Source organism: Limnohabitans sp. T6-5 (genome assembly GCF_003063315.1).
In the GTDB taxonomy this organism is placed as follows: Bacteria; Pseudomonadota; Gammaproteobacteria; order Burkholderiales; family Burkholderiaceae_C; genus Limnohabitans_A.
In genome coordinates this window covers 224,388-339,730 of record NZ_NERV01000004.1, presented here as the reverse complement: position 1 = coordinate 339,730, position 115,343 = coordinate 224,388, and the positions used below count along the sequence as shown (strand labels likewise).

General features: G+C 59.5%; 84 protein-coding genes, 6 tRNA genes and 2 pseudogenes (2 of these 92 cut by a window edge). 73 read left to right on the top strand and 19 right to left on the bottom strand.

Annotated features, from left to right (window positions below):
- Both recG and B9Z51_RS16860 read left to right on the top strand, forming a co-directional pair.
- Window positions 1–989, top strand: partial view of an ATP-dependent DNA helicase RecG gene (gene recG, locus B9Z51_RS16865; protein WP_233255014.1) — the 3' portion only. It extends 1,087 nt beyond the left edge of the window; the window shows 989 of its 2,076 coding nt (coding positions 1,088–2,076); its start codon lies off the left edge, out of view; its stop codon occupies window positions 987–989.
- Window positions 990–1,268: 279 nt separating this feature from the next.
- Complete coding sequence (locus B9Z51_RS16860) at window positions 1,269–2,234, top strand: LysR substrate-binding domain-containing protein (RefSeq protein WP_108376366.1); 966 nt, start codon at window positions 1,269–1,271, stop codon at window positions 2,232–2,234.
- Between the two features lie 1,201 nt (window positions 2,235–3,435).
- Here B9Z51_RS16860 and B9Z51_RS16855 read toward each other — a convergent pair.
- On the bottom strand, window positions 3,436–35,772 hold the full coding sequence (locus tag B9Z51_RS16855; RefSeq protein WP_146187795.1) for an Ig-like domain-containing protein: 32,337 nt from the start codon (window positions 35,770–35,772) through the stop codon (window positions 3,436–3,438).
- A gap of 437 nt (window positions 35,773–36,209) precedes the next feature.
- Between B9Z51_RS16855 and ubiA the strand changes: the two genes are divergently transcribed.
- Window positions 36,210–37,061, top strand: a complete 852-nt coding sequence (ubiA, locus tag B9Z51_RS16840; protein ID WP_108376310.1) for a 4-hydroxybenzoate octaprenyltransferase — start codon at window positions 36,210–36,212, stop codon at window positions 37,059–37,061.
- Between the two features lie 52 nt (window positions 37,062–37,113).
- Here the strand turns inward: ubiA and proC are convergent, their stop codons facing one another.
- The 3 genes from proC to B9Z51_RS16825 form a co-directional block, all read right to left on the bottom strand.
- Window positions 37,114–37,938 (bottom strand): pyrroline-5-carboxylate reductase, encoded by an 825-nt coding sequence (proC, locus tag B9Z51_RS16835; protein WP_108376309.1) that lies wholly within the window; start codon window positions 37,936–37,938, stop codon window positions 37,114–37,116.
- 124 nt (window positions 37,939–38,062) lie between these two features.
- Window positions 38,063–39,556, bottom strand: a complete 1,494-nt coding sequence (glpK, locus tag B9Z51_RS16830; RefSeq protein ID WP_108376308.1) for a glycerol kinase GlpK — start codon at window positions 39,554–39,556, stop codon at window positions 38,063–38,065.
- Window positions 39,557–39,573: 17 nt separating this feature from the next.
- Window positions 39,574–40,344, bottom strand: a complete 771-nt coding sequence (locus B9Z51_RS16825) for a DeoR/GlpR family DNA-binding transcription regulator (protein ID WP_199227571.1) — start codon at window positions 40,342–40,344, stop codon at window positions 39,574–39,576.
- 162 nt (window positions 40,345–40,506) lie between these two features.
- Between B9Z51_RS16825 and B9Z51_RS16820 the strand changes: the two genes are divergently transcribed.
- From B9Z51_RS16820 to B9Z51_RS16700, 25 genes are all read left to right on the top strand, one after another.
- Entirely contained in the window at window positions 40,507–41,589 is a 1,083-nt protein-coding gene (locus B9Z51_RS16820; protein ID WP_108376307.1) for an ABC transporter ATP-binding protein, read from the top strand.
- A complete protein-coding gene (locus tag B9Z51_RS16815) occupies window positions 41,589–42,665 on the top strand; it encodes an ABC transporter ATP-binding protein (RefSeq protein WP_108376306.1) in 1,077 nt (358 codons plus the stop codon). The genes B9Z51_RS16820 and B9Z51_RS16815 overlap by 1 nt, the downstream gene beginning before the upstream one ends.
- Window positions 42,662–43,555 carry a carbohydrate ABC transporter permease gene (locus tag B9Z51_RS16810; RefSeq protein ID WP_108376305.1) on the top strand — a complete coding sequence of 298 codons (894 nt, stop codon included), beginning with the start codon at window positions 42,662–42,664 and terminating at the stop codon, window positions 43,553–43,555. Before B9Z51_RS16815 ends, B9Z51_RS16810 begins: the two co-directional genes overlap by 4 nt.
- Window positions 43,548–44,360, top strand: coding sequence for a carbohydrate ABC transporter permease (locus tag B9Z51_RS16805; protein WP_108376304.1), 813 nt, complete (start codon window positions 43,548–43,550; stop codon window positions 44,358–44,360). Before B9Z51_RS16810 ends, B9Z51_RS16805 begins: the two co-directional genes overlap by 8 nt.
- Window position 44,361: 1 nt before the next feature.
- Window positions 44,362–44,670, top strand: a complete 309-nt coding sequence (locus B9Z51_RS16800; protein ID WP_108376303.1) for a DUF2160 domain-containing protein — start codon at window positions 44,362–44,364, stop codon at window positions 44,668–44,670.
- Between the two features lie 91 nt (window positions 44,671–44,761).
- Window positions 44,762–46,495, top strand: a complete 1,734-nt coding sequence (locus B9Z51_RS16795) for an ABC transporter substrate-binding protein (protein ID WP_108376302.1) — start codon at window positions 44,762–44,764, stop codon at window positions 46,493–46,495.
- A gap of 72 nt (window positions 46,496–46,567) precedes the next feature.
- Window positions 46,568–48,136, top strand: a complete 1,569-nt coding sequence (locus tag B9Z51_RS16790; protein WP_108376301.1) for a glycerol-3-phosphate dehydrogenase/oxidase — start codon at window positions 46,568–46,570, stop codon at window positions 48,134–48,136.
- Between the two features lie 429 nt (window positions 48,137–48,565).
- On the top strand, window positions 48,566–48,934 hold the full coding sequence (gene rplN, locus B9Z51_RS16785) for a 50S ribosomal protein L14 (RefSeq protein WP_053172537.1): 369 nt from the start codon (window positions 48,566–48,568) through the stop codon (window positions 48,932–48,934).
- Between the two features lie 9 nt (window positions 48,935–48,943).
- Complete coding sequence (gene rplX / locus B9Z51_RS16780) at window positions 48,944–49,264, top strand: 50S ribosomal protein L24 (RefSeq protein ID WP_108376300.1); 321 nt, start codon at window positions 48,944–48,946, stop codon at window positions 49,262–49,264.
- Window positions 49,265–49,266: 2 nt separating this feature from the next.
- Entirely contained in the window at window positions 49,267–49,806 is a 540-nt protein-coding gene (gene rplE, locus B9Z51_RS16775) for a 50S ribosomal protein L5 (protein WP_108376364.1), read from the top strand.
- An 8-nt stretch (window positions 49,807–49,814) separates the two neighbouring features.
- On the top strand, window positions 49,815–50,120 hold the full coding sequence (rpsN, locus tag B9Z51_RS16770; protein ID WP_108376299.1) for a 30S ribosomal protein S14: 306 nt from the start codon (window positions 49,815–49,817) through the stop codon (window positions 50,118–50,120).
- Window positions 50,121–50,138: 18 nt separating this feature from the next.
- Window positions 50,139–50,534, top strand: coding sequence for a 30S ribosomal protein S8 (rpsH, locus tag B9Z51_RS16765; protein ID WP_019429271.1), 396 nt, complete (start codon window positions 50,139–50,141; stop codon window positions 50,532–50,534).
- A 13-nt stretch (window positions 50,535–50,547) separates the two neighbouring features.
- Window positions 50,548–51,081, top strand: coding sequence for a 50S ribosomal protein L6 (rplF, locus tag B9Z51_RS16760; RefSeq protein ID WP_108285858.1), 534 nt, complete (start codon window positions 50,548–50,550; stop codon window positions 51,079–51,081).
- Between the two features lie 11 nt (window positions 51,082–51,092).
- Entirely contained in the window at window positions 51,093–51,458 is a 366-nt protein-coding gene (gene rplR, locus B9Z51_RS16755; RefSeq protein WP_019429273.1) for a 50S ribosomal protein L18, read from the top strand.
- Window positions 51,459–51,475: 17 nt separating this feature from the next.
- Window positions 51,476–51,994: a 30S ribosomal protein S5 gene (gene rpsE / locus B9Z51_RS16750; RefSeq protein WP_108376298.1), complete on the top strand. Its 519-nt coding sequence runs from the start codon at window positions 51,476–51,478 to the stop codon at window positions 51,992–51,994.
- 14 nt (window positions 51,995–52,008) lie between these two features.
- Window positions 52,009–52,191 (top strand): 50S ribosomal protein L30, encoded by a 183-nt coding sequence (gene rpmD / locus B9Z51_RS16745; RefSeq protein WP_108376297.1) that lies wholly within the window; start codon window positions 52,009–52,011, stop codon window positions 52,189–52,191.
- 10 nt (window positions 52,192–52,201) lie between these two features.
- A complete protein-coding gene (gene rplO / locus B9Z51_RS16740; protein WP_108376296.1) occupies window positions 52,202–52,633 on the top strand; it encodes a 50S ribosomal protein L15 in 432 nt (143 codons plus the stop codon).
- A gap of 22 nt (window positions 52,634–52,655) precedes the next feature.
- Window positions 52,656–53,975 (top strand): preprotein translocase subunit SecY, encoded by a 1,320-nt coding sequence (secY, locus tag B9Z51_RS16735; RefSeq protein ID WP_108376295.1) that lies wholly within the window; start codon window positions 52,656–52,658, stop codon window positions 53,973–53,975.
- A 92-nt stretch (window positions 53,976–54,067) separates the two neighbouring features.
- Window positions 54,068–54,181 carry a 50S ribosomal protein L36 gene (gene rpmJ, locus B9Z51_RS16730; RefSeq protein ID WP_011481465.1) on the top strand — a complete coding sequence of 38 codons (114 nt, stop codon included), beginning with the start codon at window positions 54,068–54,070 and terminating at the stop codon, window positions 54,179–54,181.
- Window positions 54,182–54,205: 24 nt separating this feature from the next.
- Window positions 54,206–54,571, top strand: coding sequence for a 30S ribosomal protein S13 (gene rpsM, locus B9Z51_RS16725; protein ID WP_108376294.1), 366 nt, complete (start codon window positions 54,206–54,208; stop codon window positions 54,569–54,571).
- A gap of 19 nt (window positions 54,572–54,590) precedes the next feature.
- Window positions 54,591–54,995, top strand: a complete 405-nt coding sequence (gene rpsK / locus B9Z51_RS16720) for a 30S ribosomal protein S11 (RefSeq protein WP_108324097.1) — start codon at window positions 54,591–54,593, stop codon at window positions 54,993–54,995.
- A 90-nt stretch (window positions 54,996–55,085) separates the two neighbouring features.
- Window positions 55,086–55,709: a 30S ribosomal protein S4 gene (gene rpsD / locus B9Z51_RS16715; RefSeq protein WP_108376293.1), complete on the top strand. Its 624-nt coding sequence runs from the start codon at window positions 55,086–55,088 to the stop codon at window positions 55,707–55,709.
- 100 nt (window positions 55,710–55,809) lie between these two features.
- Window positions 55,810–56,802, top strand: a complete 993-nt coding sequence (gene rpoA, locus B9Z51_RS16710) for a DNA-directed RNA polymerase subunit alpha (RefSeq protein WP_108376292.1) — start codon at window positions 55,810–55,812, stop codon at window positions 56,800–56,802.
- Window positions 56,803–56,884: 82 nt separating this feature from the next.
- Window positions 56,885–57,271, top strand: a complete 387-nt coding sequence (gene rplQ / locus B9Z51_RS16705) for a 50S ribosomal protein L17 (protein WP_108376291.1) — start codon at window positions 56,885–56,887, stop codon at window positions 57,269–57,271.
- Between the two features lie 19 nt (window positions 57,272–57,290).
- A tRNA-Met gene (locus B9Z51_RS16700) sits at window positions 57,291–57,367 on the top strand.
- 58 nt (window positions 57,368–57,425) lie between these two features.
- Here B9Z51_RS16700 and B9Z51_RS16695 read toward each other — a convergent pair.
- Genes B9Z51_RS16695 through apaG form a run of 4 tightly spaced genes read right to left on the bottom strand, consistent with a single transcriptional unit; the run spans window position 57,426 to window position 59,829 of the window.
- Window positions 57,426–57,920 (bottom strand): CinA family protein, encoded by a 495-nt coding sequence (locus tag B9Z51_RS16695; protein WP_108376290.1) that lies wholly within the window; start codon window positions 57,918–57,920, stop codon window positions 57,426–57,428.
- The gene (locus tag B9Z51_RS16690; protein WP_108376289.1) at window positions 57,908–58,435 is read right to left on the bottom strand and encodes a phosphatidylglycerophosphatase A; all 528 of its coding nucleotides are present in this window, start codon (window positions 58,433–58,435) and stop codon (window positions 57,908–57,910) included. The genes B9Z51_RS16695 and B9Z51_RS16690 overlap by 13 nt, the downstream gene beginning before the upstream one ends.
- Window positions 58,436–58,437: 2 nt before the next feature.
- Window positions 58,438–59,397 carry a thiamine-phosphate kinase gene (gene thiL / locus B9Z51_RS16685; RefSeq protein ID WP_108376288.1) on the bottom strand — a complete coding sequence of 320 codons (960 nt, stop codon included), beginning with the start codon at window positions 59,395–59,397 and terminating at the stop codon, window positions 58,438–58,440.
- Between the two features lie 39 nt (window positions 59,398–59,436).
- Window positions 59,437–59,829, bottom strand: coding sequence for a Co2+/Mg2+ efflux protein ApaG (apaG, locus tag B9Z51_RS16680; RefSeq protein WP_108376287.1), 393 nt, complete (start codon window positions 59,827–59,829; stop codon window positions 59,437–59,439).
- A gap of 29 nt (window positions 59,830–59,858) precedes the next feature.
- On the opposite strand from apaG, the gene rpe reads away from it, so the two are divergent.
- The 29 genes from rpe to B9Z51_RS16540 all read left to right on the top strand — a co-directional run bounded on the left by rpe (window position 59,859) and on the right by B9Z51_RS16540 (window position 87,962).
- Window positions 59,859–60,539, top strand: a complete 681-nt coding sequence (gene rpe / locus B9Z51_RS16675) for a ribulose-phosphate 3-epimerase (protein WP_108376286.1) — start codon at window positions 59,859–59,861, stop codon at window positions 60,537–60,539.
- Entirely contained in the window at window positions 60,539–61,243 is a 705-nt protein-coding gene (gph, locus tag B9Z51_RS16670) for a phosphoglycolate phosphatase (protein WP_108376285.1), read from the top strand. The genes rpe and gph overlap by 1 nt, the downstream gene beginning before the upstream one ends.
- Before the next feature lie 258 nt (window positions 61,244–61,501).
- Complete coding sequence (trpE, locus tag B9Z51_RS16665; protein ID WP_108376284.1) at window positions 61,502–63,001, top strand: anthranilate synthase component I; 1,500 nt, start codon at window positions 61,502–61,504, stop codon at window positions 62,999–63,001.
- Window positions 63,002–63,006: 5 nt separating this feature from the next.
- On the top strand, window positions 63,007–63,588 hold the full coding sequence (locus tag B9Z51_RS16660) for an aminodeoxychorismate/anthranilate synthase component II (protein WP_108376363.1): 582 nt from the start codon (window positions 63,007–63,009) through the stop codon (window positions 63,586–63,588).
- Window positions 63,585–64,238, top strand: a complete 654-nt coding sequence (locus tag B9Z51_RS16655; protein WP_108376283.1) for a LysE family translocator — start codon at window positions 63,585–63,587, stop codon at window positions 64,236–64,238. Before B9Z51_RS16660 ends, B9Z51_RS16655 begins: the two co-directional genes overlap by 4 nt.
- 51 nt (window positions 64,239–64,289) lie before the next feature.
- Window positions 64,290–65,318 (top strand): anthranilate phosphoribosyltransferase, encoded by a 1,029-nt coding sequence (gene trpD, locus B9Z51_RS16650; protein ID WP_108376282.1) that lies wholly within the window; start codon window positions 64,290–64,292, stop codon window positions 65,316–65,318.
- Window positions 65,315–65,461, top strand: a complete 147-nt coding sequence (locus tag B9Z51_RS18485; RefSeq protein ID WP_158272917.1) for a hypothetical protein — start codon at window positions 65,315–65,317, stop codon at window positions 65,459–65,461. The genes trpD and B9Z51_RS18485 overlap by 4 nt, the downstream gene beginning before the upstream one ends.
- Window positions 65,454–66,242, top strand: coding sequence for an indole-3-glycerol phosphate synthase TrpC (trpC, locus tag B9Z51_RS16645; RefSeq protein WP_108376281.1), 789 nt, complete (start codon window positions 65,454–65,456; stop codon window positions 66,240–66,242). Before B9Z51_RS18485 ends, trpC begins: the two co-directional genes overlap by 8 nt.
- Window positions 66,242–67,003, top strand: coding sequence for a uracil-DNA glycosylase (locus B9Z51_RS16640; RefSeq protein WP_108376280.1), 762 nt, complete (start codon window positions 66,242–66,244; stop codon window positions 67,001–67,003). Before trpC ends, B9Z51_RS16640 begins: the two co-directional genes overlap by 1 nt.
- 61 nt (window positions 67,004–67,064) lie before the next feature.
- Window positions 67,065–67,150: transfer RNA gene (locus B9Z51_RS16635), tRNA-Tyr, on the top strand.
- An 87-nt stretch (window positions 67,151–67,237) separates the two neighbouring features.
- Window positions 67,238–67,311, top strand: a tRNA-Gly gene (locus B9Z51_RS16630).
- A gap of 31 nt (window positions 67,312–67,342) precedes the next feature.
- A tRNA-Thr gene (locus B9Z51_RS16625) sits at window positions 67,343–67,417 on the top strand.
- Window positions 67,418–67,489: 72 nt separating this feature from the next.
- Window positions 67,490–68,680, top strand: coding sequence for an elongation factor Tu (gene tuf, locus B9Z51_RS16620; protein ID WP_108376279.1), 1,191 nt, complete (start codon window positions 67,490–67,492; stop codon window positions 68,678–68,680).
- A gap of 12 nt (window positions 68,681–68,692) precedes the next feature.
- Window positions 68,693–68,768 (top strand) — tRNA-Trp (locus tag B9Z51_RS16615).
- 99 nt (window positions 68,769–68,867) lie between these two features.
- Window positions 68,868–69,251, top strand: a complete 384-nt coding sequence (gene secE, locus B9Z51_RS16610; RefSeq protein ID WP_108376278.1) for a preprotein translocase subunit SecE — start codon at window positions 68,868–68,870, stop codon at window positions 69,249–69,251.
- Window positions 69,251–69,832, top strand: a complete 582-nt coding sequence (gene nusG / locus B9Z51_RS16605; protein WP_108376277.1) for a transcription termination/antitermination protein NusG — start codon at window positions 69,251–69,253, stop codon at window positions 69,830–69,832. Before secE ends, nusG begins: the two co-directional genes overlap by 1 nt.
- Before the next feature lie 124 nt (window positions 69,833–69,956).
- A complete protein-coding gene (gene rplK, locus B9Z51_RS16600) occupies window positions 69,957–70,388 on the top strand; it encodes a 50S ribosomal protein L11 (RefSeq protein ID WP_062407242.1) in 432 nt (143 codons plus the stop codon).
- The gene (rplA, locus tag B9Z51_RS16595) at window positions 70,389–71,084 is read left to right on the top strand and encodes a 50S ribosomal protein L1 (RefSeq protein WP_108376276.1); all 696 of its coding nucleotides are present in this window, start codon (window positions 70,389–70,391) and stop codon (window positions 71,082–71,084) included.
- 257 nt (window positions 71,085–71,341) lie between these two features.
- Entirely contained in the window at window positions 71,342–71,848 is a 507-nt protein-coding gene (gene rplJ, locus B9Z51_RS16590) for a 50S ribosomal protein L10 (RefSeq protein WP_108376275.1), read from the top strand.
- Between the two features lie 40 nt (window positions 71,849–71,888).
- A complete protein-coding gene (gene rplL, locus B9Z51_RS16585) occupies window positions 71,889–72,263 on the top strand; it encodes a 50S ribosomal protein L7/L12 (RefSeq protein WP_090140537.1) in 375 nt (124 codons plus the stop codon).
- A gap of 250 nt (window positions 72,264–72,513) precedes the next feature.
- The gene (rpoB, locus tag B9Z51_RS16580) at window positions 72,514–76,638 is read left to right on the top strand and encodes a DNA-directed RNA polymerase subunit beta (RefSeq protein ID WP_108376274.1); all 4,125 of its coding nucleotides are present in this window, start codon (window positions 72,514–72,516) and stop codon (window positions 76,636–76,638) included.
- 23 nt (window positions 76,639–76,661) lie between these two features.
- Window positions 76,662–80,879 carry a DNA-directed RNA polymerase subunit beta' gene (rpoC, locus tag B9Z51_RS16575; protein WP_108376273.1) on the top strand — a complete coding sequence of 1,406 codons (4,218 nt, stop codon included), beginning with the start codon at window positions 76,662–76,664 and terminating at the stop codon, window positions 80,877–80,879.
- A gap of 97 nt (window positions 80,880–80,976) precedes the next feature.
- A complete protein-coding gene (locus tag B9Z51_RS16570) occupies window positions 80,977–81,519 on the top strand; it encodes a hypothetical protein (protein ID WP_108376272.1) in 543 nt (180 codons plus the stop codon).
- Window positions 81,520–81,529: 10 nt separating this feature from the next.
- On the top strand, window positions 81,530–82,894 hold the full coding sequence (gene rsmB / locus B9Z51_RS16565) for a 16S rRNA (cytosine(967)-C(5))-methyltransferase RsmB (protein ID WP_108376271.1): 1,365 nt from the start codon (window positions 81,530–81,532) through the stop codon (window positions 82,892–82,894).
- Complete coding sequence (locus B9Z51_RS16560) at window positions 82,845–83,492, top strand: DUF4390 domain-containing protein (RefSeq protein ID WP_233255013.1); 648 nt, start codon at window positions 82,845–82,847, stop codon at window positions 83,490–83,492. The genes rsmB and B9Z51_RS16560 overlap by 50 nt, the downstream gene beginning before the upstream one ends.
- A 1-nt stretch (window position 83,493) precedes the next feature.
- Window positions 83,494–85,791: an ATP-binding protein gene (locus B9Z51_RS16555; RefSeq protein ID WP_108376269.1), complete on the top strand. Its 2,298-nt coding sequence runs from the start codon at window positions 83,494–83,496 to the stop codon at window positions 85,789–85,791.
- Between the two features lie 20 nt (window positions 85,792–85,811).
- Window positions 85,812–86,468 carry a response regulator gene (locus B9Z51_RS16550; protein ID WP_108376268.1) on the top strand — a complete coding sequence of 219 codons (657 nt, stop codon included), beginning with the start codon at window positions 85,812–85,814 and terminating at the stop codon, window positions 86,466–86,468.
- A gap of 55 nt (window positions 86,469–86,523) precedes the next feature.
- Window positions 86,524–86,599, top strand: a tRNA-Phe gene (locus B9Z51_RS16545).
- A 277-nt stretch (window positions 86,600–86,876) separates the two neighbouring features.
- Entirely contained in the window at window positions 86,877–87,962 is a 1,086-nt protein-coding gene (locus B9Z51_RS16540) for a FimV/HubP family polar landmark protein (RefSeq protein ID WP_158272916.1), read from the top strand.
- Window positions 87,963–88,000: 38 nt separating this feature from the next.
- Here B9Z51_RS16540 and B9Z51_RS16535 read toward each other — a convergent pair whose 3' ends face one another.
- Window positions 88,001–89,266, bottom strand: coding sequence for a sigma 54-interacting transcriptional regulator (locus B9Z51_RS16535; protein ID WP_146187794.1), 1,266 nt, complete (start codon window positions 89,264–89,266; stop codon window positions 88,001–88,003).
- Between the two features lie 449 nt (window positions 89,267–89,715).
- On the opposite strand from B9Z51_RS16535, the gene B9Z51_RS16530 reads away from it, so the two are divergent.
- From B9Z51_RS16530 to B9Z51_RS16495, 8 genes and pseudogenes are all read left to right on the top strand, one after another.
- Entirely contained in the window at window positions 89,716–92,049 is a 2,334-nt protein-coding gene (locus B9Z51_RS16530; RefSeq protein WP_108376362.1) for a bifunctional salicylyl-CoA 5-hydroxylase/oxidoreductase, read from the top strand.
- A gap of 153 nt (window positions 92,050–92,202) precedes the next feature.
- A complete protein-coding gene (locus B9Z51_RS16525; protein ID WP_108376265.1) occupies window positions 92,203–92,994 on the top strand; it encodes an SDR family NAD(P)-dependent oxidoreductase in 792 nt (263 codons plus the stop codon).
- Window positions 92,991–93,455, top strand: a pseudogene (locus B9Z51_RS16520) (MarR family winged helix-turn-helix transcriptional regulator); the annotation flags it as partial. The gene B9Z51_RS16525 and the pseudogene B9Z51_RS16520, both read left to right, overlap by 4 nt.
- A 155-nt stretch (window positions 93,456–93,610) precedes the next feature.
- A complete protein-coding gene (locus B9Z51_RS16515) occupies window positions 93,611–94,471 on the top strand; it encodes an enoyl-CoA hydratase family protein (RefSeq protein WP_108376263.1) in 861 nt (286 codons plus the stop codon).
- Between the two features lie 3 nt (window positions 94,472–94,474).
- Window positions 94,475–95,659: an acyl-CoA dehydrogenase family protein gene (locus tag B9Z51_RS16510; RefSeq protein ID WP_108376262.1), complete on the top strand. Its 1,185-nt coding sequence runs from the start codon at window positions 94,475–94,477 to the stop codon at window positions 95,657–95,659.
- Between the two features lies 1 nt (window position 95,660).
- The gene (locus tag B9Z51_RS16505) at window positions 95,661–97,331 is read left to right on the top strand and encodes an AMP-binding protein (protein WP_108376261.1); all 1,671 of its coding nucleotides are present in this window, start codon (window positions 95,661–95,663) and stop codon (window positions 97,329–97,331) included.
- 10 nt (window positions 97,332–97,341) lie between these two features.
- Window positions 97,342–97,737 carry a RidA family protein gene (locus B9Z51_RS16500; protein WP_108376260.1) on the top strand — a complete coding sequence of 132 codons (396 nt, stop codon included), beginning with the start codon at window positions 97,342–97,344 and terminating at the stop codon, window positions 97,735–97,737.
- Between the two features lie 272 nt (window positions 97,738–98,009).
- A complete protein-coding gene (locus B9Z51_RS16495) occupies window positions 98,010–99,350 on the top strand; it encodes a 3'-5' exonuclease (RefSeq protein ID WP_199227570.1) in 1,341 nt (446 codons plus the stop codon).
- A gap of 85 nt (window positions 99,351–99,435) precedes the next feature.
- On the opposite strand, the gene B9Z51_RS16490 is transcribed toward B9Z51_RS16495, so the two are convergent.
- The 4 genes from B9Z51_RS16490 to B9Z51_RS16475 form a co-directional block, all read right to left on the bottom strand.
- Window positions 99,436–99,696 (bottom strand): MarR family winged helix-turn-helix transcriptional regulator, encoded by a 261-nt coding sequence (locus B9Z51_RS16490; RefSeq protein WP_233255012.1) that lies wholly within the window; start codon window positions 99,694–99,696, stop codon window positions 99,436–99,438.
- Window positions 99,693–100,865 carry a Fic family protein gene (locus B9Z51_RS16485; protein ID WP_233255011.1) on the bottom strand — a complete coding sequence of 391 codons (1,173 nt, stop codon included), beginning with the start codon at window positions 100,863–100,865 and terminating at the stop codon, window positions 99,693–99,695. Before B9Z51_RS16485 ends, B9Z51_RS16490 begins: the two co-directional genes overlap by 4 nt.
- Before the next feature lie 197 nt (window positions 100,866–101,062).
- The gene (locus B9Z51_RS16480; RefSeq protein WP_108376257.1) at window positions 101,063–101,497 is read right to left on the bottom strand and encodes a MarR family winged helix-turn-helix transcriptional regulator; all 435 of its coding nucleotides are present in this window, start codon (window positions 101,495–101,497) and stop codon (window positions 101,063–101,065) included.
- Window positions 101,494–102,042: a flavin reductase family protein gene (locus B9Z51_RS16475; RefSeq protein WP_108376256.1), complete on the bottom strand. Its 549-nt coding sequence runs from the start codon at window positions 102,040–102,042 to the stop codon at window positions 101,494–101,496. Before B9Z51_RS16475 ends, B9Z51_RS16480 begins: the two co-directional genes overlap by 4 nt.
- A 98-nt stretch (window positions 102,043–102,140) precedes the next feature.
- On the opposite strand from B9Z51_RS16475, the gene B9Z51_RS16470 reads away from it, so the two are divergent.
- The 4 genes from B9Z51_RS16470 to B9Z51_RS16455 all read left to right on the top strand — a co-directional run bounded on the left by B9Z51_RS16470 (window position 102,141) and on the right by B9Z51_RS16455 (window position 106,940).
- Window positions 102,141–103,226 carry a peptidase M29 gene (locus B9Z51_RS16470; RefSeq protein WP_108376361.1) on the top strand — a complete coding sequence of 362 codons (1,086 nt, stop codon included), beginning with the start codon at window positions 102,141–102,143 and terminating at the stop codon, window positions 103,224–103,226.
- A 143-nt stretch (window positions 103,227–103,369) separates the two neighbouring features.
- Window positions 103,370–104,143: an alpha/beta fold hydrolase gene (locus B9Z51_RS16465; RefSeq protein WP_108376255.1), complete on the top strand. Its 774-nt coding sequence runs from the start codon at window positions 103,370–103,372 to the stop codon at window positions 104,141–104,143.
- Window positions 104,143–105,411, top strand: a complete 1,269-nt coding sequence (locus B9Z51_RS16460) for an acyl-CoA dehydrogenase family protein (protein ID WP_369959451.1) — start codon at window positions 104,143–104,145, stop codon at window positions 105,409–105,411. The genes B9Z51_RS16465 and B9Z51_RS16460 overlap by 1 nt, the downstream gene beginning before the upstream one ends.
- A complete protein-coding gene (locus B9Z51_RS16455) occupies window positions 105,411–106,940 on the top strand; it encodes a class I adenylate-forming enzyme family protein (RefSeq protein WP_108376254.1) in 1,530 nt (509 codons plus the stop codon). The genes B9Z51_RS16460 and B9Z51_RS16455 overlap by 1 nt, the downstream gene beginning before the upstream one ends.
- 1 nt (window position 106,941) lies before the next feature.
- Here the strand turns inward: B9Z51_RS16455 and B9Z51_RS18480 are convergent, their stop codons facing one another.
- Both B9Z51_RS18480 and B9Z51_RS16450 read right to left on the bottom strand, forming a co-directional pair.
- The gene (locus B9Z51_RS18480) at window positions 106,942–107,100 is read right to left on the bottom strand and encodes a hypothetical protein (protein WP_158272914.1); all 159 of its coding nucleotides are present in this window, start codon (window positions 107,098–107,100) and stop codon (window positions 106,942–106,944) included.
- Window positions 107,097–108,665, bottom strand: a complete 1,569-nt coding sequence (locus tag B9Z51_RS16450; RefSeq protein WP_233255010.1) for an alkaline phosphatase — start codon at window positions 108,663–108,665, stop codon at window positions 107,097–107,099. Before B9Z51_RS16450 ends, B9Z51_RS18480 begins: the two co-directional genes overlap by 4 nt.
- Before the next feature lie 175 nt (window positions 108,666–108,840).
- Between B9Z51_RS16450 and B9Z51_RS16445 the strand changes: the two genes are divergently transcribed.
- Together B9Z51_RS16445 and B9Z51_RS16440 are read left to right on the top strand one after the other, a co-directional pair.
- On the top strand, window positions 108,841–109,845 hold the full coding sequence (locus tag B9Z51_RS16445) for a tripartite tricarboxylate transporter substrate binding protein (RefSeq protein ID WP_108376252.1): 1,005 nt from the start codon (window positions 108,841–108,843) through the stop codon (window positions 109,843–109,845).
- Window positions 109,846–109,848: 3 nt separating this feature from the next.
- A pseudogene (locus tag B9Z51_RS16440) lies at window positions 109,849–110,826 on the top strand (alpha/beta fold hydrolase).
- A gap of 115 nt (window positions 110,827–110,941) precedes the next feature.
- On the opposite strand, the gene B9Z51_RS16435 reads toward B9Z51_RS16440, so the two are convergent.
- The 3 genes from B9Z51_RS16435 to B9Z51_RS16425 all read right to left on the bottom strand — a co-directional run bounded on the left by B9Z51_RS16435 (window position 110,942) and on the right by B9Z51_RS16425 (window position 113,545).
- The gene (locus tag B9Z51_RS16435) at window positions 110,942–111,718 is read right to left on the bottom strand and encodes a YecA family protein (RefSeq protein WP_108376251.1); all 777 of its coding nucleotides are present in this window, start codon (window positions 111,716–111,718) and stop codon (window positions 110,942–110,944) included.
- 115 nt (window positions 111,719–111,833) lie between these two features.
- Window positions 111,834–112,253, bottom strand: coding sequence for a putative toxin-antitoxin system toxin component, PIN family (locus tag B9Z51_RS16430; RefSeq protein WP_108376250.1), 420 nt, complete (start codon window positions 112,251–112,253; stop codon window positions 111,834–111,836).
- Window positions 112,250–113,545 (bottom strand): class I SAM-dependent RNA methyltransferase, encoded by a 1,296-nt coding sequence (locus tag B9Z51_RS16425; protein ID WP_108376249.1) that lies wholly within the window; start codon window positions 113,543–113,545, stop codon window positions 112,250–112,252. The genes B9Z51_RS16430 and B9Z51_RS16425 overlap by 4 nt, the downstream gene beginning before the upstream one ends.
- A gap of 162 nt (window positions 113,546–113,707) precedes the next feature.
- Between B9Z51_RS16425 and B9Z51_RS16420 the strand changes: the two genes are divergently transcribed.
- Both B9Z51_RS16420 and B9Z51_RS16415 read left to right on the top strand, forming a co-directional pair.
- A complete protein-coding gene (locus B9Z51_RS16420) occupies window positions 113,708–114,067 on the top strand; it encodes a hypothetical protein (protein WP_108376248.1) in 360 nt (119 codons plus the stop codon).
- Complete coding sequence (locus B9Z51_RS16415; protein WP_146187793.1) at window positions 114,060–114,374, top strand: hypothetical protein; 315 nt, start codon at window positions 114,060–114,062, stop codon at window positions 114,372–114,374. The genes B9Z51_RS16420 and B9Z51_RS16415 overlap by 8 nt, the downstream gene beginning before the upstream one ends.
- A gap of 36 nt (window positions 114,375–114,410) precedes the next feature.
- Here the strand turns inward: B9Z51_RS16415 and B9Z51_RS16410 are convergent, their stop codons facing one another.
- On the bottom strand, window positions 114,411–115,343 hold the 3' portion of the coding sequence (locus B9Z51_RS16410) for an RNA polymerase factor sigma-54 (RefSeq protein ID WP_108376246.1). 615 nt of this gene lie beyond the right edge of the window; only the last 933 of its 1,548 coding nucleotides appear in the window; its start codon lies off the right edge, out of view — the gene reads right to left on this strand; it ends in the stop codon at window positions 114,411–114,413.

The following is a 115,343-nucleotide window of genomic DNA, read 5'->3' as shown; positions in this document are numbered from 1 at the left end:
AGTCGGGCGAGGCCGCTTTGGTGGTCGGCACGCACGCGGTCATTCAGGAGCATGTGAAGTTCAAAAACCTGGCGCTGGCGGTGATTGATGAACAACACCGTTTCGGCGTGGCACAGCGCCTGGCCCTGCGCGGCAAGATGCAGGCCGAGGGCATGGAGCCGCACATGCTGATGATGACGGCCACGCCGATTCCGCGCACGTTGGCCATGAGCTATTACGCTGATTTGGATGTGTCGGTGATCGACGAATTGCCCCCGGGCCGCACACCCATCGTGACCCGGGTGGTGTCAGACCACCGCCGCCATGAGGTGGTGGAGCGCATAGGCGCCCAGTTGCAGCAGGGGCGACAGGTGTATTGGGTGTGCCCACTGATCGAAGAAAGTGAAGCCCTGGACCTGACCAACGCCACCCAGACCCATGCCGACCTGAGCGAGGCCTTGCCAGGCGTGATGGTGGGCTTGTTGCATTCGCGCATGCCGGTGGCCGAAAAGAAAGCCGTGATGGACTTGTTCACCAGCGGCCAGATGGGTGTGCTGGTCAGCACCACGGTGATCGAAGTGGGGGTGGATGTGCCCAATGCGTCCTTGATGGTGATTGAACATGCCGAGCGCTTTGGTTTGAGCCAACTGCACCAGTTGCGCGGTCGGGTGGGGCGGGGCGCTGCGGCGTCGGCTTGCGTGTTGCTTTATGGCACGCCAGAGGGTGGGCGTTTGAGTGAGACGGCCCGTGAACGCCTGCGGGCCATGGTGGAGACGAATGACGGTTTCGAGATCGCCCGGCGAGACTTGGAGATTCGTGGGCCTGGCGAGTTCTTGGGCGCTCGCCAGTCCGGCGCACCCTTGCTGCGCTTTGCCGATCTGGAAACCGACACCCCCCTGCTGGAGTGGGCCAGAGCACTGGCCCCACAAATGTTGGACCAACACCGGCAACTGGCCGAGCGCCACATTCACCGTTGGCTGGGCGGCAAATCGGAATACCTCAAGGCGTGAGGCAGCTTTGCTGCTGCCAGCGGCATCAACTTCGATTTGGGACCGGCCTGGAGCTTGCAATGTCAGATCTGGGGGTGTTGGCCTGCGGGGGGGTAACTGTAAGTCGGTGGCTTCATTGCCGACGTTGTTGTCTTTGGCGCAGGCCTCATGTCGGGGCTGAAGGCACCACTTTGCAAATGCCGAATGGCCATTTTTGACGGGCTGTTCTACGGCTTATCTTCGCTTGGCCATCACGGCCATACCCCACAATCGCACCCTTCACTGCTGAAAACCTGCCCCATGACCCTGACTGAACTCAAATACATTGTTGCCGTGGCCCGGGAAAAGCATTTCGGCAAGGCGGCGGAGGCTTGTCATGTGTCACAGCCCACCCTGTCTTTGGCCATCAAAAAGCTCGAGGAAGAGCTGGATATGAAGATATTTGAGCGCAGCGCCAGTGAGGTGTCGGTCACTGCGCTGGGGGATGAGGTGGTGCGCCAGGCCCAAAGTGTGCTGGAGCAGGCGGCAGAGATCAAGGAAATCGCCAAGCGTGGCAAAGATCCGCTGTCCGGACCGCTGCGTTTGGGGGTGATCTACACCATCGGGCCTTATCTGTTGCCCAGTCTCGTGCGGCAGGTCATTGATCGGACACCTCAGATGCCTTTGATGTTGCAAGAAAACTTCACGGTGCGCTTGCTGGAGATGCTGCGCACAGGCGAGATTGACTGCGCAATCTTGGCCGAGCCGTTTCCGGACACGGGCTTGGCCGTGGCACCGCTGTATGACGAGCCCTTCATGGCCGCATTGCCGCGCAATCACGCCCTGGCAGGGGAGGCCTCTTTAACCACCGACCAGCTCAAGGACGAAACCATGCTCTTGCTGGGCACGGGGCATTGCTTTCGCGACCATGTGTTGGAGGTGTGTCCGGAGTTCGCCCGGTTTTCAAGTCGAACCGAAGGCATTCGTAAAAGCTTTGAAGGCTCGTCGCTGGAGACCATCAAGCACATGGTGGCCGCAGGCATGGGCGTGACATTGGTGCCTCGCCTGTCGGTGCCGCCAGAGGCCATCACGGCGCCAGATCAAAAGTCGGTCAATGGCGATGCCCATGTGCGCTATTTGCCGATAGTTGACCCGCAAGGCGGCGTACCGCCGACACGCCGCGTGGTGCTGGCTTGGCGACGCAGTTTCACGCGCTATGAAGCAATCGCCGCCTTGCGCAACGCGGTGTATGCCTGTGAATTGCCGGGCGTGACGCGCTTGTCGTGAGCCCTGTTTGCAGGTCGGTGGTCGAAGACCCCCGACAGGGCATGTTCACCAGTCATGCCCGCATCAAACGGCAGTGTTGAACGGGCAAGCGTCGGACTCTGCGAGTGCCGACCTACGAGGCACTGCGAGTTTGTAGGTCGGTGGTCGAAGACCCCGACAAGGGCATGTTCACCGGTCATGCCCGCATCAAACGGCAGTGTTGAACGGGCAAGCGCCGGACTCTGCAAGTACCGACCTGCGAGGGCACAGCCAGTTATTGATCCGGCCCTGTGAAGTTTGAAGTCAACGGCTTTTCTTTGGCACAGCGATCAGAGTGGGAGCCCCGCCCTCGGGGCGATGTGTGGTGGTCTGCGAGGCTCAATCGCGGCGAGGGCGCTGCTCCCACAAAAAAGCGTTCATGCAAACTTCATCGGGCCGGATCAATAGTAGGTCGGTGGTCGAAGACCCCGACAAGGGCATGTTCACCGGTCATGCCCGCATCAAACGGCAGTGTTGAACGGGCAAGCGTCGGACTCTGCGAGTGCCGACCTACGAGGCACTGCGAGTTTGTAGGTCGGTGGTCGAAGACCCCGACAAGGGCATGTTCACGAGTCATGCCTGCATCAAACGGCAGCGTTGAACGGGCAAATGTCGGACTCTGCGAGTGCCGACCTACGAGGCACTGCGAGTTTGTAGGTCGGTGGTCGAAGACCCCGACAAGGGCATGTTCACCGGACATGTTTGCATCAAGCGGCGTTGTTGAACGGGCAAATGTCGGACTCTGCGAGTGCCGACCTACGAGGCACTGCGAGTTTGTAGGTCGGTGGTCGAAGACCCCGACAAGGGCATGTTCACCGGACATGTTTGCATCAAGCGGCGTTGTTGAACGGGCAAAAGTCGGACTCTGCGAGTGCCGACCTACGAGGCACTGCGAGTTTGTAGGTCGGTGGTCGAAGACCCCGACAAGGGCATGTTCACCGGACATGTTTACATCAAGCGGCGTTGTTGAACGGGCAAAAGTCGGACTCTGCGAGTGCCGACCTACGAGGCACTGCGAGTTTGTAGGTCGGTGGTCGAAGACCCCGACAAGGGCATGTTCACCAGTCGTGCCTGCATCAAGCGGCAGTGTTGAACGGGCAAGCGCCGGACTCTGCGAGTGACGACCTGCGAGGGCAGTTTCGCAGGTCGGTGGTCGAAGAACCCGATACCTGTGCAGGGGCGGCTATATCCCTGTCAACAAAATGTCGGTGTCGATGAGCAGCAGACCATAGTTGGTCGTGGTGCTGGCCACCGTGTTCGAGACGTTGTAGACGGCATAGGTTTGCTGCCCGTTGAGCAACGAGTCCATGGTGATCAATCCGTTGGCATTGACGGTGGTGGTTTCATTGGCATCGAGAACGCCGTTGCCGTTGAAGTCAAAGCTCATGGAGCCGCTGGTCAGCTTGGTGGTTGTGGCATTGAGCACGCTCATGTCCAGCGCATCCCCGGCGTTACCGTCAATCACCAACCGCGCCCGTGAATTCAGGTTGGCATTGGTGACGTCGGTGACATCGCTGAGCTCCACAATGTCTTCACGAGCCAGCCGCAAGGTGTTGTTGCCGCTGCCTGTCAGGTCAATGCGCTCGATGCTGACCCAGTTGTTGGTGCCGGTCAGGGTCAAATCCAAGGCGAGCCCAGAACCATCAAACTTGATGATGTCTACCCCTGCGCCGCCGTCAATGGTGTCTGCACTGGTGTCATTCATCCAGTTGTTGTCGTAAACGAATACATCGCTGCCCAATTCACCGCGTGCAATATTGGCGCCTGCGCCGATGATGATGGTGTCATTGCCGACCACCGATCCGACTGTGCCTTCGCCGCCGATGAGGGTGTCGTCGCCTGCGCCACCGTCCATCCAGTCGCCGCCAGCCCCGCCACTGATGTAGTCGTTGCCTGCACCGCCGTACAGGGTGTCCAGGCCATCATCGGTGCTGCCGCCTTGCATGGAGTCGTTGCCGCTTCCGCCATCCATCCAGTCAGCGCCTGTACCGCCGTCCATGGTGTCGTTGCCACCCGCGCCATAGGCCGTGTCGTTGCCTGTTCCAAGCAGCATAGAGTCGCTGCCTGCTCCATCCAGCACCCAGTCGCTGCCTGCGCCTGCAGACACCGTGCTGGCCGCATCCGACATGTAAATGGTGTCGTTGCCCGGGATGGTGTCGTTGATGGTGTCATCACCCCAGACTTTGTCGCCATTGGTCGTGCCGCCATTGCGCAGGTCAATGAAGTCATCGCCATAACCACCCCAGACCGTTTCTACCCCCGTTGAGCCGGTGCTGACGATGATGTCGTTGCCTGCCCCGCCGTGGATGGAGCCTGCGTACAGGCCAATTTGCGTGATGCGGTCGTCCCCATCGCCGCCCACCATGGAGTTGTTGCTGCCCGATGAGCTGATGGTGTCATTGCCCAAACCACCCCACAAGGTGCTGTTGGTGCTGGCACTGTTGACCAATATGTAGTCGTTGCCGTCATTTCCGGTCACGCTGTTGGTGCCACCGCCTGCATTGATCCAGTCGTTGTCGGTGCCCGCATCGATGTAGTCGTTGCCGACGCCTGTGATGATGGTGTCATTGCCCGTACCGCCCACCACGGTGTTGGCGCCGTCGCCCACGCTCACCCAGTCGTTGTCGGCGCCTGCATCGACCTTGTCTGCACCAGTGCCCGCGCTGATCGAGTCATTGCCTGCGCCACCCGAAATGGTGTTGGCGCCATTGCCCGCATCGACCGTGTCGTTGCCCGCACCGGCCACCAGAGAGTCCGCACCAGCCAAGGCATACACGATGTCGTTGCCGTCGCCCAAATCGGCTTGCTGTGTCGCGTTATAAGAGCCGCCCAGATAGACGGTGTCATTGCCCGCACCTGACGTCACGGTGTCGTCTGCCGAATCGCTCTTGCCCGCATCAATGTAGTCGTTGCCCGCGCCAGTGATCACTTTGTCGGCGCTGTAGATATTCAGCTGTCCGGTGACCACCACGTTGTTGCCATCACCGGCATTGACATAGCCACTTCGATAAGAAGGCGTCGTGTCGTTGTTGTAGCTGCCGCTGACACCGTAGCTGCCGTAAATGGTGTCATCGCCTGCGCCGGTCACCACCGTGTCGCCAAAGCCCGCACTGGTCAGGCTGACCCAGTTGTTGCCGCCCGTGATGCTGACCAGGTCTGTGCCCTGTCCCGCGTAAATCGTGTCGTTGCCAAGACCTGCAAAAATCTTGTCACTGCCCGTGTCTGCACCTGAATCAATCCAGTTGTCGCCATTGCCTGCGTAGACATAGTCAGCGCCCGCACCCGTCATGAACCGTTCGTTGGCCAGCGTGCCCCACACGGTGTCCGCGCCAGAGCCGCTCAGGATGTTCTCAAACCCCCGGATGTAGTCGGTGTTGTAGTTGGTTTGTGCGCCCACAGTCACCGCCTGGAAGGTGGCCGATGCGCCATTGAGGCTGACCGCCACCGATTCGGTCGATCCGAAGTAAGAAATCCAGTCGTTCCCCTCGCCGCCATCGATGGTGTCGCGGTCCTGGTTGTTGCTGTTGTTGCCCAGGCCACCCGGGTTCACGGTGTCGTTGCCGGCCCCTGCAAAGACAGAGTCAGACCCCAAACCTGTCCAGATGCTGTCGTTGCCATTGCCCGTGATCACGGTTTCGGCCCAGTTCAAGCTGTTGCCCACGCTGGTGGTCGGGTAGTTGGAGAACGGGTTGTAGACCACGTTGCCATTGCCGAACTTGAGCACATCCATCTGGGTCACGAAGTCCGTGCCATTGAAGGCATCGGTGACCAAAGTGAAGTCCACCGTGGTGGTGCCCGAACGGCCAATGGCGTTGACCTGTCCGTTGTAGGCACTCATGTCCAGCGTGTCGTTGGTGGCGGCGACAGTGTCACCACCGTTGTAGGTGTCATTGCCGCTTTCCAGATAGAAGAGCACTGCGCCCGCCCCCCCGTTCATGGCGTCGTTGCCCGACCCGCCGATCAAGGTGTCGTTGCCGTTGACGGCATTCAAAATATCGTTGCCAGCATTGCCCCACAAGATGTTGCTGACCGAGTCACCAAAAATGGTGTCTGAGCCCGAACCGCCTGCAATGTTCTCAATGCCGTTGAGCGTGTCCGGACCATTGATGCCCGCGTTCACGGTGGTATTGGCGCCGATGGTGGTGCTCAGGGTCACGTTGATCCCCGCCGAACTGCTGCTGTAGTCTGCCCAATCGTTGCCTGCACCGCCCGAGATCGAATCGGCACCACTGCCACCTGTCAGGGTGTCATCGCCCGCATCGCCAAACAAGGTGTCGTTGCCCGCAGCGCCCATGAGCCAGTTGGCCGTGGCGTTGCCCGCCAGACTGTCTGCGCCCGCACTGCCCAGCACGTTTTCAATGTTCACAAGCGTGTCACTGCCTGCCGCGCCGCTGGTGGTGCCCACCAGCAGGTTCACTGTCACGCCTGTGGTGGGGTCGCCCGCATTGGCGGTGTATTCGGCCCAGTCGATGCCGGCGCCACCGTTCAACGAGTCGTTGCCCGAGCCACCGATCAAGGTGTCATCGCCTTTGGCGCTGTTCAGCGTTTCATTGCCAGCGCGGCCATTGACACGGTCCGCTTCGTCGGTGCCGGTCCACAAAGGGTCGGTCGCTTCGGTGAGCACGGTGGTGTAGATGACGCTGATGCCTTGCTGCATGGCCAGTGTGTCGTTGCCGCCCACCACGCTGTTGCTGTAGAGGCGATAGGTGTTGCCGCCAATGACCGTGGTGTCGGCCAGGCCGTCTTTGTTTTCGTCAATGCCACCAAAGCCGTCAGGCAAATAAGCCTTGCCATTGGTGCCGTCCACGCGCAGGAAGGACGCTTGTCCGACCATGCCGGTGATGGCGTCAATGTTCAGCGAGTCACTGCCCATGATCAGCTGGTTCAGGCCGCTGCCCATGTCAATGACTTCAATGCTGCTGATGGCGCCCAACTCGCGTGCCGCCCCGGCCACCGTACTGGCCTGAGACAGGTCAAACAGCGTGCCGTAAGCCGACGACAGACTCAGTGTGTCCGTGCCACCGCCGCCTTGAATCGTGGTGCCCGAGAAATCGGTGCCAATATCGAGCAAGGTGATCAGATCATTGCCATCGCCTGCCAGCAAAATGCCTTGGCCGCTGACCGAGAGCACGTCGTCACCCGTGCCCGCATCCACCAAGGCCGTGCTGTCTTGACCAATCATGAAAATCGTGTCGTTGCCGCCACCGGCCAGCAAGGTGTCGTTGCCGCCACCGCCAATGATGTTGTTGGCATTGGCGTCACCGCCCAAACGGTCACTGAATGTGGAGCCGTACAGGTTTTCGATGGCGCTGAGGGTATCGACCCCGTTGGCCAAGGTGGCTCGTCCCAAACTCAAATCAATCTGTACGCCGCTGGCGACGGTGATGTGGCCATAACTGGCCCAGTCCAGACCCTCCCCGCCTTGCATGTTGGCGCCACCAAAACCGAGCAAGGTGTCATCACCCAGACCCGCGATCAAGGTGTCGTTGCCGCCAAAGCCATACAAGGAGTCCGCGCCATCGCCGGCCGACAAAATGTTGGCGCCTGCATCGCCCTGCATCACGTCGTTGTAGCTGGTGCCCAGCACGTTGGGGATGTTGGTGATCGTGTCTGTGCCGCCGCTGAAGTCTGTCGCGACTGTGGCCGACAAGTTGATCTGCACCGCACCTGCATCGCGACTGTAATCGACCCAATCCTGTCCGCCTGCCGTGCCGTCCATGCGGTCACTGCCCGCCCCTCCGTAGAGAGTGTCATCGCCCACGCCACCCGTGAGGGTGTCGTCGCCGTCGTCGCCTTGCAAGTTGTCATTGCCAGCCCCGCCATTGAAGCTGTCGTTGCCATCGCCACCGATCAAGATGTTGGCATTGAGGTCACCCGTCAGGGTGTCAGCAAATGATGTGCCGACGACGTTTTCCATGTTACTGATCACATCGGTGGCGCCTGTGCCATCGGTGATGTTGGCTGCCGTGGCGCCGTTCAAGGTGCCTGACACGCCCACTGTGGTGTTGCCCTGGCTGAAGTCGATCCAATCCACGCCATCGCCGCCGTCAATCGTGTCGGCGCCTGCACCGTTGATGACCGTGTCACTGCCGTCTCCCAAAATCATCGAGTCCGCGCCAGCGCCGCCGTCAAACACGTTGGCCCCTGCGGTGCCCACCAGTGTGTCTGCACCTGAGCCTGTGATGATGTTTTCAAAGCCATCGACCTTGTCGCTCACCACGGCGGCATCCGCGCCCGTGGCCAGACCGGTGTTCAGATTCACGTTGACGGCAGTGGTGACGCCGTCATAGCTGATGGTGTCGTTGCCCAGTTTTCCGAAAATGTCGTCGTCGATGCCTACCCCTCGGCTGATGCCGCTGATCAGGTCATCGCCATCGGTGCCGTTCAAGGCCCAACGAATGGTGATGGCGTTGTTGTCCCCCAGATTGCTGCCGATGGGCACCTGTGCATCGCTGGTGCTGTTGCCTGCCAGATCGGTCAAGTTCACGTTTAGGAAGGTGTCTACCGTCAAGTCGGTGGTCGATTCACCGGCGCCCACCACGTAGCTGCCGCTCAATTGCGTGCCACTGGCTTGGGCGGTCAGGGTGACCTGTGCGCCCGTGTTGAGGTTGACCACCACATAGGAGCCCGCTTGCACGGGCTCATTCAAATCCATCAGGATGTCGATGGTGTTGCCCAGGGTGGCGCCCGAGGTGTACTGAATGGAGGTGCTGTAGATGTTGGATACCGTGGGTGCAGTGGTGTCCAGCGTGAAGGTGCGCGAGGCCACCGAACTGATGTTGCCAAAGCTGTCGCGTGCCCTGATCTTGAGGTTGTACACCCCATCCACAGTGGGGGCGGTGTAGCTGCTGACCCAGCCGGCGTTGTCCAGGTTGTATTCGACCGTTCCCCCGGTTTCGAGGTTGTCCACAAACACACGCACATCGTTGGTCAAACTGTCGCTGGCGCTGCTGCCCGAGTCGCAAAAGAGGTTCAGCGTGGGCAGCACACACGAGGTGTCGAGTGTGAAACTCAATGCGCTGACGGCACTGCTGTTGCCGGTGAAGTCCATCTGACGAACCCACACGTCGTTGGTACCATCGCGGGCCGCAAAGGTGGAGGTCCAGGTGTTGCCCGAATCGGTGCTGTACTGCACCAGGGCCAGGTTTTCTGTGCCTGTCACCGCAATGCGGCCATCGTTGGTCAAGTAGTCGCCCGATGTGCCTGCATCGCAGACCAGCGCAACACTTGGCGCAGCCGGGGCGGTGGTGTCCAGCGTGAAGACCAGCGGCGCTGTGGTAGCGGTGTTGCCCAATGCGTCGGAGACGACCTGGCGCACTTGGTAATTGCCGTCCATCACGGGCGAGAAGGTGGGCTTCAAAACGCTCCACGTATTTCCTGCGTCGGTGCTGTACTGGTAGAGCACCGTGTAACCCATGCCGTACGTAACGCTGGAGCGCACTTGGCCCACATTGGAAATGCGGTCGGCGGTGTAGCTGGCGCTGCGCCCACTGTCGGTCACCAGGCTGAGGGTGCCCACTGCGGGTGGCGTGTTGATGAGGGTGAAATCCAGCTCGCTCACGCTGACATTGCCCGCCTTGTCGGTGGTGCGCACTTCCACCGCATAGTCGCCATTGCTGCTGGGTGGCAAATACGAACTGGCCCAATCGCGCACCAGTGTTTTGTCGGCCAGGCTCACGCGGTAACTGAGGGTGGCGCCACTTTCTGCACTGCCGACAATGATGTCCGCCAGGCTGGTGATGTGGTCGGTGCTGGAGCTGCCGCTGTCGCAGGTCAAGCTGACGGGTGTTTCCAGCAGCTGCGTGTCCAGCGTGAACTGCAAGGTGTTGCTGGTCCCCACATTGCCTGCGCCATCGACCACGCGGATGGTGACCTTGTTGAGGCCATCCACCGCAAAAAAGGTGTTGCTCCAGGTGCTGCCGCCGTCGTTGGAATAGCTGACCACGTCGGTCGTCAAGACGCCGGTGGTTGTGATGCTCTTGTCGCGGGTATAAAAGTCGCTGGCACTGGCGCCCGAATCACAGCTCAAGGCAATGCTGGGGGACGGGGCCACGGTGTCAAAGATGAAGGCCAAGGGTTCGGATACGCTGACATTGCCTGCTGTGTCGGTCACGCGGGCCATCACCGTGTTGGCACCCTGGATGGCTGCAAACGTGGCATTCCACAACGTGCCATTGGTGCTGTATTCAATGCGGGCATCCGCATCCACGTTGAAGGCCTGGATGGTGGCTTGCGAGCTGATGTTGTCGCCCTGACTGCCCGTGTCACACGACAAGGCCAGACTGGGTTTGTTCAGTTGGGTGTCCAGTGTGAACGTCAGGCTGCTGGGTGTTCCCGCATTGCCTGCGGCATCCACTGCGCGCGTGTACACCGTGTTGCTGCCTTCACCGGCCGCAAAGGTGGTGCCCCATTGCGTACCATTGGTGCTGTATTGCAAGACCAAACCGGTTTCGATGGTGCTGATGCTCAGTGCCGCATTGCTGGTGATCTTGTCCGTGCCATTGCTGCCGGTGTCACACACCAGGGCCAGCGCCGATGTGTCGGGCCCGGTGCTGTCGAGGGTGAAGCTGAAATCGGTCGCCGCACCAATGTTGCCCGCCGTGTCGGTGACACGCACCTTGATGCTGTTGCTGCCTTCGGTGGCGGTGAAGCTGGTGCTCCAGCTGCTGCCGTTGGTGCTGTACTCAACCACGCCGCTGATTTCGGCGCTGCTGACCATGAAGCCCGGGTTGGCCGTCAAGCGGTCGGTGCCACTGGTGCCGCTGTCGCACACCAGGCTGACCGTGGGGGCCACGGGGGCAATGGTGTCGAGGGTGAAGGTCAGGCTGCCCGCCGGGCTGACGTTACCCGCCTTGTCGGTCACGCGCGCAAACACGCTGTTGACGCCTTCAGTCGACGCAAACGTGGTGCCCCACACGTTGCCGTTGGTGCTGTATTCCAGCAAGCCACCCGCCTCGGCACTGACGTTGATCACGCTTTCGTGCGTGGTCCGGTCGTTGCTGCTGGCGCCCGTGTCATTGGCCAGGGCCACTGCGGGCGCTGTCGGGTTGGTGCTGTCAAAAGTGAAGCCGTAATCCTGCAGGCGCTGATTGCCCGCAGCATCGGTCACGCGGATCTTGATGCTGTTGTTGCCCTCGACCGCGCTGAAGGTGTTGCTCCAGCTGGCACCCGCAGTGCCATAGTTGGTGCTGAACTCCACGGTGGCACCGCTTTCAATGCCACTGAGGCTCAAGCGCCCATCCCGGCTTATTTGGTCTGCAGTGCTGGCGCCGCTGTCACACACCAGTGCCACGCTGAAGGCTGACATTTGGGTGTCGAGCGTGAAATTCAAGGTGTTCGATGTGGCCACATTGCCCGCCCCATCGGTGGCTCGTACCGTGACGGTGTTGGCCCCCTCGCCCGCAGTGAAAGTGGTGAACCAGGTTTGCCCGCTGTCGGTGCTGTATTCCAGCAAGGTGCCGCTTTCGGCGCTGACACTGAGTGTGCCGATGCTGCTGACCTTGTCGCTGCCGCTGCTGCCCGTGTCGCAACTCATGGCGATGGTCGGGGCGGTGATGCTTTTGTCGATGACCAGTGTCAGCGTTGTTGCGGGGCTGGTGTTGCCTGCGCTGTCGATGGCCACCACGGTGACGTTGCCGCTGGCAATGCTTTGCGTGGGCGTGACCGACCAGGTGCCGTTGGCACCCACGGTGGTGGACATGAACTCGCCCGTGCCGGGGAAGCTGACCTGGATGGTGTCGCCCGCTGTGCCGTTGCCGCTCACGGTGGGCGTGTCGTCGTTGGTCAGGTTGTCGCTCAGGTTGCCGGTGTTGCTGCTGTCATCCAGGCGCACGGTGAACACGGGTGCTTGGGTGTCGATGGCATAGCTGGTCGAAGCGCCCGTGCCGCTGTTGCCCGACTCGTCGGTGTAGCTGCCAGCCAGGCTGATCAGGTTGCTGGCTGCCGTGGTGTTGGCCTGCGGCGTGAAGGTGGCGGTCCAGGTCAGGCCGTCGGCGCTGGCCACGAACTCGGTCAGGCTGCCATTGGGTGCAGTGACATCGGTTTTGCTGAAGTCCAGCACCTTTTCACTGAAGGTGATGCTCACGGTGGCCGTTTCACCGGCCTTCAAGGCGCTGTCGCTCAGGGCGATGCTGGCCGTGGGCGCTTTCAGGTCGATCTGGTAATTGCCACTTTGCGCACCGGTACCCTGGTTGCCCAGTTGGTCGGCGTAGCTGTTGGACAGGCTGATCACGTTGCTCGCATCGGCTGTGCCGGGCGTGGGGGTGAACGTGGCCACCCAGGTCTTGCCGCCGTCGGTACTGGACAGTGGGCCCAGCGTGCCGTTTTCCACGGTGACATCGCTGTTGTCAAAGCCCGTGACCTTTTCGCTGAAGCTGATGGTCACTTGCGCTGTGTCGCCCGCCAGCAAGCGGGTTTTGTTCATCACGATGGTGGCTGTCGGGCCTTGCGTGTCCACCGCGTAATTGGCGCTGGCGGCCACGCCGCCCGCATTGCCGGCCATGTCGGTGTAGGCGCCCCCATTGACGCTCAGGGTGTTGGTGGCGCGTTCGATGCCGCTGGTGGCCGTGAACATGCCCACCCAGGTCTTGCCTCCGTCGCTGCTGGACAAGGGGCTCAAGTCACCGCCTGGCGCGGTGACATCGGCGTTGCTGAAGTCCTTGACCGCTTCGCTGAAGCTGATGGTGACCGTCGCGTTTTGTCCCGCCGTGAAACTGCTGACGGCGGCGCCCATGCTGTCTTTGAGGGTGATGGTGGCGTTGGCGGCCTGCGTGTCGATCTGGTAGTTGCCACTGGCCCCGGCTGTGCCGGTATTGCCCGATGCATCGTTGTAGCTGCTGGCCAGAGTGATGACATTGGTGGTGGATTCGACATGGATGTCGGGCGTGTAGGTCGCCGTCCAGGTCTTGCCGCCATCGGCGCTGGTCAAGGTGCCCAGGCTGCCATGGGCCACTTGCACATCGTCGTTGCCAAAGCTTTGCACCGCCTCATTGAAGGTGATGGTCACCAGTGTGCTGTCACCGGCCTTGAGGTTTTCATTGGCCAGCTGAATGGTCGTTGTCGGGGCCAGTGTGTCGAGCTGGTAGTTGCCGGTTTGCGCGGCGGTGCCCGTGTTGCCCGCCACATCGGTGTAGGTGGCCAACAGGCGCACCACATTGCTCGTGTCTTCGATGCGGGCGGTCGGGGTGAGGGTGGCGGTCCAGGTCTTTCCGCCATCGCTGGTGCTCAGGCCGCTGAGGACGGCGTTGTCGGCGCTCAGGTCGCTCAGGTCGAAGCTCGTGACTTTTTCGCTGAAGCTGATGGACAGGCTGGCCGTCTCGCCCACCTTGAGGCTGCTCTTGTCCAGCACGATGCTTTGCACGGTGGGCACTGCCGTGTCCACGCTGTAGCTGCGGCTGGCTTGCACGGTGGCGGTGTTGCCCGCCAAATCCGAGGCCACCAGCTTCAAGGCCACGGTGGCATCCGGGTCTGCCGTCAGGTCGGTGGTGACCACATCCAGACTGTATTGGCCCACGGTGTCTACCGTGGTGCTGTAGTTCACACCATTGAGCACCACCTGGATCAAGTCACCCTGACGAGCGTTGGTCGTGGCGCCGCTGATCTTGCTGGTGGCATTGGCTGCATCGGCCGGGCCGACCGCATCGTCGCCGGTGATCGGGTTGACGCTCAGCGTGGGCGCGGGCGCCGTGGTGTCCAGTGTGAAATTGAGTGTGCTCATGGCGCTCACGTTGCCTGCGCCATCGGTCTGACGCACGCGCACGCTGTTGAGGCCCTCGGTGGCCACAAAGGTGGTGCCCCAAGTGTTGCCATCGGTGCTGTATTGCACGCTGGCGTCAGCGTCCACGCCGCTGACCACCAGTGTGCCCTGGCTGGACACCTTGTCACTGCCGCTGGCGCCGCTGTCACACGTCAGGCTGGGGGTGAGAGTGCTGACGTTCTTGTCGATGAACAGGTTGAAGGTCGCCGAGCTGTTGGCGCCGCTGTTGGGGCGCGTGTAAAACACGCTGACTTCGCCCGAGGTCACCGCTTTGGCCGCAGTCACTGACCACATACCGTTGATGTCCACCGTCGCTTGCAGCACTTCGGGGGCGCCGCCATCCACGGGTGCTGGCAAGGTCACCTGCACCGTGGCGCCAATTTCCCCGGAGCCGCTGATGGTGGGGGTGTCGTCGTTGGTGAGCGTGTCTTTCAAGCTGCCGCTGTTGCTGGCATTGTCCAGGCGCGCCGTGAAAGTGCCTGCCTGTGTGTTCAGCGTGAAGACCAATTCATCGGAGGTGGCCACGTTACCGGCCGCATCTCTGACCTGCACAAACACGCCGTTGCTGCCTTCCACCGCCGCAAACGTGGTGCCCCAGGTGATCGCATCACGGCTGTAGAGCACGCTGGCGTCCGCGTCCACACCGTTCAAGGTGAGGGCGCCATTGGTGGTGATCAGATCAATTGGCGTGCCGGTGTCACACACCAAGGCCACCAAGGGCTTGGAGAGGGTTTTGTCCAAGGTGAATGTCAGCGAGCTGGCGGTGCTGACGTTGCCCGCCGCATCCACCACCCGTGCCTGCACGGTTTGACTGCCTTCGATGGCTGCCCAGGTATTGGCCCACAAGGTGCCATTGGTGCTGTACTGAAAACTGGCCCCCGACTCCAGCGTGGACAGACTCAAGCTGCCATCGCGGGTGATGAGGTCGCCCGAGCTGGTGCCGCTGTCGCACACCAAGACCATGCCAGGCGCCATTGGGGCGCTGGTGTCGAGCGTGAAACTGGTCTCGGTCGCTGCACTCACATTGCCTGCGGCGTCGCTCACGCGCACCTTGACCAGGTTCAAACCTTCGGCCGCTGTGAAGCTCGTCATCCAGGTGCTGCCATTGCTGCTGTATTCAACGACCCCACCTGCCTCGGCAGTGTTGACACTCAATGTGCCGGTGTGGCTGACTTTGTCGGTGGCGCTGCTGCCGCTGTCGCACAGCAAAGCCACCCCTGGCGCCGTGGGGGCGGTGTTGTCCAGGGTAAAGCTCAAGCTGCCCGTGCTGCTGACATTTCCGGCCTTGTCGGTCACCCGCGCAAAGACGTTGTTGGCGCCTTCGGTCGCATTGAAGGTGGTGGCCCAGGTGCTGCCGTTGGTGCTGTATTGCAAGGTGGCACCCGCTTCAGCCGTGGTGTTGATCACCCCGATCTGGGTTTTGCCATCGGTGCTGCTGGTGCCCGTGTCCTGCACCAGGCTGATGAGGGGCGTGGTGGGCGCGGTGTTGTCGAAGGTGAAGTTGAAACTTTGTGCGCGCTGATTGCCTGCGGCATCCGTGACGCGCACCTGCACACTGTTGAGCCCTTCGGTGGCCGCATACGTGCTGCGCCAAACGCTGCCATCGGTGCTGTAGTCGACCACGGCACCAGCCTCGGCCCCCGAGAGTGTCAAGCTGGCATCCAGGCTGACTTGGTCGCTGCTGCTGGTGCCGCTGTCGCATTGCAAGGCCACCTGGAATGACGCCGTCTGGCTGTCCAGGGTGAAGCTCAGCGGCGTGGACACGGCCACATTGCCTGCGGCGTCGGTGGCGCGCAAGGTGACCGTGTTGGCGCCTTCTGCGGCCACAAAGGTCGTGGCCCAGGTGCTGCCGTTGGTGCTGTATTCGAGCGTGCTGCCCGCATCGGCGCTCACGCTGAGCGTGCCGTTGTTCGTGATCTTGTCAGCGGCACTGATGCCGCTGTCGCAGACCAGGGCCACACTGGCCTGGCCCATGCTCGTGTCGATCACCAGGCCCAGCGTTTTGGCCGGGCTGCTGTTGCCAGACACATCGGTCGCCATGACACTCACGCTGCCACTGCTGATGGCCAGCGTGGGGGTGATGCTCCAGCTGCCGTTGGCGGCCACGGTGGTGCTCAGCACCTCGCCTGTGCCGGGCAGGGTCACGCGAATTGTGTGACCGGCTGTGCCCGTGCCGCTGATCGTGGGTGTCGCGTCGTTGGTGATCAGGTCTGCCGTGCTGCCACTGTTGCTGGCCGCATCCAGTTGCAGTGTGAAACTCGGTCCCTTGGTGCTGACCGCATACGCGGCGGTGGCCACTTGACCGGCATTGCCAGCCTCATCGGTGTAGGTGTTGGCCAGCGCGAGCGTGTTGCTGGCTGCATCGGTGTCGCTGGCCGGTGTGAAGGTCGCCGTCCAAGTCAAACCGTCCGTGCTGGGGGTGAACTCGCCCAGGCTGCCGTTGGGCGCCGTCACATCGGCCAGGCTGAAGCCCTGCACTTTTTCGCTGAAGGTGATCGTGACGGTGGCCGTCTCGCCCGCTTTCAGCGAGCTGTCGCTGAGCGCGATGCTGGCCGTGGGGGCCTTTTGGTCGATGACGTAGTTGGCGCTCTGCGCGCTGGCGCCCTGGTTGCCCGCCACATCGGTGTAGCTGTTGGTCAGGGCCACGGTGTTGGTGGCATCGGCCACGCCGGGTGTGGGCGTGAAGGTGCCCACCCAGGTCTTGCCGCCGTCGGTGCTGCTCAGGGTGCTCAGCGTGCCGTTGTCCACCGTGACATCGCTGTTGTCAAAGCCGGTGACTTTCTCGCTGAAGGTGATGGTGACTTGCGCTGTGTCGGTCGCCAGGAAGTTGCTCTTGCTCAGGGCCACCGTGGCCGTCGGTCCTTGCGTGTCCACGGCGTAGTTGCTGCTGGCGACCACGCCCCCGGCGTTGCCTGCCAGGTCGCTGTAGCCTGCGGCGTTCACGCTCAGGGTGTTGGTGGCGTCTTCCACATTGGCAGCGGCCGTGAAGGTGCCCACCCAGGTCTTGCCACCATCGCTGCTGGACAAGGGGCTGAGGCTGCCGCTGTCCACCGTCACATCGGCGTTGCTGAAGTCCTTGACGGCTTCGCTGAAGCTGAGGGTGACCGTGGCGCTTTGGCCTGCGGTGAAGCTGCTGACGGCAGCGCCGCTGGCGTCTTTGAGGGTCAGCGTGGCGCTGGGCAGTTGGGTGTCGATCTGGTAATTGCCGCTGGTGCCCGCCTCGCCTGCGTTGCCCAGCACATCGGTGTAGCTGGCCGCCAGGGTGATGACGTTGGTCACCGAGGTGATGTTGGCCGTGGGGGTGTACGTGGCCGTCCAGGTCTTGCCACCATCGGCACTCGTCAGGGTGCCCAAGCTGCCGTTGGCCACGGTGACGTCGCTGTTGCCAAAGCCTTGCACCGGCTCGTTGAAGCTGATGGTGAGCGTGGTGCTGTCCCCGGCTTTGAGGTTTTCATTGGCCAGCTTGATGATGGCCGCTGGCGCCAAGGTGTCCAGCACGTAGTTGGCGCTTTGCGCAGCGGAGCCGGTGTTGCCCGCCAGGTCGGTGTAGGTGGCCAGCACCTTGACCACATTGGACGTGTCTTCGATGGAAGCCGTGGGCGTGAGCTTGGCGCTCCAGGTGAGGCCCCCATCGGTGGTGGCCAGGTTGCTCAGCACGCCGTTGTCGGCGCTCAGATCGCTCAGGTCAAAGGCGCTGACTTTCTCGGAGAAGGTCAGGGTCACGTTGGCGGTCTCGCCCAGTTTGAGGGTGCTCTTGTCCAGCACGATGCTTTGCACCGTGGGGGCTGTGGCGTCCACGCTGTAGCTGCGCGCGGCAGAGGCGCTGGCGCTGTTGCCAGCGGCATCGGTGGCCAGCACCTGGGCGCTGAGCTTGAAGTCCGAGTCGGCGCTCAGGTCGGCCGTGGCCACGTTGATGCTGTACTCGCCGACCACGTCCACGGTGCCGGTGTAGCTCACACCGTTGAGCACCAGGGTGATGACATCGCCTGGGCGTGCGCCGGTGCTGGTGCCACTGATTTTGGTGGTGGTGCTGGCTGCATCCACCGGCCCCACGGCATCGTCGCCCGTGATCGGGTTGATGCTGAGTGTGGGCGCGGGTGCCGTGGTGTCCAGGGTGAAGCCCAAAGAGCTGGTGGCGCTGACGTTGCCTGCCGCGTCCATCTGGCGCACTTGCAGGGTGTTGAGGCCTTCGGTGGCGGCAAAGGTGCTGGCCCAGGTGCTGCCATCGGTGCTGTACTGCACGGTGGTGTCGGCGTCCTGGCCGGTGACCGTCACATCGCCTGTGCGGGTGATCTTGTCGCTGCTGCTGGTGCCGCTGTCGCAGACCAGGGCCAGGCTGAGGTTGCCGGGCAAGCTGGTGTCGATTTGCAGGCTCAGGGTTTGGGCGGCGCTGGTGTTGCCCACGGCGTCGGTGGCGATCACGCTGACGGTGCCCGAGGTGATGGCTTGGGTGGCCGTGGCGCGCCAGGTGCCGTCTGCGGCGACGGTGGCAGACACCACTTCACCGGCAACGGGCGGGGTGGCAGAAGGGTTGCCGGGGAAAGTCACGCTGAGGGTGTCGCCGGGGTTGCCGGTGCCGCTCAGGGTAGGGGTCGCGTCGTTGGTGAGGGTGTCGTCCAGACTGCCGCTGTTGCTGGCGTTGTCCAGTTGCACGGTGAAGCTGGGGGCCAGGGTGTCCAGGCTGTAGTTGGCGCTTTGCGCGGCCACGCCGGTGTTGCCTGCCAGGTCGGTGTAGGTGGCCAGCACCTTGACCACATTGGTGGTGTCTTCGATGGCTGCAGTCGGCGTGAGGGTGGCGGTCCAGGTGAGGCCGCCGTCGGCGGTGGCCAGGCTGCTGAGCACGGCGTTGTCGGCGCTCAGGTCGGCCAGGTCAAAAGTGCTGACTTTTTCGGAGAAGGTGAGGGTGACTTTTGCGGTCTCGCCTTGCTTGAGGGCGGATTTGTCCAGCACGATGCTTTGCACCGTGGGGGCGGTCGTGTCCACGCTGTAGGCGTGGCCCACTGTGGTCATGCCGCTGTTGCCTGCGGCATCCATGCCGCTCACGCGCACATCCACGCTGTGGTCGGCATCGCTGATCAAATCGGCGGTGAGCACTTCGATGCTGTAGTTGCCAAAAGCATCGACGGTGCCGCTGTAGGTTTGGCCGTTCAGCCCCAGCGTGACGATGTCGCCTGCCTGGGTCAGCGTGCTTTGGCCCGACAGCGTGGTGTGGGTGCTGGCTGCATCCATTGGGCCCAGGGCCTCGTCACCCGTGATGGGGCTCATGCTCACCGTGGGGGTGGCTGCTGTGGTGTCGAGCGTGAAACTCATCGCGCTGGAGGTGGCCACATTGCCTGCGGCGTCGGTGGCGCGCACTTGCACGGTGTTGGCGCCTTCGGTGGCGGCAAACGTGGTGGTCCAAGTTGTGCCGTTGCTGCTGTATTCGAGCACGCTGCCCGCTTCGGCGCTCACGCTGAGCGTGCCGTCGCGGCTGATCTTGTCGGTGGCATTGCTGCCGCTGTCGCACACCAGGCTGAGTGTGGGCGTGGCGATGCTGCCGTCCACCACCAGTGCCAGGGTTTGGGCGCTGCTCACATTGCCTGCGGCGTCGCTGGCGGTGATGGACACGTTGCCACTGCTGAGGGCCAGGGTGGGCGTGACGCTCCAGCTGCCGTTGGCTGCCACGGTGGCGCTGAGCACTTCCCCGGTGCCGGGCATCGTGACCTGAATTGTGTTGCCTGCGGTGCCGGTGCCACTGATCGTGGGCGTGCTGTCGTTGGTGATCAAGTCGGCGGTGCTGCCGCTGTTGCTGGCGTCGTCGAGTTTGGCGCTGAACGCGGCCACTTGCGTGTTCAAGCTGAAGCTCAAGGGCGCAGAGCTGGCCACATTGCCCGCCGCGTCGGTGGCGCGCACGGTGACGGTGTTGGCGCCTTCGACGGCGGCGAAGGTCGTGGCCCAAGACGTGTCGTTGGTGCTGTATTCGAGGGTGGTACCGGCTTCGGCGTTCACGCTGATGGCGCCATTGCGGGTGATGGCGTCGGTGGCGCTGGCGCCGCTGTCGCACACCAGGCTGAGCGTGGGCGCGGCGATGGTTTTGTCGAGCGTGAAGCCCAGGCTGCTCGCGGCGCCTGCATTGCCTGCGGCATCGATGGCCCGTACTTTGATGGTGTTGTTGCCCTCGGCCGCTGCAAAGGTGCTGGCCCAGCTGCTGCCGTCGGTGCTGTATTGCAAGGTGGCGCCCGCCTCGGCCGTGACGCTGAGGGCGCCATTGCTGCTGATGAGGTCGGTGGCGTTGGCGCCGCTGTCGCAGGTCAGGGTGACGACCGGTGCGCCAGGCGCGGTGGTGTCCAGGGTAAAGCTGTAGTCGGCTGTGGCGCCCACATTGCCAGCGGCGTCGGTGATGCGGATCTTGACGGCGTTGTTGCCTTCAGCCGCCACAAAGGTGGTCGCCCAGAGGACGCCGTTGGTGCTGTATTCGATGAGGCCCCCAGCTTCAGGGCTGGTCAGGCTCAGGGTGCCGTTGTTGCTGACTTTGTCGGTGGCTGCGCCTGTGGCTGTGCCGCTGTCGCAGAACAGGCCCACCGTGGGTGCAACTGGGGCGCTGCTGTCGAGCGTGAAGCTCAGGCTGCTGCTGCTGCTGGTGCTGACGTTGCCCGCCGCGTCGGTGACGCGCGCCATGACGGTGTTGGCGCCTTCAGCCGCTGCAAAGGTGCTGGCCCAGGTGGTTCCGTTGGTGCTGAATTCGAGCGTGGCACCGGCTTCAGCGACCACGTTGATGGTGCCCTTGCCGCTGAGTTTGTCGGTGGCGTTGCTGCCGCTGTCGCAGACCAGGGTAAGCACAGGCGCTGTGGGAGCCGTGCTGTCGAGCGTGAAGCTGAAGTCTTGCGTGCGCTGGTTGCCAGCGGCATCGCTCACGCGGACCTTGACGCTGTTGACGCCTTCGCTGGCGGCATAGGTGCTGGCCCAGACGGTGCCGTTGCTGCTGTATTCAACCGCAGCGCCAGCTTCGGCGCCAGTGACCACCAGCGCCGGGGCTTTGCTGATGCTGTCAGCGCCAGAAGCGCCGCTGTCCGACACCAAGGCCACAGTGAAGGCGGGCGTTTGGGTGTCGAGGGTGAAGCTCAAAGGCGCGGAGGCGGCCACATTGCCCGCAGCGTCGGTGGCGCGCACTTGCACCGTGTTGGTGCCTTCAACGGCTGCAAAGGTGCTCGTCCAAGCGGTGCCGTTGCTGCTGTATTCGAGCGTGCTGCCACTGTCGACGCTCACGCTGAGCGTGCCGTCGCGGCTGATCTTGTCGGTGGCGCTTGCGCCGCTGTCGCACACCAGGCTGAGCGTGGGCGTGGCGATGCTGTTGTCCACCAGCAGAGCCAGGGTCTGGGCGCTGCTCACATTACCAGCGGCGTCGCTGGCGGTGATGGACACGTTGCCGCTGACGATGGCCAGGGTGGGCGTGACGCTCCAGCTGCCGTTGGCGGCCACGGTCGCACTGAGCACTTCCAGTGTGCCGGGCATGGTGACGTGAATCGTGTCACCTGTTGTGCCGGTGCCACTGATCGTGGGCGTGCTGTCGCTGGTGAGCAAGTCGGCGGTGCTGCCGCTGTTGCTGGTGTCGTCGAGCTTGGCGGTGAAGCCGGGGGCTTGCGTGTCGATGGCGTAAGTGGCTGTGGCGCCACTGCCGGTGTTGCCGGATTCGTCGGTGTAGCTGTTGGCCAGCGTCAGGGTGCTGCTGGCCGCCGTGGTTTGATCGGCAGGCGTGAAGGTGGCGGTCCAGCTCAGGCCGTCGGCGCTGGCGGTGAATGCGCCCAAGCTGCCGTTGGGTGCGGTGACGTCAGATTGGCTGAAGCCCAGCACTTTTTCACTGAAGGTGATGGTGACGGTGGCCGTTTCACCCATTTTTAAGGCGCTGTCGCTGAGCGCGATGGTGGCGCTTGGCGCTTTCAGGTCCATCACGTAATTGGCACTCTGCGCGCTGGCACCCTGATTGCCCGCCACATCGGTGTAGCTGTTGAGCAGGCTCACGGTGTTGGTGGCATCGGCCACGCCGGGTGTGGGCGTGAAGGTGCCCACCCAGGTCTTGCCGCCGTCGGTGCTGCTCAGGGCGCTGAGCGTGCCGTTGTCCACCGTCACGTCGCTGTTGTCAAAGCCGGTGACTTTTTCACTGAAAGTGATGGTCACTTGCGCCGTGTCGGCGGCCAGGAAGTTGCTCTTGCTCAGGGCAATGGTGGCTGTCGGGCCTTGCGTGTCCACGGCGTAGTTGCTGCTGGCGACCACGCCCCCGGCGTTGCCAGCCAGGTCGCTGTAGCCTGCGGCGTTGACGCTCAGGGTGTTGGTGGCGTCTTCCACATTGGCAGCGGCGGTGAAGGTGCCCACCCAGGTCTTGCCCCCATCGCTGCTGGACAAGGGGCTGAGGCTGCCGCTTTCCACGGTGACATCGGCGTTGCTGAAGTCCTTGACGGCCTCGCTGAAGCTCAAGGTGACGGTGGCGCTTTGGCCTGCGGTGAAGCTGCTGACGGCGGCGCCATTGCTGCCTGTGAGGGTCAGCGTGGCGCTGGGCAGCTGGGTGTCGATTTGGTAATTGCCGCTGGTGCCCGCCTCGCCGGGGTTGCCCAGGGCGTCGGTGTAAGAGGCGGCCAGCGTGATGACGTTGGCGGCCGAGGCGATGTTGGCTGTGGGGGTGTAGGTCGCCGTCCAGGTCTTGCCGCCATCGGCACTCGTCAGGGTGCCCAGGCTGCCGTTGGCGACCGTCACATCGCTGTTGCCAAAGCCTTGCACGGGCTCGTTGAAGCTGATGGTGACCGTGGTGCTGTCGCCTGCTTTGAGGTTTTCATTGGCCAGCTTGATGATGGCCGCAGGCGCCAGGGTGTCCAGGGCGTAGTTGCTGCTTTGCGCGGCAGCGCCGGTGTTGCCCGCCAGGTCGGTGTAGGTGGCCAGCACCTTGACCACGTTGGTGGCGTCTTCGATGGAAGCCGTGGGCGTGAGCTTGGCGCTCCAGCTCAGGCCGCCATCGGCAGTGCTCAAGTTGCTCAGCACGCCGTTGTCGGCGCTCAGATCGCTCAGGTCAAAGGCGGTGACTTTTTCCGAGAAGGTGAGGGTCACGCTGGCCGTCTCACCGAGCTTGAGGCTGCTCTTGTCCAGCACGATGCTTTGCACCGTGGGGGCTGTGGCGTCCACGCTGTAGCTGCGCGAGGCGGAGGCCGTGGCGCTGTTGCCCGCAGCATCGGTGGCCAGCAGCTGGGCGCTGAGCTTGAAGTCCGAGTCGGCGCTCAGATCGGCAGTGGCCACATCGATGCTGTATTCGCCCACCACGTCCACGGTGCCGCTGTACGTGGTGCCATTGAGCACCAGGGTGATGACATCGCCTGGGCGTGCGCCGGTGCTGGTGCCACTGATTTTGGTGGTGGTGCTGGCTGCATCCACCGGCCCCACGGCATCGTCGCCCGTGATCGGGTTGATGCTGAGTGTGGGCGCGGGTGCCGTGGTGTCCAGGGTGAAGCCCAAAGAGCTGGTGGCGCTGACGTTGCCTGCGGCGTCCATCTGGCGCACGCGCAAGGTGTTGAGGCCTTCGGAGGCGGCAAAGGTGGTGGCCCAGGTGCTGCCATCGGTGCTGTACTGCACGGTGGTGTCGGCGTCCTGGCCGGTGACCGTCACATCGCCTGTGCGGGTGATCTTGTCGCTGCTGCTGGTGCCGCTGTCGCAGACCAGGGCCAGGCTGAGGTTGCCGGGCAAGCTGGTGTCGATTTGCAGGCTCAGGGTTTGGGCGGCGCTGGTGTTGCCCACGGCGTCGGTGGCGACCACGCTGACGGTGCCCGAGGTGATGGCCTGGGTGGCTGTGGCGCGCCAGGTGCCGTCTGCGGCGACGGTGGCAGACACCACTTCACCGGTGCCGGGCATCGTGACGCTCAGGGTGTCGCCGGGGTTGCCTGTGCCGCTCAGTGTGGGTGTGCTGTCGTTGGTGAGGGTATCGCCCAGACTGCCGCTGTTGCTGGCGTTGTCCAGTTGCACGGTGAAGCTGGGGGCCAGGGTGTCCAGGCTGTAGTTGGCGCTTTGCGCGGCCACGCCGGTGTTGCCTGCCAGGTCGGTGTAGGTGGCCAGCACCTTGACCACATTGGTGGTGTCTTCGATGGCGGCGGTCGGCGTGAGGGTGGCGGTCCAGGTGAGGCCGCCGTCGGCGGTGGCCAGGCTGCTGAGCACGGCGTTGTCGGCGCTCAGATCGGCCAGGTCAAAGGCGGTGACTTTTTCGGAGAAGGTGAGGGTGACTTTTGCGGTCTCGCCTTGCTTGAGGGCGGATTTGTCCAGCACGATGCTTTGCACCGTGGGGGCCAGGGCGTCCACCGAATACAGGTGCCCCACGGTGACTGTGCCTGTGTTGCCAGCCAAATCAACACCCGTCACCCGGGCGTCGATTTTGTGGTCTGCGTCGTCCAGCAGATCCTGTGTCGTCACTTCAATGCTGTAGTTGCCAAAGGCATCGACGGTGCCGCTGTAGGTGTTGCCGTTCAGCCCCAGTTTGACCAGATCGCCCGCCTGGGTCAGGGTCGTTGTGCCCGACAAGACCGTGGTCGCCTGGCTCGCATCCTGCGGCCCCAGGGCGTCGTCACCGGTGACTGCATTGACGCCCAGGGTCGGGGTGGCTGCGGTGGTGTCGAGTGTGAAATTCAGGGTGTTCGATGTGGCCACATTGCCCGCCCCATCGATGACGCGTGCGCGCACGTTGTTGGCGCCTTCGGCGGCGCTGTAGGTGCTGGTCCAGACCGTGCCGTCGGTGCTGAACTCGATGGTGACGCCCGCATCGACGTTGGCCAGTCCGAGGTTGCCGATTTGTGAAATTTTGTCGCTGGTGCTGCTGCCGGTGTCACACACCAGAGACAGCACGGGCGTGCTGATGTCTTTGTCGATCAGGATGCTGATGGACGCGCTGCTGCTGACGGCGCTGTTGGGTTCGGTGTAGACCACCTTGACCGTGCCCGAGGCAACGGGTTTGCCCGCTGTCACACTCCACATGCCGTTGACGTCCACCGTGGTCAAAAAGACTTCCGGGGCCGAGCCATCCAGCGGCGCGGGCATGGTGACTTCCACGGTAGCGCCATCCTTGCCGGAACCGCTGATGCACGGTGTGTCATCGTGGGTCAGGCTGTCGCTCAAGCTGCCGCTGTTGCTGGCGTTGTCCAGGCGCGCCGTGAAAGTGCCTGCACGCGTGTTGAGGTAGAAATTCAAGGCGTCCGATGTGGCCACATTGCCGGCGGCATCACTGGCGCGCACGTACACCACGTTGTTGCCTTCGGCGGCCGCAAAGGTGGTGCTCCAGCTCACGTTGTCGCGGCTGTAGAACAGCTGGGCATCACTGTCGGCATTCGCGACGCTGATCTCGCCCAGCGAGGTGATGTTGTCACCCACGATGCCGGTGTCGCACGCCAGCGTCACCACCGGCTTGCGGATGGATTTGTCGACCGTGAAATTCAAGCTGCTGACCGCACTCAGGTTGCCTGCGGCATCCACTGCACGCACCTTGACCGTGTTATTGCCCTCCCCGGCGGCAAAGGTGCTCGTCCAGCTGCTGCCATCGGTGCTGTATTCCAGTGCCAGTGCCGTGTCCGGCAAACTGACATTGAGCGTGCCGTTCTGGCTGATGTGGTCTGTGCCCAGCGCGCCGCTGTCGCAGACCAACGTGACCACCGGTGCGCCGGGTGCCGTGCTGTCGAGGGTGAAGCTGTAGTCAGCGATGGCGCCGATGTTGCCTGCAGCGTCGGTCACGCGGACTTTGACGGTGTTGTTGCCTTCCATGGCGCTGAAGGTGCTGGCCCACAACACACCGTTGGTGCTGTATTCGATCAGGCCACCGGCTTCGTTGCTGGACAGGCTCAAGGTGCCGTTGTTGCTGATCTTGTCGGTGCCAGCACCTGCTGATGTGCCGCTGTCGCAGAACAGGCCCACGGTGGGCGCTGCGGGTGCGGCTGTGTCCAGGGTGAAGTTCAGGCTGCTGGCCTGGCTGACGTTGCCCGCCTTGTCGATGACCCGCGCCATGACGTTGTTGGCGCCTTCAGCGGCGGCAAAGGTCGTGGACCAAGTGCTGCCGTTGGTGCTGTATTCGAGCGTGGCACCGGCTTCGGCGTTGACGGCGATGGCGCCGTTACCGCTGAGTTTGTCTGTGGCGCTGCTGCCGCTGTCGCTCACCAAGGTGATGACGGGCGCTGTGGGCGCCGTGCTGTCGAGCGTGAAGCTGAAGTCTTGTGTGCGTTGGTTGCCTGCGGCATCGCTCACGCGGACCTTGACGTTGTTCAGACCTTCTGTGGCGCTGTAGGTGCTGCCCCAGACGGTGCCGTTGGTGCTGTAGTCGATGACGGCGCCTGCTTCGGCACCGGTGACGACGAGGGCAGTCGTGTTGCTGATGCTGTCTGCGCTGCTGGAGCCGCTGTCGCAGACCAATGCCACGTTGAAGGCGGGCGTTTGTGTGTCGAGCGTGAAGCTCATGGCGCTGGAGGTGGCCGTGTTGCCTGCGGCATCGGTGGCGCGCACGGTGACGGTGTTGGCGCCTTCAATGGCTGCAAAGGTCGTGCCCCAAGTGCTGCCGTTGGTGCTGTATTCGAGGGTGCCGCCTGCGTCGGCGTTGGCGCTGATGGCGCCGTTGTTCGTGAGCTTGTCGGTGGCGCTGGTGCCGCTGTCGCTCACCAGGCTCAGCGTGGGGGTGCTGATGGTTTTGTCCACCACCAGGGCCAGGGTCTGGGGGGGGCTCACATTGCCTGCCGCATCGCTGGCGGTGATGCTGACCAGGCCGCTGCTCGCATCCAGGGTCGGCGTCACGCTCCAGCTGCCATTGGCCGCCACGGTGGTGCTCAGCACCTCGCCTGTGCCCGGCAGGGTCACACGGATCGTGTCACCGGCCGTGCCTGTGCCGCTGATCGTGGGCGTGGTGTCGTTGGTCAGCAAGTCGCTCAGGCTCGCACTGTTGCTGCTGTCGTCGAGCTTGGCGGTGAAAGTTGCCACTTGTGTGCTCAGCGTGAAAGTCAACGCGCTGGATGTGGCCGTGTTGCCTGCCGCATCGGTGGCGCGCACGGTGACGGTGTTGGCGCCTTCGACGGCTGCAAAGGTCGTGCCCCAAGTGCTGCCGTTGGTGCTGTATTCGAGCGTGCTGCCTGCGTCGGCGTTGGCGCTGATGGCGCCGTTGTTTGTGAGCTTGTCGGTGGCATTGGCGCCGCTGTCGCTCACCAGGCTCAGGGTGGGCGTGGTGATCGCTTTGTCGAGTGTGAAGCTCAGGCTGCTGGCGGGGCCTGCATTGCCTGCGGCGTCCATCACGCGCACCTTCACGGTGTTGTTGCCCTCAGCCGCTGCAAAGGTGCTGGCCCAGCTCGTGCCGTCGGTGCTGTACTGCAAAGTGGCGCCAGCCTCGGCTGTGACATTGAGCGCGCCATTGCTGCTGATCAGGTCGGTCGCGTTGGTGCCGCTGTCGCAGATCAGGCCAATGACCGGTGCGCCCGGGGCGGTGGTGTCGAGGGTGAAGCTGTAGTCGGCGGTGCTGCCCACATTGCCTGCCGCATCCGTCACGCGGACTTTGACGGTGTTGTTGCCTTCCATGGCGCTGAAGGTGCTGGCCCACAACACGCCGTTGGTGCTGTATTCGATCAGGCCACCGGCTTCGTTGCTCGACAGGCTCAAGGTGCCGTTGTGGGTGATCTTGTCGGTACCTGCACCTGCTGATGTGCCGCTGTCGCAGAACAAGCCCACGGTGGGGGCTGTGGGTGCCGCTGTGTCCAGGGTGAAGCCCAGACTGCTGGCTGCGCTGACGTTGCCTGCCTTGTCGATGACCCGCGCCATGACGTTGTTGGCGCCTTCAGCGGCTGCATAGGTCGTGGACCAAGTGCTGCCGTTGGTGCTGTATTCGAGCGTGGCACCGGCTTCTGCGTTCACGGCGATGGCGCCGTTGCGGCTGAGTTTGTCTGTGGCGCTGCTGCCGCTGTCGCTCACCAAGGTGATGACGGGCGCGGTGGGCGCCGTGCTGTCGAGCGTGAAGCTGAAGTCTTGTGTGCGTTGGTTGCCTGCGGCATCGCTCACGCGGACTTTGACGTTGTTGAGGCCTTCTGTGGCGGCGTAGGTGCTGCCCCAGACGGTGCCGTTGGTGCTGTAGTCGATGACGGCGCCTGCTTCGGCACCGGTGACGACGAGGGCAGTCGTGTTGCTGATGCTGTCTGCGCTGCTGGAGCCGCTGTCGCAGACCAATGCCACGTTGAAGGCGGGCGTTTGTGTGTCGAGCGTGAAGCTCATGGCGCTGGAGGTGGCCGTGTTGCCTGCTGCATCGGTGGCGCGCACGCTCACCGTGTTGGCGCCTTCGACGGCTGCAAATGTCGTGCCCCAAGTGCTGCCGTTGGTGCTGTATTCGAGCGTGCTGCCTGTGTCGGCGTTGGCGCTGATGGCGCCGTTGTTTGTGAGCTTGTCGGTGGCATTGGCGCCACTGTCGCTCACCAGGCTCAGGGTGGGCGTGGTGATGGTTTTGTCGAGTGTGAAGCTCAGGCTGCTGGCGGTGCCTGCATTGCCTGCGGCGTCCATCACGCGCACTTTCACGGTGTTGTTGCCTTCGGCTGCGGCAAAGGTGCTGGCCCAGCTGCTGCCGTCGGTGCTGTATTGCAGGGTGGCGCCGGGCTCTGTGCCGTTGACGCTGATGGCGCCCTGGCTGCTGACGCCATCGGTCGCGCTGCTGCCGCTGTCGCAGACCAGCGTGACCACCGGTGCGCCCGGCTCGGTGCTGTCGAGGGTGAAGCTGTAGTCACCGCTTGTGCCCACGTTGCCAGCGGCGTCGGTCACACGGACTTTGACGGTGTTGTTGCCTTCCATGGCGCTGAAGGTGCTGGCCCACAACACGCCATTGGTGCTGTATTCGATCAGGCCACCGGCTTCGTTGCTCGACAGGCTCAAGGTGCCGTTGTTCGTGATCTTGTCGGTACCTGCACCTGCTGATGTGCCGCTGTCGCAGAACAGGCCCACGGTGGGCGCTGTGGGTGCCGCTGTGTCCAGGGTGAAGTTCAGGCTGCTGGCCGCGCTGACGTTGCCCGCCTTGTCGATGACCCGCGCCATGACGTTGTTGGCGCCTTCAGCGGCTGCAAAGGTCGTTGTCCAAGTGCTGCCGTTGGTGCTGTATTCGAGCGTGGCACCGGCTTCGGCGTTCACGGCGATGGCGCCGTTGCCGCTGAGTTTGTCTGTGGCGCTGCTGCCGCTGTCGCTCACCAAGGTGATGACGGGCGCTGTGGGCGCCGTGCTGTCGAGCGTGAAGCTGAAGTCTTGTGTGCGCTGGTTGCCTGCGGCATCGCTCACGCGGACTTTGACGTTGTTCAGGCCTTCTGTGGCGGCGAAGGTGCTGCCCCAGACGGTGCCGTTGGTGCTGTAGTCGATGACGGCGCCTGCTTCGGCACCGGTGACGACGAGGGCAGTCGTGTTGCTGATGCTGTCTGCGCTGCTGGAGCCGCTGTCGCAGACCAATGCCACGTTGAAGGCGGGCGTTTGTGTGTCGAGCGTGAAGCTCATGGCGCTGGAGGTGGCCGTGTTGCCTGCTGCATCGGTGGCGCGCACGCTCACCGTGTTGGCGCCTTCGACGGCTGCAAAGGTCGTGCCCCAAGTGCTGCCGTTGGTGCTGTATTCGAGCGTGCTGCCTGCGTCGGCGTTGGCGCTGAGGGCGCCGTTGTTCGTGAGCTTGTCGGTCGTACTGGCGCCACTGTCGCTCACCAGGCTCAGGGTGGGCGTGGTGATGGTTTTGTCGAGTGTGAAGCTCAGGCTGCTGGCGGTGCCTGCATTGCCTGCGGCGTCCATCACGCGCACTTTCACGGTGTTGTTGCCCTCAGCCGCTGCAAAGGTGCTGGCCCAGCTCGTGCCGTCGGTGCTGTATTGCAAAGTGGCGCCGGGCTCTGTGCCGTTGACGCTGATGGCGCCCTGGCTGCTGACGCCATCGGTCGCGCTGCTGCCGCTGTCGCAGACCAGCGTGACCACCGGTGCGCCCGGCGCGGTGCTGTCGAGGGTGAAGCTGTAGTCACCGCTTGTGCCCACGTTGCCAGCGGCGTCGGTCACACGGACTTTGACGGTGTTATGGCCTTCTGCTGCCACAAACGTGCTCGTCCACAAGACACCATTGGTGCTGTATTCGATCAGGCCACCGGCTTCGTTGCTGGACAGGCTCAAGGTGCCGTTGTTGGTGATCTTGTCGGTGCCTGCACCTGCTGCTGTGCCGCTGTCGCAGAACAAGCCCACGGTGGGGGCTGTGGGGGCAGCTGTGTCCAGGGTGAAGCCCAGACTGCTGGCCTGGCTGACGTTGCCTGCCTTGTCGATGACCCGCGCCATGACGTTGTTGGCGCCTTCAGCGGCTGCATAGGTCGTGGACCAAGTGCTGCCGTTGGTGCTGTATTCGAGCGTGGCACCGGCTTCTGCGTTCACGGCGATGGCGCCGTTGCGGCTGAGTTTGTCTGTGGCGCTGCTGCCGCTGTCGCTCACCAAGGTGATGACGGGCGCGGTGGGCGCCGTGCTGTCGAGCGTGAAGCTGAAGTCTTGTGTGCGTTGGTTGCCTGCGGCATCGCTCACGCGGACTTTGACGTTGTTCAGGCCTTCTGTGGCGGCGTAGGTGCTGCCCCAGACGGTGCCGTTGGTGCTGTAGTCGATGACGGCGCCTGCTTCGGCACCGGTGACGACGAGGGCAGTCGTGTTGCTGATGCTGTCTGCGCTGCTGGAGCCGCTGTCGCAGACCAATGCCACGTTGAAGGCGGGCGTTTGTGTGTCGAGCGTGAAGCTCATGGCGCTGGAGGTGGCCGTGTTGCCCGCTGCATCGGTGGCGCGCACGCTCACCGTGTTGGCGCCTTCGACCGCACTGAAGGTCGTGGCCCAGCTGCTGCCATTGGTGCTGTATTCGAGCGTGCTGCCAGCGTCGGCGTTGGCGCTGAGGGCGCCGTTGTTTGTGAGCTTGTCGGTGGCATTGGCGCCGCTGTCGCTCACCAGGCTCAGCGTGGGGGTGGCGATGGTTTTGTCGAGCGTGAAGCTCAGACTGCTGACTTGGCCTGCATTGCCTGCGGCGTCCATCACGCGCACCTTCACGGTGTTGTTGCCCTCAGCCGCTGCAAAGGTGCTGGCCCAGCTCGTGCCGTCGGTGCTGTATTGCAAAGTGGCGCCGGGCTCTGTGCCGTTGACGCTGATGGCGCCCTGGCTGCTGACGCCATCGGTCGCGCTGCTGCCGCTGTCGCAGACCAGCGTGACCACCGGTGCGCCCGGCGCGGTGCTGTCGAGGGTGAAGCTGTAGTCACCGCTTGTGCCCACGTTGCCAGCGGCGTCGGTCACGCGGACTTTGACGGTGTTATTGCCTTCTGCTGCCACAAACGTGCTCGTCCACAAGACACCATTGGTGCTGTATTCGATCAGTCCACCGGCTTCGTTGCTGGACAGGCTCAAGGTGCCGTTGTTGCTGATCTTGTCGGTGCCTGCACCTGCTGATGTGCCGCTGTCGCAGAACAGGCCCACGGTGGGCGCTGTGGGTGCCGCTGTGTCCAGGGTGAAGCCCAGGCTGCTGGCTTGGCTCACGTTGCCCGCCTTGTCGATGACTCGTGCCATGACGTTGTTGGTGCCTTCGGCTGCGCTGAATGTGCTGCCCCAGGTGCTGCCGTTGGTGCTGTATTCGAGCGTGGCACCGGCTTCGGCGTTCACGGCGATGGTGCCGTTGCCGCTGAGTTTGTCTGTGGCGCTGCTGCCGCTGTCACTCACCAAGGTGATGACGGGCGCGGTGGGCGCCGTGCTGTCGAGCGTGAAGCTGAAGTCTTGTGTGCGCTGGTTGCCTGCGGCATCGCTCATGCGGACTTTGACGTTGTTCAGGCCTTCTGTGGCGGCGTAGGTGCTGCCCCAGACGGTGCCGTTGGTGCTGTAGTCGATGACGGCGCCTGCTTCGGCACCGGTGACGACGAGGGCAGTCGTGTTGCTGATGCTGTCTGCGCTGCTGGAGCCGCTGTCGCAGACCAATGCCACGTTGAAGGCGGGCGTTTGTGTGTCGAGCGTGAAGCTCATGGCGCTGGAGGTGGCCGTGTTGCCCGCTGCATCGGTGGCGCGCACGCTCACCGTGTTGGCGCCTTCGACCGCACTGAAGGTCGTGGCCCAGCTGCTGCCATTGGTGCTGTATTCGAGCGTGCTGCCAGCGTCGGCGTTGGCGCTGAGGGCGCCGTTGTTTGTGAGCTTGTCGGTGGCATTGGCGCCGCTGTCGCTCACCAGGCTCAGCGTGGGGGTGGCGATGGTTTTGTCGAGCGTGAAGCTCAGACTGCTGACTTGGCCTGCATTGCCTGCGGCATCCACGGCGCGCACTTTGACGGTGTTGGTGCCTTCGACCGCTGCAAAGGTGCTCGCCCAGTTGGTGCCGTCGGTGCTGTATTGCAGCGAAGCGCCCACCTCGGCGTTGACGCTGAGTGTGCCGTTGTTGCTGATCAGGTCGGTGGCACTGGCGCCGCTGTCGCAGGCCAAAGTGATGACCGGCGCTGTGGGCGCTGTGCTGTCGAGTGTGAAGCTGAAGTCTTGCGTGCGCTGGTTGCCTGCGGCATCGCTCACGCGCACTTTGACGTTGTTCAGGCCTTCTGTGGCGGCATAGGTGCTGGACCAGATGGTGCCCGTCGTGCTGTTGTTATTGCTGTATTCCACAGTGGCGCCGGACTCGGCGCCGGTGACGACCAGCGCCGGAGCTTTGCTGATCGTGTCTGACGACGATGCGCCGCTGTCACACACCAGGGCCACCGTGAAGGCTGGCGTTTGCGTGTCCATGGTGAAGCTCAGCACGCTGGATGTGGCTGTGTTGCCCGCCCCATCGGTGGCGCGCACGCTCACCGTGTTGGCGCCTTCGACGGCTGCAAAGCTTGTAGCCCAGGTGCTGCCATTGGTGCTGTATTGGAGCGAGGCACCGACTTCGGCATTGACGCTGAGGGCGCCGTTGCGGGTGATGGTATCGGTGGCGCTCGCACCGCTGTCACTCACGAGGCTCAGTGTGGGCGTGGCGATGGTTTTGTCGAGCGTGAAGCTCAGGCTGCTGACCTGACCCGCATTGCCTGCGGCATCCACGGCGCGCACCTTGACCGTGTTGGTGCCTTCGGCCGCTGCAAAGGTGCTCGCCCAGTTGGTGCCGTCGGTGCTGTATTGCAGCGAGGCGACCGCTTCGGCGTTGACGCTGAGTGCGCTCTTGTTGCTGATCAGGTCGGTGGCACTGGTGCCGCTGTCGCAGGCCAAAGCCACACTGGGGGCCACAGGCGCTGTGGTGTCCAGCGTGAAGCGGAATGCGCTGGTGGTCGCCACATTGCCGGCCACATCGGTGGCGCGCACGGTGACCCCATTGCTGCCCTCGACCGGCACAAAGGTGTTGGCCCAAATCAGCCCATTGGTGCTGTATTCGAGCGTGCTGCCCGCATCGCTCGTGACTTTGATCGCACCGAATGCGCTGATGTTGTCGGCGCTGCTGCTGCCACTGTCGCACACCAGGCTGAGCACCGGCGTGCTGATGCTCTTGTCAATGACCAAGGCCAGTGTTTGCTCGGGGCTGCTCAGTCCGGCTGCATTGGTGGCGATGACGCTCACGCTGCCACTGCTGAGCGCCCGCGTGGGCGTGACGCTCCAGGTGCCGTTGCTGGCCACCGTGGCTGTCAACACTTCGCCCGTGCTGGCGATGCTCACGCGGATCGTGTCGCCCGCGCTGCCCGTTCCGCTGAAGGAGGGCTTGTCATTGCTCGTGATGCCATCGCCCAGAGCACCGGTGTCGCTGGCCGTGCTCAGCCTGATCACGGGCGTTGCAGGCGGCACCGCAGGTGGCACGGCAGGCGCAGAGGGGTTGACGCTCATGGACATCAGGTTTTTCAGATCCCCACTGTCTTGGTTGAGGTTGCCCGCCACATCGGTGAAGCGTTCGCTGGCTACATACAACAAGGCGCTGCTGCTGCCTGTTGCGGGTGTGAACATGGCCGTGTAGTTTTTGCCACTGCCCTGAAACTGGCTCAAGCTGCCCCCCAAGACCGTGATGTCGGCCAGGCTGAAATCACTGCTGCTTTCGCTCAGCGTGAAAGTCACCGTCGTGGTTTCGCCCGCGCTCAGCATGGTTTTGATCGCAGCGATCGTCACCGTCGGCGCCAGCGTGTCCACCGTGATGGCCAAGGCCGTTGGCGCACTGCTCAAACCCGCCAGACTGGTCTCGATCACCGACAAATTGTTCTGCCCCGAGGGCAAGGCCGATGCGGGCGTGGCTTGCCAAGTGCCATTGGCCTGCACCACGGCCGTGGCCAGCACATGCCCCGCAGCATCTTTCACGGCGATGGTGTGACCGGGCGTGCCCGTACCGCTGAGCGTTGGCGTGCTGTCCTGCGTCACCTTGTCGCCCATCACGCCGCTGTCACTGGCCGCATTCAGGGTGACCACGGGCGCCTGCGGTGCCACGGGCGGCGGCGCCACATAGGCATTCACGCTGAATGGCAATGCGTTGTTTGTCTCGCCGCCATCCTGGTTGAAATTGCCAGCGGCATCGCTGAATCGCTCGCTGGTGACAAACACCAGGGCACTGGTGCTGCCCGCTGACGGGGTCAAGGTGGCCGTGTAATTTTTGCCACTGCCCTGGAACTGGCTCAAAGTGCCGCCCAAGACCGTGATGTCGGTCAAACTGAAATCCGTGCTGTCCTCGCTGAGCGTGAACACCACCGTCACCGACTCGTTGACCGCCAGCACCGATTTGCCTGCGCTGATGACGATGCTTGGCGCTGTGGTGTCCGATGCCGTCACGTTCGACGTGGATGTGGTGCCCGTGTTGGCGGAGGTGCTGCCGCTCGTACCCGTTCCTGTGCCCGTTCCTGTGCCGGTGCTCGTTCCTGTGCCAGTGCCTGTGTTGGTCGATGTGGTCGGCGTCACCACGGCGGGCTGCTGCGCGACATTGGTGCTGAACGACAACACATTGTCGATTTCACCGCCATCTTCATTGCTCAAGCCTGTTGCAGCACTGAAACGCTCACTGGTCACAAACACCAACGCACTCGTGCTGGCGGCGCTTGGAGTGAACGTTGCTGTGTAATTTTTGCCGCTGCCCTGGAAATTGCTCAGCGTGCCGCCCATGACGGTGATGTCATCCACGCCAAAGTCGCTGCTGTCTTCTGTCAGTGTGAAGCTGAGGCTGGCTGTTTGGCCCTTTTGCAATGACGATTTGTCGCTGCCCAGCACGATGCTTGGTGGCGTTGTGTCCTGAATGGCCAGTGCAGTAGCCGTCACGGTCGTGCTGCTGATGTCGCTGCTTGCCAGCGTCGGCAAAAGATTGGCGTTCAGAGCCAAGGGTGCACTGCGCTCTTGCAGGAGGGGCCAAACTGGCTCGGCGCTCAATGTTTCCAACAAGGCCTTATTGGGTTGAGCGGTCTGAACTGCCGTGACCAGCGCTGTATCCGCACGCAAAGCGCTCATGACTTCGCTCATGTGCTGACCTACATCCAGCCATTGCGCCATCAATACATTGGCTTTGTCGGCACCCAACTGAAGCAATGCGCCGTTCACTTCGGGGTGAGACATCAGCAAGTTGCTCACTTGGGCCGTCAAGGTAGTGACTGCCAAGGTCCACAAATCATGCACAGCTTGCTGTGGGTTGACCGGTCTTTGAACGATGAGCTGAAACAACTGCATGCTCAGCTCTTGCTTGATCGCCTCATCAACGCCTTTGTTTTGAGCTGCCTCTAACAAAGTGTGGGCTGCAGCCAAGTCTTCTCCCTGCAATGTCAGGGCTTGTGTTGCATAGGAGCCGGTGTGTAACACGTAGATGTTGTTGTCGATCGTCATATTGGAAAGTCTTCCCTGTTCAAAAGCCCAAACACAACACTGCGTATGCGCTTTAAAACTGTTTGTTGTCACTGGTCGAACATGACTGGGCATGTTCGAAAATTATTCAGGTATTCATTTGCAATCCATAAATTAATCAAAATTTACATTTTTTTGAAAAATTTGATTTAATAAATGCTTATGCGCGGATTGTTTTGAAATTTAATTTAATTTGTCGATTTAGTCAATTAAAAGATAGGGTATTGATGAATATGTCAATTTCAAACCCCCTTTTGGCGTACCCCTTTTGTATATGCAGACAAAATTGAAACAGTGGAAGGTCATGAGTTCATGGGGTGACATGGTTGACAAACGGGGCCTGCTGCGATGGCCCTCGCAATCGATCTGCTGTGCGACAGCGCATGGCTCAGGCATTTGCAGACGCAGATAATTCGCACATGACTGACAAACTCTCGCTTTATCTGGATCTGATCCGCTGGAGTCGGCCTGCGGGCTGGCTGTTGTTGCTGTGGCCATCCCTGGCGGCTTTGTGGGTGGCTGCGGGGGGCTTTCCGGGTTGGCATCTGATCGCGGTATTCACCTTGGGCACCATCCTCATGCGCAGTGCCGGCTGTTGTGTCAATGATGTGGCTGACCGGGACTTTGATAAGCATGTGAAACGCACCGCCAACCGACCCGTGACGAGTGGTCGTATTGGCTCCCGGGAGGCTTTGTTGGTGGGTGCTGTGCTGGCCCTGTGTGCGTTTGGGCTGGTGCTGACCACCAACGCGGCAGCCATTGCCTGGTCTTTTGCAGCATTGGCTGTGACCCTGGTCTACCCCTATGCCAAACGCTATGTCTCAATGCCGCAGGCGGTGCTGGGGGTGGCGTTCAGTTTTGGCATTCCGATGGCGTTTGCTGCGGTGCAAGGCCAGGTGCCACCCCTGGCCTGGGGCTTGTTGCTGGGTAACCTGTTTTGGGTGTTGGCCTATGACACGGAATACGCCATGGTTGACCGCGACGATGATCTTCAGATTGGGATGAAGACCTCGGCCATCACGCTGGGCGACATGGATGTGCCTGCCATCATGGGCTTTTATGTGGCGTATTTGATACTCTGGGCCTGGCTTTTGAATGGCGCACAGCAAGGCCTGGGGTTTTGGTTGGCTTGGGCTGTTTCAGCAGGCCAAGTGGTTTGGCACTACTTTTTGATTCGCCTGCGCAGCCGAGAAGGCTGTTTCAAGGCCTTCCGGCTGAACCACTGGCTCGGGTTCAGCGTGTTTGTCGGGGTGGTCTTGTCTTACCGTTGAGACGTGTCCAACGTGTTGTCGCTGAAGGTGCAGACCTGCGGAGACCGGCCGATCAGGCCTTGCCGAATTCGTCGCCCAACTCGCGGGCCCGCACTTCGGCGGCTTGCATGGCTTTCACAAATGAGGCTTTGACACCCGAGTCATCCAGCGACGTGATGGCTGCGTAGGTGGTGCCACCTTTGGAGGTGACGCGTTGGCGCAAGACTTCGGGGGCTTCCGTGGACGCCGCAGCCAAAGAGGCTGCGCCCGAAAAAGTGGCCACCGCAAGTTGGTAGGCCTGCTCGGCGCTCAGGCCCATGCCCACACCAGCTTCGGTCATGGCTTCGAGGAAATAAAACACATAGGCCGGTCCGGACCCCGACAAGGCGGTCACGGCGTCCAGATGCGACTCTTGCTGAACCCAGAGGTATTGCCCGGTGGTGCGAATGACTTGTTCCACCAGCGCTTTGTCGGCGGCGGTGACCGAAGGGCAGGGGAAGAGGCCGGTGATGCCTTGGCCCACCAGCGCGGGGGTGTTGGGCATGCAGCGCACCACGCGGTCGGTGCCCACCCAGCGGCAGATGCTGTCGGTGCGGATGCCCGCTGCCACAGACAAGTGCAGCGCACCTCGGGTGTGCGGCATGACGGGGGCGGCGGCTTCGCTGAAGACTTGGGGCTTGACCGCCCAGACCACCAGATCGGCCTGAGCCAAAGCCGGGCCTGCGACAGGCAGCGCGGTGATGCCAAAGTCATTGAGCAGTTTGGCTGCGGTCTCGGCAAACGGTTCGACCACGGTGATTTGCTCAGGCTTCATGCCCTGGCGGATCAGGCCGCCGATGATGGCGCTGGCCATGTTGCCGCCGCCGATGAAGGCGATGTGGGGTGTGGAGTGAGGCATGGGATGTTCAGTCGTGTGCTGTGTGGGACGGGCCAGGCGCTTGACGCCCGGCCCGGGTCTGAGGAATCTGAATTGTCGCTGCTTACGCGAGGGGTCTGAAGACGGTGGATCTGATCATGGAAGGTCAGCGGGCGGTGGCCTGGCGCACGGCACGCTCCCACCTGTCCATGCGTTCTTGTGCCTGATCTGTGGGCAAGGTGGGGTAAAAGGTGCGATCGGCGCGCCATTGCTGGCTCAACTCATCCAGGCCACTGTAGACGCCGGCATGCAGACCTGCCAAATAGGCTGCTCCCAAAGCGGTGGTTTCTGTCACGGCGGGGCGCACGACGGGAATGCCCAGCAAGTCCGCCTGGATTTGCATCAAGAGGTCGTTGACGCAGGCGCCGCCGTCCACGCGCAACTCGGTCACCGCAACGCCGCCGCCGGACACGGCGTCCCGGTTCATGCTGTGCAGCAAGGCGGCGCTTTGGAAGGCGATGCTCTCCAACGCAGCTCGGGCGATGTGGGCGACGGTGGAACCCCGGGTCAATCCCACAATGGCACCACGCGCTTCGGCGTCCCAATAGGGCGCCCCCAGGCCGGTGAATGCGGGGACAAACATGACGCCACCCGAATCGGGCACGCTGTGTGCCAGCCCTTCCACCTCACCGCTGGTGGAGATGGCCCGCAGGCCATCGCGCAGCCATTGCACCACGGCACCGCCGATGAAGACGCTGCCTTCCAGCGCGTATTGCGGGGTGCTGGTGGCCTGTGCGGCCGAGGTGGTGATCAGTCCATTTTGGCTGTGCTGAAAGTTGGCCCCGGTGTGCATCAGCATGAAGCAGCCGGTGCCATAAGTGTTTTTGGCCATGCCCGGGGTGAAGCAAGCTTGGCCGAACAAGGCGCTTTGCTGGTCACCGGCCACGCCACCGATGGGCAGCGAGGTGCCCAGCAGCGCCGCAGAGGTGTCCCCAAAATGGGCGCTGGACGGCAAGACCGTGGGCATGAGCGCGGCGGGGATGTTCAACAGGCCCAGCAACTCGGCATCCCAGGTGTTGGTGTGGATGTTGAGCAGCATGGTGCGGGCGGCATTGCTCACATCGGTCACATGTGATCGGCCATCGGTGAGTTTCCAGATCAGCCAGCTGTCGACGGTGCCGAAGGCCAATTCACCTTGCTCGGCCAAGGCCCGGGCGCCTGTTACATGGTCCAGGATCCATTGAAGTTTGGTGCCCGAAAAATAGGCGTCTATGCGCAGCCCTGTTTTGCTCCGAACCGTGTCTTCGTGGCCTTGGGAGCGCAAGGCGGCGCAGGTGGGTTCGGCTCGGCGGTCCTGCCAGACGATGGCGTTGTAAATCGGTTCGCCCGTGCGGCGGTTCCAGACCACCGTGGTTTCGCGTTGGTTGGTGATGCCGATGGCGGCCATGTCGCTGGCCTGGAGCTGCGCTTTGGCCAGCACCTCGTGCACAGTGGCCAATTGGGATGTCCAGATTTCCAGCGGGTCGTGTTCCACCCAGCCTGGCTGGGGATAGATTTGCCGGAACTCGCGCTGGGCCATGGCGACCACTTGGCCTGCCTGGTCAAACACGATGCTTCTGGAGCTGGAGGTGCCCTGGTCCAGGGCGAGTATGTAGCGCATGAGAAATCCTCAGAATGTCATTTAGGGTCGGCCACAACGCATTCCACGTTGGCTTTTGTCATCAGGTCTGAAAACGTGCCAGGCGGGGGTTCGTCAGTGAAAAGCACATCGATGTCTGTCAAATGGCCCAGCTCGACCATGGCGGGGCGGTTGAATTTGCTGTGGTCGGCGGCCAGCCAGACTTCTCTGGCATGTTCAATGATGGTGCGGGCGACCTTGACTTCCCGGTAGTCATAGTCGCGCAACGTGCCGTCAGATTCGATCCCGCTGATGCCAATCAGGCCCATGTCGACCTTGAATTGGCGGATGAAGTCCACCGTGGCTTCGCCCACGATGCCTTGGTCACTGCCGCGTACTTGGCCGCCAGCTACGATGACTTCGCAGTCCCTGTGGGTGCTCATCAAGGCGGCGATGTGCAGGTTGTTGGTGATGACGCGCAAACCTCTGTGGCTGTGCAGTTCATGGGCCACGGCTTCAATGGTGGTGCCGATGTTCATGATCAGTGAACAGCCGTGAGGAATGCGTTGGGCAATGGCCCGGGCGATCCGCAACTTGCCTTCGCTTTGCATGGCTTGGCGTTGGCGGTAGGCAATGTTTTCCGTGGTCGAGCCGGGCAGGCGCACGCCGCCATGAAAGCGCGTGAGCAAGCCTGTTTCAGACAGACGTTGCACATCGCGGCGCACGGTTTGCAAGGTCACGCCAAAACGTTCGGCCAGCGCCTCAATGGAGATGGGACCTTGGGTGCGGACGGCGTCGATGAGTGCTGTTTGTCGGGGGTTCAAGTCCATGGTGATCAGTGTGTGGTTGCCGTATTCGAACATAAACGAAAATAAATTTAGCCCCACGTAGGGTAAACACCGGTTAAAAAGGCGCGCAAACGAACCATAAAATCGGTGAAGCGAAAATTTTGGAACTTTTATGAACTTGAATTATCAACGCGGAGATCCACCATGCAATTGATCCTGGAAGGGGTGGGCAAGTCTGTTTCAGGGCAAGTCCATCTGTATCCACAGCATCTCGCTCTGCATCCGGGTCAAGTGACGGTGCTGCTGGGGGCGACTCAAGCGGGCAAGACCAGTCTGATGCGCATCATGGCGGGTCTGGATACCCCTTCGCAAGGTCGTGTGTTGGTGGACGGACAAGACGTCACCGGTGTGCCGGTGCGTCATCGCCAGGTGGCCATGGTGTATCAGCAGTTCATCAACTACCCATCCATGACGGTGTTTGACAACATCGCCTCACCCTTGAAATTGAGTGGTCAGGCCGATGTGGCCGAGCGGGTTCGGGCGTTGGCATCCAAGCTGCATATCGACATGTTTCTGGACCGTTTGCCCGCTGAGCTTTCGGGCGGGCAGCAACAACGCGTGGCCTTGGCGCGTGCCTTGGCCAAAAATGCGCCCTTGATGTTGCTGGACGAGCCGCTGGTGAACCTGGATTACAAATTGCGCGAAGAGCTGCGCGAAGAACTGACACAGCTGTTTGCCAGTGGCGATTCGACGGTGGTGTACGCCACCACAGAGCCTGCTGAAGCCTTGTTGCTTGGGGGCTACACCGCCGTGCTTGATCGGGGGCGCATGCTGCAATATGGCCCGACGGCGGAGGTGTTCCACCAACCCGCATCGATCCAGGTGGCCTGTGCTTTCAGTGATCCACCGATGAACCTCTTGCAGGCTCAGACCTGCGAAACAGGGGTGTTGCTGTCGGGCGGGTTGGGCTTGTCTTTGGCCTTGCCCTTGCCTGCAACTGCGCCGAGAGATGTGGTTTTGGGCGCGCGTGCCAGTGCCTTGCGTGTGCAAGGTCAGCCTGGTGATCTGAAATTGCCAGGCGTGGTTGAGTTGGCAGAAATTTCAGGCTCGGACACCTTTGTGCACGCCCAGACCCCGGTGGGCAATCTGGTGGCGCAACTCACGGGGGTGCATGACTTCAAGCTGGGGGCTGCCATCAGTTTGTATTTGCAGCCGTCGCAGGTGTTTGTGTTTGATGCCGCAGGACCTTTGTTGATGGCGCCTGCGCGCACCGGGAGGATCGGCTGATGGCTCAGATTGAATTGGACTTGGCGCATGCCTACAAGCCGAATCCGCAGGTGGAGACGGATTACGCCTTGCTGCCCTTGAAGATGACGTTCCGTGATGGTGGGGCCTATGCCTTGCTGGGGCCTTCTGGCTGTGGCAAGACCACCATGCTCAACATCATGTCGGGTCTGGTGGTGCCTTCGCAAGGCTCGGTGAAGTTTGGTGGGCGCGATGTCACGCGCAGCAGCCCCCAGGAGCGCAACATCGCCCAGGTGTTCCAGTTTCCGGTGATTTACGACACGATGACGGTGGCACAGAATCTGGCGTTTCCGCTCAAGAATCGCCATGTGCCTGCTGATCAAATTCAGCAGCGTGTGGGCCAAATTGCCGAGATGCTGGACATGAGCCACCAGTTGGACATGCGCGCGGCGGGTCTGTCGGCTGACCAGAAACAAAAAATCTCTTTGGGTCGGGGTTTGGTGCGCTCGGATGTGTCTGCGGTGTTGTTTGATGAGCCGCTGACGGTGATTGACCCGCACCTGAAATGGCAGCTTCGGCGCAAGCTCAAGCAGATTCACCACGAACTCAAGCTCACGCTGATTTATGTCACGCACGACCAGGTAGAGGCTTTGACTTTTGCCGATGAGGTGATGGTCATGACGCGGGGCAAGGCCGTGCAAGTGGGGTCTGCCGAAGCCTTGTTCGAGCGTCCTGCACACACCTTTGTGGGGCATTTCATTGGCTCTCCGGGAATGAACTTTTTGCCCGTTCAATCCGCCGGTGGTGCACTGACCGTGCAGGCGCAGCGTTTGCAGGTTCCGCCGGGTTTGGTGGTTCCAGAGGGTGATCTGAAGTTGGGCATTCGTCCCGAATACCTGGCCATCTCGGAGGTGGCAGAGCCGGGTACTCTGGGCGCCAGGGTGCGCCAGGTGCAAGACATCGGTACTTACCAAATGGTCACCTGCGAGGCGGGTGGTGTGGCGGTGAAGCTTCGATTGGCTCCGCAGACGCAGGCCCCGCAGGTGGGTGCTGAGGTGTTCTTGCGTGTTTTGGGGCAGCACACCTGTTTTTATCGGAATGAGGAGCTGGTGGCATGAACATGACTGAAAAACCCGTCAATCAAAAAGCCTGGTGGTTGGTGTTGCCGGTCTTGGTGTGTGTGGCGTTTTCAGCCATCTTGCCCCTGATGACGGTGGTCAACTATTCGGTGCAAGACATCATTTCGCCTGAACGCCGTGTGTTTGTAGGCACCGAGTGGTTTGCTGCCGTGATGCGCGATGAAGAGTTGCACAGCGCCCTTTGGCGGCAGTTGCAGTTTTCATTGGCCGTTCTGGCCGTGGAGATTCCTTTGGGCATTGCGCTGGCCTTGTCCATGCCGGCCCAGGGCTGGAAATCTTCGGCCGTGCTGGTGCTGGTGGCCTTGTCGCTGCTGATTCCCTGGAACGTGGTGGGCACCATCTGGCAAATTTATGGCCGCGCTGATATCGGGCTGTTGGGTCACACCTTGCAGGCCTTGGGCTTTGACTACAGCTACACAGGCAGTCCAACCCATGCCTGGGTCACGGTGCTGATCATGGATGTGTGGCACTGGACGCCGCTGGTGGCTTTGTTGGCCTTTGCCGGTTTGCGCAGCATTCCAGATGCCTACTACCAGGCGGCTCGCATTGATGGTGCCAGCAAGTTTGCGGTGTTCCGTTACATCCAACTGCCCAAAATGCGTGATGTGCTGATGATCGCGGTGCTGCTGCGCTTCATGGACAGCTTCATGATTTACACCGAGCCTTTCGTGCTGACCGGTGGTGGCCCAGGAACAGCGACCACGTTCTTGTCGCAGTACCTGACGCAAAAGGCCGTGGGACAGTTTGATCTGGGGCCCGCAGCAGCCTTTTCCTTGATTTATTTCCTCATCATCTTGCTGTTGTGCTTTGTCCTCTACAACTGGATGCAAAGCCTGGGCGCAGCCAACAAGGAGTACGCTCATGCATGACCAGCGTTTTCACAAGCGGTCGATTTTTTTGGTCGCCTACATCGTCTTTGCCTTGCTGCCCATCTACTGGATGGTCAACATGAGCTTTAAAACGAATGAGGAAATTCTGTCGAGTTTTTCCTTGTGGCCGCAGCACTTCACCTGGGGCAACTACATGACGATCTTTACCGATCCGTCCTGGTATTCGGGTTACATCAACAGCTTGATCTATGTGGCCATCAATACGGTGATTTCGGTGTCGGTGGCCTTGCCGGCGGCTTATGCATTCTCGCGTTACCGTTTTCTGGGTGACAAGCACATTTTCTTTTGGTTGTTGACCAACCGCATGACGCCGCCTGCCGTGTTTTTGCTGCCCTTCTTTCAGCTCTACACCACGCTGGGCCTGATGGACACGCACATTGCTGTGGCCATGGCGCACTTGTTGTTCAACGTACCTCTGGCGGTGTGGATTTTGGAAGGTTTCATGAGCGGTATTCCACGCGAAATTGACGAAACGGCCTACATCGACGGCTACAGTTTTCCGCGCTTTTTCGTGATGATTTTCTTGCCGCTCATCAAGGCCGGGGTGGGCGTGGCGGCATTCTTTTGCTTCATGTTTTCGTGGGTGGAGTTGCTCTTGGCGCGCACCTTGACCAGCGTGAATGCCAAGCCGATCGTGGCCACCATGACACGCACCGTGAGTGCCTCGGGCATGGATTGGGCCACGCTGGCCGCCGCAGGTGTGCTGACCATCGTTCCGGGGGCCATCGTGATCTGGTTTGTCCGGCATTACATCGCCAAAGGCTTTGCCATGGGAAGGGTTTGACATGTTTGACTGGATGGTATGGACCACCCCTGTGGCCGTTTTCTTTTCATGTATCGGATTGATGTTGGTGGGCATGACGGTGTGGGAAATCAAGTCCCCTACAACCATGCGAAAAGGCTTTTTACCGATGGCCACCACACGTGGCGACCGCCTGTTCATTGGGTTGCTGGGTGCTGCTTACATCAATCTGGCATTTGTGGGGATTGCTGGGTGGCTGACTGAGCGTTTGTCGCTGAATGGGGAGCCCAGTGTCTGGCTCAGCCTGGGGCTGTCCATCGTCTGGATGTTGGGCGTCATGCGCAAGGGCTGATCTTTTTTCCAAATTTGTGGCCCGGAGTTTCCCCGGGGGCCGCAGTAATTTGTGTCTGTAGCCGGGGAATTCACACCATTGAGGAGACATCATGAAATTGCGCTATTCCATTTTGGCCGTTTCGGCGGCCCTGGCTTTGGGCTCGAATGTGGCCTGGTCCGACGAGGCCGCGGCCAAACGTTGGGTGGACACCGAATTCCAGCCATCGACGCTGAATAAAGACCAGCAGCTGGCGGAGATGAAATGGTTCATCGACGCGGCCAAGAAGCTTCAGGCCAAGGGCGTGAAGGAAATCTCGGTGGTGTCAGAGACCATCACCACTCACGAATACGAGTCCAAGACGCTGGCCAAGGCCTTCAGCGAGATCACGGGCATCAAGGTCAAGCACGACCTGATTCAAGAGGGTGATGTGGTTGAAAAGCTGCAAACCTCGATGCAGTCCGGCAAGTCGATTTATGACGGCTGGATCTCTGACTCCGACTTGATTGGTACGCACTACCGTTACGGCAAGATCCTCAACCTGTCTGATTACATGACAGGTGCAGGCAAAGAGTGGACCAATCCCGGTCTGGATCTGAAAGATTTCATCGGCACCAAGTTCACCACTGGCCCCGATGGCAAGCTGTATCAGTTGCCCGACCAGCAATTTGCGAATCTGTACTGGTTCCGTGCCGACTTGTTTGACCGCAAGGATCTCAAAGACAAATTCAAAGCCAAGTTCGGCTATGACTTGGGTGTTCCGCTCAACTGGAGCGCTTATGAGGACATTGCCGAATTTTTCACCAATGACGTGAAAAACATTGACGGCAAGGCGATTTATGGCCACATGGACTACGGCAAGAAAGACCCCTCTTTGGGCTGGCGCTTCACCGATGCCTGGTTGTCCATGGCAGGGACTGCCGACATTGGCGCGCCCAATGGCTTGCCAGTTGACGAGTGGGGTATCCGCGTGGCCGCTGACAAGTGCACGCCGGTGGGGGCTTCTGTCTCCCGGGGTGGTGCGACCAACTCTCCCGCCGCCGTCTATGCACTGACCAAGTATGTGGATTGGATGAAGAAATACGCGCCCAAGGAAGCTTCTGGCATGACCTTTGGTGAAGCCGGTCCTGTGCCCGCTCAAGGGCAAATTGCGCAGCAGATCTTCTGGTACACCGCCTTCACGGCCGACATGACCAAGCCGGGCCTGCCTGTGGTGAATGCAGATGGCACACCCAAGTGGCGCATGGCTCCTGGGCCTAATGGTCCCTATTGGAAGCAAGGCATGCAAAACGGCTACCAGGACGTGGGCAGCTGGACATTCTTCAAGAACCATGATGCCAACCGTGTTGCTGCAGCCTGGCTCTACGCCCAGTTCGTGACCGCCAAAACAGCCAGCTTGAAAAAGACCTTGGTGGGCTTGACGCCGATCCGTGAATCTGACATCCAGAGCAAGGCCATGACCGACATGGCGCCCAAGCTCGGTGGTCTGGTCGAGTTCTACCGCAGCCCGGCCCGTGTGGCTTGGTCACCTACAGGCACCAACGTGCCTGATTACCCCAAGCTCGCTCAGCTGTGGTGGCAGAACGTGGCACAGGCTGTGACGGCAGAGAAGACGCCGCAGCAGGCCATGGACAACTTGGCCGAGCAAATGGACCAGGTGATGGGTCGCCTGGAGCGTGCGGGCATGGAGCATTGCGCGCCCAAGCTCAACAAGAAGGAAGACCCCTCCAAGTGGCTCAGCGACAAGCAGGCACCCTGGAAAAAATTGGCCAATGAAAAGCCAAAGGGTGAAACCATTGCCTATGACCAGTTGCTCAGCGCTTGGAAAAGCGGCCGTGCACGCTGATCGTCGACTGCTTTAAGTCGTCCCCCAACTGCCCTGCGGTTGCTTTGACCGCAGGGCCTTCAATCTCAGAATATGAAACGCGCTGATCTGCTCACCACATTGGGCACGCATCCGACCTATGACCTGGTGGTGGTCGGCGGAGGGGCAACAGGCTTGGGCGTGGCTCTGGATGCTGTATTGCGTGGTTTTTCGGTGCTGCTGTTGGAGTCGCATGACTTTGCGAGTGGCACATCGTCCCGTTCGACCAAATTGCTGCACGGCGGTGTGCGTTACTTGGCACAGGGCAATATCTCCTTGGTACGTGAGGCGCTGGCCGAACGTGCCGCCGTGTTGAAGCTGGCGCCGCATCTGGCGCAGCCTCTGCCGTTTGTGATGCCTTCTTACAAATGGTGGCAGACCCCTTTCTATGGGGTGGGACTGAAGCTTTATGACATGCTGGCGGGTCAAGCAGGTTTGGGGCAGACCGAGTGGCTCAGTGCCGCGGAAACCTTGACTGCATTGCCCGGGCTTAAATCACAGGGGCTCAAGGGCGGCGTCAAATATTGGGACGGTCAATTTGACGATGCCCGTCTGGCCTTGGCATTGGCCCGCACAACTGAGCGTGCGGGGGGGCAGCTCCTCAATTACATGAATGTCGAAGGCGTATCCAGCTTGTCAGAATTTCGGGCAGATGGCGCACGCTTTGAGCTGAGTCTGAGTGACCAGCGGGAGCCCGGAACATATCGTGTGTTCGCCCGGTCTGTGGTCAACGCTGCCGGGGTGTGGGTGGATGCTGTTCGGGAGCAGTCCTTGGCCAGCAGCGGGCAAGTAGCTCCGGGGCGGATTGTTACCGCCAGTCAAGGCGTCCATGTGGTGGTCAGTCGGGAGTTCATGCCGGGTCGTCATGCTTTGTTGGTGCCCAAGACACAAGATGGCCGTGTTTTGTTTGCCGTGCCCTGGATGGGGGCGCTGATTCTTGGGACCACCGACACACCTCGTCAGGATTTGCCCCGTGAGCCAGAAGCGTTTGACGCCGAGCTTGATTTCATTTTGAGTGAGGCAAGCAAGGTGCTTAGTCGCCCCGTCAAACGTGATGACGTTCAAAGTTTGTGGGTCGGATTGCGGCCCTTGGTGGCGTCAAGCCAGGCCACTGAGGGCACCAAGAGTCTGTCGCGCGAGCACACCATCGTGACGGATGCGAACGGGTTGATCACCGTCACCGGCGGTAAGTGGACAACGTACCGCTCCATGGCAGAGGACGTGATGGAGGCTTGTTTTGATTCGGGAGACTTGCCAAGGCGATCCGGTGAGTCCAGTCAGCATCATGTGTTGCTGGGCGCGATTCAGAGCTCAATAGGGATGACTGTGTGTGATGCGCCAGGTTGGCATCTGTATGGCAGTGAAGAGGCCGCCGTGCGTGCTTTACCCGGGGCTGAGCGTTCACTGGGGCTGGGCTTGACGGAGGCCATGGTGCGCTTTGCTGCTCGCCATGAATATGCCTGGACAGTTGAAGACGTGCTGGCCAGACGCTGGCGCGCGTTGTTTGTGGATGCACGTCAAGCCATGTCCATGGCTGAATCGGTTGCCCAGTTATTGACAGAGGAAACGGGGCAGGAGCCCCGGTTCGCGGAGTTCATGGAGTTGTGTCGAAAATATTTTTGAGTGGTGTGTGCTGAACGGACCGCCATTGGATCGGAGTTCACTCGAAAGCAATGAAATTCCGCCATCAAGTGCCTGGCGCACTGTGGATGACATGGAAAAAAATCAGGTGGCTCAATGAAACATATGCCTGATGTTGCGCGATGTCGTGAACAAGCCCATTCCGACTGAATGTTCATCGCAAGGGCTGGCGAGATAAAAAATACCAGTTCACTTGAATATTTGCAGTGACATGAAGAATTTTTTCAAAAGTCGTTGCTCAGTCAAAGTTTTTCTGCCACAATAGAGGGCTTCGCTTTTCAAAAAGCGTAAGTATCTGCCCAATCTGAAGTGCTGCAAGTGGTTTGCAGTGTGAATGACGGGTCCAAGACTGATTCCAGTTTGTTGGCTTTTGGGCTGGCAGGCAAAGGAATACAAGTTGGGAATTAAGAAATGATCCAGACAGAAACTCGGTTGGATGTGGCCGACAACACCGGCGCAAAGTCCGTGCTGTGCATTAAGGTGCTCGGCGGGTCCAAGCGTCGCTATGCAAGTGTTGGCGACATCATCAAAGTGAGCATTAAAGAAGCTGCGCCACGTGGCCGCGTCAAAAAAGGCGAGGTTTACAGTGCTGTGGTGGTTCGCACCGCCAAGGGCATTCGCCGTGGCGATGGCTCGCTCGTCAAGTTCGACGGCAACGCTGCAGTGTTGCTGAATGCAAAGTTGGAGCCCATCGGCACCCGCATCTTCGGCCCCGTTACGCGTGAACTGCGTACCGAGAAGTTCATGAAGATCGTGTCCCTGGCTCCTGAAGTACTGTAAGGACGCGCCATGAACAAGATTCGCAAAGGCGACGAGATCATCGTCATCACAGGTCGTGACAAAGGCAAGCGCGGCACAGTGTCGTTGCGTGCCAGTGATTCGCACGTTGTGATTGAAGGTGTGAACCTCGTTAAAAAGCACGCCAAGCCAAACCCCATGAAGGGCACGACTGGCGGCATCATCGAAAAGGCCATGCCGATTCACCAATCCAATGTGGCGATTTTCAATGCCGCAACTGGCAAGGCTGATCGTGTGGGCATCAAGCTGCAAGCTGACGGCAAACGCGTTCGCGTTTACAAGTCCAGCGGCGAAGAAATCAAGGTGGCATGAGCATGGCACGTTTGCAACAACTCTTCCGCGAAAAAATCGCTGCTGAACTGACTGCCAAGTTTGGCTACAAGTCGCCCATGCAGGTTCCTCGCATCACCAAGATCACCTTGAACATGGGTGTGTCTGAAGCGGTCGCTGACAAGAAAGTCATGGACCATGCTGTGGGTGACTTGACCAAGATCGCTGGCCAAAAGCCTGTCGTGACAAAGGCCAAGAAAGCCATTGCAGGTTTCAAGATCCGTGAGCAACAGCCTATCGGTTGCATGGTGACTCTGCGCGGCGTTCAGATGTATGAATTCCTGGACCGTTTCGTGACCGTGGCATTGCCCCGCGTTCGTGACTTCCGTGGTATTTCTGGTCGCGCGTTCGATGGTCGTGGTAACTACAACATCGGCGTCAAAGAGCAGATCATTTTCCCTGAGATTGAGTATGACAAGGTTGATGCCTTGCGTGGTCTCAACATCAGTATCACCACAACAGCCAAGTCTGATGAAGAGTGCAAAGCTCTTCTGGCGGCTTTCCGCTTCCCCTTCAAGAACTGAGGTGTCACGTGGCTAAAGTAGCTTTGATCGAGCGCGAGCTCAAGCGTGAAAAATTGGCAGCCAAGTACGCGAAAAAATACGCGGAATTGAAAGCCATCGCCAACGATGCCAAGCGCACCGATGAAGAGCGTGCAGTTGCCCGTCTGGGTCTGCAAAAGCTCCCGCGCAACGCCAACCCGACCCGCCAACGCAACCGCTGTGAAATCACCGGTCGCCCACGCGGTACGTTCCGTCAATTTGGTCTGGGCCGCGCCAAGATCCGTGAACTTGCCTTTGCAGGCAACATTCCGGGCGTGACCAAGGCCAGCTGGTAATCGGCAGGAGATAACAACATGAGCATGAGTGATCCTATTGCCGATCTGTTGACCCGCATCCGTAATGCACAAATGGTTTCCAAAGCCATCGTGTTGGTGCCATCTTCCAAAGTGAAGGTCGCCATCGCGCAAGTGCTGAAAGATGAAGGCTACATTGATGGCTTCCAAGTCAAAACCGAAGACGGCAAGTCCGTACTCGAAATCGCCCTGAAGTACTACGCTGGCCGTCCGGTCATCGAGCGTATTGAGCGCGTGAGCCGTCCTGGCTTGCGTGTGTACAAAGGCCGTGATGCTATTCCTCAAGTCCAAAACGGCTTGGGCGTGGCCATCGTCACCACACCCCAAGGCGTGATGACCGATCGCAAAGCACGTGCAGCCGGTGTCGGCGGCGAAGTGCTGTGCTACGTCGCATAAAGGGAGAAAAAGAATGTCCCGCGTAGGAAAAATGCCTGTGACCATCCCCGCTGGTGTGGATGTATCGATCAAACAAGATCAAATCAGTGTGAAGGGCGCTGGTGGCCAATTGGCCATCGCATCCAACATGCTGGTGAATGTGAGCAACGAAGGCGGCAAGCTGAGCTTCGCTCCTGCCAATGATTCACGTGAAGCCAATGCCATGAGCGGCACCTTGCGTCAGCTGGTGAACAACATGGTGACTGGCGTGACCAAAGGCTTCGAAAAGAAGTTGAACCTGGTTGGCGTGGGTTACAAGGCGGCTGCCTCTGGCGCCAAATTGAACCTGGCTGTTGGTTATTCACACCCTGTCAACATCGATATGCCTGCTGGCATCACGGTGGCCACCCCAACCGCGACTGAAATCGTGATCAAGGGTGCTGACCGTCAACGTGTTGGCCAAATTGCTGCTGAGATCCGTGCTGTTCGTCCTCCTGAGCCTTACAAAGGCAAAGGCATCCGTTATTCGGATGAGAAGATCACGATCAAAGAGACCAAGAAGAAATAAGGAGCTGCATCATGTTGACCAAGAAAGAGCAGCGTCTGCGTCGTGCACGTCAAACACGCATCCGCATTGCACAGCAAGGCGTGGCCCGTTTGACCGTGAACCGCACCAACTTGCACATTTACGCCAGCGTTATTTCTGGCTGCGGTACGAAAGTGTTGGCCAGCGCCTCCACAGCCGAAGCAGAAGTGCGCACGGCCCTGGGTGCTACAGGCAAAGGTGGCAATGCCGCTGCAGCCGCCGTCATTGGCAAGCGTATTGCTGAAAAAGCAAAAGCTGCTGGCGTTGAGAAGGTCGCCTTCGACCGTGCAGGTTTTGCTTACCACGGTCGTGTCAAGGCTTTGGCCGAAGCAGCCCGTGAAGCAGGTCTGCAGTTCTAAACGGATCGGAGATACAAATGGCTAAATTTACAGCAAAACCGCAAAGCGACGGTCCAGAAGACGGTCTTCGCGAAAAGATGATCGCGGTCAACCGCGTGACCAAGGTGGTCAAGGGTGGCCGTATCCTGGGTTTCGCAGCGTTGACTGTGGTCGGTGATGGCGACGGCAAAGTCGGCATGGGCAAAGGCAAGTCGAAAGAAGTGCCTGCAGCCGTGCAAAAAGCAATGGAAGAAGCCCGTCGCAATCTGGCTAAAGTCCACCTCAAAAATGGCACCATTCACCATGCAGTGAACGGTCACCACGGCGCTGCCCGCGTCATGATGGCTCCAGCCCCAAAGGGTACCGGCATCATTGCTGGTGGTCCTATGCGCGCTGTGTTCGAAGTGGTGGGTATCACCGACATCGTGGCCAAGAGCCATGGTTCGTCCAACCCTTACAACATGGTTCGTGCCACTTTGGACGCCCTTGCTAACTGCACAACAGCCTCTAACGTGGCTGCCAAGCGTGGCAAGTCGGTCGAAGAGTTGTTCGCCTGAACTGGAGACCGAACATGTCTAACCAAGCTACCGTGAAAGTCCAATTGGTGCGTAGCCCAATTGGCACCAAAGTCTCGCACCGCGCCACTGTTCGTGGCCTGGGTCTGCGCAAGCTCAATTCCGTGAGCGAACTGCAAGACACTCCAGCTGTGCGCGGCATGATCAACAAGATCAGCTATCTGGTCAAAGTTCTCTGAGAGACCCGTGATGGAACTCAATAGCATCAAACCCGCAGACGGCGCGAAACACGCAGCTCGTCGCGTTGGCCGTGGTATCGGTTCAGGTCTGGGTAAGACCGCAGGCCGTGGCCACAAAGGTCAAAAATCCCGTTCGGGCGGCTACCACAAAGTGGGCTTTGAAGGCGGTCAAATGCCTTTGCAGCGTCGCCTGCCCAAGCGTGGCTTCAAGTCACACTTGCTGAAGTTCAATGCAGAAATCACTCTGACCACACTGAGCAAGCTCGGTTTGGCTGAAGTTGACTTGCTGACACTGAAGCAAGCTGGCTTGGTGCCTGAGCTGGCCAAAGTGGTCAAAGTGATCAAGTCAGGTGAGCTCGCTACTGCTGTCAAATTGACCGGCATTGGCGCGACTGCAGGTGCCAAAGCAGCCATTGAGGCTGCTGGTGGCTCCTTGGCCTGAATGTTGAAGAGCGAGACTCATCGTGGCAACCAACGCTAATCAAATCGCCAAGACAGGCAAGTTCGGGGACCTGCGTCGCCGGCTGGTTTTCTTGCTGCTTGCGTTGGTCGTCTACCGTGCGGGTGCTCACATTCCAGTTCCCGGCATTGATCCTGCGCAACTCAAGCAGTTGTTCAGTGGTCAGCAAGGCGGCATCCTGAGCTTGTTCAACATGTTCTCAGGCGGCGCTTTGTCGCGATTCACCGTTTTTGCGCTGGGCATCATGCCTTACATCTCTGCATCCATCGTAATGCAGCTGTTGACCTATGTTCTTCCTGCGTTTGAGCAAATGAAGAAAGAGGGCGAGGCAGGTCGTCGCAAGATCACTCAATACACGCGATTTGGTGCATTGGGGCTGGCTGTTTTTCAGTCACTGGGAATTGCCGTGGCTTTGGAAGCGTCTGCTGGATTGGTCATCAATCCCGGTTTTGGCTTTCGAATGACAGCGGTAGTCAGCTTGACTGCTGGCACCATGTTCCTGATGTGGCTCGGTGAACAAATCACTGAGCGCGGATTGGGCAATGGCATCTCCATCTTGATCTTCGCTGGTATCGCTGCAGGTTTGCCCAATGCAATGGGTGGTTTGTTTGAACTGGTTCGTACGGGTGCCATGAATCCGCTGGTGTCCATGTTGATCATTACGGTGGTGGTCCTGGTGACTTACTTCGTAGTGTTTGTCGAACGTGGTCAACGCAAGATTTTGGTGAATTACGCACGTCGTCAAGTCGGCAACAAGGTGTATGGCGGTCAGTCATCACACTTGCCCCTGAAATTGAACATGGCGGGCGTGATTCCTCCCATTTTTGCTTCATCGATCATTTTGTTGCCAGCCACTGTCATCAACTGGTTCAGCTCCGGTGAGTCGAACAGTGCCATCGTGAGTTTCTTCAAGGATGTGGCAAGCACTTTGACACCAGGTCAGCCGATCTATGTCATGTTGTATGCGGCTGCCATTTTTTTCTTTTGCTTTTTCTATACGGCTTTGGTGTTCAACAGCCGTGAAACTGCAGACAATTTGAAGAAGAGTGGTGCATTCATTCCAGGTATTCGTCCGGGTGATCAAACAGCCCGTTACATCGACAAGATCTTGCTACGATTGACCATGGCAGGAGCGGCTTACATCACATTCGTGTGTTTGTTGCCTGAGTTCTTGATTCTGAAATATAATGTTCCGTTTTACTTTGGCGGCACTTCGTTGCTGATCATTGTGGTCGTGACCATGGATTTCATGGCTCAAGTACAAAATTATTTGATGTCTCAACAGTATGAATCGCTTTTAAAGAAGGCGAGTTTCAAGTCTTGACTGAATTGAGAATGAATTTCTGCACCGCTTGCGGGGCAGCCACTTAAACCAGGCCCACAAGTCAGGTCAATGAAAAGTTTTAGGAGAGAACCATGAGAGTTTCTGCTTCGGTGAAAAAAATTTGCCGCAACTGCAAGATCATTCGCCGTAAAGGCGTTGTTCGTGTGATCTGTACTGATCCACGTCACAAGCAGCGTCAAGGCTGATTGAACAAGTTTTAGAGGACGAAAATGGCACGTATCGCTGGCATCAACATTCCGCCACACAAACATGCTGAAATTGGCTTGACCGCCATTTTCGGTATCGGTCGCACCCGCGCTCGCAAAATCTGTGAAGCCTGTGGCATCGCTTATTCCAAAAAGATCAAGGATCTGACGGATGGCGACCTGGAGAAAATTCGCGACGAAATCGCAGCCTTCACCATCGAAGGTGATCTGCGTCGTGAAACCACCATGAACATCAAGCGTTTGATGGACATCGGTTGCTACCGTGGTTTCCGTCATCGTCGCGGTTTGCCCATGCGTGGTCAACGTACTCGTACCAATGCACGTACTCGCAAGGGCCCGCGCAAAGGCGCTGCGGCTCTGAAGAAATAAGCAGAATTGAGAGACCACTATGGCTAAAGCACAATCAAACAGCGCAGCTCAACGAGTTCGCAAAAAAGTCCGCAAGAATATTGCTGATGGCATTGCACACGTTCACGCTTCGTTCAATAACACCATCATTACGATCACCGATCGCCAGGGCAATGCATTGTCTTGGGCTTCTTCGGGTGGCCAAGGTTTCAAGGGTTCGCGTAAATCGACACCTTTTGCAGCTCAGGTTGCTTCTGAAGTGGCTGGTCGTGCAGCACAAGAACAAGGTATCAAGAACCTCGACGTCGAAATCAAGGGCCCAGGCCCTGGTCGCGAGTCTTCCGTTCGTGCCTTGGGTGCATTGGGCATCCGCATCACCTCCATCTCGGACGTGACACCGGTTCCTCATAACGGTTGCCGCCCACAAAAGCGTCGTCGTATCTAATTTCTCTCCAAGCCCACCGCCAGGCCATGCTTGCATCGCCTGGCTCCCGCATTTTATGGATGCGGCAGTTGACACACAAAGGATATCCAAGTGGCACGTTACCTCGGCCCCAAGGCCAAACTCTCCCGCCGTGAAGGCACCGACCTGTTTTTGAAGAGCGCTCGTCGCTCGATCGCTGACAAGTCGAAATTCGATAGCAAGCCCGGTCAACATGGCCGCACTTCCGGTCAACGCACTTCCGACTATGGTCTGCAACTGCGTGAAAAGCAAAAAGTCAAACGCATGTACGGTGTGCTGGAAAAGCAATTCCGTCGCTACTTTGCAGAAGCGGACCGTCGCAAGGGCAACACAGGTTCCAACTTGTTGGGTCTGCTTGAGTGCCGTTTGGACAATGTGGTCTATCGCATGGGTTTTGGTTCTACACGTGCTGAAGCGCGTCAGTTGGTGTCGCACAAAGCCATCACTGTGAACGGTCAATCCGTGAACATTCCATCGTACCTGGTCAAGGCTGGTGATGTCATTTCGGTTCGTGAGAAGTCCAAAAAGCAAAACCGTGTGGTTGAAGCATTGCAATTGGCTCAGCAAGTTGGCCTGCCAGCTTGGGTCGAAGTGAATGCCGACAAGGCAGAAGGAACCTTCAAGAAGGTTCCTGATCGCGACGAATTCGGCGCAGACATCAACGAATCGTTGATCGTCGAACTGTATTCACGTTAATTCGTTGTTTCAATCGTTCCCGGCGCACAAGGCATTGTGGGCCGGGTGCTTCATCAGCCTTACCGGTGTAACGAACCGGGGGTATTGAGAGGAAGTCTGAATGCAAACCAATCTGTTGAAACCCAAAGCCATCCAAGTCGAGCAACTGGCGTCCAATCGTGCCAAAGTCACGTTGGAGCCATTCGAGCGTGGCTATGGTCATACGTTGGGCAATGCCCTGCGTCGTGTTTTGCTGTCCTCCATGGTCGGTTATTCGGCGACCGAAGTGACCATTGCCGGTGTGGTGCACGAGTATTCGTCCATCGACGGCGTTCAAGAAGATGTGGTCAACATCTTGTTGAACCTCAAAGGTGTGGTGTTCAAGTTGCACAACCGCGACGAAGTGACCCTGAGTCTTCGCAAAGACGGCGAAGGCGCTGTCACTGCCGCTGACATCCAGACACCTCACGACGTGGAAATCATCAACCCTGAGCATGTGATTGCCAATCTGTCGCACGGCGGCAAGTTGGACATGCAGATCAAGGTTGAAAAAGGACGTGGCTACGTGCCTGGAACAATGCGTCGTTTTGCTGACGAGCCGACCAAGGCTTTGGGGCGTATCGTTCTTGATGCATCGTTCTCACCCGTCAAGCGCGTGAGCTATACAGTCGAAAGCGCTCGTGTTGAGCAACGTACCGATCTGGACAAACTGGTCATCGAAATCGAAACCAATGGCGCGATCACTGCTGAAGATGCCGTGCGCGCTTCGGCCAAAATTTTGGTCGAACAACTGGCTGTGTTCGCACAGCTCGAAGGCAGCGAATTGTCTGCATTCGATGCGCCTGCCGCTCGCGGTGGTGCAGGCAGTTTCGACCCGATCTTGCTGCGCCCTGTGGACGAACTCGAACTCACCGTTCGTTCGGCCAACTGCCTCAAAGCAGAAAACATTTACTACATCGGTGACCTGATCCAGCGTACTGAGAATGAATTGCTCAAGACCCCAAATCTGGGTCGCAAGTCACTCAACGAAATCAAGGAAGTCTTGGCTTCCCGCGGTCTGACTTTGGGCATGAAGCTCGAAGCCTGGCCACCAGCTGGTTTGGAAAAGCGATAATACAAAGTTCCCGGAATAATTCCGGGGTGTGCACGGGCAGTACCTGATACGGCTGTCTGTTTAATAAAGAAAGGAAAGCACCATGCGTCACGGACACGGTCTGCGTAAACTCAACCGCACCAGCGAGCACCGCCTCGCGATGCTCCGCAACATGATGAACTCGCTCATCGAGCACGAAGTCATCAAAACCACATTGCCCAAGGCCAAAGAACTGCGCCGCGTGATCGAACCCATGATCACCTTGGCAAAGGAGGACAGCCTGTCCAACAAGCGTTTGGCGTTCAACCGCCTGCGCGACCGCGACAGCGTTGTTAAATTGTTTGCCGATCTGGGGCCTCGCTTTGCCAAGCGTCCTGGTGGTTACACACGCATCCTGAAAATGGGTTTCCGTGTGGGCGACAACGCACCAATGGCTTTGGTCGAATTGGTGGATCGCGCTGAAATTTCTGCTGAAGCTGCTGCAGAATAAGGTATAATTCAAATCTTATCGCGGGGTGGAGCAGTCTGGTAGCTCGTTGGGCTCATAACCCAAAGGTCGTTGGTTCAAATCCGGCCCCCGCAACCAAATCTCAGTGAAAGCTGAATTTCAAAAAAGCCCTCATCAGAGGGCTTTTTTGTTTTTATCAGTCAGATTTTTCATTTGGTAAGCGCTTGATCAAGCCTTCAAGTGCCGCGTATGCGGTGGCTTGTCTGATTTGTGCTCGATCGCCAGGAAAAAGTCTCCATTCAGCGTCGACCACGCCCTGGATGCACCAAGCGAGCCAGACTGTTCCAACGGGTTTTTCATGGGAGCCGCCTCCCGGACCTGCTATGCCAGTGACCGCGATACTGACTTGCGCCTTGGAACGATAGCATGCGCCCAAAGCCATGGCGCGAGCGACTGCATCGCTGACAGCACCATATTTCAAAATTAAGGCATCAGAAACACCCAGTAGTTCTGATTTGGCTTCATTCGCGTAAGTTACAAAACCACGCTCAAACCAAGCGCTAGATCCCGATAAATCGGTGCATTTTGCGGCGATCATTCCGCCGGTGCAACTTTCAGCCGTGGTCAGCTTCCAATCCAAATGCAGCAGGCGTAGAGCCACAACAGAGACCAAGTCTGTCACCATAGCCATCTCCACAATGCCATCACCAGCAAGGTGCAGGAGGCGGCCACCAAGTCATCGAACAGGATGCCCCAGCCGCCGCGCCATCCGAAACCTTTGAACAGTTGATCGGCCCAGGCTACAGGGCCAGGCTTGACGGCATCAAAATAACGGAAAAGAGCAAATGCACAGAGTTGTCCAAGAAAACCCGTGGGCATGACAAGCCACAAAATCAGCCACATGGCGATGACCTCATCCCAAACAATTGAGCCGGGATCAGTAACACCCATGTTCCTGGCGGTCAGGGTGCAGGCCCACCAGCCTGTTGAAAGTCCGAGCAAAATCAATACACCCTGGGCAGAGAGGGGGAGGTAGTTCTGAATGATCAGCCATGATGCCCATGCCCAAAGGCTGCCCACGGTGCCTGGTGCCTTAGGCGCGAGGCCTGCACCGAATCCTAAAGCCACAATGTGTGCTGGATGCGAAAACATGAAGCCCAATGAGGGGCGTGCAGAGGGGGGAGGGGCTGTTGTGTTGTTGCTCATCTTCAGGCGAAATGATCAAAAGAGCGATGCAGATTTTGAACAGGTTGACCGTTTTCATCGCGTAGCACAATGCCAGGTGTGGCGGTGATCTGTCCGATGCGGGTCACGCGTGTGGCAGTCTGAGCGGCTACTTTGGCGACAAGTGCTTGAGCAGAGGCGGGCGCCGAGAACACCAATTCGTAATCATCACCGCCCGAAAAAATGCAGATTGATGCCAGCTCGGGTGGGCATTTCCAGTATGCAGATGTTGCCATGAGATCAGAGGTTGCCCTGAGATCAATGTCGGCACCAAGCCGACTGGCTTTGAGAATGTGTCCCAGGTCACCCAGCAGGCCATCGCTGATATCAGCCATGGCTGAGGCAACGCCTCGCAATGATTGACCCAGCGCCACACGCGGTGAAGGCATCTCCATGCGAAGTCGCGCCGCATCGAACGTGGCTTGTGGCAGGCTGATATTGCCGCGAAAAGCTTCGAGCGCAAGACGGGCGTCTCCAAGATGTCCACTGACGTACACGTCATCACCTATGCGTGCGCCTGAGCGCAGCACAGCCTGTGAGGTGGGTACTTCGCCCATGATCGTGATGGAGATGGTGAGCGGACCTTGTGTTGTGTCTCCACCGACCAGTTCGCACCCGTGCGCATCGGCCAGTTGGAAGAGTCCTTGTGAAAAACCGTTTAGCCATGTTTCGTCACTGCGGGGCAGGGCTAACGAGAGTAGGAATACACGGGGGGTGGCGCCGCAGGCAGCCAGATCACTCAAGTTCACGGCTAGAGACTTGTGACCCAGGCGAAAGGGGTCCACCGTGGACAAAAAGTGCCGTCCTTCGACCAGCATGTCGGTCGAGATGGCCAGTTGATGGCCAAGTTGAGGTGACCAAATGGCACAGTCATCCCCTATGCCCACGTCAGCTTGTCGCGCAGGTCGCTTGAAAAACCGTTCAATCAGCTCAAATTCACCCATGGTCCGAGCTTAACCGCAAGCCAGCCCTGCGGCACACTTTCAATGTAAGGTGCGACCAGACTGGCCAGAGCTGGAGGCATGAAGCACAAATGTATCGATGGGCACATCGAAACGATGGCCGTCGGAGGCCACAAAGAAGTAGCTGCCGTGCATGGTGCCGCTGCCTGTACGCAGGCGACAGCCACTGGTGTACTGAAATGATTCGCCTGGAGCGAGTAACGGCTGTTGACCTACAACACCCAGACCTTTGACTATTTCAGTGTGACCTTGGTCGTCTTGGATGATCCAGTGGCGGGAAATTAACTGAGCGGGCACTGTGCCTGAGTTGGTCACCGTGATGGTGTAGGTGAAGGTAAACACGTTGTGCAGTGGATCACTCTGTTCTGCCAAGTATTCGGGCAGAACGTCAATTTGGATGGTGTGAGCAGACATGGGACGATGTTAACTGCGACAATAAATAGATGACGACGACTTACCGAATTGCCCCTTCCATCCTATCTGCTGACTTCGCCCGTCTTGGCGAAGAGGTCAAAAGCGTCATTGATGCTGGAGCCGACTGGATCCATTTTGATGTGATGGACAACCATTACGTGCCAAACCTGACCTTCGGCCCCATGATTTGCCAAGCCTTGAAGCCGCATGCCAAAACAGTGTCGGGCGTGGCCGTGCCGATTGATGTGCATCTGATGATTTCACCTGTGGATGCATTGGCTGCCTCGTTTGCTGACGCAGGTGCGGACCTGATCAGCTTCCACCCCGATGCCAGTGCCCATGTGCACCGCAGCATCCAGACCATCAAAAGCAAGAACGTAAAAGCTGGTTTGGTCTTCAACCCCGCAGAGCCACTGGATGTGCTGGAGTGGACGATTGACGAAATCGATCTGATCCTGATCATGAGCGTCAACCCCGGCTTTGGTGGCCAAGGTTTCATCGACTCGGCCCTGCGCAAAGTTGAGCTGGCCCGTCAGTGGATCGAACGCAGTGGCCGCGACATCCGTCTGGAAGTGGATGGCGGGATCAAGACCGACAACATCCGCCGTGTCGCCGATGCGGGGGCGGACACTTTTGTGGCTGGAAGCGCGATTTTTGGAAAACCCGACTACAAGGGTGTGATTGACCAAATGCGAAAGGCGCTGACTTGATGCTTTCAAGGATTCAAGCCGCCATCGTGGATCTGGATGGCACCATGGTTGACACTTTGGGTGATTTTGAAGTTGCCCTGAACTACACCATGGCCGATCTGGACTTGCCGCCGATCACTCGAGCTATGGTGGAACGCACTGTGGGCAAGGGCTCGGAGCACTTGATCCGTTCGGTGCTGGCCCATCAGCTGGCACAGGCCGAGAAGACGGTGGGCGCATGCGTGACGGTGGATGTACTTTACGAGCCCGCCTGGCAGCGTTACCAGCACCATTACCTGAGTTGCAACGGCCAGCACTCGGACGTTTACCCGGGCGTTATGGAGGGCCTGCAGGCTTTGAAAAGTGAAGGTATCAGGCTAGCTTGCCTGACCAATAAACCGTTGTCGTTTGCCCAGCCACTGCTGCAAGCGAAAGGTTTGGCAGGTTTTTTTGACCAAGTTTTCGGTGGCGACAGTTTCGAACGAAAGAAGCCGGACCCGTTGCCCATCCTCAAAACTTGTGAAGCGCTGGACACAACTGTGGCCAGCACTTTGATGGTCGGTGATTCCAGCAACGATGCGCAGGCAGCGCATGCTGCGGCTTGTCCTGTGGTTCTGGTGACATACGGCTATAACCACGGGCGTCCCGTTCAGGAAACTCCTGCAGTGGCCTGGCTGGACTCCTTGGCCCACTTGCCTGATTGGCTTAAAGCGTCCCGTGGTTGAGCCATGGAAAACGCCCGGTGGGCTTTGCTACACTCACTCCATCATGTTCATCATCTTCAGCCAATCCTGCGCAGCCCGTCTGCCGAGCCATTCCCACGTGGAAGGCCGAGGAGCCTGGCCCTGGCGTCAGCCAGCCTGACATCGCCTGAAAATCGTGCGGCGCTCGCTGCCACCCGCGCCCGACATTGGTTGGGTATCTGGATGAATGAAAAATGCACCTCGCACAGAGGTCGCCGAGCTCATTGGAGGCTCAAAGCCATGATCACCGAACTTGAATTTAAAAGCCTGGCCAGCCAAGGCTACAACCGCATTCCCCTCATGATGGAGGCTTTCGCGGACCTGGAAACCCCCTTGTCGCTTTACCTGAAGTTGGCGCATACCAAGGACAACGGAAAATTCAGTTTTTTACTCGAATCTGTCGTTGGGGGTGAACGCTTTGGCCGCTACAGCTTCATCGGCCTGCCGGCCCGCACCTTGGTGCGGGCCAGTGGATTTGGTGCGCAGTCCAAGACCGAAGTGGTGCGCGATGGTGCAGTGGTCGAGACGGCCATGGGTAATCCACTGGACTTCATCGATCAATACCAAAAACGTTTCAAGGTGGCATTGCGTCCCGGACTGCCGCGCTTTTGCGGGGGCTTGGCGGGTTATTTTGGATATGACGCCGTGCGCTACATCGAGAAAAAGCTCGAAAACTCCTGCCCGCCCGACACGCTGGGCACTCCTGACATCTTGCTGCTGCAGTGTGAAGAGCTGGCGGTCATCGACAACCTGTCGGGCAAGCTGTATCTGATTGTTTATGCCGATCCCGCGCAACCCGAAGCTTATGTGGGGGCTAAAAAGCGTTTGCGAGACCTGAAAGAGCAGCTCAAATATTCGGTCAGTGCCCCGGTGGTCAAGCCCAGCCCAACATACCCGGCCGAGCGTGACTTTGCCAAGGTCAATTACATCGCAGCCGTTGAAAAGGCCAAGGAGCTGATCGCTGCCGGTGACTTCATGCAGGTGCAGGTCGGTCAGCGCATCAAGAAACGTTACACCGAGAGCCCCCTGTCTTTGTACCGTGCGTTGCGCTCTCTCAATCCCAGCCCGTACATGTATTTCTACAACTTCGGGGATTTCCATGTGGTGGGGGCCAGCCCCGAAATTTTGGTGCGCCAGGAGCAAACGCTTGAGGGGGCAAAGGTCATCATCCGCCCCCTGGCGGGGACGCGCCCGCGCGGTGCCACACCCGAAAAAGACAAGGCCACCGAGCAAGAATTGCTGGCCGATCCGAAGGAGCGTGCCGAGCACGTGATGCTGATCGATTTGGCCCGCAACGACATCGGCCGCATCGCCAAGATTGGCTCGGTCAAGGTGACCGAAGCCTTTGTGGTGGAGCGTTACAGCCACGTGATGCACATCGTGAGCAATGTGGAGGGCGTGCTCAACGAAGGCATGACCAACATGGATGTGCTCAAAGCCACTTTCCCTGCGGGAACATTGACCGGGGCGCCCAAAGTGCATGCGATGGAGTTGATTGACCAATTAGAGCCCGTCAAGCGAGGTTTGTATGGCGGTGCATGTGGATACATCAGCTATGCGGGCGACATGGATGTAGCAATTGCGATCCGCACCGCTGTGATCAAGGATCAAACACTTTACGTCCAAGCCGCGGCGGGTGTTGTGGCCGATTCGGTGCCTGAGATGGAATGGCGCGAAACCGAGCACAAGGCCCGCGCATTGCTGCGCGCCAGCGAGTTAGTTGAAGAAGGTCTGGAGTGAACAGCATGACATCGAAAATCAAATTGCTCATGGTGGATAACTACGACTCGTTCACCTTCAACATCGTGCAGTATTTCGGGGAGCTTGGGGCTGAAGTCGAAGTATTTCGCAACGACGAAATCACGCTCGAAGGCATCGCAGCCCAGCAGCCCGATCGTCTGGTGATTTCTCCGGGGCCATGTTCGCCTGCGGAAGCCGGGATATCAGTGGCTGCGATCAAACACTTTGCTGGCAAGTTGCCGATTTTGGGTGTGTGTTTGGGGCACCAGAGCATCGGCGCCGCTTTTGGGGGGCAGATTGTTCGGGCAAAAGAGCTGATGCACGGCAAAACCAGTGTCATCAGCACCACGCAAGAAGGCGTGTTTGCAGGATTGCCTGAAAAATTCACCGTCAACCGCTACCACTCGCTGGCAATTGAACGCGCCAACTGTCCTGCATGCCTGAAAGTCACGGCTTGGACCGATGATGGCGAGATCATGGGCGTGCGCCACACCGAGCTGGACATAGAGGGCGTGCAATTCCACCCCGAATCCATCCTGACTGAGCATGGTCACGCCATGCTGAAAAACTTTCTGTTTCGACCATGATCACGGTCGAGCATCTGGGCCTTTTCATCGCAGCGGGCGTGGTGCTGAACTTGACGCCGGGACCCGATGTCCTTTACATCGTAAGCCAGGCACTGCGAGGTGGCGTGCGTCCGGGGCTTGTGGCCGCCTTGGGCATCACGGCAGGCTGCTTTGTGCATATGACGGCTGCGGCCATAGGGGTGGGCGCCATGCTGGCGGCATCTGTTGCAACTTTCAATGTGCTCAAATGGGCTGGAGCGGCCTATCTGGTATGGGTGGGCGTACGTTTGTTGTACAAGCGTGCGTCTGCAGAACGCACCCCTAGGCTGTTGGCAAATCGAGACCTGACAACGGTGATGTTGCGATCGGTTTTCTTCAGGGGATTTCTGACCAATGTCCTAAACCCCAAAGTGGCCCTGTTTTTCTTGGCCTTTGTTCCGCAATTCATTCCTGCTCATGCAGCAGCTCCCGCGTTGACATTTGTCGTGTTGGGTTGCCTGTTTAATATCAATGGCATGCTCATCTGCATGGCCTGGGCCTTGGCGGCATCCTGGCTGGCGCAGCACGCACGCGTGGTGCAACAAGGCATGCATTGCCTTGACCGCGTAGCGGGCGTGCTGTTTGTGGGTTTTGGTCTCAAGCTCGCCTGGGCCGATGCGCCCGTTCACTGAAGCAGTCTTGAACGCACATCTCTTTTTTGATTTTCTTCAAGGATTATTGACATGCCCATCACCCCCCAGGAGGCGTTACAGCGCACCATCGAGCATCGTGAAATTTTTCATGACGAGATGCTCAAAATCATGCGCATGATCATGAATGGCGAGTTGTCGCCGGTCATGACGGCGGCCTTGCTTACCGGTTTGCGTGTGAAAAAGGAAACCATTGGTGAAATCACTGCGGCCGCTCAGGTCATGCGCGAGTTTTCCACCAAGGTGCATGTGGCTGATCCCACTCATCTGGTGGACATCGTGGGCACCGGCGGTGACGGCGCGCATACGTTCAACATTTCGACGTGTGCGATGTTCGTGGCAGCCGCAGCAGGGGCCAAGACGGCCAAACACGGCGGACGCAGCGTCAGCAGCAAATCCGGCAGTGCGGACGTGATCGAAGCTTTAGGGGGCAACATCAACCTCAAGCCCGAGCAAATTGCCCGCTCCATTGAAGAGGTCGGCATTGGCTTCATGTTCGCTCCCAACCACCACCCGGCCATGAAAAACGTGGCCCCCGTGCGCAAGGAGCTGGGGGTACGCACCATGTTCAACATCCTGGGGCCTCTGACCAATCCGGCGGGTGCCCCCAACATCCTGATGGGCGTGTTCCACCCTGACCTGGTGGGTATTCAGGTGCGCGCCCTGCAACGTCTGGGCGCAGAGCACGCCGTGGTGGTTTATGGCCGCGACGGTATGGACGAAATCAGTCTGGGTGCGGCGACTTTGGTGGGTGAGCTCAAGAACGGTCAGATCACCGAATACGAAATTCACCCGGAAGACTTTGGACTGCCCATGGCGAGCAACCGTGCCCTCAAGGTGGATACACCAGAGCAGTCCATGGCTGTGTTGCGCGGCGTGTTGGACAATCAGCCCGGAGCGGCGCGTGACATCGTGATGATCAATGCGGGAGCCGCTTTGTATGCTGCCAACGTGGTCAGCAGCATGGCCGAGGGCCTGGAGCGCGCGCGCGTGGCCATCGAATCGGGCGCGGCCAAGGCCAAGCTGGCGCAGTTCGTGGCGTTTGGCCTGGCGGTGGCATGAGCATGTGGCACGACGAGGGTGCATGGATCGCCATGGGCGTTTCGGTGCTGTTTATAGCGGCGGGGGTGATCATGCACTTCGTTTTTATTCGTATTTTGAAAACCGGTGCCACTGAGCACGAGCAGGAAAACCATCATGAGTGACATCCTCAACAAGATCGTGGCCGTCAAACGCGAAGAAGTCGCCGCAGGGTTGGCCAAAAAGTCTTTGGCGGCCATGAGGGCAGACGCTGAAAGCAGGGTGCTGACACGTGATTTTGAGGGGGCAATGCGTACCAAAATCGCCGCAGGACATGCAGCAGTGATTGCCGAGATCAAGAAAGCCAGCCCGTCCAAAGGCGTGTTGCGTGCTGACTTCATTCCTGCAGACATCGCACAAAGTTACGCCGAGCATGGTGCGGCTTGTCTGTCTGTTTTGACTGACAAACAATTTTTTCAGGGGGGCATCGACTACCTCAAGCAAGCCCGGGCGAGTTGTGATCTGCCTGTGCTTCGCAAGGATTTCATGATCGATCCTTACCAGGTCTATGAAGCTCGGGCCATCGGGGCCGATGCGATCTTGTTGATCGCGGCATGCCTAAATGATGCTCAGATGGCCGATTTGGAAGCTGTGGCGCGTAGCCTCGACATGGCGGTGCTGGTCGAGGTGCATGATCGGGCCGAATTGGATCGTGCTTTGAAATTGCAAACCCGCTTGGTGGGGATCAATAACCGCAATTTGCGAACTTTCGAGGTTTCGCTGCAGACCACATTGGACATGTTGCCTGATGTGCCTGCCGACCGGCTGTTGGTCACGGAAAGTGGCATCTTGTCGGCCGAAGATGTAAAACGCATGCGAAATGCCCATGTCCATGCATTTCTTGTGGGTGAGGCATTCATGCGTGCGCCAGAGCCCGGTGAGGCCTTGGCCAAAATATTTGCGTGATGTCCAATGTAGCGGCTCAGCAAACTCTGAGCTTTGAGCCCGCCCCGCTGAATGATGCACATCTGACTCAATGGCCACCTCTTCTGGCGGGGCTGGATGAGCATTGGGCAAAAATGGTCAGGGGGTTTTTTGCGTCTTCAGCTGGGGGAGAGCTGAATGCCAAGTTAGAGAATATCTTGGCTGCTGGCCATGTGGTGTATCCACCAGATCCGCTCTTGGCGTTGAGGCTCACGCCACTTCAAGATGTGCGCGTGGTGATATTGGGGCAAGACCCATATCATGGGCCTGGCCAAGCCCAGGGGCTGGCGTTTTCGGTCGCCCCCGGTGTGCGTGTACCACCCAGTTTGCGAAACATCTTCAAGGAATTGGCCCGAAGTTTGGCCGTGCCTATACCAGCTCAGGGTTCACTTGAGCATTGGGCAAAACAAGGCGTGTTGTTGCTCAATGCATGCCTCACGGTAGAGGCTGGCCAACCAGGCAGCCATGCACGTTTGGGCTGGGAAACTTTGACCGATGCCATGGTTAAGGCAGTTGCTCAAAGAAAACGACCTGCGGTGTTCATGTTGTGGGGCGCTCATGCGCAAGCAAAAAAAATGCTCATTGATGCCGCAGATCCTGAGCAAATACATCTTGTGCTGCAAGCCAATCATCCATCTCCTTTATCTGCCATGCGACCTCCCGTGCCATTTATAGGCTGCGGTCACTTTGTCCAAGCAGACCAGTTTCTAAAAAAAAATGGTGGAAAACCGATCGAATGGTAAAAAATGCGAACGTCACTTGCTGATGGGCGCAAAAAGATGGCATAATCCAAGACTTGCTTCTGGAGGGGTGCCCGAGTGGCTAAAGGGGGCAGACTGTAAATCTGTTGGCTTACGCCTACACTGGTTCGAATCCAGTCTCCTCCACCAGCAACCTGACTTTTGTCAGTTGAATTTGAGCAATTGGAAATGGTTTCCGAGCATTGGCGCTGCATTCGCTCGTGCAGTGCAATCAATGCGGGAGTAGTTCAATGGTAGAACCTTAGCCTTCCAAGCTAATGACACGGGTTCGATTCCCGTTTCCCGCTCCATTCATCTGGCTGGGTCGTTGTAAGAGTTTTCGCCCTTGTGGCTCAGTGGTAGAGCACTCCCTTGGTAAGGGAGAGGTCGCGGGTCCGATTCCCGCCAAGGGCACCAGTTTGGGGCGCGCAATGAAAATTGTGCGCCCTCTGTCTTGGTTGTTGACCGCTACTTTTCGGAGTTGAAAAAATGGCAAAAGAGAAATTCGAACGGACCAAGCCGCACGTCAACGTCGGCACCATCGGTCACGTTGACCACGGTAAAACCACGCTGACAGCCGCCATAACCACCGTGTTGGCTGCCAAGTTTGGCGGTGCAGCCAAAGCGTATGACCAGATCGACGCGGCGCCCGAAGAAAAAGCCCGTGGTATCACGATCAACACCGCCCACGTCGAGTACGAGACAGAAAACCGTCACTACGCGCACGTGGACTGCCCAGGCCACGCTGACTATGTGAAAAACATGATCACCGGCGCTGCTCAGATGGACGGCGCTATTTTGGTTTGCTCCGCTGCTGACGGCCCAATGCCTCAGACCCGCGAGCACATCCTGTTGGCTCGTCAAGTGGGCGTGCCTTACATCATCGTGTTCCTGAACAAGTGCGACATGGTCGACGACGCTGAGTTGTTGGAACTGGTCGAGATGGAAGTTCGCGAGTTGTTGTCCAAGTACGACTTCCCAGGCGACGACACACCGATCATCCAGGGTTCTGCCAAGCTGGCCCTCGAAGGCGACAAAGGCCCTTTGGGCGAAGAAGCCATCATGAAGCTGGCTGACGCTTTGGACACTTACATCCCTACACCTGAGCGTGCAGTGGACGGTGCTTTCCTGATGCCTGTGGAAGACGTGTTCTCCATCTCCGGCCGTGGCACTGTGGTGACTGGCCGTATCGAGCGCGGTATCGTCAAAGTCGGCGAAGAAATCGAAATCGTGGGCATCAAAGACACGGTCAAGACCACTTGCACAGGCGTTGAGATGTTCCGCAAGCTGCTGGACCAAGGTCAAGCGGGTGACAACGTCGGTATCTTGCTGCGCGGCACCAAACGCGAAGACGTCGAGCGCGGCCAAGTGCTGTGCAAGCCAGGCTCGATCAAGCCACACACGCACTTCACTGGCGAGATCTATGTCTTGTCCAAAGACGAAGGTGGCCGTCACACGCCTTTCTTCAACAACTACCGTCCTCAGTTCTACTTCCGTACGACTGACGTGACCGGCGCGATCGAATTGCCAGAAGGCAAAGAGATGGTGATGCCTGGTGACAACGTGTCGATCACTGTGAAGCTGATCAACCCCATCGCGATGGAAGAAGGTTTGCGCTTCGCTATCCGCGAAGGCGGCCGTACCGTTGGCGCTGGCGTTGTTGCCAAGATCATCGCTTAAGAGGTTTTTTGTAGGGGTATAGCTCAATTGGCAGAGCGTCGGTCTCCAAAACCGAAGGTTGTAGGTTCGATTCCTACTGCCCCTGCCACCTGAAAAGGTGGATTTTCAAGCCCGCTAGTCTCTAGCGGGCTTCCTTGTCTGATACGTCGCCATCATTGATGGGGCGCAACAAAGGTTTTCAAGCCGTATGGCAACGTCCGAAGTTCAAACTGTTAGCGCTGCAAGCGATAAGTTGCGTCTTGCACTCGCAGGCTCGCTGGTCATTGCTGCTTTGGTGGCATATTACTTTTTGGCCACTCAGGGTGCTTGGGCTCAGTGGGCAGGCTTGCTGGTGGGCTTGGTGGCGGCCTTGGCGGCATTCTTTTCTTCGGAAACAGGGCGTCAGTTGATTGCTTTTGGTCGCGATGCTGTTCGGGAAGTCAAAAAAGTAGTCTGGCCTGAGCGCAAAGAGGCCATGCAGATCACGGCTTATGTCTTCGGCTTTGTGGTGGTGATGGCGCTGTTTCTGTGGCTCACCGACAAAACTCTCGAATGGGTTTTTTACGATCTGATTCTTGGGTGGAAAAAATAATGAACGATGTTGTAGTCAACGCGCCCATGGCTGGCACATCCACGAACCCTGATTTGAAGTGGTACGTGGTTCATGCCTATTCAGGCATGGAAAAAGCAGTCGAGCGCAATATCGTAGAGCGCATCACGCGTTCGGGTATGGAGTCCAAGTTTGGTCGCATCCTTGTGCCCACAGAAGAGGTGGTCGAGGTCAAGAACGGCCAAAAGCGCACCACGGAGCGCAAATTTTTCCCCGGCTACGTGCTGGTAGAAATGGTGATGGATGACGAGACTTGGCACTTGGTCAAGCACACCAACAAGGTGACGGGTTTTGTGGGCGGCGCTAAAAACCGTCCTGCGCCCATTTCTGAAGCGGATGTGGCCAAAATCGTCAGCCAGATGCAAGAGGGTACCGACAAGCCCCGGCACAAGGTTGAGTTTGAAGTGGGTGAATACATCCGCGTCAAAGAAGGCCCATTCACCGACTTCAACGGCACCGTCGAAGAAGTCAATTACGAACGCAACAAACTGCGTGTGTCGGTCACCATTTTTGGTCGCGCGACACCGGTTGAGCTGGAATTCAGTCAAGTCGAAAAGACCTGAGCACCATCTTGATGCGAACAGCCTGGCACTTCCCGACTCGGTGCCAGGCTTTGAAAGTGAGTCGTTAACCCCGGGAAGCTCTTGGTTTTTCAACTGAAGCGTTAATACCCGCAAGGAGAAAAGCATGGCGAAAAAAATCGTCGGCTTCATCAAGCTGCAAGTGCCAGCTGGTAAAGCCAATCCATCGCCACCTATTGGCCCAGCTTTGGGTCAACGTGGTCTGAACATCATGGAATTCTGCAAGGCGTTCAACGCCCAGACCCAAGGCGTCGAGCCCGGTCTGCCATTGCCCGTGGTCATCACGGCGTTTGCAGACAAATCCTTCACCTTCATCATCAAGACCCCGCCTGCAGCGACCTTGATCAAGAAGTCCATCAAGATCGACAAGGCTTCGACCAAGCCTGGTCTGGAAAAGGTCGGCAAGATCACCCGCGCTCAGCTGGAAGAAATCGCCAAAACCAAGATGAAAGACCTGACTGCCGCCGATCTGGACGCAGCTGTTCGCACCATCGCTGGTACTGCCCGTTCCATGGGCGTGAATGTGGAGGGCGTGTAAATGTCCAAGCTCACCAAAAAGCAAAAAGCCCTGGTTGGCAAAGTGGACAGCAACAAGCTGTACGCCGTTGCTGATGCATTGACCATCGTCAAAGAGTGCGCCACCGCCAAGTTCGATGAATCCATCGACGTGGCCGTGCAACTCGGTATCGATGCCAAGAAATCTGACCAAGTGGTGCGTGGCGCTGTCGTGTTGCCTAACGGCACAGGCAAGACTGCTCGTGTGGCCGTGTTCGCACAAGGTGCCAAGGCTGAAGAAGCCAAAGCCGCCGGTGCTGACGTGGTCGGTATGGACGACTTGGCTGCCCGCGTGAAAGCTGGCGACATGCCTTTCGACGTCGTGATCGCTGCGCCTGATGCCATGCGCGTCGTCGGTACTTTGGGTCAAATCTTGGGCCCGCGTGGCCTGATGCCTAACCCCAAAGTCGGAACCGTCACACCTGACGTGGCCACAGCCGTGAAGAACGCGAAAGCCGGTCAAGTGCAATTTCGCGTGGACAAAGCCGGTATCGTGCACGGCACCATCGGTCGCCGTTCGTTTGACTCTGACAAGTTGCAAGGCAACTTGGCGGCCTTGGTGGAAGCCTTGGTCAAAGCCAAACCCGCGACCAGCAAGGGTGTTTACCTGCGCAAAGTGGCCGTGTCTTCGACCATGGGTGTGGGCGTGCGCGTCGACACACAAACCATCGCAGCTTGATTGCGTGAAATTTGAGCCAACCCTTGGGTGGGCTCAATGTGGTGGGCTGCGGTCTTCTCAACCAAGACCGCAGGTCATCCAAGACCGTTGGTGCACACACCGCTGTGCTTAATCAACAAACTGAAAAGTTCGCTTGGAAGTTTGGGCCAACGCAGATGGCGATCCCGCTGCAGATGGATGGAAATCCTTCAACAGTTGGTCGCTGCAAATAGGCGTGTTCAAGGGGAGACCCGAAGACACATATAAAGGAGTAGACCTTGAGTCTGAATCGCAGTGAGAAAGAAGCGGTCATTACCGAAGTGACCGACCTCGCCGCTAAAGCTCAAACGCTGGTGATGGCGGAATACCGTGGTATCACGGTCGCTGACATGACAAACCTGCGCGTCAAAGCTCGCAGCCTGGGCGTTTCGCTGAGCGTGTTGAAAAACACCTTGGCCCGCCGTGCTGTGACGGGTACGCAGTTTGAAATTGTTGCCGATCAGATGACCGGACCGCTGATCTATGGCTTCTCTGAGGATGCTGTGGCTGCCGCAAAAGTGGTGGCTGACTTCGCAAAAACCAATGACAAATTGGTGATTCGCGCAGGTGCATTTGCAGGTAAAGCTCTGGACGTCAATGGCGTTAAGCAGTTGGCAAGCATCCCTTCGAAAGAAGTGTTGTTGGCTCAATTGTGTGGCTTGCTGATGTCGCCAATGTCCCGCACCGCCGTGGTGTTGGGTGCTTTGGCGGCCAAAAAAGGCGAAGGCGAAGCTGTTGCCGCTTAAGGCCAGCGTTCGTGTTTAAACCAATTGTTAGGAAATAAAAATGGCATTCGATAAAGACGCATTTTTGACCGCGCTGGACAGCATGACGGTCATGGAACTCAACGACCTGGTGAAAGCCATCGAAGAGAAGTTTGGTGTGAGCGCTGCCGCTATGGCTGCTCCCGCTGCTGCTGGTGGCGGTGCCGCTGCAGCTGCTGAAGAGAAGACTGAATTCAACGTGATGTTGTTGGAAGCCGGCGCAAACAAAGTGTCCGTGATTAAAGCTGTGCGCGAAATCACCGGTCTGGGCTTGAAAGAAGCCAAAGACTTGGTGGACGGCGCTCCTAAGGCTGTCAAAGAAGGCCTGCCAAAGGCTGACGCTGAAGCCGCCAAGAAGAAGCTGGAAGAAGCTGGCGCCAAGGCCGAACTCAAGTAATTCGGTCTCGTTCCAAGGCTGGAGTGTCCGCAAGGGCCTCCAGCCTTTGGCGCTTACAGAGCGCACAGAAAAATCACTCAAAAAGCAGGTTTTTCTGTGTCTTCTGACCCGACTGCAGAAGACCCTTGGTTCGGGTTGCGTGCAATGCGCAATCGTCCGCCAACGCTGGTAGAGGCCAGCCGCCAAGCCCGTTGTTTGCGCTGAAAAGCGAGGCAACACACAGTCCTGAAAGATCAAGCCCGGAGATCTCATGGCCTATTCCTACACCGAACGCAAGCGAATCCGCAAAAGTTTCGGCAGCCGCGAAAGCGTGCTCGAAGTTCCATACCTGCTGCAAATGCAAAAAGACGCTTACACGTCGTTCTTGCAAGCAGGCGTTGTGTCATCCAAACGCACCCATGAAGGCTTGCAAGCCGCGTTTGAGTCCGCTTTCCCCATCGTCTCGCACAACGGCTTTGTGGAGATGAAGTTTGTTGAATACAACTTGGCCAAACCTGCATTCGATGTGCGCGAATGCCAGACACGCGGCTTGACCTTTTCGTCGGCTGTGCGTGCCCGTGTCCAACTCATCATTTATGACCGCGATTCCTCGACTTCACAAAACAAAGTGGTCAAGGAAGTGAAAGAGCAAGAAGTCTACATGGGCGAAGTGCCCTTGATGACCGACAAAGGCTCCTTCATCATCAACGGTACCGAGCGTGTGATCGTGTCTCAGCTGCACCGCTCACCCGGTGTGTTCTTCGAACACGACAAGGGCAAGACCCACAGCTCGGGTAAGTTGCTGTTCAGCGCACGCATCATCCCTTACCGTGGCTCCTGGCTCGACTTTGAATTCGACCCGAAGGACATACTGTACTTCCGCGTTGACCGCCGCCGCAAAATGCCCGTCTCGATTCTGCTCAAGGCCATCGGCCTGAACCCCGAATCGATCCTGGCGAACTTCTTCGTCAACGACACCTTCCGCTTGATGGACAGCGGTGCACAAATGGAATTTGTGGCCGAACGTCTGCGTGGTGAAGTCGCCCGTTTCGACATCACCGACAAGGCTGGCAAAGTGGTTGTGGCCAAGGACAAGCGCATCACTGCGCGCCACACACGCGAGCTCGAGCAATCCGGTACCACGCACATCAGCGTGCCCGAAGACTTTCTGATCGGCCGCGTGGTCGCCCGCAACATTGTGGACGGCGACACGGGTGAGATCATTGCCAAGGCCAACGAAGAGTTGACCGAAGCCTTGCTGAAAAAGCTGCGCACCTCCGGTATCCAAGACCTGCAGTGCATTTACACCAACGAACTCGATCAGGGCGCGTATATCTCGCAAACTCTGCGCATCGACGAGACCGTGGACGAATTCGCTGCACGCGTGGCCATCTACCGCATGATGCGCCCTGGCGAGCCACCGACTGAAGACGCTGTGCAAGCGCTGTTCCAGCGCCTGTTCTACAACCCCGATACCTACGACCTGTCGCGCGTGGGCCGTATGAAATTCAACGCCCGTGTGGGCCGTGGCGAGTCCACAGGTCCCATGGTGCTGACCAATGAAGACATCTTGGCCGTGGTCAAGATTCTTGTGGACTTGCGCAACGGCAACGGTGAAGTCGACGACATCGACCACTTGGGCAACCGCCGCGTGCGTTGCGTGGGCGAATTGGCCGAAAACCAATACCGCACAGGCTTGGCACGTATCGAAAAAGCTGTCAAAGAGCGTCTGGGCCAAGCCGAGCAAGAGCCCCTGATGCCGCACGATCTGATCAACTCCAAGCCGATTTCTGCGGCTTTGAAAGAATTCTTCGGCGCATCGCAGCTGTCGCAGTTCATGGACCAGACCAACCCGTTGGCCGAGATCACCCACAAGCGCCGCGTGTCGGCCCTTGGCCCTGGTGGTTTGACCCGCGAACGTGCAGGCTTTGAAGTGCGTGACGTGCACGTGACCCACTATGGTCGTGTGTGCCCTATCGAGACACCCGAAGGTCCAAACATTGGTCTGATCAACTCTTTGGCCTTGTACGCCCGCCTGAACGAGTACGGTTTCATTGAGACCCCATACCGTCGCGTGGTGGATGGCAAGGTCACGATGGAGATCGATTACCTGTCGGCCATCGAAGAAGGCAAGTACGTCATCGCCCAGGCCAACGCCACATTGGACAAAGACGGTAAGCTGACCGGTGACCTGGTGTCTGCCCGTGAAAAAGGTGAATCCATCCTGTGTGGTGCCGAGCGTATCCAGTACATGGACGTGTCGCCTGCCCAGATCGTCTCGGTTGCCGCATCGCTGGTGCCTTTCCTGGAACATGACGATGCGAACCGCGCCTTGATGGGTGCGAACATGTCGCGTCAGGCCGTGCCCGTGCTGCGCCCAGAAAAGCCCATGGTCGGTACCGGCATCGAGCGCGTTGCTGCGGTCGACTCTGGCACCGTGGTCACCGCTACACGAGGTGGTGTGGTGGACTATGTTGATGCCACCCGCATCGTGATCCGCGTGAACGACGCTGAAGCCATGGCCGGTGAAGTCGGCGTGGACATCTACAACCTGATCAAGTACCAGCGCTCCAACCAGAACACCAACATCCACCAGCGCCCCATCGTCAAGCGTGGCGACAAGCTGGCCAAAGGTGACGTCATTGCCGACGGCGCATCGACTGACCTGGGCGAAATCGCCATCGGGCAGAACATGCTGATCGCCTTCATGCCCTGGAACGGCTACAACTTCGAAGATTCGATCTTGATCTCTGAGCGCGTGGTGTCGGAAGACCGCTACACGTCGATCCACATCGAAGAACTCGTGGTCATGGCCCGTGACACCAAGTTGGGCGCCGAAGAAATTTCGCGCGACATCCCCAACCTGTCCGAGCAGCAACTGGGCCGTCTGGACGACTCCGGCATCATTTACGTGGGCGCAGAAGTGCAGCCCGGCGACGTGTTGGTGGGCAAGGTCACACCCAAAGGCGAGACCACCCTCACGCCTGAAGAGAAACTGCTGCGCGCCATCTTCGGCGAAAAAGCCAGCGATGTGAAAGACACCTCACTGCGCGTGGACCAGGGCTCGCAAGGCACCGTGATCGACGTGCAAGTCTTCACCCGCGAAGGCATCGTGCGCGACAAGCGTGCCCAGCAGATCATCGACGACGAACTCAAGCGCTTCCGTCTGGATCTGAACGACCAGCTGCGCATCGTGGAAGCTGATGCGTTCGATCGTATTGAGAAGCTGCTGATCGGTCGCGTGGCCAATGGCGGTCCTCAGAAACTGGCCAAGGGTACCCAACTCGACAAAGCCTACCTGGACGCTGTCGAGAAGTTCCATTGGTTTGACATCCGCCCTGCGGAAGACGACGTGGCCATGCAACTCGAGTCCATCAAGAACTCGCTGGAGCAAACCCGACACAGCTTCGACCTGTCGTTCGAAGAAAAGCGCAAAAAGTTGACCCAAGGCGACGAGCTGCCCGCAGGCGTGCTCAAGATGGTCAAGGTCTACCTGGCCGTCAAGCGCCGCTTGCAGCCTGGTGACAAGATGGCCGGCCGTCACGGTAACAAAGGTGTGGTCTCCAAGATCGTGCCCGTCGAAGACATGCCTTACATGGCCGACGGCACACCGGCTGACATCGTGCTGAACCCGCTTGGCGTGCCATCGCGCATGAACGTGGGTCAGGTGCTCGAAGTTCACCTGGGCTGGGCGGGTAAAGGCATTGGTCACCGCATTGGCAACATGCTGCAAGCTGAAACCCAGCGCATGGAAAAAGTGGCTGAACTGCGCAAGCTGTTCGACCAGCTCTACAACAGCCTGGGCCGCAAGGAAGACCTGTCGCAGCTGTCCGACGACGAAGTTCTGGCCATGGCCGAGAACCTCAAAGAGGGTTTCCCCTTCGCATCGCCCGTGTTCGACGGTGCGGCCGAAGAAGAAATCCGCGCCATGCTGCACCTGGCTTATCCCGACGATTTGGCCAAGGCCAAAGGCCTGACGGCCACTCGCACGCAAGCCAACTTGTTTGACGGCCGCACAGGCGACGCCTTTGACCGTCCCACCACGATCGGCTACATGCACTACTTGAAGTTGCACCACTTGGTCGACGACAAGATGCACGCCCGCTCGACCGGTCCTTACAGCTTGGTCACGCAGCAGCCGCTGGGTGGTAAGGCGCAGTTTGGTGGTCAGCGTTTCGGTGAGATGGAAGTGTGGGCGTTGGAAGCCTACGGCGCTTCTTATGTCTTGCAAGAGATGCTCACCGTCAAGTCTGACGACGTGCAAGGCCGTACCAAGGTGTACGAGAGCATCGTCAAAGGCGAACACTCCATCGAAGCGGGCATGCCCGAGTCGTTCAACGTGCTGGTCAAGGAAATCCGTTCGCTGGGCCTTGACATCGAGCTCGAGCGTTCTTAATTCACAGGCAAAGGATTTAAACCATGAAATCACTACTCGACCTGTTCAAGCAGTTCACGCCCGATGACCATTTCGATGCGATCCGCATCGGCCTGGCATCGCCCGAGAAGATCCGTTCGTGGTCTTTCGGTGAAGTGAAGAAGCCGGAAACCATCAACTACCGCACCTTCAAGCCCGAGCGCGATGGTCTGTTTTGCGCCAAGATTTTTGGCCCCATCAAAGACTACGAATGCTTGTGCGGCAAGTACAAGCGCCTCAAGCACCGCGGTGTGATCTGCGAGAAGTGCGGCGTTGAAGTCACACAAACCAAAGTGCGTCGCGAGCGCATGGGTCACATCGACCTGGCCGCACCTTGCGCCCACATCTGGTTCCTCAAGTCCTTGCCATCGCGTTTGGGCCTGGTGCTCGACATGACGCTGCGCGACATTGAGCGTGTGCTGTACTTTGAAGCCTATGTCGTAACCGATCCGGGCATGACCCAGCTGAAGAAATTCAGCATCATGAGCGAAGACGATTACGACGCCAAAGTCAAAGAGTACGGCGACGAATTCGTGGCCAAAATGGGCGCCGAAGGCATCAAGGAATTGTTGCAAGGCATCGACATCGAAAGCGAAATCGAGCGCCTGCGCGGTGACCTGACTGGCTCCGAGCTGAAGGTCAAGAAAAACGCCAAGCGCCTCAAAGTGCTGGAAGCATTCAAGAAGTCGGGCATCAAGCCCGAGTGGATGGTGCTCGAAGTGCTGCCCGTGCTGCCACCGGACCTGCGTCCTTTGGTACCGCTGGACGGCGGTCGCTTTGCGACCTCCGACCTGAACGACCTGTACCGCCGCGTCATCAACCGCAACAGCCGTCTGCGCCGTTTGCTGGAATTGAAAGCGCCCGAGATCATCGCCCGCAACGAAAAGCGGATGCTCCAAGAAGCGGTGGACAGCTTGCTGGACAACGGTCGCCGCGGCAAGGCCATGACCGGCGCCAACAAGCGCGCTTTGAAGTCTTTGGCCGACATGATCAAAGGCAAGAGCGGTCGTTTCCGTCAGAACTTGCTGGGCAAGCGCGTGGACTACTCCGGTCGTTCCGTCATCACCGTGGGCCCAACCCTCAAGCTGCACCAGTGCGGTTTGCCCAAGTTGATGGCCATCGAGTTGTTCAAGCCTTTCATCTTTGCGCGTCTCGAAGCCATGGGCATCGCGACCACCATCAAGGCCGCCAAGAAGGAAGTCGAAGCCGGTACACCGGTGGTGTGGGACATCCTGGAAGAGGTCATCAAAGAGCACCCCGTGATGCTCAACCGTGCGCCTACGCTGCACCGTTTGGGTATCCAGGCGTTTGAGCCTCTGCTGATCGAAGGCAAAGCCATTCAATTGCACCCCCTCGTTTGCGCGGCCTTCAACGCCGACTTCGACGGTGACCAGATGGCCGTACACGTGCCGCTGTCGGTGGAAGCCCAGATGGAAGCCCGCACTTTGATGCTGGCTTCGAACAATATTTTGTTCCCCGCTTCGGGCGAACCATCCATCGTGCCTTCGCAAGACGTGGTGCTGGGTCTGTACTACACCACCCGTGACCGCATCAACGCCAAGGGCGAAGGCCTGATTTTTGCCGACATCGGTGAAGTGCAGCGCGCTTTGGACGCGGGCGCTGTGGACCTGACAGCCAAGATCAGCGTGCGCATGACCGAGTGGACCAAGGACAAAGTCACTGGAGAATTCACTTCATCGGTTTCGATGGTGGAGACCACAGTGGGCCGTGCCTTGCTGTCCGAGATCCTGCCCAAGGGCCTGCCCTTCAGCAACCTGAACAAGGCGCTGAAGAAAAAGGAAATCTCCAAGCTGATCAACACGTCCTTCCGCAAGTGCGGCTTGAAAGAGACGGTGGTGTTCGCCGACAAGCTGTTGCAAAACGGTTTCCGTTTGGCCACACGCTCGGGCATCTCGATTGGTATCGACGACATGTTGGTGCCGCCAGAAAAGCCCGCCATCATTGCGGACGCGGAAAAAGAAGTCAAAGACATCGAACAGCAATACGTGTCGGGTCTGGTGACTTCTGGCGAACGTTACAACAAGGTTGTGGACATCTGGGGCAAGGCCGGTGACGCCGTGTCCAAGGTGATGATGGACCAACTGCGCAAAGAAAAGACCATCGACCGTCACGGCAAGGAAGTCGAGCAGGAGTCCTTCAACTCCATCTACATGATGGCCGACTCCGGTGCTCGCGGCTCTGCAGCGCAGATTCGCCAGCTGGCCGGTATGCGTGGCCTGATGGCCAAGCCTGACGGTTCGATCATTGAGACCCCCATCACGGCGAACTTCCGTGAAGGTCTGAACGTGTTGCAGTACTTCATCTCGACCCACGGAGCGCGTAAAGGTCTGGCCGACACGGCGTTGAAGACCGCGAACTCCGGTTACCTGACCCGCCGTTTGGTTGACGTGACCCAAGACTTGGTGGTGACTGAGCTCGATTGCGGCACCGCCGATGGTTCGCTGATGCGCGCCATCGTTGAAGGTGGTGAGGTGATCGAATCGCTGCGCGACCGCATCTTGGGTCGCACCGCTGCTGAAGACGTGCTGCACCCCGAGAACCGTTCGGTTCTGGCCACCGCCGGCACCATGCTCGATGAAGACCTGATCGACGAACTCGAAGCCGCTGGCGTCGACGAAGTCAAGGTCCGCACAGCCCTGACTTGCGCCACACGCTTTGGCTTGTGCGCCAAGTGCTATGGCCGCGATCTGGGTCGTGGTGGTTTGGTCAACAACGGCGAAGCGGTTGGTGTGATCGCTGCCCAGTCGATCGGTGAGCCGGGTACCCAGCTGACCATGCGGACCTTCCACATTGGTGGTGCGGCTTCGCGTGCGGCTGTGGCCTCCAGCGTGGAAGCCAAGTCCAACGGCATCATCGGCTTCAATGCCACGATGCGTTATGTGACCAACTCCAAAGGCGAGCTGGTGGTGATTTCCCGTTCTGGCGAAATCGTCATCCACGACGAACACGGCCGCGAGCGTGAGCGTCACAAAGTACCTTACGGTGCGATCCTGTCGATCAAGGCGGACCAGACCATCAAGGCTGGCACCATCTTGGCGAACTGGGACCCGCTGACCCGCCCGATCATCACCGAATTCGCCGGTCAGGTGAAATTCGAGAACGTCGAAGAAGGCCTGACGGTGGCCAAGCAGGTCGACGAAGTGACCGGTTTGTCCACCCTGGTGGTGATCGATCCCAAGCGCCGTGGTGCAGCCAAAGTCATTCGCCCTCAGGTCAAGTTGATCGACGCCGCAGGCAAAGAAGTCAAGATCCCAGGCACCGACCACTCGGTGACGATTGGCTTCCAGATCGGTGCGCTGATCCAGGTGCGCGACGGCATGGACGTGGGCCCAGGCGAAGTGCTGGCCCGTATCCCGGTCGAAGGTCAAAAGACCCGCGACATCACCGGCGGTTTGCCCCGTGTGGCCGAACTGTTCGAAGCCCGTTCGCCCAAAGACAAGGGCATGCTGGCCGAGATCACCGGTACCGTGTCGTTTGGAAAAGAGACCAAAGGCAAGGTCCGCTTGCAGATCACCGACCCTGAAGGCAAGGTCTGGGATGAACTGATCCCCAAAGAGAAGAACATCCTGGTGCACGAAGGCCAAGTGGTCAACAAGGGCGAGAGCATTGTGGACGGCCCTGCCGACCCGCAAGACATCTTGCGTTTGCTGGGCATCGAAGAGCTGGCCCGCTACATCGTCGACGAAGTGCAGGATGTGTACCGCTTGCAAGGCGTGAAGATCAACGACAAGCACATCGAAGTGATTGTTCGTCAGATGCTGCGCCGCGTGGTGGTGGAGAACTCCGGCGATTCCAGCTACATCGCGGGCGAACAGGTGGAGCGTTCCGAAATGCTCAACACCAATGATGCCTTGCAAAAAGACGGCAAGATCCCTGCGACCTACAGCAACTTGCTGCTGGGTATCACCAAAGCGTCCTTGTCGACCGACTCGTTCATCTCTGCGGCGTCCTTCCAGGAAACCACCCGTGTGTTGACCGAAGCGGCCATCATGGGCAAACGCGATGAGTTGCGTGGTCTGAAGGAAAACGTGATCGTGGGACGTCTTATCCCTGCCGGTACAGGCTTGGCTTATCACAAAGCCCGTGCGGTCAAGGATGCCATGGACGACGCAGAGCGCCGAGCCATTGCGGACGCCGAAGCTGCAGAACTGGCTGGCGAATCGTCGCAAGACGCCGTCACGGACGCTGGCGAAGCTGCCTGAGCGATGACATCACCGATTTGTCGGTGATCATGACCAGCCCCTGCACCGCTTGCGGTCAGGGGCTGTTTTGTTGCAGATGCAAACATGAGGTGATGGGATGGGTGCGTTGATCTTTGGCACGTCATTGGCGTTGCTGGTGTTCTGGGCTGTGGGGGCACACAACCGTTTGGTGCGCTTGCGCAGCGAAGTGGTTCGTCAATGGAGCAGTGTGGATGCCGTCTGGCTTCGCTTGCTGGTCCGTCTGCAGGGCGGTATAGCTGCACGTCAGGTCTTGGCCAGCGAAGAGGAAACGCAAGATCTTCAAAAGCTGCAGACCATTTGCGATGATTTGCTGGAGGCACTCTCGCAGTCGCGCTTGCAGCCATTGGATGAGGGCTGTCAGAAACAAGTGGTGTCTCAGCACCTGAAGCTCGTGGCTGAAATTCGTTTGATGCAACAAAACGCGCCCGAAGCGATCCGTCCTGATCTGGAGATCGCGCTCAGCCGGATGCGCCAAACATTGCCCGCAGCAATGATTCCTTACCATGTGGCCGCTTTAATCTACAACGAAGCCTTGGCCATGCGTCCTGCCTCCTGGTTGGGGCGGCGTTTGAATTTCAAACCGGCCATGCGCATGGATTTGTCATTGGCAAGCACTTGAACGAATACGAATGAAATCTGCCAAACAGAGTCAAACCGCTGTGACGAATGCCGCATCAGGCGCCCCTGTGCCTTTATGGCGGTTGCTGCAAGCCACGGCGGCTGCAGTGCAAGCGGTGCGCGCTGGTCGTTCATTGACAGCGCAACTCCAAAGCGTGCCCCAGTCCTTGCGACCTGGGGCACAGTCCTTGAGCTTTCATGTTTTGCGTCAGCTGGGCCGTGCCACGGCATTGCGCCAATTGCTGGCTGCTAAAGCGCCGCCGCCTGCGGCTGATGCATTGCTGTGTACCGCTTTGGCCTTGTGCTGGGACGAAGCGCAAGCGCCTTATCCTGTGCACACGCTGGTGAACCAGGTGGTTGAAGCTGCAAGGCAGCAACGCTCAACCCAGGCGCAAAGCGGATTTGTCAATGCTTGCCTGCGCCGCTTCATGCGCGAACGAGAGACCCTGGTGGCACAAACGGATGTGAATCCGCAAGCCCAGTGGAACCACCCGGCCTGGTGGATAGACCGTTTGCGATCGGATCACCCTGCGCATTGGCAGGCGCTGCTGACCATGGCGCAAAAACCGGCCCCCATGACTTTGCGGGTGAACCGTCTGCACCAGTCGGTGGCGTCTTACCAAGGCTTGCTCGATGAGGCAGGATTAACGTCCAAAACGGTGGGTGAGGATGGCTTGCAGCTGGCCAAGGCGGTGCCTGTGCACCAGTTGCCGGGTTTTGCACAAGGCCATGTCTCGGTCCAAGATGCCGCCGCGCAAATGGCCGCACCATTGTTGATGCACGGTCTGGACCCGAGCCCAGGATGGCGAGTTCTGGACGCATGCGCGGCCCCCGGTGGCAAAACCGGGCATTTGCTCGAAATCTGTCCGCAGGCTCAGGTATTGGCACTGGATGTGGATGAAGCGCGTTGCGATCGTATTCACCAAAACCTGCAACGACTGGGCTTGCTAGCCCAGGTTAGGGCAGCCGACGCAGGTCTGCCCGATAGCTGGTGGGATGGACAATTGTTCGATGCCATCTTGCTGGACGCGCCCTGTACCGCATCGGGCATCGTGCGCAGACACCCCGATGTGCGCTGGCTGCGCCGCCCCACAGACAGTGCGCAGTTGGCCCAGATTCAGGCGAAACTGGTCCAAACGCTGTGGCATTTGCTCAAGCCAGGTGGGCGCCTCTTGTATTGCACCTGTTCGGTCTTCAAGGCAGAGGGAGACGAAGTCGTCCAAGCGTTTCTTCAGCGCAACACTGATGCCCTATTGCACCCCTCTCCAGGCCATTTGATCCCCGGTTATGCCCCAAGAGACAGGCCAGTCGTGGACAATTCACTGGGTGAACACGACGGGTTTTATTACGCACTGCTGGAAAAGCGCCAAGCTTGAGCTTTGGGGCTGCTGCCGTTGGGCCTTGGGCGCCTTGTGGCTGCTGAGCGCGTGCAGCGCTTGGTCGCAGTCATCCCTGGCCGAATTGACGGAGCTGAGGGTTGAACGGCAGGACGGTGCACTGGTTCTGCACGCTCAGCTCAGGCTCGAACTTGGCCCAGCGGTGGAAGATGCCCTGGTCAAGGGCCTGGCCGTGCACTTTGTGGCTGAAGCTGAAGTGATGCGCGATCGCTGGTACTGGTATGACCGCAAATTGGGCAGTGTCAGCCGCTATTACCGCTTGGCATTTCAGCCATTGACCCGGCGCTGGCGCCTGAATGTCTCCAATGAGCCGATCCCGAGTTCAGGGCTGTCCAGCACTATTTCTCAAAATTTCGAGTCTTTGAACGAAGCATTGGGTGTGATCCGCCGTCAATCGGGCTGGAAGGTGGCCAACATGGCAGACCTGGATGTCGATGCACATCAATACGTGGCCTACCGCTTCAGGCTGGATGTTTCCCAGTTGCCGCGCCCATTTCAGATCGCTGCAGGCAATCAGGCTGACTGGAATCTAATCGTCAGTCGCACCCTGCGGCTGAATGCCGAATCGGTGCGCTGACATGGCCTGGTTTGCCAATTTGCGCATTCGGCAAACGTTTTGGGCTTCCAGAACCAGCAGGTGGTTGCTGACCTTGGGTGCGTTGACCATGGTGGTGATTGGTCTGGGCCTGTTGGTGCTGCTGACGCAAGCCACCGGTAACCGCGAACGCTACAACCAGAATTATGAATGGCTGGTACTGATCAACCGCATCGTGGCCAGTGGCTTGTTGATCACCATTTTGTGGGGGTTTGTGCGTTTGCTGCTGAGGTGGCGAAGCGGTCAATTTGGCGCCCGACTGCTGGTCAAACTGGCAGCCATCTTTGCCTTGGTCGGTGTGGTGCCTGGGGTGTTGATCTATGTCGTGTCCTACCAGTTTGTATCGCGCTCCATCGAGAGCTGGTTTGATGTCAAGGTCGAAGCCGCGTTGGTCGGCGGTCTCAATCTGGGGCGTGCGACGTTGGACACCTTGAGCAACGATTTGGGTAAACAAGCCCGCTCTGCGGCATCGCAACTGGCAGATGTGATGGAAGCCAGTGCAGGAATGACGCTGGAAAAGCTGCAAGAACAGCAAGGGTTCAACGATGTGGTGCTGTGGAGCACCACTGGGCGCATGGTGGCCAGTTCTGGCCAATCCAGATTCCAAATACGTCCCGAGCGTCCCCCTGCGTCAATGATCAAGGAAGCGAGGCAAAAGGGGGGGGTGGAATGGATAGAAGGCCTGGACGAGTCGATTTCTGGGGCAGATAAAGGGCGCATCAAAGTGCTGGTGTTGGTACCCCAGTCAGGCATGGCCTTTGATGAGGACCGCAAGCTCTTGCAAGTCACACAAGACTTGCCCGCCACGCTGGTCACCAACGCGCTTGAAGTTCAAGCGGCGTATCGAGAGTATCAGGAGCGTGCGCTGGCGCGAGAAGGCTTGCGTCGCATGTACATCGGCACCTTGACCCTCAGCCTGTTTCTGGCCGTGTTGGGCGCCATCTTGCTGGCCGCTCTGCTGGGCAACCAACTCGCCAGACCCTTGCTGCTGCTGGCACATGGCATGCGCCAGGTTGCCGCGGGCGATCTGACACCCAAATTAGTGCTTCAAGGAAAAGACGAGCTGGGCGGTCTCACGCGTTCTTTTGCGGACATGACACAACAGCTGTCAGACGCACGCGCCAGTGTTCAGCGCAGTCTGGAAGCCTTGGACGCGGCGCGCGGTAATTTGCAAACCATTCTGGACAACCTCACTTCCGGTGTGATGGTGCTCGATGCGCAAGGCGTCATCTTGTCAGCCAATCCGGGGGCTACGCGCATATTGCGGGTGCCTGTGGCTGCGCATGCTGGCATCAGCTTGCTGAGCTTGCCCACTTTGCAAAGTTTTGCCCAAGACGTGGCTGAACAATTTGCCCTATTGCGTTCAGACAAAGATGCCCACGAACTCGATCACTGGCAAAAGGCATTTGAAATTCACGCCACGGGACAAGGCCTGACTGAGAGTTGTGTGACCTTGCTGGCCCGAGGCGCGGTGCTGCCCGACGGGATGCGCTTGCTGGTGTTCGACGATATCTCCGAGATCGTGTCTGCCGAACGTGCGCAAGCCTGGGGCGAAGTGGCGCGTCGACTGGCCCATGAAATCAAGAACCCGCTCACGCCGATCCAGTTGTCGGCAGAGCGGCTCCAGCGCAAATTGGCCGGCAAACTGGCCGTGCCAGACGACGCCTTGCTGACCAAGTCGGTGAAAACCATCGTGGACCAGGTGGACGCCATGAAGCGGCTGGTCAATGAGTTTCGCGACTATGCGCGATTGCCGTCGGCTGATCTCAAGCCCGTGCAACTCAACGCCCTGATTTCCGATCTCTTGGTCCTGTATGCCAACGAGCCCAGCGACCAAGTGCATCGGGCCGTTGTGCGCGTGGAGCTCGACCCTGCCTGCCCACCCATTCAGGGGGATGTGCAGCAGCTGCGTCAAGTCATTCATAACCTGCTGCAAAACGGGCAGGATGCCTGCGAAATGCGCGGCCACGCCTTGCCAAACGCCCATGTACTGGTGCGCACGGAGTGGAGTGCATTGCGCCAGCGTGTGCGCCTCACAGTCACCGACAGCGGTCCAGGTTTTGCGCCCAACATCCTCAAAAGAGCCTTTGAGCCCTACGTCACAACCAAAGCCAAAGGCACAGGACTGGGTCTTGCGGTGGTCAAGAAAATTGCCGACGAACACGGCGCCCGCATTGAGCTGAGTAACGTGATGCAGGACGGTGAAATCAAAGGGGCGCAAGTCTCGCTATCATTCGCTCTGGACACAACAGCTGGAGCGCTGAATCAGCCCTCTTCATGAACTGAGACAAGACAGGCAATATGGCAAATATTTTGGTGGTTGACGACGAGCTGGGCATACGTGACCTGCTGTCTGAAATCTTGTTCGATGAAGGGCATCAGGTCGAGTTGGCTGAAAACGCAGCGCAGGCCCGCGATGTTCGCCAGCGCATGCGACCTGACTTGGTGCTCCTGGACATCTGGATGCCCGATACCGATGGCGTCAGTCTGCTCAAGGAATGGGCGTCATCCGGTTTGCTGACCATGCCCGTGATCATGATGAGCGGGCATGCCACGATTGATACAGCCGTTGACGCGGTCAAGATGGGTGCTCAGGCCTTCCTTGAAAAACCCATCACCTTGCAAAAATTACTCAAGGCGGTCGAGCATGGCCTGGCCCGGGAGCAAGTCAGGCAGGTCACCACGGCAGCGGTCTTTCAGCCCACTGCCTTGTTGACCACTGTCTCAGTGCCCGTCGCACAGGAGGGCCAGCCCCAGATGCAGCAACTCTTTGACCTTGACTGCCCACTGCGTGAAGCCCGCGATGCCTTTGAACGCGCCTATTTCGAATTCCATCTGGCGCATGAAGGCGGCTCCATGACCAAAGTGGCCGAAAAGACGGGCTTGGAACGAACACACCTGTATCGCAAGCTCAAGCAGCTGGGCGTCGATTTGTCGCGCAGCAAACGCATTGCATGAATCTTGTCAGTGGGACCAAAAACCTCTTTTTATGCTGCTATAATTCAAGTCTTCCGGCCCGGTAGCTCAGTTGGTAGAGCAGCGGATTGAAAATCCGCGTGTCGATGGTTCGATTCCGTCCCAGGCCACCAAATAAAAGCCGCAGTTTTGCAAAAAACTGCGGCTTTTTCTTTGTCTGAAATACATGGCATTTGTTTCATGCCTTGAGATGAACTAATGGTATAAATTGTCAAACATGACAAATATATTATCAATTCAACTCATGACAGTTTGTTTGACGAAGCCATCTCCGCAGCCATGGGATGGGGGAGAGGTGCGGTGTTGCTGATGGCACGGAGCGTTCGGCGCTTGTTCATCGCTTTGCGGGCAGGGACTGTCTGGCTGTGCGCGCTATGTTGGGGGTGCAGTGTGAGCGCGCAAGCCTTTGTCTTGGGCGACTTGTCTGTTTCACCGAGCCAGTTCACGGTTTTTCATGCGGTGTTGCCGTTCACTCAAACAGTGCCTGTGGATGTTCGCGACATTCAGGTGCAAATTGGCTCTGCAGGTGACTATGAGCGCTGGGGCTTGACGCGTTCTGATGCGGTGAAGTTCATTCGCCCCCGCGTTGTGCTGACCAGCGACGCTGCGGGCTACATCGAACTCGTCTCTGCGGACCCTGTAGCTGAGCCATCGTTTGACTTGGTGTTGTGGATTGCCCATTTGCAGCAAAAAATGCCTGTGCACTACAAAGTCACTGTGGCAGAAAAAACGACGCTGATCAAAGGTGATGCGTTGATGGTGCCGCTGTCACCCGTGCTTGCCGCATCGGCGCCTGCCCCCCGAAAGGCTGTGCAACTTGCCGCAGTTCAGACACCAGCCCGTGAAGTTTCAGTTAAAACGGGGGGGCCTGAAACCTCGGCAGTCCATCCAGATGCTGGTGTGTCCATGCAAATCCCCGCAGAGAGGGAGGCAGCGCAAGCGCTTGAGCTGGAGGTCAGGAAGCCCCCGGCGCCATTGCCGGCCCCTTATGTGACGGTGCTCATGCCGCATTTGAGCTTGACCAAATACGAATTGCTGCTTGGGCTCGTTGTGGGGTCCAGCGTATTGTTATTGATGGGTTTTTTACTGGGGCGTTACCGTTGGTCGCAGCCTCGAGAGGCTATGGATGAGGCCGAGTCGCTGCATGCACATTCAAGGGCGGAGCCTGCCCCGAAGCCAATGCCACGTGCCCAGGAAGGCATGAGCCCACAAGGGGTGTCAGACGATGGCGGTGTGCTGCCGACAGTGCCTGCGCCTGTGCGCCCAACGATGCGACCGACGCTGGTGGCCGACAGCACGCGCAAACAGCGCGCCACTCAGCCCCGGACGGTGGCCGAAGACCGCATCAATCTGGCCAAAATTTACATCAGCATGGGCGATGCCATGACGGCCAGATCGGTCCTGGATGAAGTGATTGCGCAAGGATCGGAGCCGGAAACGGCGCAGGCGCTGAAATTGATTCAGCAACTTGTCTGATTCCGCCTGCTGCAAGGGTGCGCCAGGCCACAGTCTGTTCAATGCTTGAGTTTGCGGTACAGCGTGCGCAAGGTCACGCCTGCAATGTCGGCGGCCTTCTTTTTGTCGCCGTTGCAGTATTCCACCAGCCGTGCAATGTACTCGCGCTCTTGCGACTTCAGTGCCGTGAAGGGGCCTGAGGTGTCCTCTTCAAACTCCATGGCTGCGACCGTGGCCCGCCAAGCCGGTGGTTGTTGCGGGGCTTGGGCCTGGCGTGGCCGAATGTCAGAGACTTTGTGCGCGGCGGGTCTGACAGGCTGCACGGGGGCGGGCGCTTGTGCTTGCGCTGCCTGGGGGCCAATGTGGTAAGTCGTGCTGGCGTAGGCCGAATGGCTGGCGCCCTGAAAAATCGACTGCTGTGCCGCGACAGCTTGGTCGGTTTGTGCAAACGCCGGTGGGTTGTTCTGGGCCTGATCCAGGTAGCCATTGAAGTCGGGCAGCATGGAACGCTGTGACTTTTTCTCGATCACGCGTTCCGATTTGCTCGAGGGCGTGCCCGCATGAATGGCTTGCACCACTTGCAGACCTGAATAGCATTGCGCGTCAAAGGTGCCCACCAGGCGGTGGATGATGTTGCGCAGCTCCAGAATGTTGGCGGTGTATTTGTGATGGCACAGCACCTCCATCGCTTCAGGGCTCACTTGCTTGTGACGGCCACCCGGAATCTCCTGCAAGATGGAGTTGACCAAGTCTGCAATGTCCTCGCGGCGCTCGTTCAGCGAAGGCGTGCGAATCGTCAGCGTGTTGATGTGGTGCAGCAGGTCATTGCGAAACTTGCCATGCTCGACCATGGCCATCAGGTCCTGGCTGGACGATGTGATCAAACGGAAATCGCTGTTGTAGGTGTCGCTGGAATTGACCGGGGAGTAAGTGTCACTTTCCATCAAGCGCAGCAGCAAGGTCTGACTGGCCGGCGGCAGCTCTCCGACCTCATGCAAGTACAGCGTTCCACCTTCGGCCAGCGACACGGCGCCTTGGCGCAATTGGTGGTTGTAGGGGTTGAGCGAACCCAGTATCTCCAACTCGAACTTGCTTTCCTTGATGCCCAGGCAATCGATCTGAACAAAGTTGTGAGCGCTTCGGCCACTGACGTTGTGCACTGTGGTGGCCGACTGGCGCTTGCCTGTGCCCACCTCCCCTGCGAGCAAAACCGGGTCGTCTGTCTGGCTGGCCATGTGAAGGCGCCGAACAAACGCATGGAAGGCGGCGCTTGTCGGGCGTTTAGCCACTGTCAGGACGGAGGTCTCGGAAGTCAAGGGGGGCATGCGGCTCACACAGGCGTTGATGTTTTTGTCACTATTGACAAATTTTAATCGGGGTAGTGTAAAAAGTAAGTGGTTTTTAATTGAATATGTTGCGTACAAGCCATGCTGTGAATGCGGATGGGCAAAGGCAAATGGGATAAATGAAACAACCACAGGGCGCGACTTTGATATTGATGAATTTGGAGATCAGACGGTATTGATTGACATACCGTTCGTATCCCATAGGTCGGCACTCGAAGAGTCTGACATGGATGTGGCATCCGTACCGCATGCACAAGCGCAATGGCATGGTCAGCAAAACGTCGGGGTAGCCGACTGCCCATTGACCGGGGCACCGCTGCATACGGGTTAACACCTGATTGACAGCACAACGATGCAAGCAAATACTTCAAGCCTCAAATATTCAGGCCTTAATCAAAATGGGCCATTCAATGGCAGAGGTTGAAAAAATGAAAATCGTGTGCATTGGCGGCGGCCCATCGGGCCTGTACTTTGCGTTGTTGATGAAAAAGCTCAACCCTGACCATGACATCACCGTGGTGGAGCGCAATAAGCCCTACGACACTTTTGGGTGGGGCGTGGTGTTTTCAGACCAGACGCTGGAGAACATGCGTGAGTGGGACAAAGAAACCGCCGCAGAGGTGGAGCAAGCATTCAACCATTGGGATGACATCGAGCTGCACTTCAAAGACCGGGTGATCCGCTCAGGCGGTCACGGCTTTGTGGGCATCGGACGCAAAAAGTTGCTCAACATCCTGCAAGAGCGCTGTGAGCAAGTGGGCGTCAAGCTCTTGTTCGAGCAAGACGTGCAGTCTGACTTGGACTTTCCCGATGCCGACCTGATCATCGCCAGCGATGGTGTCAATTCGCGTGTGCGAAGCCGGCTGCCCGAAGTGTTCAAGCCCGATATCGTCACACGACCCAATCGTTTCATCTGGCTGGGCACCAACCGCCAGTACGACGCCTTCACCTTCTTGTTCGAGAAGACCGAGCACGGCTGGTTCCAGGCCCACGTCTACAAGTTCGACAACCAGACTTCCACCTTCATCGTTGAGTGCCCTGAGCATGTGTGGCTGGCGCACGGCCTGGACAAAGCCGATCAAGACGCGTCGATCGCCTTCTGCGAAAAGCTTTTCGCCAAGAACCTGCAAGGCGAGAAGCTGATGACCAACGCCCGCCACCTGCGTGGCTCGGCGTGGCTCAACTTCCAGCGCGTCAAGTGCGCCAACTGGTCCACCTTCAACGGCAACAGCCATGTGGTGCTGATGGGCGACGCGGTGCACACCGCGCACTTTGCCATCGGCTCGGGCACCAAGCTGGCACTCGAAGACGCCATTGAGTTGGTGCGCCAATTCAAGGCGTTGGGTGACACGGCCGACCGCATCCCTGAAGTGCTCAAGCACTACCAGGCCGTGCGCGAGATCGATGTGATCCGCCTGCAGAATGCCGCCTGGAACGCGATGGAGTGGTTCGAGGTGTGCGGCGAGCGCTACTGCGACCAGCTCGAACCCGAGCAGTTCATGTACTCCATGCTCACCCGCAGCCAGCGCATCAGCCACGAGAATTTGCGTTTGCGTGACAAGGACTGGCTGGAGGGCTATGAGGCGTGGTTTGCGGGTCGCACGGCAACCCCTGGCGTTCGTCCACCGATGTTCACGCCCTACACCTTGCGCTCGGTCACGCTCAAGAACCGCGTTGTCGTCTCGCCCATGGCGCAGTACATGGCCGTCGACGGACGCGTGGGCGACGACCACCTGGTGCACCTGGGCGCACGCGCCATGGGCGGCGCAGGCCTGGTCATGGTCGAGATGACCGCACCCAGTGCCGACGGCCGCATCACACACGGCTGCCCGGGCTTGTGGAGCGATGCGCAGACTCAAGACTTCAAACGCATCACAGGCTGGGTGCATGCCAAGTCCGACGCCAAGATCGGCCTGCAAATTGGCCACGCCGGACCCAAAGGCTCGACCTGCCGCCCCTGGCAAGGTGCTGGCATGGACAAGCCTGTGCCCGCAGATGACGCTGAAGGCAACTGGCCTTTGATTGCGGCCTCTGCTCAGCCCTATTTGCCGCATGGCGAGGTACCCCGCGCCATGAGCCGCGCTGACATGGACCGCGTCACGGCCGAGTTTGTGGCGACCACGCAGCGCGCTGCCCAAGCTGGTTTTGACTGGTTGGAGTTGCACTGTGCACACGGCTACCTGCTGTCGAGCTTCATCAGCCCACTCACCAACCATCGCACAGACGAATATGGCGGCTCGCTTGATAACCGCCTGCGATACCCGCTGGAAGTGTTTGCCGCTGTGCGCGCAGCTTGGCCCAAAGACCTGCCCATGTCGGTGCGCATTTCGGCGCACGACTGGGTTGAAGGCGGCATCACGCCCACCGATGCGGTCGAGATCGCCCGCGCCTTCAAGGCCGCAGGTGCCGACATGATCGACTGCTCATCGGGCCAGGTCAGTGCGCAGCAAAAGCCCACCTACGGCCGCATGTACCAGACCCCGTTTGCCGACCGCATCCGCCAGGAAGCAGGTATCGCAACCATCGCGGTGGGGGCGATCAGTGAAGCCGACCACGTCAACAGCATCCTGGCCGCAGGCCGCGCCGACCTGTGCGCCGTGGCCCGCCCGCACCTGGCCAACCCGGCCTGGACGCTGACAGAAGCTGCACGCATCGGCTTCAAAGACATCGCCTGGCCCCGCGCTTATGAGTCGGGCAAGCCCCAGCTCGAAGCAGGCTTCGCACGCGAGCGTGCGATGCAGACCGCGAGCAAGGGGGACTGAGATGTCGCATTCACATGGCAGGACTTCACCCTCCTTGCAATTTGAATTTGTGGGAGCCGCGCCCTCGCGGCGATTGGGCGTCTATCGCGGCGAGGGCGCTGCACCCACAGAATTCAATCGCGGCGAGGGCGCCGCTCCTACAGGGGGCAAACCATGCTGAGCAACCGACATGCCCTCATCACCGGCGCGGGCGCAGGCATTGGCGCGGCCATCGCGCTGCAGCTGGCCCAAGCGGGCTGCCGCCTCATGCTCTGCGGGCGATCGCACGACACGCTGCAAGCCCAGGCCGAAGCGCTGCGCGCACAAGTGCCTGATGTGGCGGTGTTGATTGCGCCCATGGACGTGGCCGATGAACACGCCGTACATGCGGCGATGCAGCAGGCGCAGGCCCGCTTTGGCCCGGTGAACATCTTGGTCAACAACGCGGGCCAGGCGCACAGCGCGCCCTTTGCCAAGACCGATGCCGCGCTGTGGCAGCAGATGCTGAACGTCAACCTCACAGGCACTTACCACTGCATCCAAGCCGTGCTGCCCGGCATGCTCGAGGGGGCCAAAGCAGGCACACCAGGGCGAATCATCAACATCGCCAGCACGGCGGGCCTCAAAGGCTATGCCTATGTGAGCGCCTATGTCGCGGCCAAGCACGGCGTGGTGGGCCTGACCAAAGCGCTGGCCCTCGAATTGGCCCGCAAAGGCGTGACCGTGAACGCGATTTGCCCCGGCTACACCGAGACCGACATCGTGCGCGAAGCGGTGCAAAACATCGTGAGTAAAACAGGCAAGAGCGAAGCCGAAGCGCGCCAAGTCTTGGCCGCGAGCAACCCGCAACAGCGCTTGGTGCAGCCGCACGAAGTGGCGCAAAGCGTGTTGTGGTTGTGCGCAGCGGGCAGCGATGCGATCAACGGTCAATCGATTGCCATTGATGGTGGGGAGCTGGTGTCATGAGCGCACGACAAGACACGGACATGGAAGTGCGTGCACACGCCGACCACCACGCCTCGTTGCGCCTGTGGTTGCGTCTGCTTTCGGCCACCACCCGCATCGAAGACACGATCCGTCAACGCTTGCGCGAGCAGTTTGACATCACGCTGCCGCGCTTTGACCTGATGGCGCAGCTCGAGCGCGAGCCGCAAGGCTTGTCGATGAGCGAGCTGTCACGCCGCATGATGGTCACGGGTGGCAACGTCACATCCATAGTTGACCAGCTTGAAAAAGAACAACTGGTGCAGCGGCAAATGCAGGCCAGCGACCGCCGCTCCTACACCGTCAGCCTGACCGAGGCTGGGCGTACTGCGTTCGCGTCCATGGCGCAGGCCCACGAGGGGTGGGTCGTCGAGCTGCTGTCGCCGCTGGCCGAACAAGATCAAACACAACTGCATCAACTGCTGGGCGCTTTGAAGTCCGGCACCCCCACCGCAAACAACAGCGCCCTTCGTAGGTCGGTGGTCGAAGACCCCGACGTGGGTCGCGCAGGCCTTGGCGCTGAACGCGGGCCGCAGGGGGGATTCACGCCCTTGTCGGACTCTTCGAGTGCCGACCTACCCAATCCTAAGGAGACAAAATGAGCGAACGATATTTGTCCGGCCAGCCCCATCAGCTGCCCCGCCACAACCAGCCCATGGCGGGCTACCAGCCCGAGCATTTTTTGCTGTCCGTCAAAGACGGTGTGGCCACGGTGAGCTTGAACCGCCCCGAGCGCAAGAACCCGCTGTCGTTTGACTCTTACGCCGAGCTGCGTGACTTTTTCCGCGCCTTGCCCTACGCACCTGACATCCACGCCGTGGTCATCACGGGTGAGGGTGGCAACTTCTGTTCGGGTGGTGACGTGCACGAGATCATCGGCCCGCTCACCCAACTCGACATGCCCGGCCTCTTGGCCTTCACCCGCATGACGGGCGACTTGGTCAAGGCCATGCGCGCCTGTCCGCAGCCCATCATCGCGGCGATCGACGGCGTGTGCGCGGGCGCAGGCGCGATCCTGGCCATGGCCTCAGACCTGCGTTACGGCACCGAGCGCAGCAAGACCTACTTTTTGTTCAACAAGGTCGGCTTGGCTGGTTGCGACATGGGCGCGTGTGCGCTCTTGCCGCGCATCATCGGCCAAGGGCGTGCGAGCGAGTTGCTGTTCACCGGGCGCGGCCTGGGCGCGCTGGAAGCCGAGCGCTGGGGTTTTTACAACCGTGTGTGCGAGGCAGGCACTGTGCTGGCCGATGCACAGGCCATCGCCGCCCAGCTGGTAGCAGGCCCCACCTTTGCCAACGGCATCACCAAAAAGATGCTGCAACAAGAATGGAACATGGGCGTGGACGAAGCCATCGAGGCCGAAGCCCAGGCCCAAGCCATCTGCATGGCCACCAACGACTTCCACCGGGCGTACCACGCCTTTGTGGCCAAGCAAACACCTGTTTTTGAAGGGGACTGAGTCATGTCAGACCACCCAGCCAATCACCCGCCAGAACTCGACTGGCCCTTCTTTGACGACAGCCACCGCGACTTCAAAGTGCGCTTGGACACTTGGTGCCAAGAGCACCTTGCACACGCACACCACGACGAAAGCCGCGATGCGGTGGATGCCGAATGCATCCGCCTGGTGCGCTTGTTGGGCAGCGGCGGCTGGCTCAAGCACGCGGTCTCAGGCACGGCCTATGGCGCAGCATCTGACGTGATCGACACCCGCCAGCTCTGCCTGCTGCGCGAAACGCTGGCTTTCCATAACGGCTTGTCAGACTTCGCGTTTGCCATGCAGGGTTTGGGCACAGGCGCCATCAGCCTCATGGGCACAGCCGATCAAAAGCAGCGCTACCTGGCGCGTGTGGCATCGGGCCAGGCCTTGAGCGCCTTTGCTTTGAGTGAGCCCGATGCGGGCTCCGATGTGGCCGCCATGCAGTGCAGCGCCACGGCAACAGCAGACGGCTATGTGCTCAATGGCCGCAAGACCTGGATCAGCAACGGCGGCATCGCCGACTTTTATGTGGTGTTCGCCCGCACAGGCGAAGCGCCTGGCGCACGCGGCATCACGGCTTTCATTGTGGATGCCGACACGCCCGGTCTGTCGATTGAAGAGCGCATCGACGTGGTCGCGCCCCACCCGCTGGCCACGCTCAAGTTTGACAACTGCAAGGTCGCTGCCAACCAGCGCATTGGCGAAGCGGGCCAGGGCTTCAAGGTCGCCATGGCCACGCTCGATGTGTTCCGAACCTCGGTGGCGGCAGCCGCTTTGGGTTTTGGGCGGCGTGCGCTGCACGAGTCCATCAGCTGGGCGCGTTCACGCAAGATGTTTGGCCAAACCTTGGGCGACTTCCAGATCACCCAGACCAAGATCGCCCAGATGGCCACCATGCTGGACGCGGCCACGCTCTTGACGTACCGCGCCGCGTGGCTGCGCGACCAAGGCGGGCGCATCACCCGCGAAGCGGCCATGGCCAAGATGACCGCCACCGAAAACGCCCAGCAGATCATCGACATGGCGGTGCAGATGCACGGCGGCATGGGCGTCAAAAAAGGCGTGATGGTCGAGTCGCTGTACCGCGAGATTCGGGCGCTGCGCATTTACGAAGGCGCCACCGAAGTGCAGCAGCTGATCATCGGCAAGGACTTGTTGAAAGGTTGACATGAGCGACTGGAACCAACTGCTGCCCAGCAGCCACACCGACACCTTTGCGCGTGACCGGCTGCCGCCGAAAGACCAACTGCCCGTGTTCATGGCGGATCGGCCCGAGTTGGACTACCCGGACCTGATCAACTGCGCGGTGGAATTGGTGGACCGCCATGTGCAGGCAGGCAAAGGCGATCGCATCGCGCTGCATGGCGTGAGCGACTTCAACACGGGCGGTGGCGACTTCAGCTGGACCTATGCGCAGTTGCAAGACAAGAGCAACCGCATCGCCCAGGTGCTGACCCATGACATGGGCCTCGTGCCCGGCAACCGCATTTTGCTGCGCGGCGGCAACAGCCCCATGATGGCGGCTTGTTTGCTGGGCGCGCTCAAGGCCGGGCTGGTGGCTGTGCCCACCATGCCGCTGCTGCGTGCGGGCGAGTTGGCGCAGATCATCGACAAAGCGCAGGTCAGCGCCGCGCTGTGCGACAGCCTGCTGGCCGACGAACTGCAGCACTGCATGACGCCCGGCCACGCCAGCCACATGGCCAGCTTGCAGCAGCTGGTGCAGTTTCGCAGCGATGCCCCTGATGGCCTGGAGCAGCGCATGGCGCAGCAAAGTGGTGCGTACACGCCTCACGCCACCAGCCGCGACGACGTGTGCCTGATTGCGTTTACCAGCGGCACCACCGGCAAGCCCAAGGGCACCATGCACTTTCACCGCGATGTGCTCGCCATGTGCGATTTGTTCCCGCGCCACATCTTGCAGATGAACGAGAACGATGTGGTGTGCGGCACGCCACCCATCGCCTTCACTTTCGGCTTGGGTGGTCTCTTGGCGTTTCCGCTGCGCTTTGGTGCCAGTACCGTGCTGCTCGAAAAGCACACGCCCGAGACCTTGATGCAGACCATTGCCAAGTACCGCGCCACGCAGTGCTACACCGCGCCCACCATGTACCGCCAGATGGCAACGCTGGCCAAAGGCATTGACCTGTCGAGCCTCAAGCACCCGGTGTCGGCAGGCGAGGCCTTGCCCGACGCCACCCGCCAACTGTGGAAGCAGGCCACGGGCATCGAGATGACCGACGGCATTGGTGGCACCGAAGTGATCCACATCTACATCTCCAGTGCGGGCGCGCAAGTGCGCCCCGGCAGCATTGGCCAAGTGGTGCCCGGCTATGTGGCGCAGATCGTGGGCGACGACATGCAGCCCGTGCCTCCCGGCACCGTGGGGCGGCTCGCTGTGCGCGGCCCTACAGGCTGCAAATACCTGGCCGACCCGCGTCAGCAAGACTATGTGAAAGACGGCTGGAACCTGCCCGGCGACACCTTCGTCATGGACGCCGATGGTTACTTCAGCTACCAAGCACGTAACGACGACATGATCATCTCGGCGGGCTATAACATCGCAGGCCCCGAGGTGGAAGGCGCTTTGCTGCAACACCCGGCCGTGGCCGAATGCGGCGTGGTCGGCATGCCCGACGAAGACCGTGGCCACATCGTGCAGGCCTATGTGGTGCTCAAGCCCGGCCACACGGGCGATGCGGCCATGGAAAAAGCCTTGCAAGAGCACGTCAAACAAACCATCGCCCCGTTCAAGTACCCGCGCAAAGTGGTCTTTTTGGACGCCTTGCCCCGCACCGAAACCGGCAAACTGCAGCGCTTCAAGCTGCGTCAAATTTCTTAAGGAGCCCACCATGTTTAACGTCTTGCAACCCGAAGGCTGGGCACCCGCCAAAGGCTATGCCAACGGCATCGAAGCACGTGGCCGCATGGTGTTCGTCGCGGGCATGATCGGCTGGAACGGCCAAGCCCAATTCGAGACCGACGACTTTGTGGCCCAGTGCCGCCAATCCCTGCAAAACATCGTCGACACGCTGGCGTGTGCAGGCGCAGGCCCACAGCACATGGCCCGCATGACCTGGTACGTCAAAGACAAGAAGGAATACCTGGCCCGTGGTCGCGAGCTGGGCAAGGTCTACCAGGAAGTCATCGGCAAGAACTATCCAGCCATGACGCTTGTGCAGGTGGCCGATCTGGTGGAGGACCGTGCGCTGGTGGAGATTGAGGTCACGGCGGTGGTGCCGGAGTGAGTGGGTTCGCGCCTTACACGGTGGCAACGGCGAGGCTGGTAGGTGGCTGCTCGGCTCACGCTATATGACGGTCGCTGAAGGTTTGTGACTTCTATTGCCAATTGAGCAATACGAATGTCGTGGGGCAGTGCTGGGTGGTGCTGTTTATAGGCTGGGAGAGGACTACACCATGCGGAAACGGTCGGTGGGAGTTGGCCCAAATAAGACGAAAAATTACTTCTTATTAATAAAAACTTGCCTGAAAATAAATACATTTCTCTAGGGAGTATTTGATGTTCAAAACATTGCGGGATCTATGGCGACGCTTGACAACCAAGTCGACGGCAATTCCCATGAATTCGACAATTGGTCCAACACTTGCCAACAATCTCCCTTTAGTCTCATCGCATATTGACAATTCGGCATCTCTTATCTTTATGGATACCGAAACCACTGGTTTAAATCAGAACGGGACGGATGAGGTTTTGGAAATTGCGATCGTAAGCGATGATGGCAGAACGCTGCTCAACACGCTGGTGCGACCGTTAAAAAACAGCGTTTGGTCTCAAGCTCAGGCAATCCACGGTATCAGTCCGAAGGATGTAGAAAACGCCCCGACTTGGGATTCGCTCTTGCCAAAAGTGGCTGAAATTTGCGCTGGTAAAACAATAGTCGTTTACAACGCCCCTTTTGATACGAGCTTTTTCCCTGGAGGCTTCTTTACATCTGTCGTCTGCGCCATGCGTCGCTACACAGAAGTTTGTCCTGATGGCACCATGTGGACAAAACTCTCGGATGCTGCTACTGCCTCAGGATATGCCCCCACCGGAAACTATCACCGCGCTCTTTCAGACGCTCTCGCATGCCGACACATATGGAAATTTGGCATCCCAGCGCTAGAAAAAAACTACCCACCAATAATTAATTCACGTATCGCCGCAAAAATCATTGCGGAGACTGGTGAGCACATACCTCTAGTTTTTAACAATGTCTTTGCTGAGCAATTGCGATTTGTGACCGCCAACGATCGGTGCAAATTTTGGACAAAAGATGATCGCCAAGAAATCAATATTTATAGACCAGGGACTTTGGGAGGCAAAGGCAAGATTGCATATCTGACTAAAGCAGAAAACCCGGAGTTGGCCAGGCAACTGGCGGCAGGATTCGAGATTGATCTGTTACTAAGAGAACGCGATGGAGACACACTTCGGTTCGAGGTCGTAACAAAACCAAATCGAAAAACGCCGACGGTTATGACATTGCCCGCAACAACAAAGACCTACAGCGAAATCGATAACGACATTTACCAATGCTTCATTGCTCATCGATCTGGCATGAGCAACGTAATCGGAAGTTGGGAAGATTTTCAAACAGTAGAAAATGAGATGGCCCTGATTTGTAAAGAAAAGGGTGGACGCTACTACAAATCAAAAGCCAAGGGTGCCAAGTTCGCAATCATCTTTTCGCCGTACGCACAAACCGCCAACGATGTTTTGCGCTTACAGCAGGAGGGATACAAGGTAACCTCTTTCGACCGTGCTGTAGCGTTTTTTCAGTTGCAGTCTATGTGGGATTGTCAACAGTACGTGGACCATGTGAAAAGCCTAAATAGCAACATCAATACCTTTGGTTGATGCTCTTCGGCCAAAACCGCTTCCAAACAGCGAACTCAAGCCCTGAAAGCGACTCAGTGCTCCCCAGCACTTGTATGCGCGGCGATCAAGCTCTCAAGCATGAGCTTGAGTTGATGCGCTGGGTCTGAACCAAAGCAGACACCACCTGCGCCTCGTGCGCTTTGGCTTGCTTCAGCAGGGGCTGCACTTTGCGCCTACCTGCTGCCGTGAGGCTTACCAGGCTTTGGCGTTTGTCGTGCGCAGCGTCGCAGCGCTTGACCCAACCGGCGTCTTGCATGCGGCCCACCAGCTTGGTCACTGTGGGCTGTTTGGCCAGCACGATGCTGGCGAGTTCGTGGATGCTCAAGCTTCGGCCTCAGGCCAAAGTCTTGGGAAGTAAAAGCGCAGGGCGTGCTGGGGCACACCCAAGCGGACTTTGCCGTAGGGGCTGTCCGATTCCAGCAGGCCGCGTTTGAGCAAGGCCGACACCTGAGCGGTGGCCAGCCGATCACCCAAACCCAGCATGGCCTTGAAGTCGGCGCGATCCAGTTCGGTTTGTGCGGCGAACAGGTAGTGCAAAGCCCGAAGCGATGTGCTTCGCACGCCTTCGCCGACTACTTGCTCTTCATACGCCAGGCAGGCGGCCATGCGGCCTTTCATGTCCTCCAGGCTGAGCAATTCCCGCATGAAAGCCACTTGGTCGGAGCAAACGTCCAACACGTAATCCATCCACGCGATCAGGGCAGATTCGCTCAGGTTGCCACGGCCATCCAGATCCCCTGCACGGGGTTCGTCTGCGGCGGCCAGGCGTGCGTAGTAGGTCTCTTGAGTGCGTGCAAAGCCGCGCAAAGGGGACCACAGCCCGTTGGTCAGGCCCATGTGACCGAGCACCAGATGGCTGTGCAAGCGGGCGACACGGCCGTTGCCATCCAGAAAAGGGTGAATCCACGCCAGGCGCTGGTGCGCTGCCGCCATCGCCAAGATTTGCATTTCGCCACGACGCACTTGTCCATAGACCTTGGACCACCGATCCATGAAGGCAGGCAATGCCGCCGCAGCGGGTGCGGCGTGCCGACCCACACTCACTTGTGCGGTTCGCATGGCTCCGGGAATCAGCACTTGAACTTCTGCGCCCTTTTGTTGAATTCGGTCTTGATCGGTCAGGCGGGCAAACAGGTCCTGATGGATGTCTTGAACGGTTTGCGGCGACCAGACTTGCGCGTTGGTCCATTGAGGCCACAAGCATTCAAGTTGGTTCTCTGTCGCCATGTGGCTGAGCGCCAGACGTTGGCGGCGGGCTTTGTCGGCATCTTGTGCGTAATCGTTGCGCAGGGCTTGCTCGATTTCCAAGGGAAGGGTGTGTTGCCCTTCAATCCGGTTGGAGTAATAGGAATTCATGGCGCGCAACATCTGGCGCAGGCTTGGCAGTGCTCCGGTAGGGCACCAACTTGCCAAGCGGTCGGCCTGGCGGATCAGGTCGTGAGCACGCTCCAGCAGTGGGCCCAAACGGTGTTCAGACGGAAGCAGCGGTTCCATCTGGGTTGGATGGTCATAGAGTTGAAATTTCTGCGACTTTGACATGATTTATAAGTATATGTCGCGCAAAGATAATTTGTAAATCATGCGAGATTTTTTGCGACTTTTAATGCGACCCTGTGTGTCGATAAAAATCAGACGCTATATCGCTCTTTCCTCAATGATCTGAGGGCGCGCATCGCGCCTCTGAGCGGCACTTATCCTCGCACTGCAATCATCCGCTCCAGGACCTTTTTCAACTGGGCCACTTCGGCCAATCCGATGTCGGCCATGACCTGCGCCTCATGCGCCCGTGCCTGTGCCAGCAAGGGCTTGACCTTGCGGTGACCCGCTGCGGTGAGGCTCACCAGTGATTGGCGCTTGTCGTGCGGGGCGTCAACACGTTTGACCCAACCAGCTTCAGCCATGCGGCCCACCAGTTTGGTGACGGTGGGTTGCTTGGCCAGCACGATGTCGGCCAGCTCGCCCACGCTCAGCGCGTCTTTGCCCGACAGGCTGGCCATGACGCGCCATTCCATAAGGCTCAGACCACTGGCTTCGACCACGGCGTGGAATTCACTCGAAATCAAATGGCTGGCGCGTGCCAGTAAGTAGGCGAGGTAGTCGTCGACAAAGCCTGCGGAGTTGCTCATGCCAGTGGCGTGGTGGTGCTGAACTGACCGCCCTGGTAAACGAGTGGGGCCGAGCCATCACTGAAGCCGCAGCGTTCCACTTCGCCCACAAAAATCACATGGTCGCCTTCTTCGTGGCGGCTGCGGTTGTGGCATTCAAACCAGGCCAGTGCGCCTTTCAAAATGGGTAACCCGGCTTGCCCCAGGGTGTAGGCGGTGTCGGCAAACCGGTCGCCTTTGCCATAGGCAAAGCGATTGCACAAGTCGAGCTGGTCTGCGGCCAGCACATTGACCACATAGTGCGTGCCTGCATGAAACAGCGGCAAGCTGCTGGCCCGGTGGCCCAAGCTCCACAGCACGAGCGGCGGCGTGAGCGACACCGAATTGAACGAGCTGGCCGTGATGCCCACAAAGCTGCTGCTGGCCGTGTCGCCTTTTTGTGCGTCTGGCGCGAAGGTGGTGATGACGGTCACGCCCGTGGCGAAGCGCGACAGGGCCTGCCTGAAGTGGGCTGACTCAAAGTCTGGGGTCAGCGGCTGAATGGTCGGAGGTGGGTTAGGGCGCATAGGGTCATTATGGATGAATTTACATGAATATTCATATAAACTGTTTGGCATGAGGTCGAGTGCGTCGTGCGCAGAACCTGTCCGTCAAGGAGACAAGCATGCTGGTGGAACGAATCGAAAACAGGTGGCTCGCAGCGTTTACCCGCACCTTCACGCTGTGCAAGGTGCAGCCTAGTGAGGTGGTGGCGATTCTGGCCGAAACCCAATCACGTCGCGTCAACGTGGACTTGGCCCGCCTCGCGCTGGAGGCCATGGGTGCCCGCGTGTTCGAAGTGACGCTGACCACGCCTGCACTTACCGCCCCCGCGCCCGTGCGCTCCACAGGCGCTAGTGACGCTATTGGGCAACTCGGCCCCGTGGTGGCTGCATTGGCACGCGCCGACATGGTGGTGGACTGCACCGTCGAAGGCCTGCTGCACGCGCCCGAGTTGCCCACCATCATGAAAGGCGTGGACGGCCACATGCCGCGCCTGCTTATGGTGTCCAATGAGCACCCTGAAATCTTGGAGCGCACCGTGCCCGATCCGGCGCTCGAAGGCGTGGTGCGTGCTGCGATGAAGAAGCTGCGTGGCGCGCAGCAGATGCACGTCACGTCTGCCGCAGGCACCGACCTGCGCGTGAACCTGAAACATGGCGACAAACAAGCGGTGGTCGGCGGCGTGTGGGGCTTTTGCCCCAAGCCGGGCATGGTGTCGCACTGGCCCGCTGGGCTGGCGCTGGCTTTCCCGGCCGCAGGCAGCGTCAACGGCACGCTGGTCATGGCCCCGGGCGATGTGAACCTGACCTTCAAAAGCTATTTGCGCGACACGATCCGCCTGACCATCGAGAACGACAGCGTGGTGGCCATCGAGGGGCAGGGCGTGGATGTGGACATGATGCGCGGCTACTGGAAAGCCTGGGAAGACGCCGAGGGCCACCGCGCCGCTTATGCCGTCTCGCATGTGGGCTTTGGCCTGAACCCGGCAGCGCGTTGGGACGCCATGACGTTCTACGACAAGCGCGATTGCAACGGCACCGAACTGCGGGCCTTTGCTGGCAACTTTTTGTATTCCACCGGGGCGAACGAAGTCGCGGGCCGCCACACGCTGGGCCACTTTGACTTGCCCATGCGCGGCTGCACCATTCGGCTCGACGACACGGTGGTGGTCGATGCGGGCCAAGTCGTGAGTGCGGCGCTGGCATGAGCGCCCTGATGTCATGCGTGGCCATGCCCGCCTGTGGGAGCGACTCCCCCGTCGCGAAGAGCCCTGATATGACTTGTGGGAGCGACGCCCTCGTCGGGATGAACCCTGAAGTGATTTGTGGGAGCGACGCCCTCGTCGCGAAGATGGCGGCTGATCGCTGCGAGGGCGCAGCTCCCACACGCACACCGCTGGTTTTTTTGCACGGCATCGGCGGGCGCGCCAGTTCGTGGGCGGCCATCCAGCAGGCCTGCGCCCAAGCGGGCTACGCCAGTGTGGCCTGGGACATGCCGGGCTACGGCGACAGCCCGATGATCGAGCCTTGCACTTTTGACGGCTTGGCCGATGCGCTGGCCATGCTGATGGATGCACAGGGTTTGCAGCAAGCCGTGTTGGTGGGCCACAGTCTGGGCGGCATGGTGGCCTTGCAAATGTGGGCACGTCACCCTGAGCGCGTGGCAGGCTTGGTGCTGGCCGCCAGCAGTCCGGGTTTTGGCCAAAGCGGCGGCGATTTTCAACAAGCCTTCATCGCGCAGCGTCTGGCCCCATTGGAAGCAGGCCAAAGCATGGGCGATGTGGCCAATGCCTTGGTGCCGACCATGGTGGCACCGGGCTTTGACGGCCCGGGTTTGGCGCAGGCCAAAGCCTGCATGGGCTCCATCACGCCAGCCGCCTACAAAGCGGCGCTCAGCGCGCTGGTGCAGTTTGAGCAGCGCAGCGCCTTGCCCACGATCACCGTGCCCACGCTGTGCATCGCAGCCGAACACGACCGCACCGCTGCGCCCGCTGTGGTGCAGCGCATGGCCGAAAAGATTCCTCATGCGCAATACCTGTGCCTGCCGGGCGTGGGTCATTTGCTGACGTTTGAGCAACCCGACAGCTTTGCCGATGCACTGCTGCCTTTTTTGCGGAGCTTTTGATGACCGACGTGCAAGATAAAACCCAGCCCACCGTCATGCCCATCTGTGGTGACGACTACCCCCTGACCGAAAAACAGCAAAAGCTGATGGCGCTGGCCCGCCAGCTGGGCCGCGAGAAGTTCGCCCCCCGTGCCGCGCAGCTCGACCGCGACGCGCAGTTCCCATTCGCCAACTACGACGACATGCGCGACTCGGGCCTGCTGGCGCTGTGTGTGCCCGAAGCTCATGGCGGCCACGGCGCCGACTACGCCACCTATGCCATGGTGTCGGCCGAGATTGGTCGCTACTGCGGCGCCACCGCGCTCACCTTCAACATGCATGTCTGCACCATGCTCTGGAGCGGTTTGTTGTCTGAAGACCTGGAGATGACGCCCGAGCAGCGTGCCACCCACCGCCAGCACCAAGCCACGCACTTTGCCCGTGTGGTCAAAGACGGCGCGATTTACGCGCAACCGTTTTCTGAAGGCGGCGCTGCGGCCTCGGGGGCGCAACCCTTTGGCACCATTGCTGTGAAGGTCGATGGTGGCTGGAAGGTCAACGGCAAGAAGATCTTTGCATCGTTGTCGGATGCTGCCGATTACTTTGGCGTGCTCTGCACCGAGAAGAAAGAGGGTGCTGACCTCTCGCGCCGCGACACGCTGTACCTGGCCATCCCGCGCACCTCGCCGGGTTTGACCATCGAAGGCGACTGGGACCCGCTGGGCATGCGCGCCACCGTGTCGCGCAATCTGATTTTCAAAGACGTGTTCGTGCCCGATGACGCGGCGCTCATGCCGCAGGGTCTGTACTTTCAGGCCGCCAGCCGTTGGCCGCACATGTTCATGACGCTCTCGCCTACGTACATGGGCATCGCGCAAGCGGCGTACGACTTCACTGTGGCCTATTTGCGTGGCGAGATTGCGGGCACCGGCCCCATCAAACGCCGCCAGTTCGCGACCAAACAGATCGCCGTGGCCGAGATGTTCATCAAGCTCGAACAAACCCGCAACTTGTTCTTGCGCGCCATTGAAGACGCCAAGGTGGACCCGAGCAAATCCACCCGCCTACGTGCCTATGCCGCGCAGTACACCATCATGGAAAACGCGCAAGACATTGCCCGCCTGGCGATCCGCACCTGCGGCGGCCAGTCCATGCTCAAGAGCTTGCCGCTGGAGCGCCTGTACCGCGATGCACGCTGCGGCTCGCTCATGCTGCCCTGGACAGCCGAGCTGTGCATGGACCGCATCGGCCGCGAAGCCTTGTACGAACCCGGCGAAAAAGACGAGTGATGTTTGACGACGAAAGCAGTCCCCTCGCGGCCCGCTTTGCGCAGCTCGCGCATGAGCGCGGCGTGCAGCCGGCCATGACCTTCAGGGGGGACGAGCGCCAACCCGATCAGACCTTCGCCTACGACTTCGCCAAGTTCTGGCGGCGCGTGGAGCGCGTCACCGCGCACCTGCAGTCCACCTGGGGTGTGCAGCCGGGTGACCGCGTGGCTTGGTTGGGCTTTAACCACGAGCTGCAACTGGTCACGCTGGTGGCTTGTGCACGTTTGGGTGCGATCTTCTTGCCGCTGAACTTTCGCCTCGCGGTGCCCGAGTTGCAGCAGGTCATGCTGGACGCGCAGCCGCGCCTGCTGGTGCACGACAGCCACCATGCGAGCACAGCCCTTGCGCTGAAGGCCGAGGGCTTGAAGCACACCCACCACGACACGTTGATTGCCAGCGCGTCCCCACGCGGCCTGCCACTGCCCGCCGTTCATGGCGAGCTGCCGCTGCTGCTGGTCTACACCTCAGGCACCACAGGTGTGCCCAAAGGGGCGGTGCACACACAAGCGGCGCTGCTGGCCAACGCCCGCGCCAGTGCTTGGGCGCATGACTTTCTGCCTGGTGACAAGGTGCTGTCCACGCTGCCCATGTTCCATGTGGGCGGCCTGTGCATCCAGACCCTTCCCGCGCTGCTGGCCGGGGTCGAGGTCGTGTTGCACCCTCGCTTTGACGCGAACGCGTGGTTGGATGAAATGACCACCAGTCGCCCCACGCTGTCGCTGCTGGTGCCCGCCACCATGCGCGCCCTGTTTGAACACCCGCGCTGGGCCGACACCTCGCTCGCTTGCCTGCGCGGCATCATGACCGGCTCGTCCACCGTGCCTGTGGCCTACCTGGAGACGCTGCACGCACGCGGAGTGCCGGTGGGCCAGGTCTACGGCACCACCGAAACCGGCCCCGTGTCCATCGTGCTGCGCTTGCCCGATGCCATGGCCCGCGTGGGCGCATCGGGCTGGCCGCACCCGCAAGCGCAGGTCAAACTCATAAACGCCCAAGGGCAAGAAGTTGGCCCCGGAGAGACGGGCGAAGTCTGCATCCGCGCCGCCAACCTGATGCGCGGCTATTGGCGTGCCGACGGTGAACCCAACACGGGCCTGCAGGACGGCTGGTTCCACTCTGGCGACTTGGGCCAGCGCGCCGAAGACGGCTGCATCACCATCGTGGGCCGCAGCAAGGACATGATCATCTCTGGCGGCGAAAACATCTACCCGGCCGAAATCGAGAACCAGCTGGTGACCTTGCCCGGTGTGGCCGAGAGCGCCGTGGTCGGTTTGCCCGACGAGCGCTGGGGCGAAGTGCCCGTGGCGGTACTGGTGCGCAGCGCCGACCCCGCAGGTCATGCGCTGAGCGCCGAAGCCGTGCTGGCGCACCTGCAGTCGCGCATCGCCCGCTTCAAGCTGCCGCGCCGTGTGGTCTTCATGGACAGCCTGCCCAAAAGCGCTTTGGGCAAGGTGCTCAAGCCGCAGCTGCAAAAGCTATTGCAAGCGTGAATCACAGTTCATTGGTCCCGCACGGTGACGTATCCACCGCCCGTGCCTCGTAGGTCGGCAGCTTCAGCTCCGACATTTCTGCCTTCGGCGCAGGCACCATGTCGGGGCTGAAGCCACTGACCTGCGGGAAACCACAGGTCGCGTCTTGTTGCTTGATCAAGTGCTCACGGGTTCAATGCGGGATGCACCTGCTGCCACTTTGAAGCTGGCAAGAGTTTCAATGTCTGAGACCCGTGTTCGGTGGTCCTTGACGACCCGCAGATGCATCCGAATTTCTGTGCTGGTGATGGTTGCGATCAGATAGCCCTTTCGGGTGCCATCTGCAAAGACAAAGTGTGGATTGTTCCGAGGGGTGGACGCTGAAACATGGGCGTCGTAGCTGCTGATGCTGGTGCCGCAAAACTCTACCCCGATAGTTTTGCTGTCTGGCTTGTCGTAGTCTTCCTTGATGTAGCCCACCCAGTTGGCGTGCACGTCACCGCCCAAAATGACGGGGTTGGGCACTTTGTGTGTGATCAGTTGCGAGACCAGTCTTTTTCTGGCGTCCGGATAACCGTCCCATCCATCGTTCCAGACTTTGGGACCACTCGATGACCTGAAGATGCAAGCGCCAAACAGGGTGGATTGGGCGATGACATTCCAGGTGTGTTGGGTGGACTGTTGCAATTGCTTGTCGAGCCATTGTTCTTGCGCCATTCCCAAAAGGCTTCGGTCATCTTGTGACAAAGCGGTGCAACTGTTCTTGTCTACAACGCCCGAGCCTGTTTTGCCGCCGGGCGTGCAGGCTTGCGGGCTGCGGTATTGCCTGCAATCGAGCATGGAAATCGCCAGCAGGTTTCCGAACCGGTACTGGTCATAAATCCTGACCTCGGCCCCGTCTTCCAAGCCCTGGAGTCCCTGCGTCAACACGGAAGATTTCAGGGGCATGTGTTCGTAATAGGCTTGGTAGGCCGCAGCCCTTCTTTTGCGGAAGTCCGTCAAAACGGTGCCGCCCGAACCTTCTTGCAAGCCTGCGTAGTCGTTTTGCACTTCGTGGTCATCCCAGGTCACCAGCCAGGGGCAGCAGGCATGCACTTGTTGCAGATCTTTGTCTTGCTTGTAGAGGGCGTAACGCTTTCTGTAGTCAGACAAAGTCAGGCACCAACTGCCGTCCACGCTTCTCACGCCTGCTTTGGCGGGCGGGTATTCGTAGATGTAGTCGCCCAAAAACACCATGAGGTCGGGTTGCTCGGCCACGACATGGGGGTAGGCGTTGAAGTAGCCCAACTCGTAGTGCTGGCACGATGCAAACGCCACCTTCAAAGCTTGGCTGGTTTGGCCTGGTGCTGCGAAAGTCCGGGTGCGTCCTGTGGGGCTGACGTGCGTGCCGACCATGAAGCGGTAATAAAACCATTGGTCGGCGGGCAGGCGGCGCACTTCTGCATGAACGGAATGCGCCAAGCCCGGCACGGCTGGCGATACCCCCTCTTGCACCATTTGAGAAAACGCCTCGTCGCGTGCAATTTCCCATTTGACGGGAATCGTCTCGTCAGGAATGTTCGAGCTGAAGAGGCCAGGGTCAAACAAGCGTGTCCACAACACCACCGAGTCATGGGTGGCCGAACCACTGGCGACGCCCAATGCAAAAGGGTTTTTATTGAGTTTGGCCTGAGCCCAAGCCGGGTTGCTGGCAGGCCACAAGAGGCTGGCCAATGCCAGGTCCTTGAGCAGGCGCCTTCTGGACATGTTGTCGTTCATTGTGATCTCCCGTTTTCTGGAATGTGAATTTTGCAATGGCTCAGCGCCATGCAGGCATGGCCTCAGCCTCAGGCAAACCCTTAATTCAGGGCGTTTCGGCGCCTGTGTGACAGCCTACCCGGCCTGTGGTGTCATCATGCAGGGATAGTTTCAGGAGACATGCATGAGCCCCACATTGAACCGTCGTCACATCATCGGTGGCGTTGCCGCCAGCGCTTTGCTGGCTGTTTCGTCCATGGCCTTGGCCCAGAGAGCCTGGCCCACCAAGCCCGTCAAGATCATCGTGCCCTTTGCGCCCGGTGGCACCACCGACATCCTGGCCCGCGCCGTGGCGCCCGAGTTGTCCAAGGCCTTTGGCCAGCAGTTCGTGGTCGAGAACAAGGGCGGCGCGGGCGGCAACCTGGGCGCCGAAATCGTCGCCAAGTCGCCAGGTGACGGCTACACCCTGCTCATGGGCACGGTGGGCACGCACGGCATCAACCGGGCGCTGTACGCCAAGCTGCCTTATGACCCCTTCAAGGACTTCATCCCCGTCACGCTGGTGGCAGGCGTGCCGAACGTGATGGTGGTCAACGCCGAATTGGCCGCCGCCCACAAGATCAACAACGTCAATGACTTCATCAAATACGCCAAGGCCAATCCTGGCAAGCTGAACATGGCGTCCAGCGGCAACGGCACATCGATCCACCTGGCGGGCGAGTTGTTCAAAAGCCAGACGGGCATCTTCATGGCCCACATCCCTTACCGAGGCTCCAGCCCGGCGCTTTTGGACCTGGCCGCAGGCAATATGGATGTGATGTTCGACAACCTGCCGTCTGCCATGCAGCTGATCAAGGCGGGCAGGATCAAGGCGCTGGCGGTGACCAGCGGGCAGCGATCATCGGCCATGCCCGAGTTGCCCACCATCGAAGAGGCCGCAGGCCTCAAGGGCTTTGAAGCCAGCAGCTGGTTTGGCCTGCTTGCACCTGCGGGCACCCCCATGGACATCGTCAACCGCATTCAGCAGGAAGTGGCCAAGGCCTTGAATTCGCCGGCCATCAAGGAAAAACTGCAGTTGCAAGGCGCCATTCCGAGTGGCAACACCTCGGCGCAATTCGCCACGATGATCGAAGCCGAGCACAAGAAATGGGCCGCCGTGGTCAAGGCCTCGGGCGCCAAGGTGGACTGAAGCGTGGCCTGGTTTGCGGGCTTTGAAAAACAGACCCTGAGCATTCAGGGTCTGCCGGTCACGTTCCGAAAATCACTGGACTGGACAGCGGCCAAGCCTGTGCTGGTGCTGCTGCACGGTTTTCCGCAAACCCATGTGATGTGGCATCGCGTGGCACAGCGCTTGAGTGAGCGCTATCGGCTCGTCATGCCCGACCTGCGCGGCTACGGTGATTCGTCGCACGAAGTGGGCGACGCTGAACACGCCCACTACAGCAAGCGCGCCATGGCGCAGGAAGTGATCGACCTGCTCGACGCCTTGGGTGTGCAGGATTTCTTTTTGTGTGGTCATGACCGGGGTGGTCGCGTGGCGCATCGGTTGGCGTTGGACCATGCGAAGCGCGTCAAGAAACTGTGCGTGATCGACATCGCGCCCACGCTCGACATGTACAGCGGTCACTGGGGGGCATTGCCGGGCAAAAACCCTCAAGTCTCTGGCCCTGTTGCGGACCCGTACTTTGCCTTTGCTCAGGCGTATTACCACTGGTTCCACCTGACCCAGCCTGCGCCGCTGCCCGAGTTCATGATTGGCGGCAATGCCAAGGCCTATTTGCACGCCAAGCTGGGCGGCTGGGGTAGCCAAGGCCTGGGCTACATCGAGCCCGAGGCCTTGGCCGAATACGAGCGCGCTTTTTGTCATCCGGCCTTGAACGACAAGGGCTGGTCAGCGGCCATCCACAGCGCTGCTGAAGACTACCGCGCCAGCGCAGGCATCGACTTGCAGCATGACAGAGAAAGCCGCGAGCGCGGCCAAAAAATCGCTTGTGACACCCTGGTGCTCTGAGGCGAACGCGGCGTGGTCAACCGCATGTTCAAGCCACTCGATCTTTGGCAGGCGCAGTGCGCTGGCAAAGTTTCAGGACAGGCCGTGACGGCGGGCCATTTCATCCCTGAAGAGTTGCCCGAAGTTACCAGCGACGCGCTGGCAAAGTGGATGGCTTGAGGGTTTTGTGTTTGTGGGAGCGACGCCTTCGTCGCGAAACCCTTCGCAAACCACCATCCATCGCCCCGAGGGCGGTGCGCCTACAAAAAGCGGGGGATGCATCCCCCTTAAGCGGTCAAGCCCCGCAGCACTTCTTGTATTTTTTGCCACTGCCACAGCTGCACGGGTCGTTGCGGCCGGGTGTGGCTTCCTTGATGACTTGCTCCACGCGTGGACCGATGTTGCGCCAGATTTCGCGCAGGTCGTACACGGCCCACAGGGCTTCGCCGTAGGCGTTCAGGCGTTCTTCGCTCACGCTGGGCGGGCCGTCTTCGGACAAGGCTGACAAGGTTGGCACATCGTCATCGTCTTCGGTCAAGGCCACGATGGCTTCGAGCGACAGGTCGTGCCATTTGGCGGCGTCTTTGTCTTTGGGGGCGGTCCATTCGTCGGGCCAGTTTTCGACCGCGAACAAGAAGCCCAGCGCCCAGACTTGCGCAAACGAGGGGATTTCGTTGTCGTCAATTTCACCGCGCTCTTCGGGGGGCAAGGAGGCGATGGCGCCGCGAATGTCCATCACTTCGGGTGCATAGGCCTTGTCGTCGTCCAGCGCTTCCACCGGGGTGTCCAGCGCCAATTTGATTTCGTCGAAGCGGCGTTGCCACAAGTTCAGAAACTGCTGGCGCTGGGCATCGTCTGAAAAACTGCCGCCTTCTGAATCATCGGCGTCAATGCCCAACAACATGGCCAGCCATTCGCTCTCGGGCAGCGGGCGGCGGCAGCACACCAGGGCCGCCAGAAAACCTTCGCAAAATTCCCATTGCGGGGTTTCCTCAAAGCGCTCGCGCAAGTCGTCGAGGATGTTGTCCAGGGTGTCAAAGTCTTCGGCTTGCAAGCCAGCGGTGGTGTTCATGGTGGGTTCCTGTGATCAGGGGAAGATTGTAGGTCGGTGGTCGCAGAGCCCGACAAATGCTGGATCAAGGCTGGTGCCACCATGGGCGCAGGCGTTGGACTCTGCGAGTGCCGACCTACGTGGCAGGGTTCAGCGGCACGCCGCAGCGTTCCAGGCGTTTTTTCATGCACAGCACTTGCGCGTCTTTGCTGTGCAGGGCGGCGGTGTGGGCCACGGCCAGATCGATGAATTTTTGGTCATCGGCGTCTTTGCAGGCGTATTCGGCTTTGGGGGCGTCCGGGTGCAGTTGCGCCCAGCGGTCAAAGTGGCCCAGCACCGCACTGGCGGGCAAGTCGCGGTGCGTCAGGCGTTTGACGATTTGCGGGTAGGCCAGCACACGGGCCAGCTCTTCGCGCATGGCCGCCGTGGCCAACCAATGCGTGTTCCCGGTCTCGACGCTCACGCGCAGCGCTTCGGCCCGGGGTTCGTCAAACACCCACAGGTCGAGCACGATGTTGGTGTCCAGCACGCGCTGTATCGGTGCAGGCACGCTCATGGCGCTGGCGTTCCGGCAGCCCCCGGCGTGTCAGCAGAGGCTGTGCGCTTGAGGCTGCCCTTGATCATGTCAAAGCGGAACAGGCGGCATTCGATGGGGCCGTTCCACATGGGCACGCGGCGCGATTCTTTCAGCCGCATCTTGCTGGGCAGCTTGAGGTCGGGCGTGAGCATCCAGGCGCTCCAGCCGCTGTAGTTCTTCTTCCAGTGGCTGGCCAGTTGGGCAAAGAAGTCGCCGCCGTCATCGGTTTGCGCGGTTTCGCGGTGGTGGCTCTGGTCAGCTGCGCGGGCACTGGCCAAGGCCCCGGGCTGGAAGCTGTCACGGCCACGCCCGGCCACCCCGGCAGCGGCAATGCGTTCGCCATAGGGCGGGTTGAGCAGCATCACGCCCGGGATTTCGCAAGGGGGCATGCGTTGCAGGGCATCACCACCCCGGAATTCGACCACGCCCGAGACCCCTGCGCGTTCGGCATTGCGCTCAGAAAAATCAACCATCCGGAAGGCCACATCGCTGCCAAAGATGGGCGCTGTGGGTTCGTGCTCGTTGTCGCGGGCTTCTTCGATCAGGCCTTGCCAGACGTGGTTTTGGAAGGGCAGCAGTTTTTCAAAACCAAAGCGGCGTTGCAGGCCGGGGGCGATGCCGCAGGCGATCTGGGCCGCTTCGATCGGGATGGTGCCGCTGCCGCAGCAGGGGTCGTACAAAGGCACGGTGCCATCCCAGCCGCTGGCCGCGATCATGGCGGCAGCCAGGGTTTCCTTCAGGGGGGCGTCACCCTTGTCGGTGCGCCAGCCACGCTTGAACAGCGGTTCGCCCGAGGTGTCGATGTACAGAGTCAGCGTTTCGGGCGTGAGGTGGGCATAAATGCGCACGTCAGGCCAGGTGGTGTCGACGCTGGGGCGCTCGCCGCGCTTGTTGCGAAATCGGTCGGCCACCGCGTCCTTGATCTTGAGCGCCGCAAAGTTCAGGCTGTTGAGCGGGCTGTGCTGCGCGGTGATGTCGATCTTGAAGGTTTGCTTGGGCGTGAACCAGATTTCCCAAGCCACGTCACTGGCGGCGTGGTACAGGTCGTTTTCATTGCGGTAGTCGGTGACCGACAGCTGCACCAGCACGCGCTGCGTCAGGCGGCTGTGCAGGTTGATGCGCATGGCGTCACGCCACGAGGCGCGGGCCATCACGCCGCCCCGGCCTGTCATCAGGTCGTGGCCGGTCAAGCCGGTGATGTGGTGCACCTCGTCGGCCAGAAAGCCCTCAACGCCGGCGGCGCAAGGAAGAAAAAGTGTCAAGGCGTTCAAAGCAGTCCAAACGGGAGAAGAAGCCGCGATTTTCCTCTACTGGGGCGGCTTTTTCGGCGATTCTTCATGGCTTGGCGTTTTATCTGGTTACAAATCAGTTAAAAGTTATACATAAAATGTTTATATTTGATTGTCAAAATATTAATTAAATAGGCCATATTCATGTCTGCCCACCCACTTGAAATTTTCAAAAGCCTCTTAGGCCTGTCATCAGGCTCGTACGCTCGCAAGGTGATGGCTGCTGCGATGTGGCTGTGTTGGGTGGGTTGCCCCGTGCACGCGCAAGACGCTCCTCAGGCCTCACCCGACAGCAAGGGGCCTCAATTCAACTGGGTCTTGACCGACAAGCCGGCCGTTGTGTGTGCCAAGGCCAACAAAGACGGCACACACGCGATTGCCGATGCCTGCAGCTATTGGTTGATCCAAGAGCGCCGTTGTACCTTGGTCACCAAATCGGACCAAACATCGCACCATGTGCTGGGCATCCTGTTTTCGGCGTGTCAGCGGGGCTTGCATGCGTAGATGCTTATGGTTGTTCGGCTGCACAGGACTGCTGGGCTGCACCGCAGACCACCAGGATCTCGTTGCCCGTGAAAGCTTTGTTCCTGTCCCGCCGGTGGCCCGCGTGCTGGCTGCGCCTCAGATTGAGCACCGGAAAATGGTCAACACCCGTTTGCTGTGCGATGTGTCCACCGGCGCACGCATGAGTCAGGCGTGTGCCGTGTGGAATGTCAAAACCAATGTCTGCACCATCATGACCGAGCCGTATGCTTCGGATGAAGTGATCGGGCATGAGGTTCGCCACTGCTTTGAGGGGCATTTCCACTGAGCACCTGGCGCCCTCAATTGGGGAGCAAGAGCGGTCTCAGCCGTTCATGCTCTTGCGCAAATTGGCGGGGGCAATGCGCAAGGCTTCTCGGTACTTGGCCACCGTGCGGCGCGCGCAGTCGATGCCTTGCTCCTTGAGCATTTCGGAGATCTGGTTGTCTGACAGCGGTTTGGTGGCGCTTTCGGCCGCCACAAACTGCTTGATCAGGGCCCGCACGGCGGTGCTGGATGCGGCGCTGCCGCTGTCGGTGCCCAGGCCCGAACCAAAGAAATATTTCAACTCAAAGGTGCCTTGCGGCGTGGCCATGTACTTGGCCGTGGTCACGCGGCTGATGGTCGACTCGTGCATGCCCAGCTCGTCAGCAATCTCGCGCAGCACCAGGGGGCGCATGGCCAGCTCGCCGTGGGTGAGGAAGTTTTTCTGCCGCTCCACGATGGCGGTGGACACGCGCAAGATGGTGTCAAAGCGCTGTTGAATGTTTTTGATGAACCAGCGGGCTTCCTGCAGGCGCTGCTGCAAGCCGGCGTGGCTGTCGCCCTTGCCGCCGCGCAAGGCGCTGGCATAGATGTCGTGCACGCGCAGCTTGGGCATCACGTCGGGGTTGAGCTGAATGCGGAACTTGGGTGTGCCGGTTTTGCGGGTGTTGGTGACCAGCACATCGGGCACGATGATGTTTTGCTCAGCCAGCGCAAAAGGCCGACCGGGTTTGGGCTCCAGCCGTGAGATGAAGGCGATGGCGGTCTTGATGCGCGATTCGCTCAGGCTGCACAGCACGGCCAAGCGCTTGAAGTCGCGTTTGGCCAGCAATTCAAGGGGCTGCGCGCAAACCGCCAAGGCCGTTTGGGCGGCCTCATCTTCGGGATCGTCGGCAAACCGGGACTTGATCTGGATGCGCAGGCATTCGGCCAGGTCACGAGCGCCCACGCCCACGGGTTCGAGGGATTGCAGCAAACCCAACGCCACCGTGAA

Bases quoted from the DNA above. Each gene is read 5' to 3' on its own strand.
- B9Z51_RS16860 (WP_108376366.1), top strand. From the start codon at position 1,269: ATGACCCTGACTGAACTCAAATACATTGTTGCCGTGGCCCGGGAAAAG.
- B9Z51_RS16855 (WP_146187795.1), bottom strand. From the start codon at position 35,772: ATGACGATCGACAACAACATCTACGTGTTACACACCGGCTCCTATGCA.
- ubiA (WP_108376310.1), top strand. From the start codon at position 36,210: ATGACTGACAAACTCTCGCTTTATCTGGATCTGATCCGCTGGAGTCGG.
- proC (WP_108376309.1), bottom strand. From the start codon at position 37,938: ATGCCTCACTCCACACCCCACATCGCCTTCATCGGCGGCGGCAACATG.
- glpK (WP_108376308.1), bottom strand. From the start codon at position 39,556: ATGCGCTACATACTCGCCCTGGACCAGGGCACCTCCAGCTCCAGAAGC.
- B9Z51_RS16825 (WP_199227571.1), bottom strand. From the start codon at position 40,344: ATGGACTTGAACCCCCGACAAACAGCACTCATCGACGCCGTCCGCACC.
- B9Z51_RS16820 (WP_108376307.1), top strand. From the start codon at position 40,507: ATGCAATTGATCCTGGAAGGGGTGGGCAAGTCTGTTTCAGGGCAAGTC.
- B9Z51_RS16815 (WP_108376306.1), top strand. From the start codon at position 41,589: ATGGCTCAGATTGAATTGGACTTGGCGCATGCCTACAAGCCGAATCCG.
- B9Z51_RS16810 (WP_108376305.1), top strand. From the start codon at position 42,662: ATGAACATGACTGAAAAACCCGTCAATCAAAAAGCCTGGTGGTTGGTG.
- B9Z51_RS16805 (WP_108376304.1), top strand. From the start codon at position 43,548: ATGCATGACCAGCGTTTTCACAAGCGGTCGATTTTTTTGGTCGCCTAC.
- B9Z51_RS16800 (WP_108376303.1), top strand. From the start codon at position 44,362: ATGTTTGACTGGATGGTATGGACCACCCCTGTGGCCGTTTTCTTTTCA.
- B9Z51_RS16795 (WP_108376302.1), top strand. From the start codon at position 44,762: ATGAAATTGCGCTATTCCATTTTGGCCGTTTCGGCGGCCCTGGCTTTG.
- B9Z51_RS16790 (WP_108376301.1), top strand. From the start codon at position 46,568: ATGAAACGCGCTGATCTGCTCACCACATTGGGCACGCATCCGACCTAT.
- rplN (WP_053172537.1), top strand. From the start codon at position 48,566: ATGATCCAGACAGAAACTCGGTTGGATGTGGCCGACAACACCGGCGCA.
- rplX (WP_108376300.1), top strand. From the start codon at position 48,944: ATGAACAAGATTCGCAAAGGCGACGAGATCATCGTCATCACAGGTCGT.
- rplE (WP_108376364.1), top strand. From the start codon at position 49,267: ATGGCACGTTTGCAACAACTCTTCCGCGAAAAAATCGCTGCTGAACTG.
- rpsH (WP_019429271.1), top strand. From the start codon at position 50,139: ATGAGCATGAGTGATCCTATTGCCGATCTGTTGACCCGCATCCGTAAT.
- rplF (WP_108285858.1), top strand. From the start codon at position 50,548: ATGTCCCGCGTAGGAAAAATGCCTGTGACCATCCCCGCTGGTGTGGAT.
- rplR (WP_019429273.1), top strand. From the start codon at position 51,093: ATGTTGACCAAGAAAGAGCAGCGTCTGCGTCGTGCACGTCAAACACGC.
- rpsE (WP_108376298.1), top strand. From the start codon at position 51,476: ATGGCTAAATTTACAGCAAAACCGCAAAGCGACGGTCCAGAAGACGGT.
- rpmD (WP_108376297.1), top strand. From the start codon at position 52,009: ATGTCTAACCAAGCTACCGTGAAAGTCCAATTGGTGCGTAGCCCAATT.
- rplO (WP_108376296.1), top strand. From the start codon at position 52,202: ATGGAACTCAATAGCATCAAACCCGCAGACGGCGCGAAACACGCAGCT.
- rpmJ (WP_011481465.1), top strand. From the start codon at position 54,068: ATGAGAGTTTCTGCTTCGGTGAAAAAAATTTGCCGCAACTGCAAGATC.
- rpsM (WP_108376294.1), top strand. From the start codon at position 54,206: ATGGCACGTATCGCTGGCATCAACATTCCGCCACACAAACATGCTGAA.
- rpsK (WP_108324097.1), top strand. From the start codon at position 54,591: ATGGCTAAAGCACAATCAAACAGCGCAGCTCAACGAGTTCGCAAAAAA.
- rpoA (WP_108376292.1), top strand. From the start codon at position 55,810: ATGCAAACCAATCTGTTGAAACCCAAAGCCATCCAAGTCGAGCAACTG.
- rplQ (WP_108376291.1), top strand. From the start codon at position 56,885: ATGCGTCACGGACACGGTCTGCGTAAACTCAACCGCACCAGCGAGCAC.
- B9Z51_RS16695 (WP_108376290.1), bottom strand. From the start codon at position 57,920: ATGGCTATGGTGACAGACTTGGTCTCTGTTGTGGCTCTACGCCTGCTG.
- B9Z51_RS16690 (WP_108376289.1), bottom strand. From the start codon at position 58,435: ATGAGCAACAACACAACAGCCCCTCCCCCCTCTGCACGCCCCTCATTG.
- thiL (WP_108376288.1), bottom strand. From the start codon at position 59,397: ATGGGTGAATTTGAGCTGATTGAACGGTTTTTCAAGCGACCTGCGCGA.
- apaG (WP_108376287.1), bottom strand. From the start codon at position 59,829: ATGTCTGCTCACACCATCCAAATTGACGTTCTGCCCGAATACTTGGCA.
- rpe (WP_108376286.1), top strand. From the start codon at position 59,859: ATGACGACGACTTACCGAATTGCCCCTTCCATCCTATCTGCTGACTTC.
- gph (WP_108376285.1), top strand. From the start codon at position 60,539: ATGCTTTCAAGGATTCAAGCCGCCATCGTGGATCTGGATGGCACCATG.
- trpE (WP_108376284.1), top strand. From the start codon at position 61,502: ATGATCACCGAACTTGAATTTAAAAGCCTGGCCAGCCAAGGCTACAAC.
- B9Z51_RS16660 (WP_108376363.1), top strand. From the start codon at position 63,007: ATGACATCGAAAATCAAATTGCTCATGGTGGATAACTACGACTCGTTC.
- B9Z51_RS16655 (WP_108376283.1), top strand. From the start codon at position 63,585: ATGATCACGGTCGAGCATCTGGGCCTTTTCATCGCAGCGGGCGTGGTG.
- trpD (WP_108376282.1), top strand. From the start codon at position 64,290: ATGCCCATCACCCCCCAGGAGGCGTTACAGCGCACCATCGAGCATCGT.
- B9Z51_RS18485 (WP_158272917.1), top strand. From the start codon at position 65,315: ATGAGCATGTGGCACGACGAGGGTGCATGGATCGCCATGGGCGTTTCG.
- trpC (WP_108376281.1), top strand. From the start codon at position 65,454: ATGAGTGACATCCTCAACAAGATCGTGGCCGTCAAACGCGAAGAAGTC.
- B9Z51_RS16640 (WP_108376280.1), top strand. From the start codon at position 66,242: ATGTCCAATGTAGCGGCTCAGCAAACTCTGAGCTTTGAGCCCGCCCCG.
- tuf (WP_108376279.1), top strand. From the start codon at position 67,490: ATGGCAAAAGAGAAATTCGAACGGACCAAGCCGCACGTCAACGTCGGC.
- secE (WP_108376278.1), top strand. From the start codon at position 68,868: ATGGCAACGTCCGAAGTTCAAACTGTTAGCGCTGCAAGCGATAAGTTG.
- nusG (WP_108376277.1), top strand. From the start codon at position 69,251: ATGAACGATGTTGTAGTCAACGCGCCCATGGCTGGCACATCCACGAAC.
- rplK (WP_062407242.1), top strand. From the start codon at position 69,957: ATGGCGAAAAAAATCGTCGGCTTCATCAAGCTGCAAGTGCCAGCTGGT.
- rplA (WP_108376276.1), top strand. From the start codon at position 70,389: ATGTCCAAGCTCACCAAAAAGCAAAAAGCCCTGGTTGGCAAAGTGGAC.
- rplL (WP_090140537.1), top strand. From the start codon at position 71,889: ATGGCATTCGATAAAGACGCATTTTTGACCGCGCTGGACAGCATGACG.
- rpoB (WP_108376274.1), top strand. From the start codon at position 72,514: ATGGCCTATTCCTACACCGAACGCAAGCGAATCCGCAAAAGTTTCGGC.
- rpoC (WP_108376273.1), top strand. From the start codon at position 76,662: ATGAAATCACTACTCGACCTGTTCAAGCAGTTCACGCCCGATGACCAT.
- B9Z51_RS16570 (WP_108376272.1), top strand. From the start codon at position 80,977: ATGGGTGCGTTGATCTTTGGCACGTCATTGGCGTTGCTGGTGTTCTGG.
- rsmB (WP_108376271.1), top strand. From the start codon at position 81,530: ATGAAATCTGCCAAACAGAGTCAAACCGCTGTGACGAATGCCGCATCA.
- B9Z51_RS16555 (WP_108376269.1), top strand. From the start codon at position 83,494: ATGGCCTGGTTTGCCAATTTGCGCATTCGGCAAACGTTTTGGGCTTCC.
- B9Z51_RS16550 (WP_108376268.1), top strand. From the start codon at position 85,812: ATGGCAAATATTTTGGTGGTTGACGACGAGCTGGGCATACGTGACCTG.
- B9Z51_RS16535 (WP_146187794.1), bottom strand. From the start codon at position 89,266: ATGCCCCCCTTGACTTCCGAGACCTCCGTCCTGACAGTGGCTAAACGC.
- B9Z51_RS16530 (WP_108376362.1), top strand. From the start codon at position 89,716: ATGAAAATCGTGTGCATTGGCGGCGGCCCATCGGGCCTGTACTTTGCG.
- B9Z51_RS16525 (WP_108376265.1), top strand. From the start codon at position 92,203: ATGCTGAGCAACCGACATGCCCTCATCACCGGCGCGGGCGCAGGCATT.
- B9Z51_RS16515 (WP_108376263.1), top strand. From the start codon at position 93,611: ATGAGCGAACGATATTTGTCCGGCCAGCCCCATCAGCTGCCCCGCCAC.
- B9Z51_RS16510 (WP_108376262.1), top strand. From the start codon at position 94,475: ATGTCAGACCACCCAGCCAATCACCCGCCAGAACTCGACTGGCCCTTC.
- B9Z51_RS16505 (WP_108376261.1), top strand. From the start codon at position 95,661: ATGAGCGACTGGAACCAACTGCTGCCCAGCAGCCACACCGACACCTTT.
- B9Z51_RS16500 (WP_108376260.1), top strand. From the start codon at position 97,342: ATGTTTAACGTCTTGCAACCCGAAGGCTGGGCACCCGCCAAAGGCTAT.
- B9Z51_RS16495 (WP_199227570.1), top strand. From the start codon at position 98,010: ATGTTCAAAACATTGCGGGATCTATGGCGACGCTTGACAACCAAGTCG.
- B9Z51_RS16485 (WP_233255011.1), bottom strand. From the start codon at position 100,865: ATGGAACCGCTGCTTCCGTCTGAACACCGTTTGGGCCCACTGCTGGAG.
- B9Z51_RS16480 (WP_108376257.1), bottom strand. From the start codon at position 101,497: ATGAGCAACTCCGCAGGCTTTGTCGACGACTACCTCGCCTACTTACTG.
- B9Z51_RS16475 (WP_108376256.1), bottom strand. From the start codon at position 102,042: ATGCGCCCTAACCCACCTCCGACCATTCAGCCGCTGACCCCAGACTTT.
- B9Z51_RS16470 (WP_108376361.1), top strand. From the start codon at position 102,141: ATGCTGGTGGAACGAATCGAAAACAGGTGGCTCGCAGCGTTTACCCGC.
- B9Z51_RS16465 (WP_108376255.1), top strand. From the start codon at position 103,370: ATGGCGGCTGATCGCTGCGAGGGCGCAGCTCCCACACGCACACCGCTG.
- B9Z51_RS16460 (WP_369959451.1), top strand. From the start codon at position 104,143: ATGACCGACGTGCAAGATAAAACCCAGCCCACCGTCATGCCCATCTGT.
- B9Z51_RS16455 (WP_108376254.1), top strand. From the start codon at position 105,411: ATGTTTGACGACGAAAGCAGTCCCCTCGCGGCCCGCTTTGCGCAGCTC.
- B9Z51_RS16450 (WP_233255010.1), bottom strand. From the start codon at position 108,665: ATGTCCAGAAGGCGCCTGCTCAAGGACCTGGCATTGGCCAGCCTCTTG.
- B9Z51_RS16445 (WP_108376252.1), top strand. From the start codon at position 108,841: ATGAGCCCCACATTGAACCGTCGTCACATCATCGGTGGCGTTGCCGCC.
- B9Z51_RS16435 (WP_108376251.1), bottom strand. From the start codon at position 111,718: ATGAACACCACCGCTGGCTTGCAAGCCGAAGACTTTGACACCCTGGAC.
- B9Z51_RS16430 (WP_108376250.1), bottom strand. From the start codon at position 112,253: ATGAGCGTGCCTGCACCGATACAGCGCGTGCTGGACACCAACATCGTG.
- B9Z51_RS16420 (WP_108376248.1), top strand. From the start codon at position 113,708: ATGTCTGCCCACCCACTTGAAATTTTCAAAAGCCTCTTAGGCCTGTCA.
- B9Z51_RS16415 (WP_146187793.1), top strand. From the start codon at position 114,060: ATGCGTAGATGCTTATGGTTGTTCGGCTGCACAGGACTGCTGGGCTGC.